Origin of the sequence: Pelomonas sp. Root1444 (assembly GCF_001426885.1) — a bacterium.
Taxonomy (GTDB): Bacteria; Pseudomonadota; Gammaproteobacteria; order Burkholderiales; family Burkholderiaceae_C; genus Pelomonas.
The window spans coordinates 477,619-587,184 of the sequence record NZ_LMFP01000028.1 but is presented as its reverse complement, the minus strand read 5'-3'; the positions used below and the strand labels follow the sequence as shown (position 1 = coordinate 587,184).

General features: G+C 68.6%; 109 protein-coding genes and 1 tRNA gene (2 of these 110 cut by a window edge). 61 read left to right on the top strand and 49 right to left on the bottom strand.

What is annotated here, in order from left to right:
- Together ASD35_RS20490 and ASD35_RS20485 are read left to right on the top strand one after the other, a co-directional pair.
- Positions 1–344, top strand: partial view of a response regulator gene (locus ASD35_RS20490; protein WP_082580308.1) — the 3' portion only. 376 nt of this gene lie to the left of the window's left edge; only the last 344 of its 720 coding nucleotides appear in the window; its start codon lies beyond the left edge, outside the window; it ends in the stop codon at positions 342–344.
- A 10-nt stretch (positions 345–354) separates the two neighbouring features.
- A complete protein-coding gene (locus ASD35_RS20485) occupies positions 355–1,734 on the top strand; it encodes a HAMP domain-containing sensor histidine kinase (RefSeq protein ID WP_056876794.1) in 1,380 nt (459 codons plus the stop codon).
- A 122-nt stretch (positions 1,735–1,856) separates the two neighbouring features.
- On the opposite strand, the gene ASD35_RS20480 is transcribed toward ASD35_RS20485, so the two are convergent.
- The 5 genes from ASD35_RS20480 to trpS all read right to left on the bottom strand — a co-directional run bounded on the left by ASD35_RS20480 (position 1,857) and on the right by trpS (position 6,683).
- Positions 1,857–2,300, bottom strand: coding sequence for a response regulator (locus ASD35_RS20480; protein ID WP_056876793.1), 444 nt, complete (start codon positions 2,298–2,300; stop codon positions 1,857–1,859).
- Between the two features lie 42 nt (positions 2,301–2,342).
- Positions 2,343–3,683: an ATPase domain-containing protein gene (locus tag ASD35_RS20475; protein WP_056876792.1), complete on the bottom strand. Its 1,341-nt coding sequence runs from the start codon at positions 3,681–3,683 to the stop codon at positions 2,343–2,345.
- A gap of 189 nt (positions 3,684–3,872) precedes the next feature.
- A complete protein-coding gene (locus ASD35_RS20470) occupies positions 3,873–5,216 on the bottom strand; it encodes an MATE family efflux transporter (RefSeq protein ID WP_056876791.1) in 1,344 nt (447 codons plus the stop codon).
- Positions 5,217–5,283: 67 nt separating this feature from the next.
- Positions 5,284–5,694 carry a DUF3717 domain-containing protein gene (locus tag ASD35_RS20465; RefSeq protein ID WP_235538405.1) on the bottom strand — a complete coding sequence of 137 codons (411 nt, stop codon included), beginning with the start codon at positions 5,692–5,694 and terminating at the stop codon, positions 5,284–5,286.
- Entirely contained in the window at positions 5,691–6,683 is a 993-nt protein-coding gene (gene trpS / locus ASD35_RS20460; RefSeq protein ID WP_056876790.1) for a tryptophan--tRNA ligase, read from the bottom strand. The genes ASD35_RS20465 and trpS overlap by 4 nt, the downstream gene beginning before the upstream one ends.
- Before the next feature lie 155 nt (positions 6,684–6,838).
- On the opposite strand from trpS, the gene purN reads away from it, so the two are divergent.
- On the top strand, positions 6,839–7,471 hold the full coding sequence (gene purN, locus ASD35_RS20455; protein ID WP_056876789.1) for a phosphoribosylglycinamide formyltransferase: 633 nt from the start codon (positions 6,839–6,841) through the stop codon (positions 7,469–7,471).
- On the opposite strand, the gene ASD35_RS20450 is transcribed toward purN, so the two are convergent.
- The gene (locus ASD35_RS20450; protein WP_056876788.1) at positions 7,464–8,114 is read right to left on the bottom strand and encodes a DUF1345 domain-containing protein; all 651 of its coding nucleotides are present in this window, start codon (positions 8,112–8,114) and stop codon (positions 7,464–7,466) included. The two genes, purN and ASD35_RS20450, sit on opposite strands and share 8 nt — an antisense overlap.
- A 17-nt stretch (positions 8,115–8,131) precedes the next feature.
- On the opposite strand from ASD35_RS20450, the gene ASD35_RS20445 reads away from it, so the two are divergent.
- The 3 genes from ASD35_RS20445 (at position 8,132) to ASD35_RS20435 (ending at position 11,321) form a co-directional block, all read left to right on the top strand.
- Positions 8,132–9,394 carry an RsmB/NOP family class I SAM-dependent RNA methyltransferase gene (locus tag ASD35_RS20445; RefSeq protein WP_056876787.1) on the top strand — a complete coding sequence of 421 codons (1,263 nt, stop codon included), beginning with the start codon at positions 8,132–8,134 and terminating at the stop codon, positions 9,392–9,394.
- Between the two features lie 130 nt (positions 9,395–9,524).
- Positions 9,525–10,736: an acyl-CoA desaturase gene (locus tag ASD35_RS20440; protein ID WP_056876786.1), complete on the top strand. Its 1,212-nt coding sequence runs from the start codon at positions 9,525–9,527 to the stop codon at positions 10,734–10,736.
- A gap of 99 nt (positions 10,737–10,835) precedes the next feature.
- Positions 10,836–11,321, top strand: a complete 486-nt coding sequence (locus ASD35_RS20435; RefSeq protein WP_056876785.1) for a DUF3016 domain-containing protein — start codon at positions 10,836–10,838, stop codon at positions 11,319–11,321.
- A gap of 88 nt (positions 11,322–11,409) precedes the next feature.
- On the opposite strand, the gene rpmG is transcribed toward ASD35_RS20435, so the two are convergent.
- The 3 genes from rpmG to trxB all read right to left on the bottom strand — a co-directional run bounded on the left by rpmG (position 11,410) and on the right by trxB (position 13,004).
- Positions 11,410–11,580 (bottom strand): 50S ribosomal protein L33, encoded by a 171-nt coding sequence (gene rpmG / locus ASD35_RS20430; RefSeq protein WP_025564431.1) that lies wholly within the window; start codon positions 11,578–11,580, stop codon positions 11,410–11,412.
- Positions 11,581–11,625: 45 nt separating this feature from the next.
- Positions 11,626–11,859, bottom strand: coding sequence for a 50S ribosomal protein L28 (gene rpmB / locus ASD35_RS20425; RefSeq protein WP_056876784.1), 234 nt, complete (start codon positions 11,857–11,859; stop codon positions 11,626–11,628).
- 185 nt (positions 11,860–12,044) lie between these two features.
- Positions 12,045–13,004, bottom strand: coding sequence for a thioredoxin-disulfide reductase (gene trxB / locus ASD35_RS20420; RefSeq protein ID WP_056876783.1), 960 nt, complete (start codon positions 13,002–13,004; stop codon positions 12,045–12,047).
- 175 nt (positions 13,005–13,179) lie between these two features.
- Here trxB and ASD35_RS20415 point away from each other — a divergent pair, with 175 nt between their 5' ends.
- The 5 genes from ASD35_RS20415 to ASD35_RS20395 are packed head-to-tail and all read left to right on the top strand — an operon-like array spanning position 13,180 to position 19,053.
- Entirely contained in the window at positions 13,180–13,848 is a 669-nt protein-coding gene (locus ASD35_RS20415) for a Crp/Fnr family transcriptional regulator (RefSeq protein WP_056196243.1), read from the top strand.
- A 16-nt stretch (positions 13,849–13,864) separates the two neighbouring features.
- Positions 13,865–16,249 (top strand): DNA translocase FtsK, encoded by a 2,385-nt coding sequence (locus tag ASD35_RS20410; protein ID WP_056876782.1) that lies wholly within the window; start codon positions 13,865–13,867, stop codon positions 16,247–16,249.
- A complete protein-coding gene (gene lolA / locus ASD35_RS20405; RefSeq protein WP_056876781.1) occupies positions 16,246–16,866 on the top strand; it encodes an outer membrane lipoprotein chaperone LolA in 621 nt (206 codons plus the stop codon). The genes ASD35_RS20410 and lolA overlap by 4 nt, the downstream gene beginning before the upstream one ends.
- The gene (locus tag ASD35_RS20400) at positions 16,863–18,161 is read left to right on the top strand and encodes a replication-associated recombination protein A (RefSeq protein ID WP_056876780.1); all 1,299 of its coding nucleotides are present in this window, start codon (positions 16,863–16,865) and stop codon (positions 18,159–18,161) included. The genes lolA and ASD35_RS20400 overlap by 4 nt, the downstream gene beginning before the upstream one ends.
- Positions 18,103–19,053, top strand: coding sequence for an amino acid ABC transporter substrate-binding protein (locus tag ASD35_RS20395; protein WP_157275677.1), 951 nt, complete (start codon positions 18,103–18,105; stop codon positions 19,051–19,053). Before ASD35_RS20400 ends, ASD35_RS20395 begins: the two co-directional genes overlap by 59 nt.
- Before the next feature lies 1 nt (position 19,054).
- On the opposite strand, the gene ASD35_RS20390 is transcribed toward ASD35_RS20395, so the two are convergent.
- The 3 genes from ASD35_RS20390 to ASD35_RS20380 are packed head-to-tail and all read right to left on the bottom strand — an operon-like array spanning position 19,055 to position 22,459.
- Complete coding sequence (locus tag ASD35_RS20390; RefSeq protein WP_056876778.1) at positions 19,055–19,252, bottom strand: hypothetical protein; 198 nt, start codon at positions 19,250–19,252, stop codon at positions 19,055–19,057.
- A gap of 23 nt (positions 19,253–19,275) precedes the next feature.
- Positions 19,276–20,616 (bottom strand): sigma-54 dependent transcriptional regulator, encoded by a 1,341-nt coding sequence (locus ASD35_RS20385; RefSeq protein WP_056876777.1) that lies wholly within the window; start codon positions 20,614–20,616, stop codon positions 19,276–19,278.
- The gene (locus ASD35_RS20380) at positions 20,609–22,459 is read right to left on the bottom strand and encodes an ATP-binding protein (protein ID WP_056876776.1); all 1,851 of its coding nucleotides are present in this window, start codon (positions 22,457–22,459) and stop codon (positions 20,609–20,611) included. Before ASD35_RS20380 ends, ASD35_RS20385 begins: the two co-directional genes overlap by 8 nt.
- Positions 22,460–22,775: 316 nt before the next feature.
- Between ASD35_RS20380 and ASD35_RS20375 the strand changes: the two genes are divergently transcribed.
- From ASD35_RS20375 to ASD35_RS20360, 4 genes are read left to right on the top strand one after another with little or no spacing between them, the layout of a single operon-like run.
- A complete protein-coding gene (locus ASD35_RS20375) occupies positions 22,776–23,699 on the top strand; it encodes a branched-chain amino acid ABC transporter permease (RefSeq protein WP_056876775.1) in 924 nt (307 codons plus the stop codon).
- Positions 23,700–23,711: 12 nt separating this feature from the next.
- Positions 23,712–24,794 (top strand): branched-chain amino acid ABC transporter permease, encoded by a 1,083-nt coding sequence (locus ASD35_RS20370; protein WP_056876774.1) that lies wholly within the window; start codon positions 23,712–23,714, stop codon positions 24,792–24,794.
- Positions 24,795–24,804: 10 nt separating this feature from the next.
- Positions 24,805–25,590, top strand: coding sequence for an ABC transporter ATP-binding protein (locus ASD35_RS20365; protein ID WP_056876773.1), 786 nt, complete (start codon positions 24,805–24,807; stop codon positions 25,588–25,590).
- 14 nt (positions 25,591–25,604) lie between these two features.
- On the top strand, positions 25,605–26,318 hold the full coding sequence (locus tag ASD35_RS20360; RefSeq protein ID WP_056876772.1) for an ABC transporter ATP-binding protein: 714 nt from the start codon (positions 25,605–25,607) through the stop codon (positions 26,316–26,318).
- Between the two features lie 182 nt (positions 26,319–26,500).
- Here the strand turns inward: ASD35_RS20360 and ASD35_RS20355 are convergent, their stop codons facing one another.
- From ASD35_RS20355 to ASD35_RS20345, 3 genes are all read right to left on the bottom strand, one after another.
- The gene (locus ASD35_RS20355) at positions 26,501–27,556 is read right to left on the bottom strand and encodes a Glu/Leu/Phe/Val dehydrogenase dimerization domain-containing protein (RefSeq protein ID WP_056876771.1); all 1,056 of its coding nucleotides are present in this window, start codon (positions 27,554–27,556) and stop codon (positions 26,501–26,503) included.
- An 87-nt stretch (positions 27,557–27,643) separates the two neighbouring features.
- On the bottom strand, positions 27,644–28,381 hold the full coding sequence (locus ASD35_RS20350; protein ID WP_200956076.1) for a 2OG-Fe dioxygenase family protein: 738 nt from the start codon (positions 28,379–28,381) through the stop codon (positions 27,644–27,646).
- A 7-nt stretch (positions 28,382–28,388) separates the two neighbouring features.
- Positions 28,389–29,417, bottom strand: a complete 1,029-nt coding sequence (locus ASD35_RS20345; RefSeq protein WP_056876769.1) for a CDP-6-deoxy-delta-3,4-glucoseen reductase — start codon at positions 29,415–29,417, stop codon at positions 28,389–28,391.
- Positions 29,418–29,491: 74 nt separating this feature from the next.
- On the opposite strand from ASD35_RS20345, the gene ASD35_RS20340 reads away from it, so the two are divergent.
- Positions 29,492–30,352 carry an SDR family oxidoreductase gene (locus ASD35_RS20340; protein ID WP_056876768.1) on the top strand — a complete coding sequence of 287 codons (861 nt, stop codon included), beginning with the start codon at positions 29,492–29,494 and terminating at the stop codon, positions 30,350–30,352.
- Here ASD35_RS20340 and ASD35_RS20335 read toward each other — a convergent pair.
- Both ASD35_RS20335 and ASD35_RS20330 read right to left on the bottom strand, forming a co-directional pair.
- Entirely contained in the window at positions 30,349–30,930 is a 582-nt protein-coding gene (locus ASD35_RS20335; protein ID WP_056876767.1) for a rhomboid family intramembrane serine protease, read from the bottom strand. The two genes, ASD35_RS20340 and ASD35_RS20335, sit on opposite strands and share 4 nt — an antisense overlap.
- A gap of 94 nt (positions 30,931–31,024) precedes the next feature.
- Positions 31,025–31,109: transfer RNA gene (locus tag ASD35_RS20330), tRNA-Leu, on the bottom strand.
- A 94-nt stretch (positions 31,110–31,203) separates the two neighbouring features.
- Between ASD35_RS20330 and cysM the strand changes: the two genes are divergently transcribed.
- From cysM to ASD35_RS20315, 3 genes are all read left to right on the top strand, one after another.
- A complete protein-coding gene (cysM, locus tag ASD35_RS20325; protein WP_056876766.1) occupies positions 31,204–32,100 on the top strand; it encodes a cysteine synthase CysM in 897 nt (298 codons plus the stop codon).
- 70 nt (positions 32,101–32,170) lie between these two features.
- Complete coding sequence (locus ASD35_RS20320; RefSeq protein ID WP_056876765.1) at positions 32,171–32,704, top strand: NUDIX domain-containing protein; 534 nt, start codon at positions 32,171–32,173, stop codon at positions 32,702–32,704.
- A 4-nt stretch (positions 32,705–32,708) separates the two neighbouring features.
- Positions 32,709–32,936 (top strand): sulfurtransferase TusA family protein, encoded by a 228-nt coding sequence (locus tag ASD35_RS20315; protein ID WP_056876764.1) that lies wholly within the window; start codon positions 32,709–32,711, stop codon positions 32,934–32,936.
- Positions 32,937–32,996: 60 nt separating this feature from the next.
- Here ASD35_RS20315 and galU read toward each other — a convergent pair whose 3' ends face one another.
- Positions 32,997–33,890, bottom strand: a complete 894-nt coding sequence (galU, locus tag ASD35_RS20310; RefSeq protein ID WP_056876763.1) for a UTP--glucose-1-phosphate uridylyltransferase GalU — start codon at positions 33,888–33,890, stop codon at positions 32,997–32,999.
- Between the two features lie 84 nt (positions 33,891–33,974).
- Here galU and ASD35_RS20305 point away from each other — a divergent pair, with 84 nt between their 5' ends.
- Entirely contained in the window at positions 33,975–34,919 is a 945-nt protein-coding gene (locus ASD35_RS20305; RefSeq protein ID WP_082580305.1) for a D-isomer specific 2-hydroxyacid dehydrogenase family protein, read from the top strand.
- On the opposite strand, the gene ASD35_RS20300 is transcribed toward ASD35_RS20305, so the two are convergent.
- Complete coding sequence (locus tag ASD35_RS20300; protein ID WP_056876761.1) at positions 34,913–37,729, bottom strand: valine--tRNA ligase; 2,817 nt, start codon at positions 37,727–37,729, stop codon at positions 34,913–34,915. The two genes, ASD35_RS20305 and ASD35_RS20300, sit on opposite strands and share 7 nt — an antisense overlap.
- A 188-nt stretch (positions 37,730–37,917) precedes the next feature.
- On the opposite strand from ASD35_RS20300, the gene ASD35_RS20295 reads away from it, so the two are divergent.
- Genes ASD35_RS20295 through ASD35_RS20285 form a run of 3 tightly spaced genes read left to right on the top strand, consistent with a single transcriptional unit; the run spans position 37,918 to position 40,176 of the window.
- Positions 37,918–38,355, top strand: coding sequence for a Spy/CpxP family protein refolding chaperone (locus ASD35_RS20295; protein WP_056876760.1), 438 nt, complete (start codon positions 37,918–37,920; stop codon positions 38,353–38,355).
- 28 nt (positions 38,356–38,383) lie between these two features.
- Positions 38,384–39,094: a response regulator transcription factor gene (locus ASD35_RS20290; protein ID WP_056876759.1), complete on the top strand. Its 711-nt coding sequence runs from the start codon at positions 38,384–38,386 to the stop codon at positions 39,092–39,094.
- Complete coding sequence (locus tag ASD35_RS20285; protein ID WP_056876758.1) at positions 39,091–40,176, top strand: HAMP domain-containing sensor histidine kinase; 1,086 nt, start codon at positions 39,091–39,093, stop codon at positions 40,174–40,176. The genes ASD35_RS20290 and ASD35_RS20285 overlap by 4 nt, the downstream gene beginning before the upstream one ends.
- Positions 40,177–40,234: 58 nt before the next feature.
- Here the strand turns inward: ASD35_RS20285 and ASD35_RS20280 are convergent, their stop codons facing one another.
- A complete protein-coding gene (locus ASD35_RS20280) occupies positions 40,235–41,212 on the bottom strand; it encodes a GMP reductase (protein ID WP_056876757.1) in 978 nt (325 codons plus the stop codon).
- Between the two features lie 209 nt (positions 41,213–41,421).
- Positions 41,422–42,732 carry a DUF3422 family protein gene (locus ASD35_RS20275; protein ID WP_056876756.1) on the bottom strand — a complete coding sequence of 437 codons (1,311 nt, stop codon included), beginning with the start codon at positions 42,730–42,732 and terminating at the stop codon, positions 41,422–41,424.
- Between the two features lie 91 nt (positions 42,733–42,823).
- On the opposite strand from ASD35_RS20275, the gene ASD35_RS20270 reads away from it, so the two are divergent.
- Complete coding sequence (locus tag ASD35_RS20270; RefSeq protein WP_056876755.1) at positions 42,824–43,957, top strand: beta-ketoacyl-ACP synthase III; 1,134 nt, start codon at positions 42,824–42,826, stop codon at positions 43,955–43,957.
- A gap of 4 nt (positions 43,958–43,961) precedes the next feature.
- Here the strand turns inward: ASD35_RS20270 and ASD35_RS20265 are convergent, their stop codons facing one another.
- Positions 43,962–44,708: a transporter gene (locus tag ASD35_RS20265; RefSeq protein WP_056876754.1), complete on the bottom strand. Its 747-nt coding sequence runs from the start codon at positions 44,706–44,708 to the stop codon at positions 43,962–43,964.
- Positions 44,709–44,743: 35 nt separating this feature from the next.
- Between ASD35_RS20265 and sbcB the strand changes: the two genes are divergently transcribed.
- The 3 genes from sbcB (at position 44,744) to ASD35_RS20250 (ending at position 47,584) form a co-directional block, all read left to right on the top strand.
- Positions 44,744–46,189 carry an exodeoxyribonuclease I gene (gene sbcB / locus ASD35_RS20260; RefSeq protein ID WP_056876753.1) on the top strand — a complete coding sequence of 482 codons (1,446 nt, stop codon included), beginning with the start codon at positions 44,744–44,746 and terminating at the stop codon, positions 46,187–46,189.
- A 74-nt stretch (positions 46,190–46,263) separates the two neighbouring features.
- Positions 46,264–47,196, top strand: coding sequence for a GGDEF domain-containing protein (locus ASD35_RS20255; protein ID WP_056876752.1), 933 nt, complete (start codon positions 46,264–46,266; stop codon positions 47,194–47,196).
- Positions 47,197–47,311: 115 nt separating this feature from the next.
- The gene (locus tag ASD35_RS20250; RefSeq protein ID WP_056876751.1) at positions 47,312–47,584 is read left to right on the top strand and encodes a hypothetical protein; all 273 of its coding nucleotides are present in this window, start codon (positions 47,312–47,314) and stop codon (positions 47,582–47,584) included.
- A gap of 208 nt (positions 47,585–47,792) precedes the next feature.
- Here the strand turns inward: ASD35_RS20250 and ASD35_RS28325 are convergent, their stop codons facing one another.
- Complete coding sequence (locus tag ASD35_RS28325) at positions 47,793–47,915, bottom strand: hypothetical protein (RefSeq protein WP_255354543.1); 123 nt, start codon at positions 47,913–47,915, stop codon at positions 47,793–47,795.
- 7 nt (positions 47,916–47,922) lie between these two features.
- Between ASD35_RS28325 and ASD35_RS20245 the strand changes: the two genes are divergently transcribed.
- On the top strand, positions 47,923–48,174 hold the full coding sequence (locus ASD35_RS20245; protein WP_056876750.1) for an ankyrin repeat domain-containing protein: 252 nt from the start codon (positions 47,923–47,925) through the stop codon (positions 48,172–48,174).
- A gap of 65 nt (positions 48,175–48,239) precedes the next feature.
- On the opposite strand, the gene acnB is transcribed toward ASD35_RS20245, so the two are convergent.
- The 5 genes from acnB to ASD35_RS20220 all read right to left on the bottom strand — a co-directional run bounded on the left by acnB (position 48,240) and on the right by ASD35_RS20220 (position 53,351).
- Positions 48,240–50,837, bottom strand: coding sequence for a bifunctional aconitate hydratase 2/2-methylisocitrate dehydratase (gene acnB, locus ASD35_RS20240; RefSeq protein ID WP_056876749.1), 2,598 nt, complete (start codon positions 50,835–50,837; stop codon positions 48,240–48,242).
- 18 nt (positions 50,838–50,855) lie between these two features.
- A complete protein-coding gene (locus tag ASD35_RS20235; RefSeq protein WP_056876748.1) occupies positions 50,856–51,275 on the bottom strand; it encodes a type II toxin-antitoxin system VapC family toxin in 420 nt (139 codons plus the stop codon).
- Positions 51,272–51,517 carry an AbrB/MazE/SpoVT family DNA-binding domain-containing protein gene (locus ASD35_RS20230; protein ID WP_056196361.1) on the bottom strand — a complete coding sequence of 82 codons (246 nt, stop codon included), beginning with the start codon at positions 51,515–51,517 and terminating at the stop codon, positions 51,272–51,274. The genes ASD35_RS20235 and ASD35_RS20230 overlap by 4 nt, the downstream gene beginning before the upstream one ends.
- Before the next feature lie 107 nt (positions 51,518–51,624).
- Positions 51,625–52,230 (bottom strand): hypothetical protein, encoded by a 606-nt coding sequence (locus ASD35_RS20225; RefSeq protein WP_056876747.1) that lies wholly within the window; start codon positions 52,228–52,230, stop codon positions 51,625–51,627.
- 119 nt (positions 52,231–52,349) lie between these two features.
- Positions 52,350–53,351: a CoA ester lyase gene (locus ASD35_RS20220; RefSeq protein ID WP_056876746.1), complete on the bottom strand. Its 1,002-nt coding sequence runs from the start codon at positions 53,349–53,351 to the stop codon at positions 52,350–52,352.
- A gap of 98 nt (positions 53,352–53,449) precedes the next feature.
- On the opposite strand from ASD35_RS20220, the gene ASD35_RS20215 reads away from it, so the two are divergent.
- On the top strand, positions 53,450–55,015 hold the full coding sequence (locus tag ASD35_RS20215) for a methyl-accepting chemotaxis protein (protein ID WP_082580303.1): 1,566 nt from the start codon (positions 53,450–53,452) through the stop codon (positions 55,013–55,015).
- 57 nt (positions 55,016–55,072) lie between these two features.
- Here ASD35_RS20215 and ASD35_RS20210 read toward each other — a convergent pair whose 3' ends face one another.
- Entirely contained in the window at positions 55,073–56,059 is a 987-nt protein-coding gene (locus ASD35_RS20210) for a malate dehydrogenase (protein WP_056876745.1), read from the bottom strand.
- A 103-nt stretch (positions 56,060–56,162) separates the two neighbouring features.
- On the opposite strand from ASD35_RS20210, the gene ASD35_RS20205 reads away from it, so the two are divergent.
- The 10 genes from ASD35_RS20205 to ASD35_RS20160 all read left to right on the top strand — a co-directional run bounded on the left by ASD35_RS20205 (position 56,163) and on the right by ASD35_RS20160 (position 64,702).
- Positions 56,163–56,891 carry a GntR family transcriptional regulator gene (locus ASD35_RS20205; RefSeq protein ID WP_056876744.1) on the top strand — a complete coding sequence of 243 codons (729 nt, stop codon included), beginning with the start codon at positions 56,163–56,165 and terminating at the stop codon, positions 56,889–56,891.
- Between the two features lie 91 nt (positions 56,892–56,982).
- Positions 56,983–57,411 (top strand): succinate dehydrogenase, cytochrome b556 subunit, encoded by a 429-nt coding sequence (gene sdhC / locus ASD35_RS20200; protein WP_056876743.1) that lies wholly within the window; start codon positions 56,983–56,985, stop codon positions 57,409–57,411.
- Positions 57,412–57,430: 19 nt separating this feature from the next.
- Positions 57,431–57,790 (top strand): succinate dehydrogenase, hydrophobic membrane anchor protein, encoded by a 360-nt coding sequence (gene sdhD / locus ASD35_RS20195; RefSeq protein WP_056876742.1) that lies wholly within the window; start codon positions 57,431–57,433, stop codon positions 57,788–57,790.
- Positions 57,790–59,556 carry a succinate dehydrogenase flavoprotein subunit gene (sdhA, locus tag ASD35_RS20190; RefSeq protein ID WP_056876741.1) on the top strand — a complete coding sequence of 589 codons (1,767 nt, stop codon included), beginning with the start codon at positions 57,790–57,792 and terminating at the stop codon, positions 59,554–59,556. Before sdhD ends, sdhA begins: the two co-directional genes overlap by 1 nt.
- Before the next feature lie 67 nt (positions 59,557–59,623).
- Complete coding sequence (locus tag ASD35_RS20185; RefSeq protein WP_056876740.1) at positions 59,624–60,325, top strand: succinate dehydrogenase iron-sulfur subunit; 702 nt, start codon at positions 59,624–59,626, stop codon at positions 60,323–60,325.
- 23 nt (positions 60,326–60,348) lie between these two features.
- Positions 60,349–60,600, top strand: a complete 252-nt coding sequence (locus tag ASD35_RS20180) for a succinate dehydrogenase assembly factor 2 (RefSeq protein WP_369819233.1) — start codon at positions 60,349–60,351, stop codon at positions 60,598–60,600.
- Between the two features lie 36 nt (positions 60,601–60,636).
- Complete coding sequence (gltA, locus tag ASD35_RS20175) at positions 60,637–61,947, top strand: citrate synthase (RefSeq protein WP_056876738.1); 1,311 nt, start codon at positions 60,637–60,639, stop codon at positions 61,945–61,947.
- A gap of 82 nt (positions 61,948–62,029) precedes the next feature.
- A complete protein-coding gene (locus ASD35_RS20170; RefSeq protein ID WP_056876737.1) occupies positions 62,030–62,956 on the top strand; it encodes a ribokinase in 927 nt (308 codons plus the stop codon).
- Between the two features lie 17 nt (positions 62,957–62,973).
- Positions 62,974–64,287, top strand: coding sequence for a TRZ/ATZ family hydrolase (locus ASD35_RS20165; RefSeq protein ID WP_056876736.1), 1,314 nt, complete (start codon positions 62,974–62,976; stop codon positions 64,285–64,287).
- A 4-nt stretch (positions 64,288–64,291) separates the two neighbouring features.
- Complete coding sequence (locus ASD35_RS20160; RefSeq protein WP_056876735.1) at positions 64,292–64,702, top strand: hypothetical protein; 411 nt, start codon at positions 64,292–64,294, stop codon at positions 64,700–64,702.
- 5 nt (positions 64,703–64,707) lie between these two features.
- Here ASD35_RS20160 and ASD35_RS20155 read toward each other — a convergent pair whose 3' ends face one another.
- Positions 64,708–67,650 (bottom strand): TonB-dependent receptor domain-containing protein, encoded by a 2,943-nt coding sequence (locus tag ASD35_RS20155; protein WP_056876734.1) that lies wholly within the window; start codon positions 67,648–67,650, stop codon positions 64,708–64,710.
- A 200-nt stretch (positions 67,651–67,850) separates the two neighbouring features.
- Between ASD35_RS20155 and ASD35_RS20150 the strand changes: the two genes are divergently transcribed.
- Complete coding sequence (locus ASD35_RS20150; RefSeq protein WP_056876733.1) at positions 67,851–68,897, top strand: LacI family DNA-binding transcriptional regulator; 1,047 nt, start codon at positions 67,851–67,853, stop codon at positions 68,895–68,897.
- On the opposite strand, the gene ASD35_RS20145 is transcribed toward ASD35_RS20150, so the two are convergent.
- From ASD35_RS20145 to ASD35_RS20135, 3 genes are read right to left on the bottom strand one after another with little or no spacing between them, the layout of a single operon-like run.
- Positions 68,889–71,219, bottom strand: a complete 2,331-nt coding sequence (locus ASD35_RS20145; RefSeq protein ID WP_056876732.1) for a GH36-type glycosyl hydrolase domain-containing protein — start codon at positions 71,217–71,219, stop codon at positions 68,889–68,891. The two genes, ASD35_RS20150 and ASD35_RS20145, sit on opposite strands and share 9 nt — an antisense overlap.
- A gap of 2 nt (positions 71,220–71,221) precedes the next feature.
- Positions 71,222–72,577 carry an MFS transporter gene (locus tag ASD35_RS20140; RefSeq protein WP_056876731.1) on the bottom strand — a complete coding sequence of 452 codons (1,356 nt, stop codon included), beginning with the start codon at positions 72,575–72,577 and terminating at the stop codon, positions 71,222–71,224.
- Between the two features lie 20 nt (positions 72,578–72,597).
- The gene (locus ASD35_RS20135; protein WP_235538404.1) at positions 72,598–73,119 is read right to left on the bottom strand and encodes a gluconokinase; all 522 of its coding nucleotides are present in this window, start codon (positions 73,117–73,119) and stop codon (positions 72,598–72,600) included.
- A 233-nt stretch (positions 73,120–73,352) separates the two neighbouring features.
- Here ASD35_RS20135 and purL point away from each other — a divergent pair, with 233 nt between their 5' ends.
- A complete protein-coding gene (purL, locus tag ASD35_RS20130; protein WP_056876729.1) occupies positions 73,353–77,306 on the top strand; it encodes a phosphoribosylformylglycinamidine synthase in 3,954 nt (1,317 codons plus the stop codon).
- Here the strand turns inward: purL and ASD35_RS20125 are convergent.
- The 4 genes from ASD35_RS20125 to ASD35_RS20110 all read right to left on the bottom strand — a co-directional run bounded on the left by ASD35_RS20125 (position 77,303) and on the right by ASD35_RS20110 (position 80,201).
- Positions 77,303–77,764, bottom strand: a complete 462-nt coding sequence (locus ASD35_RS20125; RefSeq protein ID WP_056876728.1) for an SRPBCC family protein — start codon at positions 77,762–77,764, stop codon at positions 77,303–77,305. The genes purL and ASD35_RS20125 overlap by 4 nt on opposite strands.
- A complete protein-coding gene (locus ASD35_RS20120) occupies positions 77,761–78,111 on the bottom strand; it encodes a helix-turn-helix transcriptional regulator (RefSeq protein ID WP_056876727.1) in 351 nt (116 codons plus the stop codon). Before ASD35_RS20120 ends, ASD35_RS20125 begins: the two co-directional genes overlap by 4 nt.
- On the bottom strand, positions 78,080–78,754 hold the full coding sequence (locus ASD35_RS20115; RefSeq protein WP_056876726.1) for a glutathione S-transferase family protein: 675 nt from the start codon (positions 78,752–78,754) through the stop codon (positions 78,080–78,082). The genes ASD35_RS20120 and ASD35_RS20115 overlap by 32 nt, the downstream gene beginning before the upstream one ends.
- 115 nt (positions 78,755–78,869) lie before the next feature.
- Positions 78,870–80,201 (bottom strand): MFS transporter, encoded by a 1,332-nt coding sequence (locus ASD35_RS20110; protein WP_056876725.1) that lies wholly within the window; start codon positions 80,199–80,201, stop codon positions 78,870–78,872.
- 114 nt (positions 80,202–80,315) lie between these two features.
- Between ASD35_RS20110 and cyoA the strand changes: the two genes are divergently transcribed.
- The 7 genes from cyoA to ASD35_RS20075 are packed head-to-tail and all read left to right on the top strand — an operon-like array spanning position 80,316 to position 87,082.
- Complete coding sequence (gene cyoA / locus ASD35_RS20105) at positions 80,316–81,395, top strand: ubiquinol oxidase subunit II (RefSeq protein WP_056876724.1); 1,080 nt, start codon at positions 80,316–80,318, stop codon at positions 81,393–81,395.
- An 8-nt stretch (positions 81,396–81,403) separates the two neighbouring features.
- Positions 81,404–83,428, top strand: coding sequence for a cytochrome o ubiquinol oxidase subunit I (gene cyoB / locus ASD35_RS20100; RefSeq protein ID WP_056876723.1), 2,025 nt, complete (start codon positions 81,404–81,406; stop codon positions 83,426–83,428).
- Between the two features lie 25 nt (positions 83,429–83,453).
- Positions 83,454–84,074 carry a cytochrome o ubiquinol oxidase subunit III gene (gene cyoC, locus ASD35_RS20095; protein ID WP_056876722.1) on the top strand — a complete coding sequence of 207 codons (621 nt, stop codon included), beginning with the start codon at positions 83,454–83,456 and terminating at the stop codon, positions 84,072–84,074.
- Positions 84,074–84,466: a cytochrome o ubiquinol oxidase subunit IV gene (cyoD, locus tag ASD35_RS20090; RefSeq protein WP_056876721.1), complete on the top strand. Its 393-nt coding sequence runs from the start codon at positions 84,074–84,076 to the stop codon at positions 84,464–84,466. Before cyoC ends, cyoD begins: the two co-directional genes overlap by 1 nt.
- Positions 84,467–84,472: 6 nt before the next feature.
- On the top strand, positions 84,473–85,183 hold the full coding sequence (locus ASD35_RS20085) for an SURF1 family protein (protein ID WP_056876720.1): 711 nt from the start codon (positions 84,473–84,475) through the stop codon (positions 85,181–85,183).
- On the top strand, positions 85,183–86,535 hold the full coding sequence (locus ASD35_RS20080) for an ATP-binding protein (protein WP_056876719.1): 1,353 nt from the start codon (positions 85,183–85,185) through the stop codon (positions 86,533–86,535). Before ASD35_RS20085 ends, ASD35_RS20080 begins: the two co-directional genes overlap by 1 nt.
- A complete protein-coding gene (locus ASD35_RS20075) occupies positions 86,522–87,082 on the top strand; it encodes a response regulator transcription factor (protein WP_056876718.1) in 561 nt (186 codons plus the stop codon). Before ASD35_RS20080 ends, ASD35_RS20075 begins: the two co-directional genes overlap by 14 nt.
- An 18-nt stretch (positions 87,083–87,100) precedes the next feature.
- Here the strand turns inward: ASD35_RS20075 and ASD35_RS20070 are convergent, their stop codons facing one another.
- From ASD35_RS20070 to ASD35_RS20050, 5 genes are all read right to left on the bottom strand, one after another.
- Positions 87,101–87,931 (bottom strand): cyanophycinase, encoded by an 831-nt coding sequence (locus ASD35_RS20070; RefSeq protein WP_082580301.1) that lies wholly within the window; start codon positions 87,929–87,931, stop codon positions 87,101–87,103.
- Positions 87,932–88,027: 96 nt separating this feature from the next.
- Positions 88,028–89,008 (bottom strand): LLM class flavin-dependent oxidoreductase, encoded by a 981-nt coding sequence (locus ASD35_RS20065; protein ID WP_056877448.1) that lies wholly within the window; start codon positions 89,006–89,008, stop codon positions 88,028–88,030.
- A 41-nt stretch (positions 89,009–89,049) separates the two neighbouring features.
- Positions 89,050–89,916 carry an alpha/beta hydrolase gene (locus ASD35_RS20060; protein ID WP_056876716.1) on the bottom strand — a complete coding sequence of 289 codons (867 nt, stop codon included), beginning with the start codon at positions 89,914–89,916 and terminating at the stop codon, positions 89,050–89,052.
- 40 nt (positions 89,917–89,956) lie between these two features.
- A complete protein-coding gene (locus ASD35_RS20055; RefSeq protein WP_056876715.1) occupies positions 89,957–90,511 on the bottom strand; it encodes a GNAT family N-acetyltransferase in 555 nt (184 codons plus the stop codon).
- Complete coding sequence (locus ASD35_RS20050) at positions 90,508–90,756, bottom strand: DUF2917 domain-containing protein (RefSeq protein WP_056876714.1); 249 nt, start codon at positions 90,754–90,756, stop codon at positions 90,508–90,510. The genes ASD35_RS20055 and ASD35_RS20050 overlap by 4 nt, the downstream gene beginning before the upstream one ends.
- A gap of 132 nt (positions 90,757–90,888) precedes the next feature.
- Between ASD35_RS20050 and gcvA the strand changes: the two genes are divergently transcribed.
- Complete coding sequence (gcvA, locus tag ASD35_RS20045) at positions 90,889–91,809, top strand: transcriptional regulator GcvA (protein ID WP_056876713.1); 921 nt, start codon at positions 90,889–90,891, stop codon at positions 91,807–91,809.
- A 5-nt stretch (positions 91,810–91,814) separates the two neighbouring features.
- Here gcvA and ASD35_RS20040 read toward each other — a convergent pair whose 3' ends face one another.
- The 3 genes from ASD35_RS20040 to ASD35_RS20035 form a co-directional block, all read right to left on the bottom strand.
- A complete protein-coding gene (locus ASD35_RS20040; RefSeq protein WP_056876712.1) occupies positions 91,815–92,528 on the bottom strand; it encodes a YebC/PmpR family DNA-binding transcriptional regulator in 714 nt (237 codons plus the stop codon).
- 61 nt (positions 92,529–92,589) lie between these two features.
- Positions 92,590–92,922, bottom strand: coding sequence for a hypothetical protein (locus ASD35_RS27405; protein WP_157275674.1), 333 nt, complete (start codon positions 92,920–92,922; stop codon positions 92,590–92,592).
- A gap of 58 nt (positions 92,923–92,980) precedes the next feature.
- On the bottom strand, positions 92,981–94,072 hold the full coding sequence (locus tag ASD35_RS20035) for a S1C family serine protease (protein ID WP_056876711.1): 1,092 nt from the start codon (positions 94,070–94,072) through the stop codon (positions 92,981–92,983).
- 59 nt (positions 94,073–94,131) lie between these two features.
- Here ASD35_RS20035 and ASD35_RS20030 point away from each other — a divergent pair, with 59 nt between their 5' ends.
- Genes ASD35_RS20030 through upp form a run of 5 tightly spaced genes read left to right on the top strand, consistent with a single transcriptional unit; the run spans position 94,132 to position 97,730 of the window.
- A complete protein-coding gene (locus ASD35_RS20030) occupies positions 94,132–94,779 on the top strand; it encodes a DUF4124 domain-containing protein (protein ID WP_056876710.1) in 648 nt (215 codons plus the stop codon).
- Positions 94,780–94,785: 6 nt separating this feature from the next.
- Entirely contained in the window at positions 94,786–95,499 is a 714-nt protein-coding gene (locus ASD35_RS20025; protein ID WP_056876709.1) for a DUF1624 domain-containing protein, read from the top strand.
- 9 nt (positions 95,500–95,508) lie between these two features.
- The gene (locus ASD35_RS20020) at positions 95,509–96,300 is read left to right on the top strand and encodes a polysaccharide deacetylase family protein (RefSeq protein WP_056876708.1); all 792 of its coding nucleotides are present in this window, start codon (positions 95,509–95,511) and stop codon (positions 96,298–96,300) included.
- Positions 96,301–96,324: 24 nt separating this feature from the next.
- Positions 96,325–97,065, top strand: coding sequence for a 23S rRNA (guanosine(2251)-2'-O)-methyltransferase RlmB (rlmB, locus tag ASD35_RS20015; RefSeq protein WP_056876707.1), 741 nt, complete (start codon positions 96,325–96,327; stop codon positions 97,063–97,065).
- Positions 97,066–97,097: 32 nt separating this feature from the next.
- Complete coding sequence (upp, locus tag ASD35_RS20010; RefSeq protein WP_056876706.1) at positions 97,098–97,730, top strand: uracil phosphoribosyltransferase; 633 nt, start codon at positions 97,098–97,100, stop codon at positions 97,728–97,730.
- 4 nt (positions 97,731–97,734) lie between these two features.
- On the opposite strand, the gene ASD35_RS20005 is transcribed toward upp, so the two are convergent.
- Positions 97,735–98,916 (bottom strand): acetylornithine transaminase, encoded by a 1,182-nt coding sequence (locus tag ASD35_RS20005; RefSeq protein ID WP_056876705.1) that lies wholly within the window; start codon positions 98,914–98,916, stop codon positions 97,735–97,737.
- A gap of 82 nt (positions 98,917–98,998) precedes the next feature.
- On the opposite strand from ASD35_RS20005, the gene ASD35_RS20000 reads away from it, so the two are divergent.
- Both ASD35_RS20000 and ASD35_RS19995 read left to right on the top strand, forming a co-directional pair.
- Complete coding sequence (locus ASD35_RS20000) at positions 98,999–99,976, top strand: GlxA family transcriptional regulator (RefSeq protein WP_056876704.1); 978 nt, start codon at positions 98,999–99,001, stop codon at positions 99,974–99,976.
- Positions 99,977–100,080: 104 nt separating this feature from the next.
- On the top strand, positions 100,081–100,545 hold the full coding sequence (locus ASD35_RS19995) for a hypothetical protein (protein ID WP_056876703.1): 465 nt from the start codon (positions 100,081–100,083) through the stop codon (positions 100,543–100,545).
- Here ASD35_RS19995 and ASD35_RS19990 read toward each other — a convergent pair whose 3' ends face one another.
- Genes ASD35_RS19990 through ASD35_RS19980 form a run of 3 tightly spaced genes read right to left on the bottom strand, consistent with a single transcriptional unit; the run spans position 100,546 to position 102,640 of the window.
- On the bottom strand, positions 100,546–101,088 hold the full coding sequence (locus ASD35_RS19990) for a chromate transporter (protein ID WP_056876702.1): 543 nt from the start codon (positions 101,086–101,088) through the stop codon (positions 100,546–100,548).
- Positions 101,085–101,636: a chromate transporter gene (locus ASD35_RS19985; RefSeq protein ID WP_056876701.1), complete on the bottom strand. Its 552-nt coding sequence runs from the start codon at positions 101,634–101,636 to the stop codon at positions 101,085–101,087. Before ASD35_RS19985 ends, ASD35_RS19990 begins: the two co-directional genes overlap by 4 nt.
- The gene (locus ASD35_RS19980) at positions 101,633–102,640 is read right to left on the bottom strand and encodes a D-2-hydroxyacid dehydrogenase family protein (RefSeq protein WP_056876700.1); all 1,008 of its coding nucleotides are present in this window, start codon (positions 102,638–102,640) and stop codon (positions 101,633–101,635) included. Before ASD35_RS19980 ends, ASD35_RS19985 begins: the two co-directional genes overlap by 4 nt.
- A 78-nt stretch (positions 102,641–102,718) precedes the next feature.
- Here ASD35_RS19980 and ASD35_RS19975 point away from each other — a divergent pair, with 78 nt between their 5' ends.
- From ASD35_RS19975 to ASD35_RS19955, 5 genes are all read left to right on the top strand, one after another.
- Complete coding sequence (locus tag ASD35_RS19975) at positions 102,719–103,228, top strand: DUF1993 family protein (RefSeq protein ID WP_056876699.1); 510 nt, start codon at positions 102,719–102,721, stop codon at positions 103,226–103,228.
- A 149-nt stretch (positions 103,229–103,377) separates the two neighbouring features.
- Positions 103,378–105,228 (top strand): tetratricopeptide repeat protein, encoded by a 1,851-nt coding sequence (locus ASD35_RS19970; RefSeq protein WP_056877447.1) that lies wholly within the window; start codon positions 103,378–103,380, stop codon positions 105,226–105,228.
- A complete protein-coding gene (locus ASD35_RS19965; RefSeq protein ID WP_056876698.1) occupies positions 105,228–107,558 on the top strand; it encodes a type I secretion system permease/ATPase in 2,331 nt (776 codons plus the stop codon). The genes ASD35_RS19970 and ASD35_RS19965 overlap by 1 nt, the downstream gene beginning before the upstream one ends.
- An 83-nt stretch (positions 107,559–107,641) precedes the next feature.
- Positions 107,642–108,856, top strand: a complete 1,215-nt coding sequence (locus ASD35_RS19960; RefSeq protein WP_056876697.1) for an HlyD family type I secretion periplasmic adaptor subunit — start codon at positions 107,642–107,644, stop codon at positions 108,854–108,856.
- A gap of 77 nt (positions 108,857–108,933) precedes the next feature.
- Positions 108,934–109,566, top strand: the beginning of a protein-coding gene (locus tag ASD35_RS19955; protein WP_056876696.1) for a TolC family protein. It continues 795 nt past the right edge of the window; the window shows 633 of its 1,428 coding nt (coding positions 1–633); the start codon lies at positions 108,934–108,936; its stop codon lies off the right edge, out of view.

Genomic DNA, 109,566 nt, shown 5'->3' with positions numbered 1-109,566 from the left:
CCAAGCTGGACGGCGACGAGGTGCTGCGCTTCGGCCGGCTTGAGATCGACCTCGCGGCCCGCGTGGCGCGGCTGGACGGCAAGATCTGCGACCTGACCAGCCACCAGTTCGACCTCCTCGTCGTGCTGGCGCAAAGCCCGGGCCGGGTGCTGAGCCGCGACCAGATCATGGACGCGCTCAAGGGCCACCCGCTGGAGGCTTTCGACCGCTCCATCGACGTGCACATCTCGCGCATCCGCGCCGTCATCGAGGACGACCCCAAGAACCCGCGCCGCGTGCTGACCGTGCGCGGGGCCGGCTATGTCTTTGCCCGCAAGCAGGACGCCGACGCCGACGTCGCATGACATCCCTGGCTTGAAGTCACTCTACGTCCGCATCTACCTGACGCTGGTTGCGCTGCTGCTGGCCTTTGCCTTCGGCTCGGCGTGGCTGTTCCAGCGCCACATCGAGCAGGAGCGCGGCAATGTGGAGCTGGCGGCCGGGGAGCGGCTGAACGCGATGGCCGGCCTGCTCAAGCTCGCGCTGCCGCCCGCCACGGCGCCGCGTGCCGAGCAGGCGGCCGTCTTCGCCGACTGGGGCCAGCGGCTGCGCATGCCGCTCGCGCTGGAGGACGTCGACGGCAAGCGCATCGCCACCACGCAGATGTTCCAGCGCCGCTCTGACGACCCCGGCGCCATCATCGTCAGCGCCAACCTGGGCGACGGCCGCAGCCTGGAGATGGTGCGCACCGTGCGTCCGCCCACGGCGCAGGCCGGCGCTTCGGGCCCCATCGGCGCTGGCGGCCCCAACGCCCGCCCGCCACGGTCGGACGAAGGGCCGTGGACCGGCCCGTGGCTGCATCGCCCGGTGTCGCCGGGCGCGCCGGCCGTGTCCACCCTGGCCATCGTGCTGGTGTTGCTGTTCATCGGCGTCGCCGTGGGGGCCTATCCAGTGGTGCGCCGCCTGACGCGCCGGCTGGAATCGCTCAAGCGCGGCGTCGAGCAGTTCGGCGCCGGCCAGCTGGGACACCGCGTCGACGACAGTGGCCGCGACGAGGTGGCCGCGCTGGCCACCAGCTTCAACCAGGCTGCCGACCGCATCGAGACGCTGCTGCGCTCGCACCAGACGCTGCTGGCCAACGCCAGCCACGAGCTGCGCTCGCCGCTGGCGCGGCTGAAGATGGCTTTCGCGATGCTGGACGAAGCCGCGCCTGCGCAGCGGGACAAACTGGCGCGCGAGATCGACGTCAACATCGCCGAGCTCGATGCCCTGGTCGAGGAGGTGCTGCTGGCCAGCCGCCTGGAGGCCGGCAGCGCGGTCGGCGAGACGCATGCCGTGGACCTGCTGGCCCTCGGCGCCGAGGAGGCGGCCCGTGCCGAGGTGGCCTTCGAGCCCGAGAGCGATTCGGCCCGCGTGGACGGCCAGGAGCGGCTGCTGCGCCGCGCGCTGCGCAACCTGCTGGACAACGCGCGCCGCTACGGCGGGCCGGAGGTGGAGCTGGTGCTGCGCCCGGTCGCCGGCGGCCATGAACTCGTCGTCGCCGACCGCGGCCCGGGGGTGCCGGCCGAACTGCGCGAGCGCATCTTCGAGCCGTTCTACCGCCTGCCCGGACACGCCGAGATGGCCGGCGGTGTCGGCCTGGGCCTGAGCCTCGTCAAGCAGATCGCCGAGCGCCACGGTGGCAGCGTGCGCTGCCTGCCGCGCGAGGGCGGCGGGAGCCGCTTCGTGCTCTTTCTACCGGCTGCGAAGCCCTGACCGCAAAGCGTCAACAGGTCCTTAGGCGATCTCTTGATCCAGCACACCGGTGGCAGGCAGCCGATGCGGTGGTGAGGCAGGTGCCGGCCGTGGGGCGACTTCAGGCTGGCAGGGCATCGCTCCTAGTCGTCACTTGGCAATTCGATGCCCTTCAGCAAATGCCGCATCGATTCGTCGACATCACGGCTGCGCACCCGCTGCCTGCGCCCTCCGGAGGCGAGCTCCCCTACGATCGACAGCAACGCCTCGACGTCATAGGGCTTGGACAGGAACGCGTCGTAGTCGCCGAACGACTTCTGTACGACCTCCTCACTGGTGCCGCTCATGAACAAGAACGGGATGTCGGCCCAATTCGAGTTCTGGCGGATCATCGTCCCGAGTTCGCCGCCGGTCATGTGGGGCATCATGAAATCGGAGACGATCACCGCAGGGCGCTCACCACTGAGTGTTTGGAGTGCATCGCGACCGTTGGAGGCCGATGTAACGCGGTAGCCGTGCGCTTCGAGGATCAGCTGCAGCACTTCCGCTGCGCCGTACTCGTCCTCCACGATCAGAATGAGCTGCATCTGCGGTGGCTCCTCTAGCCGTTGTGCTTCGCATCGAGGCGATCAACCCCGCAACGGGATGACGGTCGCTTCGCCATGTCGGCCTCTCATCTTGCGTACGGCCAGTTGCCTGGACGCCCCCACATCGCGCGGCGCCTCGAGTACCAGTACGTTGTCGAACAGGGCTGCGAGGCCTGGGGCAAGCGGCGTGCCGCTCGCCAGGCTGATCTCCGCGGGGTCGAGCGTAAACAACGCCGTGACGGCGCGCCGACGCAGTTCCATCAGCAACCGCCCCAAGAAACGATAGCCTCGATCCTGGAACGCACGCGTGTCGGCCAGAGCCGCCACGCTGTCCAATACCAGCCGCCTCGCTCTCGCCTCGTCCACCAGGCGCAGGATCTTGTGCCCCATCTCGTCCAGCGACTCATCGGACTGGCCAAGGGTCTCGATGCGAAGCCCGCCGCACTGCGATGCCCTCTCGAGGCCGATGTCGAACCGCCCAGCCAGGTGACAGGCACCTGCCTTCGTCTCCGGTGCCGCGATCAACAGCAGCCCCGGCGCTTCAGGCGTCGATGCGGCGGCGAAGCGGTATCCCATGAGCGTCTTGCCCGATCCACTTTCGCCGGTGACGAGCGAATTGCTTCCCTCCCAGACCCCTCGCCCCCCCAATGCAGCGTCGATCTCGTGAATGCCCAGCGGGACGCTGCCCGCGTCAGCGAGTTCGCCGTGCAGCAAGGGCATGCTCTCCAGCCGAGGAAAGAATTGCAGGCCTTCGTTGGTGATGCAGAAGGAATGCTGCCCGCGCACGACCTCGCTGCCGCGAAACTTCCTGACTTGGACGAGGCGCTCCGCCCGGCCCTTGAACAGTTGGTCCTCGAACGAGAAGATGCCATCGACCATCGTCTGTTCGGCGCTGAGCGCGTTGCCGCGACCCGTGGTCAATACCAGGCAGGTGCAGCTCATCGCCGTGACCAGGCTTTGCAGTTCGTGGACGAACTGGCGAACGCCTTCGTCGATACCCTGCGCACTGACGACCAGCCCGTCGACGACGAGCAAGGTGGCGCCGCTTCGGGCCAGCTCGCTGCGCAGGAGACTCAGCACCCCCTTGAGGCCCTCGTTCTCCAGTTCCCGATACCCGCTCACATAGAACACGAAGGCGTTGACCGCTGCCTTGCGAAAAAAGGTCTGATGGCTCATGTGCTGCACCATGCGTGCATGCGACTCGGCGAGCATGGTCACGTAGAGCGTCTTGTGGCCGGCACTGGCGTGGTTGTACGCCATCTGGTTGGCCAGCGTCGTCTTGCCAACGCCGGGGGGTCCTTCAAGGATATAGACCCCGCCTTCGAACAGACCGCCGCGCAGGATGTCGTCCAGACCCGCAACGGTCGATGGAAACCTATTCATGAGATACGCCTGACATCAGAAAAGTAGATGCTCGACCTGACCGATTTGCCGCGTGCCGCGGAACCCGGTTCGCTGCCGTTCATGTGCTGCAAATTCTAGAAATGATCGAGAACTGGGCGATGAGCTTGCGTTCAGAAACGTTTGGGCGCGGCCGTTTGCGCGCCTTCAAGGCGCAGACAAGTTTCACGCCTAGCGGTTCTCGTTGAAAACGCGCTTGAGCAACAGGCTCAACAACAGCGCCGCGGCGATCAGACCCGCCGTGGCCGCCTGCCAGAAGCCCACTGCGCCGACGCCGCTGCCGCCGAAGGCGAGGAAGTAGCCGCCGCCTATGCCCAGCCCCCACAGCGCGATGACGTAGATGACCATCGGCAGCGTGGCCACCTGGTAGGCGCGCAGCACATAGGCCGCCACCGTCTGCAGCGCATCGCCGAGGTGGAAGAACCACACCCACACCAGCAGCGGCAGCGCGGCTGCGGCGGCCTCGGGGTTGGACGTGTACAGCGCCACGATGGACTCGCGCGCCAGCGCGACGACGGCGCCCACGGCCGCCGCCACCAGCGCCGCGAGCACCATCGCATGCCGGCCGACGGTGCGCGCCTCGCGCTTCTGGTCGGCGCCCAGGTGCTGGGCCACCAGCGTGCCGGCGGCGGTGGCCAGCGCCAGCGCGATCATGAACATCATCGCGACGAGGTTGACGGCGATCTGGTGGCCGGCCACCGGCGTCGCGCCCAGGCGGGCGATGAAGAAGGCCATGAAGGTGAAGCCCGTCACCTCCACCAGGATGGAGCCGCCCATCGGCAGGCCCAGGCGCACCAGGCCCAGCAGCTCGCGCCACTGCGGGCGGGTGTGCCACAGGTGCGGGATGCGGAAGGGCGTGTAGAAGGCATCGCGCCTCAGCACGGCCTGGGCGACGAGCGCCTGGGCCGTCATCGCGATCGCCGTGGCCCAGCCGCAGCCAGCGACGCCCATGGCCGGGATGGGGCCCCAGCCGAATACGAGCAATGCATTCAGCGGCACCTTGGCGGCCAGGCCGGTCAGTTGCATCGCCATCACGGCCTTGGGCCGGCTGACGGAGGTCGAGAAGCCGCGGAAGGCCGTGAACAGCAGGGCGGCCGGCAAGGCGAAGGCTTCCGGCCGGGTGTAGGCCTGCACCTTCGCGGCCTGCGCCGCGTCGAGCTGGGCCAGCCAGATGAACGGATCGGGGAACCACAGCGCCAGGCAGCCGGGCACGCACAGCAGCAAGGCCAGCCATTGCGCCTGCACGAAGCTGCGGCCCGCACCGGGTCGGTCATCCGCGCCGAACTGACGGCCGGCGATGGGCCCGACGGCGAGCACGACGCCCATCAGCCCGACAAAGATGGTCACGTAGGCCGCGGAGCCGACGGCCAGCGCTGCAAGGTCCTGCGCGCCCACGCGGCCCATCATCAGCGTGTCGACCGTGCTGAACATCATCACAGCCAGCTGGCCGACGAGCACCGGCCAGGCCTGCGGCACCAGACGGCGCACGCTGTCGGTGAAACGGATGCGTGTCATGTCTGACCCTCGGCCGACGGGTACGTCGGCAGGTCCCCCGAGGGGGCGGCCCGGCGCTCGGCCCGCGTCATCGCGCTGCCCTCTCCGCATAGCGGTTGAAGCGCCAGGCCGTGCCCTCGAAGCTGATGCGGTGCCAGACGGCGCGCTTCTCGAACGGGCCGAGCGCCGGCCATTGCTGCACCTCGTCGAAGCTGCGCCCGCAGCCCTTGCAGATGGGGTCGCCCTGGGCGGTGGAGCAGATGGCGATGCAGGGCGAATCGGGCGTGGTTTCGTACCAGGCCAGCCAGGCGCTCAGCGCCGCGTCGCTCAGCAGATCGACGTCCAGCTCGCTGGCCCGCTGCCAGGCCAGCAGCGCGTAGGCCTCGGCCAGCGCGCGCACCTCGGGCGCGGCGCTGATGCCGTCGGGCGACGGCGAACGCTCGCGCCACCAGTTGATGGCGGCTTCGAGGTCCGTGACATGGATCTTTTCCGGACTCAAGCGACCAGCCCCATTGCGCCACGCACCTCGCGCAGCGTCTTGCGTGCAACGGCGCGGGCGCGCTCGGTGCCGACCTCCAGCGTCCACCGCACCTGCTGCGGGTCCAGTGCCGCGGCACGTTCGCGCCAGGGCGCCTGCTCGCGCTGGATGGCCTCGACCAGCGGCTGCTTGCAGTCCAGGCAGCCGATGCTGGCTGTGCGGCAGCCGGTGTCGCAGGTGGCGCGCGTGGCGGCGTCGGTGTAGATCTGGTGCAGCGGCCAGACGGGGCAGCGCGCCGGGTCGCCGGGGTCCGTGCGGCGCACGCGCTGTGGGTCGGTCGGCATCGTGCGGATCTTGGCGGCCGTGTCCTCCGGCGAGTCGCGCATCGCGATCGCGTTGCCCAGGCTCTTGCTCATCTTCTGGCCGTCGAGGCCCGGCACGCGGGCGGTCTCGGTCAGCAGGGCCTGCGGCTCCACGAACACCGGCTGGTACAAGCGGTTGAAGCGCCGGCCCACCTCGCGGGTGACTTCGACGTGCGCGGCCTGGTCCTCGCCCACCGGCACGCCGGCGGGCTTGTAGAGCAGGATGTCGGCGGCCTGCAGCAGCGGGTAGCCGAGGAAGCCGTAGGTGGCCAGCTCGGGGTCGGCGGCCACCTGGTCCTTGTAGCTGGGCATGCGTGCCAGCCAGCTCGACGGCGTGCACATGGCCAGCAGCGTGAACAGCTCGGCGTGCTCGGGCATGCGGCTTTGCAGGAAGAGGGTGCAGCGCTCGGGATCGATGCCGGCGGCCAGCCAGTCGGTGACCATGTCGTAGACATGGCGGGTCAGCGTGTCGCGGTCGGGATGGGACGTCGTCAGCGCATGCCAGTCGGCGACGAAGAAGAAGCAGTCGTGCGAGTCCTGCAGGCCCACCCAGTTCTTGAGGGCGCCATGGAAGTGGCCGAGGTGCAGGGCGCCGGTGGGGCGCATGCCCGAGAGGGCGCGCGGGCGGGTGAGGGCGGGTGTCGGCATGGGGCGCGGATTGTCGTTCAAGGCACTTGGACCTGCCGGTCGCCATGGGCGCGGGTTCTACACTGCCGGCCCATGGAACATGACCCCCACGCGCCCACACTTCCTGTGGCCACTGCCCCCCGAGGGGGCGTTCTTCATCGTGGGGCGGCCCGGCGATGAAGAGACTGGTGATTCTGATTTCGGGGCGGGGCTCCAACATGGAGGCCATCGTGAAGGCCTGCAAGGCCGAGGGCTGGCCGGCCGAGGTGGCTGCCGTCATCAGCAACCGGCCCGACGCCGCCGGCCTGCAGTTCGCTGCCGAGCATGGCATCGCCACCGCCGTGGTCGACCACAAGGCCTATGCCAGCCGCGAGGAATTCGACGCCGAACTGGCCCGCGTCATCGACGGTTTCTCGCCCGACCTGGTCGTGCTGGCCGGCTTCATGCGCATCCTGACGCCCGGCTTCACGGCCCGCTATGCGCGCCGCATGCTCAACATCCACCCGTCGCTGCTGCCGGCCTTCACCGGCCTGCACACGCACGAACGGGCCATAGCGATGGGCTGCAAGATCGCCGGCGTGACGGTGCATTTCGTGACCGCCGAGCTGGACCACGGCGCCATCGTCATCCAGGCCGCCGTGCCGGTGCTGCCGAGCGACGATGCCAAGGCCCTGTCGGCCCGCGTGCTGACGGCCGAGCACCGCATCTACCCGCAGGCGGTGCGCTGGTTCGCGGAAGGCGCGCTGGTGTGGGAGGGCGAGGTCGTCCGCCACCGCGACGGTGCGCCGCAGCAGCTGTTCGTCAGCTGACCAAGCTGGCCAGGATGTTGACCGTCAATGCCAGCACGCCGGTGTTGAAGATGAAGGCCAGCAGTGCCTGAGCCAGCACCAGGCGGCGCATCGCCCGCGAACTGACGCTGACGTCCGATGTCTGCGAGGTCGCGGCCACGGTGATCGAGAAGTACAGGAAGTCGCCATAGTCCGGCGGCCCGTCGTCGCCCGGGAACTCCAGTCCGTGCGCCGCCTTGCCCTCGCCGTGATACAGGCTCGCGTAGGCGATGCCGAACTCCACCGGCAGCAGCAGCCAGGAGCTGCAGACCGTGGCGATTGCGAACGCCAGGGGCAAGCCGCCGGCGGCATGGGCCTGGCGCGCGCTGCCCAGCTCCAGCGCGATGGCGCCGAAGCTCGCGAGCGCGCCGCTGACGGCCAGCAGCAGCATGACGGGCAGCCCTTCAGCAAGGCGGCTGGCGCGCTCCTGCACGTTCACCGAGCCGGCGCGGCCCAGCATCATCCACAGCGCCAGTGGCAGGTAGATCCACAGCGTGAGGTCCCAGCCCAGCAGCAGCCGTGTCGTCGTCGGCAGGTCGCCGGGCCACAGGGCGGCGAGCGCGCTGCCGGCGAGGATGGCCGACAGCAGACGGGGGCGCAGGCGCAGCTGGGTCCAGAGGTTCATCTTGGGATAATGCGGCGATGCATCCTAATGCCCTCCTGGAGCTGTGCGCCGAGCTGATCGCCGCCGTCAACAAGCTCGACGCGCCGGCCGACGCGACCGTCTCGGCCTTCTTCCGCCAACACAAGAACCTCGGCCAGCGCGAACGCGCCAGCCTTGCCGAAACCGTCTATGCGTTGCTGCGTGAGCGGCTCAAGTTCCAGAACCTGGCCCAGAGCGGCAGCGGCCCGATGCCGCGCCGCCTGGCGATCCTGGCCTGGCGCGGCAGCGACAGCTTCCTGCGCGGCGCGCTGAGCCCGGCCGAGCAGCAATGGCTGGCCCAGGTGCAGGCCATCGCGCCGGACAGCTTGGCGCCCAAGTTGCGCCACAACCTGCCCGACTGGCTGGCCGAGCCGCTGCTGGCGCGCCTGGGCGAGGAAGAATTCTGGAAGCTGGCCGGCGCGCTGAACGAGGCGGCACCGCTGGACCTGCGCGTCAACACGCTCAAGCTCAAGCGCGAGGAAGCCCAGGCACAGCTGGCCGCCGTGGGCATCGAGGCGCAGCCGACGCCGTATTCGCCGCTGGGCCTGCGCGTGCATGGCAAGCCTGCGCTGAACAAGCTGGATCTGTTCACCAGCGGCGCGGTCGAGGTGCAGGACGAGGGCAGCCAGCTGCTGGCGCTGCTGCTGGCGCCCAGGCGCGGCGAGATGGTCGTCGACTTCTGCGCTGGCGCAGGCGGCAAGACGCTGGCCTTGGGGGCCGCGATGCGCAACACCGGCCGGCTTTATGCCTTCGACGTGTCGGGCCACCGGCTCGACGCGCTGAAACCCCGCCTGGCGCGCAGCGGCCTGTCCAACGTCTACCCGGCCCAGATCGCCCATGAGCGCGACGACCGCATCAAGCGCCTGGCCGGCAAGATCGACCGCGTGCTGGTCGACGCGCCGTGCTCGGGCCTGGGCACGCTGCGCCGCAACCCCGACCTGAAATGGCGCCAGTCGCCCCAGGCCGTGAGCGAGCTGCAGGCCAAGCAGCGTGCCATCCTGGCCAGCGCCGCGCGTCTCGTGAAGCCGGGCGGTCGCCTGGTCTACGCCACCTGCAGCCTGCTGGACGCCGAGAACGAAGTGATCACCGCCGAGTTTGCCGCCGCCCACGGCGACTTCAGGCCGCTGGCCGCGGATGAGGCGCTCGCCAAGTCGCAGGTGGAGCGCAGCAGCGAGCTTGTGGAAAACGGTGCATTGCGGTTGTGGCCGCACCGGCATGCCACCGACGGCTTTTTCGCCGTTGCGTGGGAGCGCGCGGCTTGACCGGCGTCAAGGAACGCGTCGCATCACACGCCTACGCGCGAATGCGGTGCGCGGAACCCCTTGATTTTGGGGGCGTTCCTCTACAATCGAACTTCCTTTGCATGGCCGTTCCGGCCGGGGTCTTGGACGCATGAACGACATCTTGAACGCGCTGATCGACTGGGTAGGCTCCGGCCTGCTGGGTTTCAGCTTCTGGCAACTTGTGATCTACACGCTGGTTGTGACCCACATCACGATCGCTGCGGTCACGATCTTCCTGCATCGCTGCCAGGCTCACCGCGCGCTCGACCTCGGTCCTATCCCGTCGCATTTCTTCCGCTTCTGGCTGTGGCTGACGACCGGCATGGTCACCCGTGAATGGGTGGCCATCCACCGCAAGCACCACGCCAAGTGCGAAACCGAGGAAGACCCGCACAGCCCGCAGACCCGCGGCCTGAAGAAGGTGCTGGCCGAGGGCGCCGAGCTGTATCGCGCCGAGGCCAAGAATGCCGAGACCATTGCGAAGTACAGCCGCGGCACCCCCGACGACTGGATCGAGCGCAACCTGTACACCCGCTACAGCTGGCAGGGCGTGGCGCTGATGCTCATCATCAACGTCACCCTGTTCGGCGCCGCTGGTGCAACGATCTGGGCCATCCAGATGGCCTGGATTCCCATCTGGGCGGCCGGCGTCATCAACGGCATTGGCCACTACTGGGGTTATCGCAACTTCGAAGCGCCTGATGCGTCGACCAACCTGACGCCCTGGACGCTGATCGTTGGCGGCGAAGAGCTGCACAACAACCACCACACCTACCCCACGTCGGCGAAGTTTTCGGTCAAGCCGTACGAGTTCGACATCGGCTGGATGTACATCCGCGGCCTGGAGATGCTGGGCATGGCCAAGGTCCGCAAGACGGCGCCCAAGCTGAGCCTGGGCGAGATCAAGCCGGCTGACGCCCGCACGCTGGAAGCGCTGATTGCCAACCGCTACGAGGTCATGGCCACCTACGCGCGAGGCCTGAAGGCGGCATGCGCGGCCGAACTGGCCAAGATCCAGGCCGAAAGCGGCAAGCACTCCGAGCGTTTTGCGCAGTTCAAGCAGGCCCAACGCTGGCTGCACCGCGACGAAGACCGGATTCCGCCGGCCGTGCATGGCGACCTGGCGCATGCCCGGGCCGCGAGCCCGGTCATCGACAAACTGGTGACCATGCGCGAGGAACTGCGCCAGATGTGGACGCGTACCAATGTCTCGGCCGAGCAACTGGTTGCCGACCTGCAGGCCTGGTGCCGCCGCGCCGAGGAAAGTGGCATCGCCGAGCTGCAAGCCTTCTCGATGCGCCTGCGCGCCGCTCACGCCTGAGCGAGGTTTCGCCGGTGTAAAGGGCGCCCCTGCGTGGCGCCCTTTTTTTTTGTCTGGCCTAGACTTGGTGCACGCAGTCGCTGAATCAGGAGGCATGCCATGAAACACCACTGGATTGCTCTGGGCCTGCTGGCCCTCGCTGCCACCGCGCGTGCCGACGTGCAGGTGAATTTCGTCCAACCCGAGAAGTTCTCGGACATCAAGGACAACCACGGCTTCAAGCAGATGGATCTGTTGAAGGACATCGAAGCCCACCTCGTCCAGCAGGCTGGCAAGCGCCTGCCGGGCAAGGAGGTGCGCATCGACGTGACCGACTTGGACCTGGCCGGTGAGGTTGAACCCTTCGGCCGCCGCATGGAGTGGCTGCGCGTGATGCGCACGGTCACGCTGCCTTACATCGCCTTCAACTACGAAGTGCGCGAGGGCGGCAAGGTGGTGCAGCAGGGCGAGGTCAAACTGCGCGACATGAACTACCAAGACGGTTTCAACAACTATTCCAGCAGCGACTCGCTGCGCTACGAGAAGCAGATGATCGACCGCTGGTTCAAGGACGAGTTCAGCCCGAAGGTCGCCACGGCGCGCTGATTGGGCGCCACAACGACAAAACCCGCCAGCGTTGCCGCTTGGCGGGTTTTGTTTTGGCTGAAGCGCAAGCGGTGTGAGCCGCTGGCGATCACTTCAGCTTGATTTCCTTGTACAGGACATGCTTGCGCGCCTTGGGATCGAACTTCATGAATTCGAGCTTTTCGGGCGTGGTCTTCTTGTTCTTGTTCGTCGTGTAGAAGTGGCCGGTGCCCGCAGTGGACTCCAGCTTGATCTTTTCGCGGCCGCCTTTGGATGCCATGGTCGTATTCCTTCAGTAGTCAGTGAATGACGATCAGAGCTCGCCTTACAGCTCACCCTTAGCGCGCAGATCGGCGATGACTTGGTCGATGCCGACCTTGTCGATCAAACGCAGAGCGGCGTTCGTGATGCGCAGGCGCACCCAACGGTTTTCCGATTCCACCCAGAAACGGCGGTATTGCAGGTTCGGCAGGAACCGACGCTTGGTTTTGTTGTTGGCGTGGGAAACATTGTTCCCGACCATGGGCTTCTTGCCCGTGACTTGACAGACGCGTGCCATTGACGCTTCTCCGGTTTGACTTCGCTGACCAGCCGTCCTCGCGGACGGCCCTTTGACCGCAAATGCCTGCTAAACCCAAGCCGGTTGACGTATCAACCAGTCAGGCGCGGTCCATCCAGCAGGCAAGCCCGCGAGTATAGCGGCAAACCCACAGGTCGTCCATGGACGAGCGCCCGCGGCGCGGCTCAGCCGTTCTCCTGCTCGAGGAAGCGCTGCGCGTCCAGGGCTGCCATGCAGCCGGTGCCGGCACTGGTGATGGCCTGGCGATAGACGTGATCCTGCACGTCGCCGGCCGCGAACACACCGGGCACGCTGGTCATCGTCGCGAAACCGTTCAGGCCGCTCCTGGTCAAGATGTAGCCGTCCTTCATCTCCAGCTGGCCCTGGAAGATGTCGGTGTTGGGGTGATGACCGATGGCGATGAAGCAGCCATGCACGGGAATCTCGACCTTGCTGCCGTCCTGCACGTTCAACGTGCGCACGCCGGTCACGCCGGAGGCGTCGCCCAGTACCTCGTCGAGTTGCTGGAACAGGTGCAGCTTGATCTTGCCCGCGGCCGCCTTCTCCATCAGCTTGTCCACCAGGATGGGCTCGGCGCGGAACTTGTCCCGGCGGTGGATCAGGTGAACAGTGCTGGCGATGTTGGACAGGTAGAGCGCCTCCTCGACTGCGGTGTTGCCGCCGCCGACGACGCAGACTTCCTGGCCGCGATAGAAGAACCCGTCGCAGGTCGCGCAACCGCTGACCCCGCGGCCCATGAACGACTGCTCCGACTCCAGCCCGAGGTATTTGGCCGAGGCGCCGGTGGCGATGATGAGTGCGTCACAGGTGTACGTGCCGCTGTCGCCCACCAGCGTGAAGGGGCGCTTGGAAAAGTCGACCTTGTTGATGTGGTCGAAGACGATCTGCGTCTGGAAGCGCTCGGCATGCTGCAGGAAGCGCTGCATCAACTCGGGGCCTTGCACGCCCATCACATCGGCGGGCCAGTTGTCGACCTCGGTGGTGGTCATGAGCTGACCCCCTTGGGCCATGCCGGTAATCAGCGTAGGCTTGAGATTGGCGCGTGCGGCATAGATGGCAGCGGTGTAGCCGGCGGGGCCCGAGCCGAGGATGAGCAGGCCGTGGTGTTGGATGGATGCGGTCATGGCGGAGGAGGTGAGGGCGGCGGGACGTCTCGCAAGGGCGTCGGGCTGAGCACTTAGGGGTGAAAACCCCGGCCTAACCCGATGCGGCGAACCCTGCCGCGTGTGCACAATGCACGCCATTTTAGGCAGGCGCCTTTTCGGCCGCCGGCCTGGGGCTCAAACCTGGAGAGTGCATATGGCGATGATTTCCAACCTGGACCTGATCCGGCGCGTTCCGTTGTTCTCGATGCTGACCACCGACCAGGCCCAGTCCATCGCCGACAGCGTCGTCAAGCGCCGCTTCAAGCGTGGTGAACTGATCGTCGAGCAGGGCACCAAGTCCAACGCGCTATTCATCCTGTTGAACGGCCGAGCCCGTGTGTTGACGGCCGACCACCGTGGCCGCGAGGTCATCCTCGCCGTGCTGCAGTCGGGCGACTACGTCGGCGAGATGAGCCTCATCGACAACGAGCCGCACTCGGCCACCGTACGCGCCGAGGTGCAGACCGACATGCTGGTGCTGGGCCGGCTGGAGTTCGCGCGCTGCCTGCCCGAAAGCAGCAGCCTGTCGTACGGCATCCTGCGCGGGCTTGTTGCGCGGCTGCGCAACGCCGACCGCCAGATCGAGTCGCTCGCCCTGCTGGACGTCTACGGCCGCGTCGCGCGCACGCTGCTGGACATGTCCGAGGACGAGAAGGGCATCAAGCTCATCCGCGGCAAGGTCTCGCGCCAGGACATGGCCAAGGTCGTCGGCGCGTCGCGCGAGATGGTCAGCCGGGTCATGAAGGACCTGGAGGAGCGCGGCGTCATCGAAACGCTTGAGAACGGTTCGGTGGTCATCAAGGAACGGCTGACCCACGATTGACGGTGACAATGCGGGGATGAGTTTTCCCCTCGGTTCCCTGCTGGGCGGCGATGAGACCGCCGGCGAACCCGCTGCCGCCAAACCTGCCCGCCGACAGGCGCCCAAACCCGCGGCCCCGCCGCCGTCCGCTGCCTCGCGGCTGTTGCGCACGCCGCTATGGTTGGCCTTGACGGCCCTGCTGTTAGCCCTGCTCGTGCTTGCCATGACCACGCATGACCTGCGCGATGCCGCCTTCAGCACCAGCGGCCAGCGCGACCTCGTCGGCAACCGCGTCGGCAGCTTCGGTGCGTGGCTGTCGGACGGGCTACTGTTCCTGTTCGGCTTCTCCGCCTGGTGGCTGCCGCTGCTGGCGCTGCGTGGCTGGTTGCGCGGCCTGGCCGGCGTGTTGCGACATGACGTGCTGCCGGCGCCACGCTGGAGCCAGCGGGCACGCTGGTGGGCCGGCCTCGTGCTGCTGATCGGCGCGAGCTGCGCGCTGGAGTGGAGCCGCCTCTACGCCCTAGAGCCGCGCCTGCCGGGGCATGCGGGCGGCCTCGTTGGCTACACGCTCGGGCCGCTGGGCATGAAGGGCCTGGGCTTTGCCGGTTCCGGCGTCGTTTGGATCGTGCTGCTGCTGACCGGCTTGTCGTGGGCGTTCCGCTTCTCGTGGGGCCATCTGGCCGAGCGCATCGGCGAGCGCATCGAAGAGTTGCGCGAGAAACGCATCGAAAAGCGCGAGATCAAGGCGGACCAGAAGGCCGGCGAGCAGGCCGTCAAGGAGCGTGAGCACGAGGTCGAGGTGGAGCGCCAGATCGAGCGCCAGTGGGAGCAGGGCGGGGCGGAGCACGCGCCCCTGGTCATCGAGGCGCCCGTCGTCGAGGTGCCGCAGTCCACGCGCGTGGCCAAAGAGCGCCAGCAGACGCTGTTCATCGATGCGGGTGACGCCAAGCTCCCGCAGGTCGACCTGCTGGATGCCGCGCCTGGCCGACAGGAGACGGTCACGCCCGAGTCGCTGGAGATGACCAGCCGTCTCATCGAGAAGAAGCTGCGCGATTTCGGCGTGGAAGTGCATGTCGTCGCTGCGTCGCCCGGGCCGGTCATCACGCGCTACGAGATCGAGCCGGCCACCGGCGTGAAGGGCTCGCAGATCGTCGGGCTGGCCAAAGACCTGGCGCGCTCACTCAGCCTCGTGTCCATCCGCGTCGTCGAGACCATTCCCGGCAAGAACTACATGGCGCTGGAGCTGCCCAATGCGCGCCGCCAGACCATCCGCTTGTCGGAGATCCTCGGCTCGCAGGTCTATGCTGACGCCGCATCCCAGCTGACCATGGGCCTGGGCAAGGACATCATCGGCCTGCCCGTCGTGGCTGACCTCGCCAAGATGCCGCACTGCCTGGTGGCCGGCACGACCGGTTCGGGCAAGTCGGTGGGCATCAACGCGATGATCCTCAGCCTGCTCTACAAAGCCGAGGCCCGCGACGTCCGTCTCATCCTCATCGACCCCAAGATGCTGGAGATGAGCGTCTACGAGGGCATCCCGCACCTGCTGGCGCCGGTCGTGACGGACATGAAGCAGGCCGGCAATGCGTTGAACTGGTGTGTCGGCGAGATGGAGCGGCGCTACAAGCTCATGTCCAAGATGGGCGTGCGCAACCTCGCCGGCTACAACAAAAAGATAGCCGAGTCCGAGGCCAACGGCATCAGCATCCCCAACCCGTTTAGCCTGACGCCCGAGGAACCCGAGCCCCTGCAAAAGCTGCCCTTCATCGTCGTCGTCATCGACGAACTGGCCGACCTGATGATGGTGGTCGGCAAGAAGATCGAGGAACTGATCGCGCGGCTGGCGCAGAAGGCGCGGGCGGCGGGCATCCATCTGATCCTGGCCACGCAGCGACCGTCGGTGGACGTCATCACCGGCCTCATCAAGGCCAACATCCCGACACGGCTGTCCTTCCAGGTCAGCTCCAAGATCGACAGTCGCACCATCCTCGACCAGATGGGCGCCGAGGCGCTACTGGGCATGGGCGACATGCTCTACATGCCCTCCGGCACCGGCCTGCCCATCCGCGTGCACGGCGCCTTTGTCAGCGACGACGAGGTCCACCGCGTTGTGGAGTACATCAAGTCCCAGGGTGAACCGAATTACATCGAAGGCATTCTCGAAGGCGGCGTACTCGACGACATGGGCGGCGAGGCACCTGCGCCCGGCGAAGCGGCCGGCGAGGCCGACCCGATGTACGACCAGGCCGTGGCCATCGTGCTGCAGCACCGCAAGGCGTCCATCTCGCTGGTGCAGCGACACCTGCGCATCGGCTACAACCGCGCCGCGCGGCTGCTGGAGCAGATGGAAAAGTCCGGTCTCGTCGGCGCCCTGGCCTCCAACGGCAGCCGCGAGTTGATTATTCCGAAACGAGACGAATGAAGCGCATCCTCCTCAGCCTGACGCTGCTGATCGCCAGCGTCGCCCATGCCGACGCGGTCGACGCGCTGCGCGATTTCGGCCGCGACGTGAAGAGCGGCAAGGCCAACTTCACGCAGACGGTCACGTCGCCGGATGGCAAGCGCAAGAAGGTGTCGTCCGGCTCGTTCGAGTTCCAGCGGCCCAACCAGTTCCGCTTTGCGTACGCCAAGCCGTTCGAGCAGGTCATCGTCGCGGATGGGCAGAAGGTCTGGATCTACGACGCCGACCTCAACCAGGCCAGCTCCCGCAAGCTGGCCGATGCTTTGGGTGCCACGCCTGCCGCGCTGCTCGCGGGCGCCAACCTGGAGCGTGACTTCACGTTGAAGGCGCAGCCCAGCGACGGCGGCCTGGATTGGGTGCTGGCCGTGCCCAAGCAGGCCGATGCCAAGCAGGCTGAGTCCACCATCCAGTCCCTCAAGCTCGGCTTCAAGGGCAAGGAGCTCGCCGCGATGGAGATCGTCGACGCCTTCGGTCAGCGCTCGCGGCTGGACTTCAGCGCCGTGCAGACCAACGTGCCCGTCGCGGCCGAGCGCTTCCAGTTCAAGCTGCCGGCCGGGGCCGATCTCATCGAGCAATGACGGATCTGTTCGCCGCCGAGCCGCCTGCCCAGCCGCTGGCCGAGCGGCTGCGGCCCAAGACGCTGGACGAGGTCATCGGCCAGCGCCACCTGCTGGGCCCCGGCATGCCGCTGCGCACGGCCTTCGAGGCCGGGCGGCTGCAAAGCATGATCCTGTGGGGCCCGCCGGGCGTCGGCAAGACGACCCTGGCGCGGCTGGTGGCGGGCGCCTTCGATGCGCAGTTCATCGCCATCTCGGCGGTGCTGGGCGGGGTGAAGGACATCCGCGAGGCCGTGGACCGCGCGCAGATCGCCGCGCAGCAGGGCCGGCGCACGGTGGTCTTCGTCGACGAGGTGCACCGCTTCAACAAGGCCCAGCAGGACGCCTTCCTGCCGCATGTCGAATCGGGCCTGTTCACCTTCATCGGCGCGACGACCGAGAACCCCAGCTTCGAGGTCAACTCGGCCTTGCTGTCGCGCGCCCAGGTGCAGGTGCTCAAGAGCCTGGACGCGCAGGAGCTGCAGCAGCTCATCGCCCGCGGCGCCGCCGAGCTGGGCATCGAGCCGCCGACCCAGCAGGCCGCCGACCGCCTCATCGGCTATGCGGACGGCGATGCCCGCCGGCTCCTGAACGCCCTTGAATCAGCCGCCGCACTGGCCGGCGGCGCCCGCATCGACGAGGGGTTGCTGGAACGCACCTTGGGCGAGCAGTTGCGCCGTTATGACAAGGGCGGCGACCAGTTCTACGACGTCATCAGCGCCCTGCACAAGTCGGTGCGCGGCAGTAACCCGGACGCGTCGCTGTACTGGTTCGTGCGCATGGTGGACGGCGGCGTCGACGCCCGCTACATCGCGCGCCGCCTCATCCGCATGGCCAGCGAGGACATCGGCCTGGCCGACCCGCGCGCGCTGCGCATCACGCTGGATGCGGCCGAGACCTACGAGCGGCTGGGTTCGCCCGAGGGCGAGCTGGCGCTGGCCGAGGCCGTCGTCTACCTGGCCATCGCGCCCAAATCCAACGCCGTCTACAAGGCCTTCAACGCGGTCAAGGCCTTCGTCAAGCAGGACCAGTCCCGCCCGGTGCCGGTGCACCTGCGCAATGCACCGACCAAGCTGATGAAGGAGCTGGGCTACGGCAAGGCCTATCGTTATGCGCATGACGAGCCGGGCGGCTACGCTGCCGGCGAGCAATACCTGCCCGACGGCCTGGAGCACCAGCGCTGGTACGAGCCGGTGCCGCGCGGGATGGAGCTGCGCATTGCAGACAAGCTGGCCGAACTTCGCCGGCTGGACGATGAAGCGGCTGCTGAGAGCTAGCGCGACAGCCTGCGCTGGCTTGGCGCTTTGCTTCGGCACGGCTCAGGCGGCCGATGGCCCCACGCTCACGCGCGTGCGGGACACCGGCGTCATCGTCATCGGCTACCGCCCGGCCTCGTTGCCGTTCTCCTATCTGGACGCCCAGTTGCGCCCCACCGGCTACACGGTCGAGCTGTGCGACCGCGTCGTCGCCGCCGTGCGCGAGAAGCTGCAACTGCCCGACCTGGAGGTGCGCCGCGTCGAGGTGGCTTCGGCCACGCGCATGCCGCTGGTCATCAACGGCACGCTGGACATGGAGTGCGGCATCACCACGCACACGGCCGAGCGGGCGCGCAGCCAGGCCTTCTCGCTGACCATCTTCGTCGCCGAGAGCCGGCTGTTGACGCGCACGGCCAGGCGCGTGCAGAGGCTGTCGGACCTGCGCGGCCAACTGGTCGCGTCCACCATCGGCACGACCAGCATCCAGCACCTGGCCAAGGTCAATGACGAGCAGGCGCTGGGCATACGCATCCTGGGCGGGCTGGACGACCCCGAAGGCTTCCAGCTGCTGCGCAGCGGCCGCGCCGCGGCCTTTCTGATGGACGACGTGCTGCTGCGCGCCTTGCTGGCCCAGCAGGGGCCGGGCGCGGACGACTACCGCATCTCCGACACCGCGATGACGGTGGAGCCTTACGCTATCGGCCTGCGCAAGGGCGACCCGCAGTTCAAGGCGCTGGTGGATGAGGTGCTGGCGGGCCTGTACCACAGCGGCGAGATCCACGCCATCTACCGCCGCTGGTTCGAGTCGCCGCTGCCGTCCCAGGGCCTGAACCTGAAGCTGCCGATGAGCGCGGCCTTCCGCCGCGTGATCGCGAACCCGACGGATTCGCCGGACCCGGAGCGTTATCGCTGATTCAGCGCCGGCTGGCGTAGACGAACAGGCCTTCCAGGCCTGTGAGGACTGCGAACGCAATCCCCAGGGGCAGGAACGAATGGTCCTGCAGGGACCAGTAAAGGGCCAAACCCGCGCCGCCAAACGCCAAGCCATGGGCGATGACGCCCACCACGGCGGTGTTCAAAGGGTTGCCGGACTTCTCAGGCGCGAACTTCATGAGCGGCCTCCTGACTCGCAAATCTAGCGGAAGTCGTCCAGCACGATGCCGTGTCGGTGCAGCTTGTCGTACAGCGTCTTGCGGGGCGTGCCCAGCAGCTCCATCGCCGCGGGCACCTTGCCCTGCGCGCGGCGCAGGGCCTGCTCGATCAGCGTTTTCTCAACGAGGTCCATCTGCCGGGCCAGGTTGAGCGCCGGCACGGCCTGCAGTGCGGCTTGCGGGTCGAGGTCGTCCAGCGCCAGCACGAAGCGGTCGGCCGCATTGCGGATCTCGCGTACGTTGCCGGGCCAGTCGTGGGCCATCAGCTCGCGCAGCTTCTCGGGTGTCAGCTCGGGCGCGGCGCGCTCGTAGCGGGCGCAGGCCTGGGCGACGAAGTGCTCGAACAGCAGCGGGATGTCCTCGCGGCGCTCGCGCAGCGGCGGCAGGTTCAGCGTGGCGATGTTCAGGCGGTAGTAGAGGTCGCTGCGGAACTCGCCCTTGGCTGCCTGCTCCTTCAGGTCCGACTTGCTGGCCGCGATGAAGCGCACGTTGATGGGCAGCTCCTCGTTCGAGCCAAGGCGTTCCACGCGCCGCTCCTGCAGCACACGCAGCAGCTTGATCTGCAGCGCGATGGGCATGGTCTCGATCTCGTCGAGCAGCAGCGTGCCGCCGTTGGCGTGCTCGATCTTGCCGATGCGGCGCTTGGCGGCCGACGTGAACGAGCCCGGCTCGTGGCCGAACAGCTCGCTCTCGAACAGCGCCTCCGGGAGTCCACCGCAGTTGATGGCGACGAAATGCCGGTCACGCCGCCCGCTCTGGTCGTGCAGGCAGCGGGCCACCAGCTCCTTGCCGGTGCCGGTCTCGCCGACGATGAGCACGTCGGCCGACGTGCCGGCGAGGTTCAGCACCTGGCGGCGCAGCTGCTGCATGGCGGGCGATTGGCCGAGCAGTGCCGCTTCGATGCCACTGGCGCGCTGCAATTGCGCGCGCAGCTCGTCGGCCGAGTGGCGCAGCGTGCGCAGGTCCAGCGCGCGGCGGGCCACGTCCAGCAGGCGCTCCGGTGCAAAGGGCTTCTCGATGAAGTCGTAGGCGCCGGCGCGCATGGACTGCACGGCCATCGCGACGTCGCCATGGGCGGTGATGAGGATGGTGGGGATGCCCGGGTCCGTCGCCTGCACACGCGCCAGCAGCGCGCGGCCGTCCATGCCGGGCAGGCGCACGTCGGTGATGACGACGATGGGTGCGCCGGGCTGGATGTGGGGCAGGGCTTCTTCTGCGCTGCGGCAGGGGACGACGGCGAGGCCCTCCAGTTCCAGCGTCTGGGTCAGGCTGACCCGCACCGGCAGGTCGTCCTCGACGAACACGACCTTGTAGCCTTCAAACATCATGGGTCTCCGGTACGGCGGTCCAGCTCTCGACGGCGAGGTCGAACTCGAAACTCATGCCCTGCGCGAGCTTCTCGGCACGCAGCGTGCCGCCGAACTCATGCACGATCTTGGCCGAAATGACCAGGCCGAGCCCCAGGCCCTCGCCGGCCGGCTTGGTCGTGAAGAAGGGCTCGAAGAGGCGGGCCAGGTCCGCCTCGCCGACGCCAGGGCCGCAGTCCTGCACTTGCACCAGCACGCGCTGGCCCGCGTCCTGTGCGACGGCGCGCACGCGCAGCCGCCGCTCGGCCTCGTGCTGCATCGCGTCGATGGCGTTGCCGAACAGGTTGACCAGCACCTGCTCCAGCCGGTTGGCCTCGGCGCGCACGCGCAGGCCGGGCGGCAGGTCGATCTCGGTGGCCAGGCCCAGCGCCCGGCTGCGGTGCTCCAGCAGCAGCAGCGCGTTGCGCACGCAGTCCAGCAGCGATACCGCGCTGGTGACCTGCTCGTCGGCCTTGCGGGCGAAGCTCTTGAGCTGCCGCGTGATCTGGCTCATGCGCTCGACCATGTCGTCCATGATCTGCAGGTTGGCCGCCACCGCATCTTGACGGCCGGCCTCCAGCAGGCGCATGGAATTGCGCGCCAGCGCACGCAGCGCGGTCAGCGGCTGATTGACCTCGTGTGAGAGCCCGGCCGACATCTGGCCCAGCACCGCCAGCTTGCTGGCCTGCAACAGCTCGCCCTCGGTCTGCAGGCGCTGGGCGATCTGGGTCTTGAGCGCGTCGTTGGTTTGACGCAGCTCGGCGGTGCGGCTGTCGACCAGTTGCTCCAGTTGCGCATGGGCCTGGCGCAGGTCGGCCTGCGCCTGGGTGAGCTGGCGCAGGGCGCGCCGCCGGGATGACAGGTGCAGCACCAGCAGGCCCACGCTCGCACCGAAGGCCGCACCGCCCCAGGCCGCCAGCTGCGCGCGCTGGCGCACCTCGGTCAGGTCCGACAGCGCCACCAGGCGCAGCCCGAGCGGCACGATCTGGCGCTGCTGGGCCAGCATGGTCTTCGCCCCTGGCAGCGGCAGCTTGACCTGCAGGCCCTGGTGCACCTCCAGCGACGCGGGCAGGTCGAGGTCCGGGCCGATGGCCTGCGGGTAGCGGGCGCTGGCCTGCAGGGCCTGGCGGCGCGACGGGTCGGCATGGTCGAGCACCGCGTACTTCAGGGCCTGCACCGAGCTCATGATGACCACGTCCTGGTCGTCGGCGACGAGGATGCGTTCACCCTGCGAGCGCAGCCCGAGGTCCAGCCAGGTCGCCTCCAGCGGCGCAAGGTTGAAGCGCACGACGATGACGCCCGCCGCCTGGCTGGCCTGGCGCATCGGGTGCAGCAGGTAGAAGTCGGTGCTGCCGGTGTTGGGGTCGGCGGCGAAGAAGTGGCTGCGGCCCTGGGCAAGCGCCTCGGGCAGGCGGGCCGGCGGGGCCAGCGGCTCGCTGGCGGACAAGACCTGGCCCTGCGGCGTGGCGAAGAAGATCTGGTGCGTGCCCGCGCGCACGTTGACGCGGGCCAGCATGTGGCTGGCGGCACGGCGGCGCTCGGGATCGTCGGGGGCCTGCATCAGCGCCTGCAGCGTCGGCGCGATAGCCAGCAGGCTGGGCAGCGAGGCATGCCGCCCCAGTTCGGCGGCGAGGTTGGAGGCGTACAGCTCCAGCCGCTCGGTGCTCAGCGCCGACAGCTGCTCACGGCCACTGCGTTCACTGAGGCGGTGCGCGAGCACGAAGCCCAGCACCATCAGCAGGCCGGTCAGGAAGAGATGAAAGCCCGGCCGGCCCAGCAGACGGAGCAGGCGCAGCGCGCGTGGGCGGAGGGATTCGGGCACAACCATGGCAGCGGGGCCGTGTAGTGTGCCCACGCCGGGCACGCGTGGGCAGGGCTTGCGGCGGTTTTTTCAGCGCTGGCGGAGAACCGCTCGCGGCGCGTGCGGTTTGTGCGGATTTCCGCCCAGCCGGCGGCGGCTGACACTCGTGAAATCCGACCTTGACCCGCTGCCCGGGACGGATCGAACACCAGGCGGCTACATGCGGTCGGTGAATACCCTTGAAACGCCGCTGGTTTTTGTGTTTTGGCACGAGGGTTGCGATTCACCCCGGGTCGCGTGGCGCATGCTGCGCCCTACAAACTTGTCTGGAGCCCTCATGGAGACTCTGATTCAACAGATCATCAACGGCCTGGTGCTCGGGAGCATGTATGCCCTGGTCGCCCTGGGCTACACGATGGTCTACGGCATCATCAACCTCATCAATTTCGCCCACGGCGAGATCCTGATGGTCGGCGCCATGGTCAGCTGGACGGTCGTCACGCTGCTGGCCGATTCCGGCATCCCCGGCTGGCTGCTGATGCTGATCGGCCTGGCAGCCGCCATCGTCATCTGCGCGACGCTGAACTACGCGGTCGAGAAGATCGCCTACCGGCCGCTGCGCAACGCGCCGCGTCTGGCGCCGCTGATCACCGCGATGGGCATGTCGCTGCTGCTGCAGGTGCTGGCGATGATCATCTGGAAGCCCAACCCCAAGCCCTTCCCGCTGCTGCTGCCGACGACGCCGTTCGACCTCGGTGGCCCGGTCATCACGGTCACGCAGTGCCTGATCCTGGGCCTGACGGTCTGCATCCTGGCCGGCCTGATGTACCTCGTGAACTTCACCAAGCTGGGCCGCGCGATGCGCGCCACGGCCGAGAACCCGCGCGTGGCCGGCCTGATGGGTGTGAAGCCCGACTTCATCATCTCCACCACCTTCGTCATCGGCGCCGCGCTGGCGGCCGTGGCCGGCCTGATGTGGGCTGCCAACTACGGCACCGTGCAGCACACGATGGGCTTCATGCCCGGGCTGAAGGCCTTCACGGCCGCGGTGCTGGGCGGCATCGGCAACCTGGCCGGCGCCGTCGTGGGTGGCGTGCTGCTGGGCCTCATCGAGGCCATCGGCGCGGGCTATCTCGGCGACCTGACCGGCGGTGTGCTGGGCAGCCACTACGCCGACATCTTCGCCTTCGTCGCCCTCATCCTTGTGCTGACGCTGCGCCCCTCGGGCCTGCTCGGCGAGCGTGTTGCTGATCGCGCCTGACGGAGGAACGCCATGCAAACCAAGAAACTCGTCACCTTCCTGATCGCGGCCGTGGGCCTGCTTGTCGTGCCGCTGTTCGCGCAGCAGTTCGGCAACGGCCCGGTGCGCATCATCGACCTGGCCCTGCTGTACGTGCTGCTGGCCCTGGGCCTGAACATCGTGGTCGGCTATGCCGGCCTGCTGGACCTGGGCTACGTCGCCTTCTACGCCGTCGGCTCCTACCTGTTCGCGCTGATGGCCAGCCCCCACCTCAGCGAGAACTTCGAGGCCTTCCGGGCGGCTTTCCCGACCGGGCTGCACTCGCCGCTGTGGATCGTCATCCCGCTGGCGGCCGGCGTCGCGGCGCTGTTCGGCGTCGCGCTCGGTGCGCCGACGCTGAAGCTGCGCGGCGACTACCTTGCCATCGTGACGCTGGGCTTCGGCGAAATCATCCGCGTGTTCCTGAACAACCTGGAGTACCCGGTCAACGTCACCAACGGTCCGCGCGGCATCGGCCAGATCGATTCCTTCCGCTTCTTCGGCATCGACCTCGGCAAGCCGCTGCAGATCGGCGACTACACGCTGCCGTCGGTGACGCTGTACTACTACCTCTTCCTCGCCCTGGTGGTGGCCAGCGTCATCATCTGCTACCGGCTCGAGCAGTCACGCATCGGCCGCGCCTGGATGGCCATCCGCGAGGACGAGATTGCCGCCAAGGCGATGGGCATCAACACCCGCAACCTGAAGCTGCTGGCCTTCGGCATGGGTGCCACCTTCGGCGGTGTCGCCGGTGCGATGTTCGCGAGCTTCCAGGGCTTCGTGTCGCCGGAGTCCTTCAGCCTGCAGGAGTCGGTCATGATCGTCGCGATGGTGGTGCTGGGCGGCATCGGCCACATCCCCGGCGTCATCCTGGGCGCGCTGATGCTGGCGGCCCTGCCCGAGGTGCTGCGCTACGTCGCGGGCGACATCCAGCAGCTGACCGACGGCCGCATCGACGCGTCCATCCTGCGCCAGCTGCTGGTGGCGCTGGCCATGATCACCATCATGCTGATCCGTCCGCGCGGCCTGTGGCCGGCGCCGGAACACGGCAAGGCCGCTCCGGCCCCCGCGAAGTGAGGAAGGCACCATGACCACCCACGACAACATCGTTCTCAACGTCAGCGGCGCGTCCAAGCGCTTCGGCGGCGTCCAGGCCCTGTCCGACGTCGGCATCCAGATCCAGCGCGGCCAGGTCTACGGACTGATCGGCCCCAACGGTGCCGGCAAGACGACCTTCTTCAACGTCCTCACCGGCCTGTACACGCCCGACGGCGGCAGCTTCTCGCTGGGCGGCACGCCCTACACGCCGCAGGCCGTGCACCAGGTCGCCAAGGCCGGCATCGCGCGCACCTTCCAGAACATCCGCCTCTTCGCCGACATGACGGCGCTTGAGAACGTGATGGTGGGTCGCCACATCCGCACCAAGTCCGGCCTGATCGGCGCGGTGCTGCGCACGCCCAAGTTCAAGGCCGAGGAAGCCGCCATCGCTGCGCGCTCCCAGGAGCTGCTGGACTACGTCGGCATCGGCAAGTACGCGGAGTACAAGGCGCGCACGCTGAGCTATGGGGACCAGCGCCGCCTGGAGATCGCGCGGGCCCTGGCCACCGACCCGCAGCTCATCGCGCTCGACGAGCCCGCGGCCGGCATGAACGCGACCGAGAAGGTCGTGCTGCGCGAGCTGATCGACCGCATCCGCAACGATGGCCGCACCATCCTGCTCATCGAGCACGACGTGAAGCTGGTCATGGGCCTGTGCGACCGCGTGACGGTGCTGGACTACGGCAAGCAGATCGCCGAAGGCACGCCGTACGAAGTGCAGCGCAACGAGAAGGTGATCGAGGCCTACCTCGGCGCCGGCCACAAGAACCACTGAGAGGGACGACGAACATGGCACAAACCCTTCTCAAAGTCAGCGGCCTGAAGGTCGCCTACGGCGGCATCCAGGCCGTCAAGGGCGTCAGCTTCGAGGTGCGCGAGGGCGAACTGGTGTCGCTGATCGGCGCCAACGGCGCCGGCAAGACGACCACGCTGAAGGCCATCACCGGCCTGCAGCCCGTGGCCGCCGGCAGCGTCGAATACCTGGGGCGGGCCATCAAGGGCCAGGGCGCCTGGGACCTGGCCAAGCAAGGCCTGGTCATGGTGCCCGAGGGCCGCGGCACCTTCACCCGCATGACCATCACCGAGAACCTGCTGATGGGCGCCTACAACCGCAAGGATGGCGAGATCCAGGCCGACATCGACAAGGTCTTCGGCCTCTTCCCGCGCCTCAAGGAGCGCGCCAAGCAGCTGGCCGGCACGATGTCCGGCGGCGAGCAGCAGATGCTGGCCATGGGCCGTGCGCTGATGGCACGCCCCAAGGTGCTGCTGCTGGACGAGCCCTCCATGGGCCTGTCGCCCATCATGGTCGACAAGATCTTCGAAGTCGTGAACGACATCCACAAGCAGGGCGTGACGGTGCTGCTCGTCGAGCAGAACGCCAGCCGCGCGCTGCAGCTGGCCAACCGCGGCTACGTGATGGAGTCCGGCGAGGTGACGATGGACGGCGAGGGCCAGGCGCTGCTCAACGACCCCAAGGTGCGCGCGGCCTACCTCGGCGAGTAGCCGGCACGCCGGCTTGGATGAACGAACGCCTGGCGATGCCAGGCGTTCGTGTTTGCGGTGTGGGTCAGACGGCTGTCACGTCCGTCCCGCCGGCCGCTACGCGCACGCGCTGGATGCTGGCCACCGGCGGCGTCGGCGCGAGAGGCGGGCGGCAAATCGCGCGCCCGCCGGGCTCGCGCCGCTCAGCCTTGCCGGACGAGCTTGGAGCGTGCCCAGTCGTCGGCCACGCGGGCCGGCGTCGAGTCGGCCTTCTGCACGCGTTGCAGCAACTCCTCGACGCGCTCGGCGATCTTGCCGACCTCGGCCATGACGGCCGCTTCCTCGCCTTCGCCGCGGTACTCGCGGGCGACGCTGATGATGCCGCCGGCGTTCACCAGGTAGTCGGGCAGGTAGCAGATGCCACGGCGCTGCAGCGCGTCGCCGTCGGCCGCCGTGGCCAACTGGTTGTTGGCGGCGCCAGCGATGAGCTTGGCGCGAATGGCCGGCACGGTCTGCTCGTTCAGCGAGGCCCCGAGGGCGCAGGGCGCCAGCACGTCGACGTCGGCGGCGAGGATGTCGGCCACGCTCGCCGGCGCTGCACCGAACTGCGCGACCGCGCGTTCGACCTTGCCCGCGTCCACGTCAGCCACCACCAGCCGGGCGCCGGCGTTGTGCAGGAACTCCGCCAGGTGCCAGCCCACGGCACCCAGGCCTTGCAGCGCAACGCGCACGCCGTCCAGCGACGGGCGGCCGAGCACCAGGCGGGCGCCGGCCTGGATGGCCACGAACACGCCCCAGGCCGTCTTGGGGCTGGGGTCGCCACCGAACGCGCCTTCGCGCGGGATGCCGCTCACATAGGACGTCACGGCCTGCATGCCGCGCATGTCCGCGGTGGTCGTGCCGACGTCCTCGGCGGTGATGTAGGCGCCTTGCAGCGACTGCACGGCGCGGCCGAAGGCGGCGAACAGGGCGGGGCGGTCGAAGCTGCCCTCAGGCTTCAGGATGACCGCCTTGCCGCCGCCGAACGGCAGGTCGGCCAGCGCGTTCTTCAGGCTCATGCCCTGCGACAGCCGCAGCGCGTCGTTCAGCGCGGCGAGTTCGGAGTCGTAGTGCCAGAGGCGGCAGCCGCCGAAGGCCGGGCCGCGCGCGGTGCTGTGCACGGCGAGGATGGCCTTGAGGCCGGTGGCCGGGTCGGTGGCGAGCAGCACGCGCTCGTGGGCGGCCTGCTCGGGCAGGCCGAAGAGGGAGGTGGGGTTCATGCGTCGGGCGCTTGGTGAGCGCGGCAGTTGGAAAAACGGCCGCGCTTGTGGCGCGGCCGTCCGTGAGTTTATCGGCCGGCGGCCCTTTCAGCCTTCCCGCGGGCCCTGGAATGCGCCGCTGCGCAACGTGATGACCAGCGTGTCGCGCCAGCCGCGCTGGGCGACGTCCAGGGGCTGGATGGGCGTCGTCTCGTGAATGAGGCGCTGGTCGTCGAGCAGCAGCGTCGTCCAGGGCTGGGTCATCGTGAAGCGCTGCCCGGCCGGCCCGGCGGCTTCGAAGACGCGCGACTCACCACCCTTTATGTTGTGGCGCCCCACCATCAGCACGGCCACCAGGTCGACGCCGTCGCGGTGCGCGCCCTCGGGCGTCGGCCGGCCGATGCCGTCGCTGGTGTCGATGCGGAACGGGTGCGCTTCGATGAACCAGGCCTGCTCGCCGCGCAATGCCGAAGTGACCCGCGCCAGGTTCAGCAGCAGGGCCGACCACACCGGCGAGGCCACCATGGCCTGCTCCAGCGGCACATACCAGCGCTGCAGGCCACCGTGCAGTGCGTTGTAGTCCAGCGGCTGCCAGTGGGCGCGGTGGGGTGCCAGCGTCAGCGTGCCGCCGTCGGCGATGAAGCAGCCGTGGCGGCGGAAGCGGTAGCGCCCGCCGTCGCGCAGGTAGCCATCGGGCGGCAGGTCGTCCCAGCAGGGCTTGAGCGCGTCCAGCGCCGCGGCGGACACGCCCAGCACGCCGAGAGCGGCCGGTGCGAGCACGGCCTTGCCGTCACGCTTGAGCGAGCCGACGAGGTCGGCCGGGTCGGTCCAGGGCGGCTCGAACATGTTCACGTCAGGCTTTGCCGTGCTTGTCTGCCTCGGACGTGAAAGCGTCGGCGTAGAACTCTTCCGCGGGCAGCTTGCAATGCTCGACGAAGTCCTTCTGCGCCGAGTCCACCATGATGGGCGCGCCACAGGCATAGACCTGGTGACCGCTCATGTCCGGCAGGTCCGCCATGACGGCGCGGTGGACGAAGCCGGTGCGCCCCGTCCAGCCCGCGTCGGGCTCGGACAGCACGGGCACGTAGGTCAGCTCCGCGCATTCGGCGGCGAGCTGTGCCGCCCAGTCGTTCAGGTAGAGATCGGCCTGCTTGCGCGCACCCCAGTACAGCACCATCGGCCGCTTGGACTCGATATGGCGGGCGCGCTCGACGATGGCCTTGATGGGCGCGAAGCCCGTGCCGCTGGCCAGCAGAACGATGGGCTTGTCGCTGTCCTCGCGCAGGAAGAAGCTGCCGAACGGCCCCTCCATGCGCAGGATGTCCTTCTCCTTCAGCGCACCGAACACATGGTCCGTGAACTTGCCACCGGGCATGTGGCGGATGTGCAGCTCGATCTGGCCCGGCAGGCTGTGCGGCGCATTGGCCATCGAGTAGCTGCGGCGCGAGCCGTCGCGCAGGATGAACTCGACATACTGGCCGGCGCGGAACTGGAAGTTCTGGTTGGCGGCGAGCTGCATCGTCAACACGGCCACGTCAGGCGCGGGCTTGAGGATGGCCGACACGCGGGTGGGCAGCTTCAGCACCGGGAACTCGCCGGCGCCGGGCACCGTGCGGGCCTCGACGACGCAATCGGTCTGGGGCCGCGCGCAGCAGGTCAGTACGAACCCCGCGGCTTCTTCCTCGGCCGACAGGGCCTTGGGCTGGTGGTTGCCGTGGATGACGGCGCCTTCCAGCAGCTTGCTCTTGCACGAGCCGCAGGCGCCGTCCTTGCAGCCGTAGGGCAGGCCCACGCCATTGCGGATGGCGGCGGCGAGCAAGGTGTCGTCGCCCTCGGTCTGGTAGACGCGGCCGGCGGGCTGGATGGTGATCTGATGGGACATGGGGCTTCAAAAAGCAGCGGCCCCGCTGAGGAGTCCGGGGCCGTAGACTGCCCGCCATTTTGCCCGACCCCTGCATGTCCTCCAGATTGCTGATCATTGGCTGCGGCGACGTCGGCCTGCGTGTGCTGCGTGCGCTGGCCGGCCGCTGGCGCGTGTTCGCGCTGACGTCGACACCGGCGCGTGCGGCCGAGCTTCGCTCCGCGGGTGCCGTGCCGCTGCTGGGCAACCTCGACGAGCCGGCCACGCTGGGCCGGTTGGCGAGCGTGGCGGACCGCGTGCTGCACCTGGCGCCACCGGCTCGCGACGGCGAGTCCGACGTCCGCACGCGGCAGCTGCTGGCCGCATTGGCGCGCCGGCCGCCGCACGCCCTGGTGTACGTCAGCACGACCGGCGTCTACGGCGACTGCGGCGGGGTGCTGGTCGACGAGACGCGGGCGCTGAACCCCGCCACCGACCGTGCCCGCCGCCGTGTCGACGCCGAGATGCAACTGCGCGCCTTCGGCCGCCGCCACGGCACGCAGGTGAGCCTGCTGCGCGTGCCGGGCATCTACGCCCGCGACCGCGAGGGCGGCCATCCGCGCGAGCGCCTGGCGCGCGGCACGCCGGTGCTGCGGCGCGAGGACGATGTCTTCACCAACCACATCCACGCCGACGACCTGGCCCGTGCCTGCGTGCTCGCGCTGTTGCGCGGTCTGCCGCAGCGCGCGGTGAACGTCTGCGACGACAGCGAGCTGCTGATGGGCGACTACTTCGACCTGGCTGCGGACCTCGCCGGCCTGCCGCGCCCGGAGCGCATCACGCGCACGGAAGCGGCCGAACGCATGAGCGCGATGCAGCTGAGCTTCTGGAGCGAGTCGCGCCGGCTGGTCAACGCGCGGCTCAAGCGCGAGTTGCGCCTGAAGCTGCTTTATCCGACGCCGCGCGAAGGCCTCTAACCGCGCCGGCGCGGCGAGCGCCAGCTGCGGATCAGCAGCCAGGCGCCCAGCATGCCGCCCAGGTGGGCGAAATGGGCGACGCCGCTGGCGCCGTTGAAGCCGAGGATCAGTTCCAGCCCGCCGAAGATGGCGACGAAGTACTTGGCCTTCATCGGGATGGGCGGAATCAACGGCACGATGATGCGGTTGGGGAACAGCATGCCGAAGGACAGCAGCAGGCCGAAGATCGCGCCCGACGCACCCACTGTCGGCGAGCGTGAGCCGATCACGAACGTGAAGATCAACTGCACGACGGCGGCCGTCAGCGTGCTGGCCACCAGGATCTGCGTGTAGCGCTTCGGGCCCCAGACGCGTTCCAGCTCACCGCCGAACATCCACAGGCCCAGCATGTTGAACAGCAGGTGCGTGAAGCTGCCGTGCAGGAAGGCATAGGTGAGCACTTGCCAGGGCATGAAGACCCCGGAGTTCAGCGGCCACAGCTCGAACCAGGGCGCCAGGCCGGGCAGGAGTTCGAAGAGGCAGAAGAAGCCGACGCAAGCCAGCAGGAAGGCTTTGGTAACCGGAGGCAGCGGGGGCATGGGGGTGGGGCGGTGCGCGGTGAGGGCGCATACACCGGAAGGGCCGGTGCTTACCGTTTTGAGTATGCCAGCACAAGCCGGCTGCTGTTTCGCCTGGTGCCCGGGGCCGGACTCGAACCGGCACACCTTGCGGCGGGGGATTTTGAGTCCCCTGCGTCTACCGATTTCGCCACCCGGGCCCGTCGGAAACAGCTGCTCGCTTGTTGCAGCGAGGGGCTGGATTATGCACTCGCCAAGGCTGAGGTTTGGCGGTCGCTGCCACAATCGGCCGCCATGAGCTACCCGACCCTCGAAGACGTCATTGGCGCAACGCCCCTCGTGCGCCTGCAACGCCTGCCTGGCGCCGATGCGCGCGGCAACGTCATCCTCGCCAAACTGGAGGGCAACAACCCGGCCGGCTCAGTGAAGGACCGCCCCGCCATCAGCATGATCAAGCGTGCCGAGGAGCGCGGCGAGATCAAGCCGGGCGACACGTTGATCGAGGCGACTTCGGGCAACACCGGCATCGCGCTCGCCATGGCTGCGGCCATCCGCGGCTACCGCATGGTGCTGATCATGCCCGAGGACCTGTCCATCGAACGCGCGCAGACGATGAAGGCCTTTGGCGCCGAACTCATCCTGACGCCCAAGACCGGTGGCATGGAGTACGCCCGCGACCTGGCGGAACAGATGGCCGGCGAAGGCAAGGGCCGCGTGCTCGACCAGTTCGCCAACGCCGACAACCCGCGGGTGCACTACGAGACCACCGGCCCGGAGCTGTGGCGGGACACGAACGGGCGCATCACCCATTTCGTCAGCGCCATGGGCACGACCGGCACCATCACCGGCGTGTCGCGCTACCTCAAGGAGAAGAACCCGGCGGTGCGCATCGTCGGTGCCCAACCGGCCGAGGGCTCGCGCATCCCCGGCATCCGCAAATGGCCCGAGGCCTACCTGCCCAAGATCTATGACCCGAGCGGCGTGGACGAGCTGGTGCTGGTGAGCCAGAGCGACGCCGAGGACATGGCGCGGCGCCTCGCCCGCGAGGAAGGCCTGTTTGCCGGCATCTCCGCGGCGGGCGCCTGCTGGGTGGCGCTGCAGATCGCGCGCAACGTCGAGAACGCGACCATCGCCTTCATCGTCTGCGACCGCGGCGACCGCTATCTGTCGACAGGCGTGTTCCCTGCATGAGCCCCACCCGGCCGCTCGAAGACGCTTGCTCCTTCCTTGGGGGCCAGCACGACGCGCGACGGGGGCGCCAATGAAGCCTTATCGCTTCTGCCCGGATTGCGCCACGGAACTTGCGCTAATCACGGTGGCCGAGGACGGTGGTGAGAAGGAGCGCCTGCGCTGCCCCTCCTGCGGCTTCACGCACTGGAACAACCCGACGCCGGTGGTGGCGGCGGTCATCGAATGCACCGACCGCGACGGCCAGGTGCTGCTGGCCCGCAATGCCGCGTGGCCCGGGCGCTTCTTTGGGCTGATCACCGGTTTCCTGGAGGCGGGTGAGTCGCCAGAGGACGGCATCCGCCGTGAGATCGGCGAGGAGACGTCGCTGGCGGTCGATAGCCTGGATCTGCTTGGCGTCTGGGACTTCCAGCGCATGAACCAGGTCATCATTGCCTATCACGCGCAGGCGCGCGGCGAGATCCGGCTGTCTCCGGAGCTGGTCGAGTACAAGCTGATAGCGCCCGAAGACGTGCGCTGCTGGCCTCAGGGCACGGGTCAGGCGCTGGCGACCTGGCTGCGCGCCAAGGGCATAGAGCCGCAGTGGTTGGACCTCAAGAAAGAATGAAGCGATGGACGTGCAAAGAGAACTCGACACGCGGGGCCTGAACTGCCCGCTGCCCATCCTGAAGGCCAAGAAGGCCCTGGCTGAAATGCTCAGCGGCGAGCTGCTGCGGGTGGTGTCGACCGACCCGGGCTCGATGCGCGACTTCCAGGCCTTCGCGCGCCAGACCGGCAACGAACTCGTCGACCAGCAGAGCGCTGCCGACGAGTTCATCCACGTGCTGCGCCGGCGCTGAAGCTCGGTCCGTTGGCGGCAGAGCCGCTCGCGACGCCCGGGCGGTCTTTGCCGCCAAGCCTCAGATATCCAGGCCCTGCAGGAATTCCTTGAAGCCGGGGCCCAGCTGCGGGTGGCTCAAGGCCAGCTCGACGTTGGCCTGCAGGAAGCCCTCCTTGCTGCCGCAGTCGTAGCGCTTGCCTTCGTAGCGGTAGGCAAACACCTTCTCTCGGCGCAGCAGGCCGGCGATGCCGTCGGTCAGCTGGATCTCGCCGCCCACGCCGCGCGGCTGGTTGGCGATTTCGTGGAACACGCCGGCCGTCAGGATGTAGCGGCCGGCCACACCCAGGCGCGAGGGCGCGTCTTCGGGGGCGGGTTTCTCGACGATGCGGGTCACGTCCATCAGGTTCTCGTTGACCTGCGTGCCCGCCACGATGCCGTAGCGCCGCGTGTGCTCGGCAGGCACTTCCTGCACGGCCAGGATGGATGCGCGCCAGTCGGCGAACTGCTCGACCATCTGCTTCAGGATGCCGCGGCCGGGCGTCGGGCCGACCATCAGGTCATCGGCCAGCAGCACGGCGAACGGCTCGTTGCCGACCAGGCGCTGGCCGCACAACACCGCGTGGCCGAGGCCCAGGGCCTGGGCCTGACGCACGTAGATGCATTGCATGTCATCCGGCTTGACGCTGCGCACCACGTCCAGCAGCTCCTGCTTGCCGGAGTTCTCCAGCGCCACCTCGAGCTCGAACGTCATGTCGAAATGGTCTTCGATCGGGCGCTTGTGGCGGCCGGTGACGAAGATCATCTCGCGCACGCCGGCCTCGTAGGCTTCCTCGACCGCGTACTGGATCAGCGGCTTGTCGACGACAGGCAGCATCTCCTTGGGCTGTGCCTTGGTCGCCGGCAGGAAGCGCGTGCCTAGACCTGCGACCGGGAAGATCGCTTTGGTGATCGGGGATCTGGGCGAGGAGGCCATGGGTACACTGGTTGGACAAGGGCGCGGCGATTGTGTCACGCGGGTTGTGACGGTTATGACCCTTGAGTTGGGCACAAAGAGAGCATGAGCGTCCTGATATTGGAACCGCTGGAAGCCGATGTCGTGCAGTGGCTGGCCGAGCGGCACGACGCACGTTTCGCGCCCGAACTCGTCAGCGACTTCCGCGGCCTGGTGGACGCGCTGCAGGATGCCCGTGCGCTGGTGGCGCCGCCCGAGGTGCGCATCGATGCCGAGCTGGTGCATTGCGCGCCGATGCTGCGTGCCATCGGCCGGGCCAGCGGCGGGGCCGAGAACATCGATGTCGAAGCCTGCCGCAAGGCCGGCGTGGACGTGGTGCGCTCGCAAACATCCACCGCCAGCGCCGAGGCCGAGTTCGCCATCGGTGCGTTGCTGAGCCTGCTGCGGCGCGTGCCCATCGAGGGCAGCGACGGCCTCAAGGTGGGCCGGGAGCTGGGCTGCTCGACCATCGGCCTGCTGGGCTTGGTGCCGGCGGCGCGCGTGATGGCGCAGCTGCTGCAGGCCTTCGGCACGCGGGTCATCGGCTATGACCCGTCGCGGCACCCCAGCGACGCGACCTGGGCGCGCTGGGGCATCGAGGCCGTCAGCCTGGCTGACCTGATGGAGCACAGCGACGGCCTGGTGCTGATGCTGCCTTACTTCGGCCGCTACCGCGGCCTCGTCGGCGAGCGCCAGCTCGAAGTCGGTCGGGCCGGGCAGGTGCTGGTCGGGTTGACGCAGTCGGGGCTGGTGGATGAAGCGGCACTGGCGCTGGCGCTGCGCAATGGCCGGCTGCGCGCCGCCTGGTTCGACTGCATGGAGCCGGGTTGGCTGGAAGCGGGCCGGCCGCTGCACGGCATCGGCTCGCTGCAGGTGACACCGCGCCTGGCCGGCACGACGCGTGAATCGCGGGTGCGCGCCGCCTGGGCGGTGGCGCGGGCCATCGACGGCCTGCTGTTGCCGCCGGCCACGCGCAGCCCGATCGCCGCGCCGACCGTCGACTTTTACTGAGCCGGCAGTCGGGCCAACTGCTCGCGCAGGCGGGCCACGGTCTCCTTGAAACCGGCCACGCGGGCGCGCTCCTGCTCGACGACGGCCGCCGGCGCCCGGGCCACGAAGCTTTCGTTGCCCAGCTTGGCCTCCGCCTTGACGATTTCGCCTTCCAGGCGCGTGGCCTCCTTCGTCAGGCGGGCGCGTTCGGCCTCGACATCGATCTCGACCTTGAGCGCCAGCTTGGCGGCTCCGTGCACCAGCACCGGCGAGGTCGCGCTCTGCCTGGCGAACTCGGCCTCGTTGGCAATCAGCTCGACGCTGCTCAGCTTGGCGAGCACCTTCAGCACCGCGGCCGCCTCGGCGAGGAAGCTCAGGTCGCCGCCCACCAGCAGCGGCACGCGCTCGGCGGGGCTGAGTGCCATCTCGCTGCGCAGGCTGCGCGTCGTGCCGACGACGTCCTTGAGCTGGGCCATCCAGGCGTCGGCGCCAGCATCGATGCGCTCCAGCTGCGCCATCGGATAGGACGCCTGGCCGATCAGGTCGGTCGCCTTGCGGCCCGCCACCGGGGCGACGGTCTGCCACAGCTCCTCGGTGATGAAGGGTGCGATCGGGTGCAGCAGCCGCAGCGTGGTTTCCAGCACGCGGATCAGCGTGCGGCGCGTGGCGCGCTGCTGTGCTTCGTCACCGGTCTGGATCTGCACCTTGGCGATCTCCAGGTACCAGTCGCAGTACTCATCCCAGACGAAGCTGTAGATGGCGTTGGCGACGTTGTCGAGCCGGTACTCGGCAAAGCCCTGCGCGACAGCGGCTTCCACGCGCTGCAGCTCGCTGACGATCCAACGGTCGGCCTGGCTGAACTTGTTGTGGCCCGGTGGGCAGTGGCCTTCGGCGTGCATCAGGCCGCAGTCCTGGCCTTCGGTGTTCATCAGCACGAAGCGCGTCGCGTTCCAGAGCTTGTTGCAGAAGTTGCGGTAGCCCTCACAGCGCTTGGTATCGAAGTTGATGTTGCGGCCCAGGCTCGCGTAGCTCGCCATCGTGAAGCGCAGCGCATCGGCGCCGTAGGCCGGCATGCCTTCGGGGAATTCCTTCTTCACGCGGGCGGCGACCTTGGGCGCCGTCTCGGGCTTGCGCAGGCCGGTGGTGGACTTCTGGATCAGCGTGTCGAGGTCGACGCCCTGGATCAGGTCCACCGGGTCCAGCACATTGCCCTCGCTCTTGCTCATCTTCTGGCCCTGCGAGTCGCGCACCAGGCCGTGGATGTAGACGTCCTTGAAGGGCACCTTGCCGGTGAAGTGCGTCGTCATCATGATCATCCGGGCGACCCAGAAGAAGATGATGTCGTAGCCGGTCACGAGCACGGAAGAGGGCAGGAACAGCTCCTGCTCCAGCGTCTTCTCAGGCCAGCCGAGCGTGGAGAACGGCACCAGCGCCGACGAGTACCAGGTGTCCAGCACATCCGGGTCGCGGGTCAGCTCGCCGAGGTAACCAGCGGCCTTGGCGCGGGCCTGCGCTTCGTCCTCGCTGCGCGCGACGAACAGCTCGCCGCCCGTGCCGTACCAGGCCGGGATCTGGTGGCCCCACCACAGCTGGCGCGAGATGCACCAGTCCTGCAGGTTGCCCATCCAGTGGTTGTAGGTGTTGACCCACTGCTCGGGGTGGAACTTCACGGCGCCGGTCTCGACGGCGGCGATGGCCTTGTCGGCAATGCTCTTGCCATCGGCGCTGGGCTTGGTGACGGCGACGAACCACTGGTCCGTCAGCATGGGCTCGATGACCTGGCCGGTGCGCTCGCAGCGGGGCACCTGCAGCTTGTGCTTCTTGACCTCGACCAGCAGGCCCTGCGCCTCCAGGTCGGCCACGACGCGTTTGCGGGCGACGAAGCGGTCCAGGCCGCGGTAGGCCTCGGGCGCGTTGTCGTTGATCCTGGCCTGCAGGTCCAGCACCGCGATCATGGGCAGGTTGTGGCGCTGGCCGACGGCGTAGTCGTTGGTGTCGTGGGCCGGCGTGACCTTGACGACGCCGGTGCCGAACTCGCGGTCCACGTAGTCGTCGGCGATGACCGGGATCTCGCGGTCGGTCAGCGGCAGCTTGACGAGCTTGCCGATCAGCGCCGCGTAACGCTCGTCTTCGGGGTGCACCATGACGGCGACGTCGCCCAGCATGGTTTCCGGGCGCGTGGTGGCCACGACCACCGAGCCCGAGCCATCCGCGAGCGGATAGCGGATGTGCCACAGAGAGCCGTCTTCTTCTTCGGACGACACCTCCAGGTCCGACACGGCGGACTGCAGCACCGGGTCCCAGCTCACCAGTCGCTTGCCGCGGTAGATCAGGCCCTCCTCGTACAGCCGCACGAAGGTCTCGACGACGACGCCCGAGAGCTTCTCGTCCATCGTGAAGTACTCATGGCCCCAGCTCACCGAGTCGCCCAGGCGGCGCATCTGGCCGGTGATGGTGTTGCCGCTCTCCTGCTTCCAGTCCCACACCCGCGCGACGAAGTTCTTGCGGCCCAGGTCGTGGCGGTTCTGGCCCGCCGCCTGCAGCTGGCGCTCCACGACGATCTGCGTGGCGATGCCGGCGTGGTCGGTGCCGGGCACCCACAGCGTGTTGTGACCCTTCATGCGGTGGTAGCGCGTCAGCGAGTCCATCACCGTCTGGTTGAAGGCGTGGCCCATGTGCAGCGTGCCCGTCACATTGGGCGGCGGCAGCTGGATGCTGAAAGACGGCTTGGCCGGGTCCAGCGTCGGCGCGTACAGGCCGGCGGCTTCCCACTTGGGGCCCCAGTGGGCTTCCAGGGCGGCGGGTTCGAAGGACTTGGCAAGTTCGGTCACGGGGGCGATCTCGGCTGGCGCTCCGTGAGCACGGAGCTTGTCGTCAGGGGCAGGGAATCGGCGATTTTAGAGGCGCCCCTTCAGGGTCGATACAAAACGAAACCCGGCGATACCGCGTGGAGATGCTCTCGGAGGGCCCCGCCGGAATCATGAGCGCCATCCCAACCGCCGACCCACGGAGCACCGCCATGAACTTCTTTCGTCGCTGGCACGCCCACCACGAATTCCGCCACCACTTCAGCCACGGCCATCATGGCCATCATCTCGGCCGCCATGCCGACGGCTTTGCCCATCTCCTCCTGGCCCGGGTCGGCGCCAAGCTGGACCTGGACGACGAGCAGCGCCGCCGTTTTGCCGCCTGGATCGAGCAGATCCAGCAGCAGCGCGACGCGCTGAAGAGCGCTGCGCGCGGCCCCGAGCTGGCCGGTTTGATGGCCGGCGAGCAGTTCCCCCGCGAGCCGGCCTCGCAGCTGCTGCAGGCGCGGCTGGACGCGTTGCGCGCCGCCGGCCCGGGCCTGGTCAACGCCTTCGCCGACTTCTTCGATGCGCTGGACACCGAACAGCGCCAGGCGCTGCGCTTCATGATGCGGCGCTTCGACGGCGCGCGGCACCGCCACGCGGACTGAGGGGCAGCGGGCACAATGATTCGCCTCCATGCGACGACTGCTGCTGATTGACGACGACGAAGCGCTGGCCGGGCCGCTGGCGCAGTACCTGGCCCGCTTCGACCTGCAACTCGAAGCCGTCACCCGCCCCAGCCAGGCGCTGGCGCGCCTGGGCACCGAACGCTTCGACGCGCTGATCCTGGACGGCATGCTGCCCGAGATGGACGGCTTCGAGTTCTGCAAGCGGCTGCGCGCCGGCGGCGAGCCTTGGCGCGACATGCCCGTGCTGATGCTGACCGCGCGCGGCGACCTGACCGACCGGGTCGTTGGCCTGGAGCTGGGCGCGGACGACTACCTGCCCAAACCCTTCGAGCCGCGCGAGCTGGCCGCAAGGTTGCAAACCATCCTGCGCCGCACACGGCTGGCGCCGGTGGCCGCTCCCGCCGCGCCGCAGCCCTCGACGCGGCTTTGCTTCGACGGCCTGGAGATCGATACCGCGCGCCGCGAAGTGCGCTGCGCGAACGGCCTGGTCGAGCTGACCGGCACCGAGTACGAACTGCTGCTGATGCTGGCCCGCGAGCCGGGCAAGGTGTTCTCGCGCGACGACATCCTGAACCGGTTGCGCGGCCAGGAGGCCGAGCTGTTCACGCGCGCGGTCGACATCCTCGTGAGCCGCCTGCGTCGCAAGCTGGAGCCGGTGCAGGCGCTGAAGACGCTGCGCAATGCGGGCTACTGCTTTGCGTTGCCCGAGAAGCGATGAGGCACCACCCCTACGACCACCGCTGGCGCGAGCACTGGGAGCGCAAGCAGAAGAAGCGCATGCAACGCATGAAGCGCATGCGGCGCGACCAGCTGTACCGCTGGCGCGTGCACCACCGCTGGCACCAGCGCTGGCACCGCCACCACGCGCGGTTCAAGTATTCGCTGGGCGCGCGGCTGATCGGCGTCTTCCTGGTGCTGGCCCTCGTGAGCAGCGTCATCCTGTGGAACTCCCGCGAGAGTTCCTATGGCGTGCTGTGGGCCGTGCCTGCGCTGCTGCTGGTCACGGGCTGCGCCTTCGGCGTGATCCGCCACATGGTCCAGCCCCTGCATGCGCTGGCCCTGGGCGCCGAAGCCTTCCGGCGCGGCGAGTTCTCGCACCGCGTGCCCGTCGTGCATGGCGACGAGATCGGTGACCTGGCGATGCGCTTCAACCAGATGGCCGCCGACATCCAGGCCATGCTCGACGGCAAGCGCGCGCTGCTGCTGGCCATCAGCCATGAGCTGCGCAGCCCCTTGACGCGGGCGCGCCTGCATGCCGAGATGGTTGGCGAAGGCCCCTCGCGCGATGCGCTGCTGGACGAGCTGGCGCAGATGCGCGACCTCATCACGGCGCTGCTGGAGAGCGAGCGGCTGGGCAGCGGGCACAGCGCGTTGCAGCTGAGCGATTGCGACCTGGCCGAGCTGGCTCGTGAGCAGGCCGGGCCGGGGGTCGAGCTGCAGATCGAGCCCGGCCTGCCGACCCTGAAGCTGGACCGGCTGCGCGTGCAGCTGCTGCTGCGCAACCTGGTGCACAACGCGCTGCGCCACAACGATGCGTCGCGTGGGGCGGTGCAGCTCCGCCTGGCGCGCGCCGGTGAAGGCGTGCGGCTGACGGTGCGCGACTTCGGCCCCGGCGTGCCGGCCGAGTCGCTGCGTCAGCTGGGCCAGCCCTTTTACCGGCCCGACGCGGCGCGCACGCGTGGGGAGGGTGGTGGGGGCCTGGGGTTGTGCCTGTGTCGCCTGGTGGCCGAAGCGCACGGCGGCCGGCTGGAAATGCGCAACGCAGGACCTGGCTTCGAAGCGTCGGTGCGCTTCAGCTGAAGGCCCGGCAGTCGGTCGAACCAGGGACCTCGCTAGGCGTGAGGCGCTCTGCAGGTGATCACATGAACAGATGTTCGCCCGCGTTCTCGCCACCCAGGATCACGTAGTTGACCTTCTTCAGATCGGTCAACTGCGTACCACCGGCATAGGAGATCGAACTCTGCAGGTCCTCCTGCATCTCGCGCAGCGTGTCGCTCAGCTTGCCCTTGACAGGCTCCAGGATGCGTTTGCCCTCCACATGGCGGTACTCGCCCTTGTTGAAGTCCGATGCCGAGCCGTAGTACTCCTTGTAGCGCCTGCCGTCGACCTCGACCGTCGTGCCAGGCGATTCCTCATGGCCGGCGAACAGGGAGCCGATCATGACCATGGCCGCCCCGAAGCGCACGCTCTTGGCGATGTCGCCGTGATGGCGGATGCCGCCGTCGGCCACGATGGGCTTGGTGGCCACGCGTGAGCACCACTTCAGCGCCGACAGCTGCCAACCGCCGGTGCCGAAGCCCGTCTTGAGGCGCGTGATGCAGACCTTGCCCGGGCCGACGCCAACCTTCGTGGCGTCGGCGCCCCAGTTCTCCAGGTCGATGACGCCCTCGGGCGTGCCGACATTGCCAGCGATGACGAAGGCCTCGGGCAGCTTGTGCTTGATGTGGCCGATCATGCGCTGCACGCTTTCGGCATGGCCGTGGGCGATGTCGATGGTCAGGTAGTCGGCGCCCACGCCTTCGGCAGCCAGGCGGTCGACGAGGTCGAAGTCCGCAGCCTTCACGCCGACGCTCAGGGAGACCAGCAGCCCCTTGTCGCGCATGGACCGGGCATAGGCCAGGCTGTCCAGGTCGAAGCGGTGCATCACGTAGAAATAGCCCTCGCGGGCCAGCATCTCGGTGATGGGCTCGTCCACCACGGTCTTCATGTTGGCGGGCACCACCGGCAGGCGGAAGCGGTGCGGGCCGAACTGCACCGAAGTGTCGCAGTCCGAGCGGCTCTCCACGCGGCATTTGCGCGGCAGCAGCAGGATGTTGTCGTAGTCGAAGATTTCCATGTCAGTGGTGTTCACAGTTGCGGCGCGCGTTAGGCAGTGCGCGACCTGGGCTGCGAGCGCTTGACTTGCTTCGGCATGAGGGCAGGGCGCCCTCGACGGCCGGGGAGGCCGTCGCGTTGCAGGCTAACTTCGCTTGCGAAGTTAAGGCGCAACGCGCCGGGCCGAAGACAAAATTTGGGCCCGGTGATTGATTCTACGCGGCCGCGTGGTCAGTGGTGGTTGAAGATCCGGCGGTGGATGCGCCGCGTCGTCTGCCACACGACCAGCAGCACGATGGGAATCGCCACGCCAGCGGCCAGTTCCGGGCTGAACGGCAGCCAGCCCTCGGCCTTCAGCGCCTTGGCGCCGTACAGCAGCAGGCTGACGACGTAGTAGGTGATGGCCGCCAGCGACAGGCCCTCGACGGTCGCCTGCATGCGCAGCTGGGTGCGCTGGCCTTCGCCCAGTTGGGCCAGCAGTTGCTGGTTCTGTGCTTCGGTGGCGATATCCACTCTTGTGCGCAGCAGCGCGCTGGCGCGCGAGATGCGCTGTGACAGGCCGGCCAGGCGCTGCGCCGTCGCGTTGACCGTCGCGATCGCGGGCGAGAGCCGGCGCTGCATGAACTCGCCCAGCGTCTGCGTGCCGGCCACCTTGCCTTCGTGCAGCTCTTCGAGGCGCTGCTCGACGATGGCCTGGTAGGCCTGGGTCGCGGCAAAGCGGTACTGATGTTCGGCCGTGGCGTGCTCGATGCGCGCGGCCGTCGAAATGAGGTCATCGAGCAGCTCCGCCTCCGATGCGCCGCGCTGCTCCAGCCGTGCGGTGATGTCGGCCAGCGTCGCTTCCACGTCCGCCAGCGTCGTGCCGAGCGACTTGGCTGCCGGCAGGCCGCGCAGGGCCATCAGCCGGTAGGTTTCCAGTTCAAGCAGGCGCTGGCAGATGCGGCCGGCGCGGGTCTCGGGAGTGCCCGGCTCGGCCAGCACGACGATGTGCTCAAAGCCGGTGGCGCGCAAGCAGAAGTCGGTGACCACCAGCGAATGCCCGCCCATGGTGGAGGCGACGGTGGCATGCGCACCGAACCAGGCCTGTGCTTCGGCCAGCGCGCCGGCGGCGAAGGTCAGCGGCCGTTCCAGCATGACGAGCTTGATGGCCGCAAACGTGCGGCCGGGGATGCCGCCCAGCCAGTCCGCGGCGATGCGCAGCGCCAGGTTGTCCAGGGTCTGCGCGCTGGGCTCGGCGTCGGCCGGCAACGGCTGCACGACCGAATAGCGGGTGAACTCGGCGTGGCGCTCCCACTTCAGCGAGAACTCGCCGCAGCGCAGGCGCAGGAAATTGGCATTCAGCGCCGCCTCAGCCAGCTCCTGCTGGCCCGGCAGCCGCCGCAGGTGGGCGTGCTCGTCGGCGCGGGTGATGCCGGTGTTGAGCACGGCGACGTAGACGATGACGGCAGGCAGCCGCACGCGCGCCGGCGGCCGCGCATGCACCTCGTTGTGCAAGGCCAGGCGCAAGGCGTCGTCGGGAGGAAGGAGGCTGTCTTCGTGCATGGGCCCAGGCTAGTGCGTAGAAGTGCCCACAGGCGGCCTCGATAAGATTCCAGGCTTCGTACTTCAGCAGGCGGCGGCTTCCGTCTTCAATATGCAAGCTTCATTCCCGGCCGTGGTCATCAGCGGCACCGGCCTGTACCGCCCGCCCCATGTCATCACCAACACCGAACTGGTCGAGGCCTTCAACCGCTACGCCGACCTGCAGAACGCGCAGCATGCAGAGGCCATCGCCGCTGGCGAACGCAAGGCGCTGACGCATTCCAGCGTCGAGTTCATCGAGAAGGCGTCGGGCATCAAGCAGCGCTACGTCATCGAGAAGGAGGGCGTGCTGGACCCGACCCGCATGTACCCGTGCTTCACACCGCGGGGCGATGACGAAATCTCGCTGATGGCCGAGATCGCGGTGGACGCCGCACGCCAAGCGCTGAGTGCCGCCGGCAAGACCGGCGCGGACATCGACGCGGTGCTGTGCTCCAGCGCCAACATGCAGCGCGCCTACCCCGCCATGGCCGTCGAGATCCAGCAGGCATTGGGCGCGGGCGGCTACGGCTTCGACATGAACGTGGCCTGCTCGTCGGCGACCTTTGCGCTGGAGCAGGCCTTCAACGCGGTGCGCAGCGGGGCATCCAAGTGCGTGCTGGTCGTGAACCCGGAGATCACCTCCGCCCATCTCGAATGGCGCGACCGCGACTGCCATTTCATCTTCGGCGACGTCTGCACGGCCGTCATCGTCGAGCGCGCGGACACGGCCACCGGCGACGACCAGTGGGAGATCCTCGGCACCCAGCTGGCCACGCAGTTCAGCAGCAACATCCGCAACAACTTCGGATTCATGAACCGCGCCGAAGACCGCGATCCCGATGCGCGTGACCTGACGTTCTATCAGGAGGGCCGCAAGGTCTTCAAGGAAGTGGTGCCCATGGCCGCGGCCCACATCGAAGCCCACCTCGGCAAGCTGGGCCTCGCCCCCACGCAGGTCCGCCGCTACTGGCTGCACCAAGCCAACCAGGGCATGAACCAGTTCGTCATCAAGAAGCTGGTGGGCGCGGACGCCGGCAGCGAGGTCGCGCCGCTGATCCTGGACGAGTACGCCAACACGGCCTCGGCCGGTTCCATCATCGCCTTCCACCACCATCATGCGGATCTGAAGGCGGGCGATACGGGCGTCATTTGCTCCTTCGGCGCCGGCTATTCCATCGGCAGCGTGGTCGTCAAGAAGCGCTGAACGCTCAGAAGCGCAGCGACAGCCCCACGGTCCACGCCCAGTCCGGGGTGGTGCGGTTCAGGCCGCGGAAGACGGCGGTGTCGAGCTGGGCGTCATTGCCGAGCTGCCACGCCAGCCCCGTGCCGGCGGTGACGACGTTGCCGCCATTGCGCGCTGCGGCGAGCTGCTGGCCGGCGATCTCGACAAAGCCGTGCAGCTTCTCGCCCAGCGGCAGCCCCAGGCTGGCAGACAGCAGCGCGGCGGTGTAGCGACGATCGGCGTCGTTGCGGGCTGTGACGACGCCCGCCATGGTCCCCAGCGAGACGCCCGAGGGCAGCTCCCATTGCGCCAGGAAGCTCAGCGCGGGCCGCAGGCCGTGTCCCTTGAACGGCCCGCTGCCGGTGGGTGTCTGCGCCTCCAGCAGCCAGCCCAGGCCCGGGCTGGCCTCGTCGCCGCCCTGCACCTGCCACTTGAAGCCGACCGACAGGTCGCCGCGACCGCTGGCCGGTGGGGCGCTCTGGCGCAATGCGCCGTCTGTCTCCAGCCGCAGCTCGATGCTATGGCCGACGCCCAGCCGCAGCAGCGTGGGCGTCGAGCGCAGCCGTGACGACGCGTCGCGCTGCCAAGCGCCGCTGGTCTCGATCTGCAGGCGGCCCACGGCCATCACGTCCGGGCCGTTGGTGAAATCGGGCCGGTCGGGCGAGATCGCGTCGTCGTCGGCCCGGGTCGATGTGCAGGCGATGAGCAGAAGGAGCGACGCGACCCATCTCATGCGAGCCACTCTAGCGCTGCGCTATCGTGGCAGCCATGTCTTCCCTTTCATTTTTCTGGCACGACTACGAAACCTTCGGCCGCGTGCCGCGGCGTGACCGCCCGGCGCAGTTCGCCGGCCTGCGCACCGACGCCGAGCTCAACGAGATCGGCGAGCCGCTGATGCTGTATTGCCAGCCCGCGCCGGACTACCTGCCCGACCCCGAGTCCTGCCTGCTGACCGGCATCCTGCCGCAGCACTGCCTGGAGAGGGGCGTGCCGGAGCATGAGTTCGCCGCCAGCATCGAGACCGTGCTGGCGTTGCCCGGCACCATCGGCGTGGGCTACAACAGCATCCGCTTCGACGACGAGGTCACGCGCCATCTGTTCTGGCGCAACCTCATCGATCCCTATGCCCGCGAATGGCAGAACGGCTGCGGCCGCTGGGACCTGCTGGACGTCGTGCGCTGCGCCTATGCATTGCGGCCCGACGGCATGGTGTGGCCCAAGCACGAGGACGGCCGCCCCAGCTTCAAGCTGGAGCACCTGACCGCTGCCAACGGCATCGGCCACGAGGCCGCACACGATGCGCTGTCCGATGTGCGCGCCACCGTTGCGCTGGCCCGCAAGCTGCGTCAGGCGCAGCCCAAGCTGTGGGACTTCTGCTTGAAGCTGCGCGGCAAGCAGGCCGTCTGGGACGAGATTGCGAGCGCCCAGAGCCAGGGCAAGCCCTTCCTGCACATCTCCGGCATGTACGGCCCGGAGCGCGGCTGCATCGCGCTGGTCTGGCCGTTGGCGCCGCACCCGACGAACAAGAACGAGCTGATCGTCTGGGACTGCGCCGTCTCGCCCGAGGAGCTGTTGACGCTGGATGCGGCGTCCATCCGCGAGCGCATGTTCACCAGGCAGGAGGCGCTTCCTGAAGGCGTGACGAGGCTGCCGATCAAGACCATCCACGTCAACAAGAGCCCCATCGTCATCGGCAACCTGAAGACGTTGCAACCCGCCATGGCCGAGCGCTGGGGCCATGACCTGCAAGCCCAACTCGCCAGCGCGGGGTTGCTGGCAGAGAAGGGCCGGCTGCTGGACGGCCTGTGGGGCGACGTGTTCCAGCGCGAGCCGTTCGCGCCGGCCGACGTGGATGAGGACCTGTACGGCGGCTTCATCGGCAACGAGGACCGCCGCGCGCTGAACCGGGTTCGTGCCACGCCACCGGAGCAGCTCGCCGAACGCGCGGCGCAGGGCAAGCTGGCCTTCCAGGACGCGCGACTGGACGAACTGGTCTTCCGCTGGCGCGCGCGCAACTTTCCTTCGACGCTGTCGCCCGACGAAGCCGAGCGCTGGCAGTCCCACCGGGACGCGCGGTTGCACCGGGGGGAGGGTGGCGCGCAGACGCTGGCGGCGTTCATGGAGCGCATCGACGCGCTCGGCGAATCGGCGGACGAACGCGGCGAAGAGGTCCTGTCGGCGCTCTATGACTACGCCGAGCTGATTGCGCCGTAGGCCGTGATCTGCCGCATGGTTTAAAGGACCGAGTCCTGCGATAGTCGGGCTCGGAAAGAGCCCAGGAGACCCTCATGAGCACCGCCGCAACCGCCCCCACCGAAGACGCTACCGCCGCCCGCCTGCGTGCGCTGCTGGTGCGTGCGCCGACGGCCGCCGCCTTCGTGTCCGGCCAGCGCTTCCAGGTCGTCAGCGAAGAGTTCAACCACCTGTTCGGCTTCGGGGACGACAGCGACCTGGTCGGCCAGGCCACCCGCATCGTCCACACCACCGACCTCGCCCATACCGCGCTGAGCGAGCGCGCCGCCGCGGCATTCGCGGCCGGCCAGCCGCTGGACGAGGAGATCGAGTACGTCAAGCGTGACGGCCATCGCTTCTGGGGCCGCCTGCAGGCGACGCCGGTGCACTGGGACGCCCCGGCCGCCGAAGCGCTGTGGATCGTCGAGGACGTCACCGCGGCCCGCGCCCAGCGCCTGCAGCCGACCTGGACGGCCAAGCACGACAGCATCACCGAGTTGGCCAACCGCCGCGAGTTCGAGCGTCGCCTCGGCGAACACGTCGGCAGCCGCCGCAACGAGCCGGTGTCGGTGCTGTGGCTGGACGTGGACAAGTTCGGCGACGTCATCCAGGGCATGGGCGCGGAGGTGGGCGATCATTTCCTGTACGGCCTGGGCCAGTTGCTGATCAGCAAGGTGCGCGCCTCCGACCTGGTCGCGCGGCTGGAGGAAGACCATTTCGCCATCCTGCTGCCCGATTGCGACCACCACTATGCGCAGATCATTGCCGAGAAGATCCGCGCCGCCGTGGCCGCCTACCGGCTGCACTGGGGCCTGCACCGCACGCGCGTGAAGGCGTCGCTGGGCGTCGTGCAGATCCACGCCACGTTGACCACGGTGGACACCGTGCTGGGTGCCGCTGCGCTGGCCTGCACGGAGGCCAAGGCAGCGGGTGGTGACAGCGTCCGGGTGTTCGTCTCCGAGGGCGGTTTCGAGGAACTGGCGGGCTGATTTCACGATCGCGCGGCCTCCGATGCCCGGAAATGCGGGGTTTTCCACCGAATGTTCTAAAGTTCAGTTCAGCCCTGCCGATGTAGCGGCCATAGCGCTTGAAAACTGAGTCCCCATGAACGTCGCCATGTCCACCGCCCTGTCCGGCATCTCGTCCGCGAACGAGCGCCTGCGCGCGTCGGCGGCCAACATTGCCAACCTGGCCAGCAGCAACCAGGCCCGCCCCAGCGTCGAGCTGGCCAATGTCGACAAGGTGCCGGAGCGCGAGATCAACCCGGCCAACGAGGTGGTCGAGCAGCAGTCGGCGGCCTACGCCTTCGTCGCGAACCTGAAGGTGCTGCAGACGCAGCTCAACACGACCGGCGCGCTGCTGGACATCAAGGCCTGAGCGGGCCGCCCCTCACGCTGAAAGCGGCCTTGGGCCGCTTTTTTATTTTTTCACCCCGTTTGCCAAGCGGCTCCGTACAAGCAGAGGTCCCACCTTTGCGAAGGATCTGCCATGAGTTCACCGCGTCGCCGCGCCGCCTTGCTCCGTCAGGCGGATGGCATAGCGCGCCGGGCAGGCCGGGCCTGAAGCGGCGCCCTTCATTGGGGTACTAGGCGATGGCAACACCGCTGTCGCGCTCGATCAGCTGCATGTCGAGCAGCGCCTTCTGCGGCGTGGCAGCGCAGCCGGTGTGCAGGGCGGCCAGGCCCGTGAGCGCGGCCAGTTGGCCCAACGCTGCGTTGCTGAAAGCCGTCAAGCAGGCTGACCCGACGGCGGCGCGCACGGCGTTGCAAGCGGGCGCCTCCCCGCAACTGCGCGATGGGCAAGGCCGCACCGTCCTGATGCTGGCCGCGCGCAATGGGGCGCGCGAAGTGGTCGAACTGCTGCTCGCTGCCGGCGCCCCCCGGTCGGACCGTGACCCCGCTGGCTGGACCGCTGCTGCCCACGCCGAGGCCCGGGGCCATGGCGAGCTCGTCGACATCTTGCGTTAGGCGGCAAGCAACAAAAAGCCCGCCGGGCTTGCGCACGGCGGGCTGGCGGCGAAGCCGGTTCAGGCTCAGCAGGCCGGAGCCGTGACCTTGGCCGTCTCCGCGTACTCCTCGATCTGGTCGAAGTTCAGGTACTTGTAGACGCTGGCGGTGTCCTTGTTGATGATGCCCATCGCCTCGTGGTACTCCTGCACCGTCGGGATGTGGCCCAGTTTGGACGCGATGGCGGCCAGCTCGGCGGACGCCAGGAACACGTTGGTGTTCTTGCCCAGGCGGTTGGGGAAGTTGCGGGTCGACGTGGATACCACGGTCGCGCCTTCGCGCACCTGGGCCTGGTTGCCCATGCACAGGCTGCAGCCCGGCATTTCGGTGCGCGCACCGGCCGTGCCGAAGGCGGCGTAGTGGCCTTCCTTGATCAGCTCGCTCTGGTCCATCTTGGTGGGCGGGGCCACCCACAGCTTGACCGGGATGTCGCGCTGGCCGCCCAGCAGCTTGGCCGCGGCGCGGAAGTGGCCGATGTTGGTCATGCACGAGCCGATGAAGGCCTCGTCGATCTTGGTGCCGGCCACGTCGGACAGGAACTTGGCGTCGTCCGGATCGTTCGGGCAGCAGAGGATGGGCTCCTTGATGTCGGCCAGGTCGATCTCGATGACGGCGGCGTACTCGGCGTCCTTGTCGGCTTCGAGCAGCTCGGGCTTGGCCAGCCAGGCCTCGACCTTCTCGATGCGGCGCTGCAGCGTCTTCGCATCGGCATAGCCGTCGGCGATCATGTTCTTCATCAGCACGACGTTGCTGGTCAAGTACTCCTTGATCGGCTCCGGATTGAGCTTGATCGTGCACCCGGCGGCCGAGCGCTCGGCGGAGGCGTCGGAGAGCTCGAAGGCTTGCTCGACCTTCAGGTCCGGCAGGCCTTCGATCTCGAGGATGCGGCCCGAGAACACGTTCTTCTTGCCGGCCTTCGCGACGGTCAGCAGGCCGGCCTTGATGGCGTACAACGGGATGGCGTGCACGAGGTCGCGCAGCGTCACGCCGGGCTGCATCTCGCCCTTGAAGCGCACGAGCACCGATTCAGGCATGTCCAGCGGCATCACGCCGGTAGCCGCGCCGAAGGCCACCAGGCCCGAGCCGGCGGGGAAGGAGATGCCGATGGGGAAGCGCGTGTGCGAGTCGCCGCCGGTGCCGACCGTGTCGGGCAGCAGCAGGCGGTTCAGCCAGCTGTGGATGACGCCGTCGCCCGGGCGCAGCGACACGCCGCCGCGGTTGCTGATGAAGGCGGGCAGTTCCCGGTGGGTCTTCACGTCCACCGGCTTGGGGTAGGCCGCGGTGTGGCAGAAGGACTGCATGACCAGATCGGCCGAGAAGCCCAGGCAGGCCAGGTCCTTCAGCTCGTCGCGGGTCATCGGGCCGGTCGTGTCCTGCGAGCCGACGGTCGTCATCTTGGGCTCGCAGTAGGTGCCGGGGCGCACCCCCAGGCCCTCGGGCAGGCCGACGGCACGGCCCACCATTTTCTGAGCCAGCGTGAAGCCAGCCTTGGTTTCGGCGGGCGGCGAGGGCAGGCGGAACAGCGTGGAGGCGGGCAGGCCCAGGAACTCGCGCGCCTTGGCCGTCAGCGAGCGGCCGATGATGAGGTTGATGCGGCCGCCGGCGCGCACTTCGTCGAACAGCACGTCGCTCTTGAGCTTGAACTCGGCGACCGTCTCGCCGTTCTTCACCAGCTTGCCGTCGTAGGGCAGCACGTCGATGACGTCGCCCATCTCGAGCTTGCTGACGTCCACTTCGATCGGCAGCGAGCCGGAGTCTTCCTGCGTGTTGAAGAAGATCGGTGCGATCTTGCCGCCCAGCGTGACGCCGCCGAAGCGCTTGTTCGGCACGAACGGGATGTCCTGGCCCGTGGCCCAGATGACGGAGTTCGTCGCCGACTTGCGCGAGGAGCCGGTGCCCACCACGTCGCCCACGTAGGCCACGAGGTTGCCCTTCTTCTTCAGATCCTCGATGAATTGCATCGGGCCGCGCTTGCCGTCTTCCTCAGGGCTAAAGGCCGCGTCGGGACGCGTGTTCTTCAGCATCGCCAGGTAGTGCAGCGGGATGTCCGGGCGGCTCCAGGCGTCGGGGGCGGGCGACAGGTCATCGGTGTTGGTCTCGCCGGGCACCTTGAAGACGGTGACGGTGATCTTCTTCTCGACCTCGGGGCGCGAGGTGAACCACTCGGCGTTGGCCCACGACTGCATCACTTCCTGCGCCTTGACGTTGCCGGCCTTGGCCTTGGCGGCGACGTCGTTGAAGAAGTCGAACATCAGCAGCGTCTTCTTCAGGCCTTCCGCGGCCACGCCGGCCACTTCGGCGTCGTCCAGCAGTTCGATCAGCGGATGCACGTTGTAGCCGCCCACCATGGTGCCCAGCAGCTCCGTGGCCTTGGCCTTGGAGATGAGGCCCACGCTGAGGTCGCCATGCGCCACGGCGGCGAGGAACGAGGCCTTCACCTTGGCGGCGTCGTCCACACCCGGGGGCACGCGGTGGGTCAGCAGGTCCAGCAGGAAGGCGTCCTCACCCGCCGGCGGGGTCTTGATCAGCTCGATCAGCTCGGCGACCTGCTTGGCATCCAGCGGAAGGGGCGGGATGCCGAGGGCGGCGCGCTCGGCGGCGTGTTGGCGGTAGGCGGTGAGCATGTGGTTCTCCAGTTGAAATCAAGCCCCAGGCACGATGACCTTGAGGCCCTTGAAATAGTCGCGAAAGAAGCCCTGGTCGCGCGTGATCAGCGCCTGGCACTGCAGCAGAGCGTGGGCGCCGATCAGGAAGTCAGGGACGGTGCGTGGGCCGGCCGGAACCTGGCCCGCGGCCTTGCGGCGCTCCTTGTAGCGGCGCTGCATTTCGCCCGCGCGCACGGAAGCGCGGGACTCGATCGGGGAATAGACGATACCGACGCCTTCGAGCGCGTCCAGCAGCTCGGCGCCGAAGCCGAGGCCCGAGACGACTTCGCTGAGCACCACGTCGCAGGCGACGACCGGGCCACGCGACAGCGCCTGGCGCAGGCAGTCTTCGGCGGCTTCGGCCCCGGTGTCGCCACCCAGCAGGTCGATGAGGACGGAGGAGTCGATGGCGATCACGGCTCCACCGGATCGCCGGGCGCGCGGCCGCGCAATTCGCGCATGACGTCGTCGGTGGTGACGCCCTCGGGCAGCTTGAAGCGCCCGCGCAGCTTGGCCAGCGCGTCGTCGACGTTCTTGCGCAGGATGATGCGCCCGCCGTCCAGCTCGACCTTGAGCGTCGTGCCCTTGGTCAGGCCGAGGGCGTCCCTCACGGCTTTGGGCAGCGTGATCTGCCCGCGCTCGGCAACAGTGGCTTCCATGGGCGCCTCCAGCGGCTGAGCGCCACTGGCAGGCGGCGGCTCAGGTATGCATCAGAAAGTATGCATGCATTCTACATACCGAAGCCGGTTGCTTTCAAGCCGCAGGGCTACTTGCCGGCCATCGGTGTGATGCCCAGGCTGTTGCGCGCCGATTCGGCGGCTTCGGCCTCGGGGTCGTGGAGCTTGGCGGCCTTCGCAGCTTCCATCAGCTTGACCTGCTCGGGGTGGACGCAGTCGTCCAGCAGGCGCTGGCCGATCTTGGTGTCCAGCAGCATGGACTTGTTGGCGATCTGGATCATCAGCGTGCGGCCGGTCACGTCTTCCAGACGCAGCGCGCCGGTGGACGACAGCACCGGCTTCATCGTGAAGCGGTGCTTCTGCCAGAGCACGTCGATGTAGCCGGCTGCCTTGGAATGCTTCTCGATGAGCACGCTCTCGTTGAACTCGCAGGCGTAGTTGCCCAGATAGGCGCGCTCGGAGGCGGCGACCTGCGCCTCGTCGGCGTCGACCAGCACGGGCTCGGGCGGCGGCGCCGGTGTCTTCTTCGCCGCCGTCTTGGGCGCGCTCTTGGCGGCTGAAGGCTTGGCGCCAACCGGCTTGGCCGCCGCGGGCTTGGCGGGGGCCGGCTTGGCCGCAGGCGCCTGGGCCAGGGCGGGCAGGGCGGCGCAGAGGATCAGGGCGGCGGCGCTGCCGCGAAGGGAGTGAAACAGCATCTGGTGAGAGCGGGTGGGAAGGTGGATGGGGCCGCGCATGATGGCCGCGCCTCGGCGAGGCATGCGTGAGCAGATGTAGGGATTGTCGGACGCATCGGGCGCCCCCCTGGCTCCGTGCTTTACCCGATGGATACGGGGAAAAACGCCGATCGCGCCTCCGCGGGCAGCGCGCGGCCCGTGCGTTCTGCGCGTTCGAGCAAGGTCCAGAAAAAGCGAAAACTGGCGCGGTCGTGCAATCGGTCACGGAAGGAAATCGGCGCCCACTGAGCCGCCTGCGCGGCCAGCAGCAGCTCGGCCGCCTCGGCGACCTCGTCGGCCGCCGGCGCGAAGGCCTCGACGATGGGCCGGATCTGGTCGGGGTGGATGCTCCACATGCGCGTGTAGCCGAACTCGCGGGCGGCGCGGCGGGCGGCGGCGGCCAAGCGTTCGCTGTCGCGGAGCTCCGTGACGACGCAGTGCGAGGGCGTCTTGCCGAAGGCATGGGCCGCCGCGGCGATCTCCAGCTTGGCGCGCACGACGAGCGGATGCTCAAACTGGCCCGGTAGCTCCATCGCCGCCTTGGGGATGGCGCCGCCGTGCGCCGAGACGAAATCCATCAGGCCGAAGGACAGCGACTCGATGCGCGGATGTGCGGCGATGCGGAACACCTCGCGCAGCGCGCCGTGGGTTTCGACGAGCACCTGCAGCGGCAGCTTGGGCGCGCCGTGGCGGGCGCACGCCGCGTCGATCGTGGCCGCGGCACGGTCCACGTCGTCGAAGCTCTCTGGCTTGGGAATCATCAGGTAGGCCAGGCTCGGGCCGGCCTTCCCAATCAGCGTGTCGACGTCGGCCTCGAAGGCGTCGTGGCCAAAGGGATGCACGCGCGCGCCGACGCGGCCGAAGCGGTTGGCCGCGCTGGTCGCCAGCTCGGCGATCAGCAGCGCGTGCTCGGCCTCGCCGCCGACCGGCGCGCCGTCCTCGGCGTCCAGCGTGATGTCGAAGACGGGGCCCAGCTCGGCCTGCAGCGCCAGGCTCTTGCGCATGCGCGCTTCGACGCCGCAGTAGTGGTCGACGACAGGCAGTGCGGCGCGCGGCGTTTCATGGCCGAACAAGGCCGCGCGGGGATGGAGGAGGGCGGTCATTGCGGCACTGTAACGAAGGCGGGTGCCGTGCAATTCGTACTGGGCGTTCTGGTCTCGGCGTGACACGATGGAAGGCACAACGACAACTGGAGACGTGCTTGTTCCAGCTTCAATCCCTCAGCTGCTCCCGCCGCCTGGCCTTGCAGACCTTCGGCGCCGTCCTCGGCGTGCTGCTGGTTGCCGGCTTCCTGTTGTTCTCGGAACGCGCGCTCATCATGAATGAGCGCCAGCAGGCGGTGCGCCAGGCGGTGGAGGCCGCGCATGGTGTCGTCGCGCATTTCCATTCGCAGGTCGCCGCCGGCAAGCTGGCCGACGAGGACGCCAAGAAAGCGGCCCTCGCGGCCGTGAAGACGCTGCGCTACAGCGGCAACGAGTACTTCTGGATCAACGACAACACGCCGGTCATGGTGATGCATCCCATGAAGCCGGAGCTGGACGGCAAGCCGCTGTCGGCCAGCAAGGACCCGACAGGCAAGGCACTGTTCGTCGAGATGGTCAACATCGTCAAGGCGCAGGGCGCGGGCTTCATCCCCTACATGTGGCCCAAGCCCGGCAGCGAGCAGCCGGTGCCGAAGGAGTCGTACGTAAAGGGTTTCGCGCCCTGGGGCTGGATCATCGGCTCGGGCGTCTATGTCGACACCGTCAACCAGGCGATCTGGCAGCGCGTCTGGCAGGTGGGCCTGGGCGTGCTCGTCCTCGTCGGCGCGCTGCTGGCCCTGGGGCTGGCCATCACGCGCAGCATCACGCGCCAGCTCGGCGGCGAACCGGCCGCGGTCAACGCGATCACGCACCGGTTGGCCGAGGGCGACCTGGGCGTCGAGATCGACCTGCAGCCGGGCGACACGGCCAGCGTCATGCAAGGCGTCAAGGCCATGCGCGACAGCATGGCGAGCATCGTGCAGCAGGTGCGCGACGGCTCGGAGTCGGTGGCCAACGCCAGCTCCGAGATCGCCAGCGGCAACCAGGACCTGAGCGCTCGCACCGAAAGCCAGGCCAGCGCGCTGCAGCAGACGGCCGCATCGATGGACGAGCTGGGTGCGACGGTGCGCAACAACGTCGACAACGCGCAGCAGGCCAACCAGCTGGCGCAGAACGCATCGCACGTCGCGGTCGAGGGCGGCCAGGTCGTCAAGCAGGTCGTCGAGACGATGAAGGGCATCAACGACAGCTCGCGCCGCATCGGCGACATCATCTCGGTCATCGACGGCATCGCCTTCCAGACCAACATCCTGGCGCTGAACGCGGCCGTGGAGGCGGCGCGCGCCGGCGAGCAGGGGCGGGGCTTCGCGGTGGTGGCCGGTGAGGTGCGATTGCTGGCCGGTCGCAGCGCCGAGGCGGCGCGCGAGATCAAGCAGCTGATCACGCAGAGCATGGAACGCGTCGACCGCGGCAACACGCTGGTCAACCAGGCCGGGGAGACGATGGACAAGGTCGTCAGCAGCATCCAGCGCGTGACCGACATCATGGGTGAGATCAGCTCGTCCAGCGCCGAGCAGAGCTCCGGCGTGTCGCAGGTCGGCGCGGCGGTCACGCAGATGGACCAGGCCACGCAGCAGAACGCCGCGATGGTCGAGCAGATGGCCGCCGCGGCAGACGGCCTGAAGGTGCAGGCCCAGCAGCTGGTGGCGACGGTGTCGACCTTCCGCCTGCCGGCCACGCGCTGAGTCGCGCCGCAACGAAAAAGGCCTCCCGAGGGAGGCCTGCTTTCTTGCCGAGGCGGTTTACAGCAGGTGCTTGACGCCGTCCTGCTCGTCCGTCAGTTCCTTCAGCGTCTTGTTGATGCATTCCTGCGAGAACTCGTCGATGGTGATGCCTTCGACGATCTTGTACTCGCCGCCTTCGCAGGTGACCGGGTAGCCGAACATGACGTCCTTGGGGATGCCGTATTCGCCGTTGGACGGGATGCCCATCGTGACCCACTTGCCGTTGGTGCCCAGAGCCCAGTCGCGCATGTGGTCGATGGCGGCGTTGGCGGCCGAGGCGGCCGACGACAGGCCACGGGCGGCAATGATGGCCGCGCCGCGCTTGCCGACGGTCGGCAGGAAGGTCTCGCGGTTCCACTGCTCGTCGTTGATCAGCGCCTTGACCGACTGGCCATCGATGGTGGCGTTACGGTAGTCGGCATACATCGTCGGCGAGTGGTTGCCCCAGACGGCCAGCTTCTCGATGGAGGCCACCGGCTTGCCGGTCTTCGCGGCCAACTGCGAGGCGGCGCGGTTGTGGTCCAGGCGCAGCATGGCGGTGAAGTTCTTGCGCGGCAGGTCCGGCGCCGACTTCATCGCGATGTAGGCGTTGGTGTTGGCGGGGTTGCCGACGACCAGCACCTTGACGTTGCGCGAGGCGACGGCGTTCAGCGCCTTGCCCTGGGTCGTGAAGATGGCACCGTTGACGGCCAGCAGTTCGGCGCGTTCCATGCCCGGGCCGCGGGGGCGCGAGCCCACCAGCAGTGCGTAGTCGGTGTCCTTGAAGGCGCTCATCGGGTCGCTGTGGGCTTCGACGCCGGCCAGCAGCGGGAAGGCGCAGTCTTCGAGCTCCATGATCACGCCCTTCAGCGCGTTCTGGGCCTTCTCGTCCGGGATCTCCAGCAGCTGCAGGATGACGGGCTGGTCCTTGCCCAGCATCTCGCCGGAGGCGATGCGGAACAGCAGGGCGTAGCCGATCTGGCCAGCAGCGCCGGTGACGGCGACGCGAACGGGTTTCTTGCTCATGGAGGTCTCCGGGGACAGTTGATAAAGCTGACGTCGAGGGGCGCCAAGCGCGCCGCCTGAAGGCGGGCAAGTGTACGGGCATACCCTGTGCTGCAATGCGCGCATGCCCCCAACCAAGCCAAGGCCGCCCGCCCCGCTGTACGAGCAGATCCGCCAGTTGATCGTCGCCGCGCTTGCCGCGGGCGAGTGGCGGCCCGGGGAGGCGCTGCCCAGCGAGGCCGCGCTGGCCGAGCGCTTCCACGCCAGCCCCGGCACCGTGCGGCGCGCGCTCGACGAGCTGACGGCGGCGCATGTCGTCGAGCGGCGCCAGGGCCGCGGGACGTTCGTGGCGACGCACACGGCGCCGCGCGACGCCTATCGCTTCCTGCGCCTCGTGGCCGACGACGGTGCCAGCGGCTTCACCCGTGAGCTGGTGCACTGCCGCCGTGCCCGTGCGACGGCCGAGACGGCCCGGGCCTTGCAGTTGCGCACTTCGGAGCCGGTGATCGAGGTCAGGCGCCTGCTGCTGCGCCGCAACCGGCCCGTCGTGCTGGACGACCTGTGGCTGCCGGAGCGGCATTTCGAGGGTCTGAACGGCGCGCTGATCGACACCTATGCCGGCACGCTGTACGCGCTTTTCGAGGAGCGTTTTGCCGTGCACATGGTGCGCGCCGAGGAGAAGCTGCGGGCGGTTGCCGCCAGTGCGGAAGCGGCCGCGTTGCTGGCGGTGGCGACGAGCGAACCCCTGCTCAGCGTCGAGCGCGTGGCCTACACCTACGGCGATCGACCGGTCGAATTGCGCCGCGGCCTCTACCACACGCACGCGGATCACTACCGCAATGACTTGAACTGAATCTGACAATGCCGCAGTGCAGCAACCGCGAAGGTTGTCCTGTGTCTCTGCCCTAGAATCTTTCGGTTTCACATTGATTACGGGCACGACCATGACGGACAGCGTCAAGAAAAGACCGGTCTACACCAATATTCACGTCACGCAGATCGTCAGCTACCGCCTTCCGCCGGCCGGCATCGTCTCCATCCTGCATCGGATCAGCGGCTTCGTGTTGTTCGCGTTGCTGCCGTTCGTGATCTGGATGCTGGACAACAGCCTGCGCACGGAAATCTCCTTCGAAGGCTTCACCAACGTCTTCGTTGCGGGTGTCGGCGTCATCCCCGGCTGGTTCGTCAAGCTCGTCACGCTGGGTTTGATCTGGGCGTACCTGGCGCACTTCATCGCGGGTGTGCGCCACCTGTGGATGGATGCGACGCACAGCGTCAGCAAGGCCCAAGGCCACAGCTCGGCCCTGATCACGCTGGTGCTCAGCACGCTGCTGACGCTGCTGCTCGGTGCCAAGCTCTTCGGCCTGTACTGAGCTCCTGAGGACAACAACAATGAGTACTTTCGGTTCCAAGCGCATCGTCGTCGGTGCGCATTACGGCCTGCGTGACTGGCTCGCGCAGCGCATCACGGCCGTACTGATGGCCCTCTTCACGGTCGTGCTGCTCGCCCAGGTGCTGATGCCCGGCGAGCTCGGCTACGACCGCTGGGCAGCGATCTTCTCCACGCAGTGGATGAAGTTGCTGACCTTCGTCACCATCCTGGCACTCGCGTATCACGCCTGGGTCGGCGTGCGCGACATCTGGATGGACTATGTGAAACCCGTGGGCGTGCGTCTGACGCTGCAGGTGTTCACCATCGTTTGGCTTGTGGGTTGCGCTGGCTGGGCGATCCAGGTTTTGTGGAGACTCTGATGGCGCAGCTCGCGACCCGTAAGTTTGATGTGGTGATCGTCGGGGCCGGTGGCTCCGGCATGCGCGCCTCGCTGCAACTGGCGCTGGCCGGCCTGAACGTGGCCGTGCTGTCCAAGGTCTTCCCCACCCGCTCGCACACCGTGGCCGCGCAGGGCGGCATCGGCGCGTCCCTGGGCAATATGTCCGAGGACAACTGGCACTACCACTTCTTCGACACCGTCAAGGGTTCGGACTGGCTGGGCGACCAGGACGCCATCGAGTTCATGTGCCGCGAGGCGCCCAAGGTCGTCTACGAGCTCGAGCACTTCGGCATGCCGTTCGATCGCAATGCCGACGGCACCATCTATCAGCGCCCCTTTGGCGGCCACACCGCCAACTACGGCGAGAAGCCCGTGCAGCGCGCCTGCGCGGCGGCCGACCGCACCGGTCACGCGCTGCTGCACACGCTGTACCAGCAGAACGTCAAGGCGCGCACGCAGTTCTTCGTCGAGTGGATGGCGCTGGACATCATCCGCGACGCCGAGGGCGATGCCGTCGGCGTGACCGCGCTGGAGATGGAGACCGGCGAGGTCCACATCCTGCACGCCAAGACCGTGCTGCTGGCCACCGGCGGCGCGGGCCGCATCTTCGCGGCCTCCACCAACGCCTTCATCAACACCGGTGACGGCCTGGGCATGGCGGCGCGTGCCGGCATTCCGCTGGAAGACATGGAGTTCTGGCAATTCCACCCCACCGGCGTGGCCGGCGCGGGCGTGCTGCTGACCGAAGGCTGCCGCGGCGAAGGCGCGATCCTGCGCAACAGCAACGGCGAGCGCTTCATGGAGCGCTATGCCCCGACGCTGAAGGACCTGGCCCCGCGCGACTTCGTGTCCCGCTCCATGGACCAGGAAATCAAGGAAGGTCGCGGCTGCGGTCCCAACAAGGACTACGTGCTGCTGGACATGACCCACCTGGGCGCCGAGACCATCGCCAAGCGACTGCCGTCGGTGCTGGAGATCGGCCACAACTTCGCCAACGTCGACATCACGAAGGAACCGATCCCGGTGGTGCCGACCATCCACTACCAGATGGGCGGCATTCCGACCAACGTGCACGGCCAGGTCGTCATCCCGAAGAACGGCAAGCACAACGACGTCATCAACGGCCTGTACGCCGTCGGCGAGTGCTCCTGCGTGTCGGTGCACGGCGCCAACCGCCTGGGTACCAACTCGCTGCTGGACCTGATCGTGTTCGGCCGCGCCGCGGGCAACCACATCGTCGACTTCAACCTGAAGACGAAGTCCCACAAGGACCTGCCCAAGGACGCCGCCGACAAGACGCTGGCCCGCCTGGCGCGCCTGGACTCGGCCACCAACGGCGAGTACTCGCAGGACGTCGCCAACGACATCCGTGCCGCCATGCAGCAGCACGCCGGCGTGTTCCGCACGCAGGCGTCGATGGACGAAGGCGTGGCCAAGATCAAGGAGATCGCCAAGCGTGTCGGCTCCATCGGCCTGAAGGACAAGTCCAAGGTCTTCAACACGGCCCGCGTCGAGGCGCTGGAAGTCGAGAACCTCATCGAAGCCGCGCAGGCCACGATGATCTCGGCCGCCGCCCGCCCCGAAAGCCGTGGCGCCCATGCGCACAACGACTACCCGAACCGCGACGACGCGAACTGGATGAAGCACACGCTGTGGTACTCCGAAGGCAACCGCCTGGACTACAAGCCCGTCAATCTCCAGCCGCTGACCGTCGAGTCCGTGCCTCCCAAGGTCCGTACGTTCTGAAGACCTTGCGGGACAGACCGCCCGAGCGAAGCGAGTAGCTCTGTCCCCAACTGACTAGGACTGATTCATGAAGCGCACTTTCCAGATCTACCGCTACGACCCCGACAAGGACGCCAAGCCCTACATGCAGACCCTCAAGGTCGAGCTGGACGGCCATGAGCGCATGCTGCTCGACGCCCTGGTCAAGCTGAAGGCCGTCGACCCGACGCTGTCCTTCCGCCGCTCCTGCCGCGAAGGCGTCTGCGGCTCGGACGCGATGAACATCAACGGCAAGAACGGTCTGGCCTGCCTGACCAACATGCTGACGCTGCCGGGTGTCATCACCCTGAAGCCGCTGCCGGGCCTGCCCGTCGTGCGCGACCTCATCGTCGACATGACGCAGTTCTTCAAGCAGTACCACTCCATCAAGCCCTACCTCGTCAACGACAACCCGCCGCCCGACAAGGAGCGCCTGCAGTCGCCCGTCGAGCGGGAGGAGCTGGACGGCCTGTACGAGTGCATCCTGTGCGCGAGCTGCTCGACGAGCTGCCCGAGCTTCTGGTGGAACCCCGACAAGTTCGTTGGCCCGGCCGGCCTGCTGCAGGCCTATCGCTTCATCGCCGACAGCCGCGACGAAGCGACCGCCGAGCGCCTGGACAACCTCGAGGACCCGTACCGCCTGTTCCGCTGCCACACCATCATGAACTGCGTGGATGTCTGCCCCAAGGGCCTGAACCCCACGAAGGCCATCGGCAAGATCAAAGAGTTGATGGTTCGTCGCGCGGTCTGAAGACGATGAGTGAAGTGGCTTCGATGATCGACGAACGTGCGCTGTCCAAGCTGCGCTGGCGCTGCCGCCGGGGCCTGCTGGAGAACGACATCCTCATCGAGCGCTTCTTCAATCGCCACCCCGACGGCATCAGCGTCAGCCTCGCTGACGGCATGACCATGCTGATGGACTTGTCCGACAACGACCTTTTGGATCTGTTACTGCGCCGCAAGGAACCCAGTGGTGAAATCGACACCGCTGCGGTGCGCGAGGTTCTCGCCGAGCTGCGTACCTGACTCCCGTTTTTCAAAGCCTCTCAAAGGACCGCCCCCATGACCCCGTCCGACGTGAAAGCCACCCTGTCGTTCTCCGACGGCAGCCCCTCGATGGACCTGCCGCTCTACAAGGGCACGATCGGCCCGGATGTCATCGACATCCGCAAGCTCTACGCCCAGACCGGCAAGTTCACCTACGACCCCGGCTTCCTGTCGACGGCGTCGTGCAACTCGACCATCACCTACATCGACGGCGACAAGGGCGAGCTGCTGTACCGCGGCTACCCCATCGAGCAGCTCGCGGTGAACTGCGACTACCTCGAGACCTGCTACCTGCTGCTCTACGGAGAACTGCCGAACGTCGCCGAGAAGGCCAACTTCGAAGACCGTGTGATGCACCACACCATGGTCAACGAGCAGATGCAGTTCTTCCTGCGCGGCTTCCGCCGTGACGCCCACCCGATGGCCGTCATGACGGGCCTGGTGGGCGCGATGTCGGCCTTCTATCACGACAGCACCGACATCAATAACCCCGAGCACCGCGAGATCGCGGCGATCCGCCTGATCGCCAAGATGCCCACGCTCGTGGCCATGGCCTACAAGTACACCATCGGCCAGCCCTACATCTACCCGAAGAACGACCTCAGCTACGCCGGCAACTTCATGCGCATGATGTTTGCCACGCCCTGCGAGGACTACAAGCCCAACGACGTGCTCGTGCGCGCGATGGACCGCATCTTCACGCTGCACGCCGACCACGAGCAGAACGCGTCGACCTCGACCGTGCGCCTGTGCGGCTCGTCGGGCACCAACCCGTTCGCGGCCATCGCGGCCGGCGTGGCCTGCCTGTGGGGCCCCGCGCACGGCGGCGCCAACGAGGCCTGCCTGAACATGCTGGGCGACATCCAGAAGCAGGGCGGCGTGGCCCGCATCGGCGACTTCATCGGCAAGGTCAAGGACAAGAACTCCGGCGTCAAGCTGATGGGCTTCGGCCACCGCGTCTACAAGAACTACGACCCGCGCGCCAAGCTGATGCGCGAGACCTGCCACGAGGTGCTCAACGAGCTGGGCCTGCAGAACGACCCGCTGTTCGAGCTGGCCATGAAGCTGGAGAAGATCGCTCTGGAAGACGAGTACTTCGTCGCCCGCAAGCTCTACCCGAACGTCGACTTCTACTCGGGCATCGTGCAGCGCGCCATCGGCATCCCGGTGCCGCTGTTCACGGCCATCTTCGCGCTGGCCCGTACGGTCGGCTGGATCGCCCAGCTCAATGAGATGATCGGCGACCCCGAGTACAAGATCGGCCGCCCGCGCCAGCTGTTCGTCGGCGCCAGCCCGCGGGACGTCAAGCCCATCGCCCAGCGTTGATGGCTGTTTGATCGGCCCTCGCCTCACGCGAACCCCTCGGCGCCCCCGAGGGGTTCTTTCATTTCGGAGACCCTGACCGCCCATGGCCACCGCCCCTCAGATCCTCGTCCTCGGCAGCGTCAACCGCGACCTCATCGTGCACGCGCCGCGGCTGCCGCAGCCCGGCGAGACGTTGAGGGGCCAGCGCTTCGGCTCCTGCCTGGGTGGCAAGGGTGCGAACCAGGCCGTGGCGGCTGCGCGCCTCGGCGCACGCGTGGCGCTCGCCGCGCGCGTCGGCCTGATGGAGAACGGCGCGGCGATGGTCGAGCAGCTGAAGGGCGAGGGCGTCGACATCCGTGCCATCACCCAGCCCGCCGACGAGGTGCCCGGCGTGGCGCTGATCGTCGTCGGCGCCGAGGACGCCGAGAACCAGATCGTCACCGTCGCCGGTTCCAACGGCACGCTGCCGCTGGCGCAGGTCGAGGCGCTGGAGCTGGACGGCCTGCGCTGGCTGGTGGCCCAGCAGGAGCTGCCGCTGGAGAGCATCGCGCGCGCGTTCGAGCGCGCCCGCGCGGCGGGGGTCAAGACGGTGTTGAACGCCGCCCCTTTCCGCCCCGGCAGCGAGAGCCTGCTGCCGCTGGTCGATCTGCTGGTCGTCAACGCCCTGGAAGCGCAGGCGCTGGTGGCCACCTTGGGCGGCGCGGCGGACCAGCCGCGCGCCCTGGCCGAGGCCTTGCGCGCCCAGGGCCCGGCCGCCGTGCTGGTGTCCCTCGGGGCCGAGGGCCTGTGCTGGGTGGACGCCGACGGCGTGCAGCATGTCCCGGCGCGATCGGTCAAGGCGGTCGATACGGTCGGTGCCGGCGATACGCTCGTCGGCGCGCTGCTGACCGCACTGGCCGAAGGTCAGCCGGTGGCCCAGGCGCTCGCCTTCGCCCAGGCGGCGGCAGCCCTCGCCGTGTCGCGCCCCGGCGTGCAGGACGCGATGCCGCGCCGTCATGAAGTCGAGCAACTGCTCGCGCAGAGAATCTGAATCCCCAGGAGAACTAGATGCCCCAAACCCTGCTGCTGCCGCGCTGGCTGCTGGCCATGAAGGCCGGCGAAGAGACGCTGGAGAACCATGCACTGCTGATCGACGGCGAGCGCATCGCTGCGGTCGGCCCGCGCGAGGCGCTGCTGGCGCAGTACCCGCAGGCGACACGCGTCGAGCTGCCCGAGCAGATCCTCATCCCCGGCCTCATCAACGGCCATGCGCACTCCGCCATGACGCTGCTGCGCGGCGTCGCCGACGACGTGCCGCTGATGGATTGGCTGCAGAACCACATCTGGCCGCTGGAGAAGAAGTGGGTCAGCGAGGAATGGACCTACCTCGGCTCCAAGCTGGCGGCGGCCGAAGGCCTGCGCAGCGGCACGACCTACATCAACGACATGTACTTCTTCCCGACCGCGATGGCCCGCGCCGCGGTGGACTCGGGCGTGCGTGCGGCCGTGTCGATGAACGTCATCGACTTCCCGACCGGCTATGCGTCGGGACCCGACGACTACATCGCCAAGGGCATCGCCGCCTACGAGCAGTACAAGGGCGAGAAGCTGCTCGACTGGACCAGCGCGCCGCATGCGCCGTACACGGTGTCCGACGAGACCTTCATCAAGCTGCGTGACCTGGCCGAAAAGCTGGACATCCAGATGCACTGCCACATCCACGAGACGGCCGGTGAGGTCGAGGACGGCATCAAGGCGCATGGCGTGCGCCCCATCGCGCGGCTGGACAAGCTGGGCCTGTTCAGCGGGCGCATGATCGCCGTGCACATGGTCCACCTCGACGAGGCCGAGATCGAGCTGATGGCCAGGAAGGGCGTGCATCTGGTGCACAACCCCAATTCCAATCTCAAGCTCGCCTCGGGCGTGATGCCGTTGAAAGCGCTGGAGACGGCGGGCGTCAACACCATCCTCGGCACCGACGGCGCGGCGTCCAACAACCGCCTGGACATGTTCGGCGAGATCCGCTCCGCCGCGCTGCTGGCCAAGGGCATCACCGGCGATCCGACGGTGGCCACCGCGCGCACGGCGTTGGAGATGGCGACGATCCGCGCCGCCAAGGCCATGGGCCGAGGCGACGACCTGGGCTCGCTGGAAGTCGGCAAGCTGGCCGACGTCGTCGCCGTGTCGCTGGACAGTCTCGAGTGCCAGCCGGTCTACAACGCCGCGGCGCAGCTCGTCTATGTGGCGGGCCGCGAGCAGGTCAGCAACGTGTGGGTCGGCGGCCGCCAGGTGCTGCGCGACCGCCAGCCGACCACCATCGACGTGCCGGCGCTGCTGGCCGAGGTGCGCGACGTCGTCGGTCGCATGCAGGCGACCGCTTGATGCCATGACTTCCGCGTGGAACCAGCACGGCCATTTCCGCCTGACATGGCGGGGTGAGGTGCTGGTCCTGTGCCTGGAGGGCACCTGGAACGAGGTTGCGGCCCAGCGGCTGCGCGAGGAGGGCGGCCGCCTGGCCCGCGCGCATGCCGGCCGGCCCTGGGGCCTGCTCAGCGACACCGCCGCCTGGGAGGGCGCGACGCCGGAAGCGCTCGACGGCATCTGGGCCTTCTTCGAGGACGCGCTGGCCCATGGCCTCGTCGCCGCGGCCACGGTCATCCCCGACAGCTTCCAGGCCCTCATCATCCGGCCCATGGCGGCTCGCGCCGCTGCGATGACCAACTTCCATGGCTGCGCCAGCGTTGCCGAGGCCGAGGCCTGGCTGCGGTCGCGCGGCCTCAGCTTCGGCTCGGCCTGACTGCGTCAGAACTGCATCCGCGCGCCCACGCGGTACTGCCGGCCCAGCACGTCGTACAGGAATGGATTGATGCCGTAGCCCGTGCCCGTCTGCGGCGCGGCAACGGGGTCCACGTTGGTCAGGTTGTCGACCTTGAAGTAGACCGTCAGGTTCTTGTTGAGCTTGTACGAGCCGCCGATGTCCCAGTAGAACGCGCCCTTCATCTGGTTGTTCAGGATGGTGGGGCGCGTGAGTGTGGAGACGGGACAGTTGGTCTGGCACTCGATGTACTCGTTGCTGTAGACGCCGTCGCTGATCCAGCGCTGGGAGACGGTGAAGCTGGCCGTGTCGGTGTCCCAGGATTGCGAAAACTGGCCCTTCCACTTCGGTGTGTTGCCGAGGTTGACGCCGGCAGCCTCGGTCGGGATGGTGCCGACCACGCCGGAGTTGGTCACGAAGCTCCTGGTGTAGGTGGCCAGCCCGCGCAGCGTGATCTTGCCGGGCAGACCCATGCCGAGATCGAACCTATAGACGCCTTCCAGATCGAAGCCCTTGTTGCGCATGGACGCGAGGTTGAAAGCCTGCACGGTCACGTACTTGGTCGCGCTGACGAGGTCCATCGCGGCGCAGATCTCCTGGTTGCCCGCCACGCACAGGTCCACCTCCTGCTGCGTGGTGAGCGAGGAGATGACGTCGTTGACCTTGATGTCGAAATAGTCGACGGAGGCGCTGAAGCCCGGCGCCCACTTCGGCTGCGCCAGCACGACGCCCAGCGTGGTGTTGCGGGCGATCTCGGGGCGCAGTTTGGTGTTGCCGATGGTGCGTTGCTGCACCGTCAGCGTGGTGCCCTGGTAGTTGACGGTGTTGTTGACGACCACCGGCGCGGCGAAGAGTTCGCTCAGGTTGGGCGCGCGCACGTCCTGGGACGTGACGGCGCGCAGGCGCAGGCCGTCCACGCCGGTCTTCCAGGTCGAGCCAGCCTTCCAGCTGTCGACGCTGCCGGAGGTGCTGTAGCGGGTGTGGCGGCCGGCGACGTTGAAGTTGGCCTCGCCCAGGCTTGCGGACTTGAACAGCGGCAGGTTGAGCTCGATGAAGCCTTCCTTCACGTGGTACGCGCCCACGGCATTGTGGTAGTTGCCGGCATACCAGTTGTTGCCGACGCTGGTGTTCAGCAGCGGGTCGGCCGGGTACTCCGGCGTGTTGGGGCTGGCCGCCGAAACGCCATTGCCGTAAGGATCGCCGGTGACGTGGTATTGCTCCCGGCGCGCTTCCGCGCCGAAGGCCAGCGCCACCGGGCCCGCCCACAGCGAGAACGGCTCGCCGTTGACGGCGAAGCTGGCGACGGACTGGCGCTGGCGGGAATGCTGGCGCGGCCCGTTGGCCGGTTCGATGTAGGCCATCGCCGCCGGGTCGGCCGGCACGTCGCCGAGGATGTTGAGCGGCACGCAGCCCGACGCGACGGCCACCGGGTTGCGGCAGATGATGGTGTTGCCGGGGCCGCGGATGGCGTCGATGGCGGCGTTGTAGCGCGCGTTGAGCGACATGTTGGCGACGCGGATGTCGATGGTGTTCTGGCCATGCGCCGCGTACGCGTCGTACGTCCAGGCCTTGCCGAGCGCATTGAACTTGCCGTTGGCACCCAGCACCGCGCGCAGCTGCGTGCGCACCGGGTTGACCTCGATGTCCTTCGGGAAGTTGGCGTTGGAGGTGCCGAACTTGAAGCTGGTGATGCCGTTCGCCGCACAGGCCGTCTGGATGGACGCGGGCACGAACGGGTTGTCGCACTGGATGGTCAGGTTGTCGTTCTTGGCCGCGCCCGGGTTGGGTGTGAAGCGCGAGTCGACCTTGGCGTAGTTGAGGCTGAAGAACAGCTCATGGTCGTCGTTGAGCTCGTAGCTGCCGCGCGTGTAGGCCACCTGGCGTGCCATGTTCATGCCCAGGGTCGTACCGCCGCCGACCGTGCCGCTCAGGTCGCCGCCGACGCAGAAGGGCGTGATGCACCCGGTGACGGTGCCGGTGCCGGTGGGCACGCCTCCCGAGCCGTACTGGAACTGGAAGGGCGCGCCATCCTTGCCGAAGGCCGTGCCCTGCAGCGGGCCGTTGGTGATGAGGCCGTACTTGGCGTACTGGAATTGCTGGGCGTTCTCGATGGCGATGTATTGCGGCTTGCCGTCCGTCGTTTGCGCGATCGGGCGCACCTGGAAGGCGGGGTTCCTGAACCACGTCCGGCCGTTGGCGCCCGCGCCGCCGAAGCGGGGGGAGGGCACGCCCTTTTCACGGCTGTACTCGGCGCTGGCGACCAGGTGCGCGCGGCCGTCGAGGAAGCCGCGGCCCCAAGCCGCTTGCAGCGTGGCGTTGCGGTCGTCGTGGTAGTTGGTTTCGCCAGCCTCGACGTTGGCCTTGAAGCCGCTGAAGCGCTTGTCGGTGATGAAGTTCACCACGCCGCCGACGGCGTCCGAGCCATAGGACGCCGACGCGCCGCCGGTCACCACGTCCACCTGCTTGATGAGCAGCTGCGGAAACTGGCTGACGTCGGTCACGCCGGTCACATTGGCACCGACGACGCGCTGGCCATCCAGCAGCGTCAGTGTGCGGATGGGCCCGAGGCCGCGCAGGCTCAGCGAGCTCAGGCCCTGGATGCCGCTGCTGGTGCTGTTGGTGCTGGTGGTGCGGCCGGTGCTCCCTTGCAGCGCGGGCAGTTCGGCGAGCGCGTTGAAGAGGTTGGGCTTGGCGACCTTCTCCAGGTCCGCGGCCACCATGCGGGTGGTCGGCGTGGGCTGCGTGAAGCCGCGTGCGGAGATGCGCGAGCCCGAGACGACGACGGGGCTGAGCACGTTCGAGCCGCTGGCACCGGCAGGTTCCGCATCGGCGGCGGGCGCGGCCTCCTGGGCATGGGCGGCCAGCGCGAAGCTGGCGCAGGCGCCGAGGGCGGCGATATGGATCAGGGTGCGGTGGCCGGGGGTGGGCATGGTGTCTCCTTGTCTTGTCGCTGGCAGTTGGATAGCGCTATCCGTGGCGGTTAAAAAAATGGGGTCAGCCACCTTTTTGCCGCCGGCAAGCGCCGCCGATCGACCCGCTCGAACTGCCTCTGGACGAGGCCGGTTCATATTGGGATTGCGCTATCCTAGGGGCCGATCCACCCCCTCGGTATGGGGGATAACATGTAGCCATGCCCCCTAGCAAGCCGGTTTCCGACCCGCCAGTTCGACGTGCCCGCGCGACCGGCAGGGTCACGTTGGCGGACGTGGCGCAGGCGGCGGGCGTCAGCCCGATCACCGTGTCCCGGGCGCTGCGCGGTGAGCGCTCGGTGGCCCAGGAACTGTGTGAGCGCGTCCAGGCGGCCGCCACCGCGCTCGGCTACGTGCCCGACCCCGCCGCCCGCGCGCTGGCCTCCAGCCGCAGCTCCCATGTGGCGGTGCTGATCCCGAAGCTGAGCAACACGCTGTTCGTCGAGTTGCTGGACGCGGTGCAGAACAGCCTGGTGCCGGCCGGCTATCAGACGCTGATCGGCGTGACCCACTACGACGCCGGCGAAGAAGAGGCCGTGCTGCGCAGCTTCCTAGCCCACCGCCCGGCCGGCCTCATCGTCACCGGCCGCGACCGCAGCCCGGCGGCGGCGGCGCTGATCGAGGGCAGCGGCGTGCCCTGCGTGCATGTGATGGAGGTGGAGGTCGAGCCGGGCAGCCATAGCGTGGGCTTTTCGCAGCGGGAGGCCGGCCGGGCCATCACGCAGCACCTGCTGGACTGCGGGCGGCGTCAGATCGCCTATGTCGCCGCCCAGCTCGACCCGCGCACGCTGGAGCGTGGCGAGGGCTATGCCCAGGCGCTGGCGCAGGCGGGTCTGGCAGACCGCGTGAACAAGGTGCTGAGTGCCGAGCCGTCGTCGATGGCGCTGGGCGCCGCGATGCTGGAGCGCGTGCTCCGCGAGGCGCCGGACACGGACGCCATCTTCTTCTGCAACGACGACCTGGCGCAGGGCGCCCTGCTGGCCGCGCTGCGCCTGGGTGTGGCAGTACCGGGGCGCGTGGCGGTGGCCGGCTTCAACGACCTGCCGGGCAGCGACCAGATGGTGCCGCCGCTGACCACGGTAGCCACGCCGCGCCGCGAGATCGGCGAGCAGGCGGCACACATGCTGATGAAGCTGATGCGCGGCCAGCCGGTGGAGCAGCCCAACCTGGACCTCGGCTTCCAGGTCGTTAGACGCGCGTCAGCTTAGTTCCACATCCAGGCGGTACTCGCGGCCGGCTTCGATGTGGCGCACGAGGCCATCGGGCAAGGGCTGCCCGTCCAGCAGCACGCGGGCCGTGCCGGTGCGGCGCACCTGCAGCTTGAAGCGTGCACCGCGGAACTCCCGCTCGGCTTGGAGGTGGTTCCAGTGGGATGGCAACTGGGGCCTCACGAGCAGGCCGCCGGCATGCCCGCGCAGCCCGCACAGGCCTTCGATGATGCTGCGGTAGGCCCAGGCCGCCGTGCCGGTGTTGAAGAGCTGGCTGGAGCGGCCGGCCGTGCGCGGGTACTCGCGGTGAGCGCCGCGGTAGTAGTTGGGAATGAACACGGGCAGCTGGCCGCGCTGCAGGATGTCGGCCTCGTCCGGCCCAGGGATCATGCGGCGCAGCGCGTGCCAGGCGCGGTCGCTTTCACCCGTGTCGTAGAGGGCATGGACGTAGAAGCTGGCCGCGTGGTTGTAGACGGCGCCGTTCTCGGCGGAGCCCGGGTGCTTCTGCGTGACGCGCCCGACGTCGTCGCGCATGCCGGCGTAGGGCGGAGCGAACATGGCCACGCCGTGCGGGGTGTCGAGCTGTGCCTCGATGGCGGCGAGCATCTTCTCGCGTTGCGCCGCGCTGGCAGCGCCGCTGAGCATGGCCCACGATTGCGGGTTGAGGTAGATGCGGCCTTCGGCATCGCTGCTGACGCCGAAGACGACGTTGTCGTCGGTGATGCCGCGCGCAAACCACTGGCCGTCCCACAGGTGGCGGTTAGCCGCGTCGTTGAGCTCCTGCGCCGCGGCGCGCCAACGCAGCGCCGCAGCGGCCCGACCGGCGTCCTCGCACATGCCGGCCCACAGCTTCATCGCATAGGCGGCCGCCACCGTCAGCCAGCCCGACACGCCGCGACCCTTGTAGCCCACCATGTTCATCGGGTCGCACCAGTCGCCCTGGGCGATGAAGTTCAGGCCGCGTGCGTCCCGGTCCTGATGCAGCCACGCCATGGCGGCGTCCAGCCGCTCGGCAACGGTGAGCCCGTTCACGGCGACATCCAGCAGCGCGAAGTCCCCGGTCTCGTCCAGGTAGGCCTGCAGGCACACCGGCAGCCACACGCAATGGTCGGTGTGCGGCACCTGGTTGATGTACTTCAGCTCGGCGCCCTCGACCAGCAGGATGCCGTCCGGCATGGCGCCGTTGGCGGCTTGCTGGCCCAGTGCATGCAGCAGCGCGCCGCGCGTGACGGCCGGCGCGATGTAGGCCATGCCCAGGTTGTCCTGCAGGTAGTTGCGCGTCTGCGGGTCGGTGCTGAGGCGGTTGACATCGCCATGATAGAAGACCTGACGCGGCAGCCAGTGGTTGACGAAGCGGTCGAAATCGGCATCGGGCGTCTCGATGCGCAGGCAGCCGCGGCCGCCGTCGATGTAGTCGGCATAGGCCCGGCGCGTGCGGGCGAAGCCGGCTTCGCCGAGGTAGCTGTCGCGCACCTGGGCGATCTCGGCGTCATCCAGCGCGGGGCCGAACAGGAAGCGCCAGGTCTCGCGCTGGTTGGGCTGCAGCTCGACCCGGTACTGCACGCACGCGGCGGGTGTCTCGTAGCGGGCGTCGCCACCGGCCAGGCGCTCGCCCTGCAGCGCGCTCGGGCGGTGCAGGCCGCCTTCGCCTTCGAACGCGGCCTGGCTGGCCTCCCAGGCGTCGGGCGTGCGTTCGCAGAGGAAATAGGTCTTGTCCTTGAGCTGCCGGTTCTTGAAGTAGTCCGCCACCTTCTGGTAGGGCGTCACGCTGCTGGCCACGATGCCGCCGAGGTCGGCGCGCCATTCGGCGGACTGGTTCATCCACGACATGTAGCCGATGGGGAAGTAGGGCACGACGCTGAGGCGCCGCGCGCGGCCCGAGAGGTTGGTGACGCGCAGCTCCCACAGCTCGACGACGTCGTCGGTCGGCAGGCCTAACGACATCTCCACGCGCAGGCCGAGGTGCTCCACCGTCCAGCTCAGGTCATGGCGGCCGGCGACGAAACTGAAGGCCTCGACCGGCGCGCGCACCGGCTCGTAAGGCGCCGAGAACAGCTCGCCAGTGTCCTCGTCCTTCACATAGACGAAGCGGCCGGGGTGGTGGGCGTAGTAGGCGTGCTCCGGCTGCATGAAGGTCTTGGCCTCCAGGTTGGGCGCATGCGCGTACTTGGCCGGCTCGGGCTGCATGAACTGCGCGGTGGCATAGCCGCGGCAGGTCACCTGGATCATCATGCGGCGGTTCCACAGGAAGCCGCCGGCCTGGGGCATCGCGGTCGGGCTGGTGAGTTCGCAGCGCGCACCGCCGTCGAGAGGGTGGAGCATGGTCAGGGCGAAGGGAGGGAGGACTTGCGCGCTGCCAGATCGGCCTGGATGCGCGCCATGGTCGGGTTGTCCAGCGTGTAGAACACCATGATGACGGCGGCCAGCAGCGTGAAGCCGGCCGGGATCAAGGACATCAGCCAGACGATGCCGGCCTGCGACTCGGCCGACTGGGCGGCGTTGGGCACATAACCCAGCGCCGTGAACAGCGTGCCGATGACGGCGACCGCGACGGCGGTGCCGAGCTTTTGCGCGAAGGAACTGGCGGCGAAGGTCATGCCCGTGGCGCGGCGGCCGTTGCGCCATTCGTTGTAGTCCGCCGAGTCGGCCAGCATGGAAAAAGACAGCGGCGACTTCGGGCCCAGCGTCAGGCCCAGCGCGACCTGCAGCACGTACATCAGCACGATCTGGTCGGCGTCGACGAACAGGAAGGCCGTCGACAGCACGGTGGAGGCCAGCATCAACGCGATCAGCAGCTTGCGCTTGTCGATGAAGCGCGTGAGCAGCGGCGTGCAGGCCGTGCCCGCAGCGGCGGCCAGCAGGTACGCCGGCATGAAGGTGGCCAGCAGCTCGGGCCGGTTGACGACGTACTTGAAGTAGTACGCCGCACTGGTCATGCGCAGCGTGATGCTCAGCATGATGATGAGTGCGAGGAAGAACAGCAGGATCCAGGGCAGGTTGCTGCGCAGATCGGCAATGTCCTGGCGCACGCTGGACGGCGCCGCCTGCACCGGCTGCACGCGCTCGGTCGTCGCGCTGAAGGTGATGGCGAAGATCACGGCGGCGGCGACGCCCCAGAACACCATGGTCAGCGTCCAGCCCAGCGCCGCGTCGCCACCGCCCAACCAGGCGACCAGCCGCGGCGACGCGGCGGTGACGATGGTGCCGCCCGCGAAGCCGGCGACGAAGCGCGACGCATTGATCGCATTGCGCTCCCGCGCGTCGCCCGAGATCACACCCGACAAGGCGCTGTAGGGCAGGTTGACGCCGGTGTAGATCGTCATCAGCAGCAGGTAGGTCACATAGGCCCAGACCAGCTTGCCGGTGGGCCCGAAGTCGGGCGTGGAATACGTCAGCACGCCGATGACGGCCAGCGGCAGCGGCATGAAGAGTAGGTAGGGCCGGAACTTGCCCCAGCGCGTCTGCGTGCGGTCGGCGAAGGCGCCGATCATGGGGTCGGTGAAGGCATTGAAGATCTTGACGACGAACAGCATGGTCGCGGCCGCGCCTGCGGTAATGCCGAACACGTCGGTGTAGAAGATCAGCAGGAAGGTCGAGATGTTGGTCCAGTAGAAGTTGAACCCCATGTCGCCCAGGCCGTAGCCGACGATCTCGCGCTGGGTCAGCTTGCTCGTTGGCATCGTTACGGCCCGTCGCGCGGTCAGCGCGGCGCCTCGGTTTGCGGCTGCGCCAGCCAGGTGCAGACCGAGGCGGCGAGTTCGTCCAGCGGTTGCATCGCGTCGAGCCGCAGCACGTCCGGCTCGCCCATCGGCGGCTCCAGCGTCTCGAACTGGCTGTCGATCAGGCTGGCGGCAAAGAAGTGCGCGGCGCGCGCCGACACGCGCCGGCTGGCGTCGGCCTTGTCGATGTGCAGGAAGGCGAAGCGCAAGCCCGCCGAGGCCCCGCGCAGCTGGTCGCGGTATGCGCGCTTGAGTGCCGAGCAGGCGGCCACCGCGCCGGGCTGCTGGCGCAACTGCTCGCACAAGCTGGCCAGCCAGCTGGCGCGGTCGCCATCGGTCAGCGGTTCGCCCTGGGCCATCTTGCGGCGGTTGGACTCGCTGTGGAACAGGTCGCCCTCCAGCCAGGCGCGCCCCAGCCTCTGGGCCACGGCGGCCGCCAGCGTCGATTTGCCGCTGCCCGCGACGCCCATGACGATGAGGGAAGCAGGGGCGGGCTGGGTCATGGGCGGAGTCAAGCGGGGCGGTCGCGGATGGGTTGGACAGCGCTATCCTATTCTCAAAACCGCGCCTGTCGGTCCGTACTTTCCCGCCGACGCTGGGATGCGCCATGTGAACCGAAGCCGGCGTGGTGGAGCGCCTCAGTAGAATCCCGGGCGCCGCACGCCGTCCCTTGCTCCGGGACGGTGCCTCCCGAGAACCGCGTGCCCCGTGCCGCGCCCAGCCTCCTTCGGACTCCATGGCCCTGACCCCGCATCTGACCCATTTCGAGGGCGGCAACGCTCTTTCCGATTTCCGCGCCCGGGCCTTGCTGGCCAGGCTGCAAGAGGTCAGTGCCCGCATCACCGGCATCAGCGCGCGCGCGGTGCACTGGGTCTGGACGGAGGCGCCGCTGGACGCCGAGGCCCGCGAGCGCTTTGCCGCGCTGCTGACCTATGGCGAGCCGGCGGCCGCCGGTGCCGAAGGCGCGCTGGTCGTCGTCACGCCGCGTTTCGGCACGGTCAGCCCCTGGGCGTCCAAGGCCACTGACATCGCCCGCAACTGCGGCCTGTCGCTCAAGCGCGTCGAGCGCGTCGTCGAGTACCGCATCGCGACAAAGACGGGCCTGCTCGGCGGGGCCAAGCCGCTCAGCGCCGACGAGCTGAACGCCTGCGCCGCGCTGCTGCATGACCGCATGACCGAGTCGGCCTGCTTCAGCCGCGAGGACACCGCCCATCTGTTCGACGAGCGCACCGCCCAGCCGCTGGCGCATGTGGACGTGCTGGGCGCCGGCCGCGCGGCGCTGGAGAAGGCCAACGCCGAGTTCGGCCTGGCGCTGTCGGCCGACGAGATCGACTACCTGGAAACCAACTTCAAGAAGCTCGGCCGCAACCCCAGCGATGTCGAGCTGATGATGTTCGCGCAGGCCAACAGCGAGCACTGCCGGCACAAGATCTTCAATGCGAGCTTCACGGTGGACGGCGAGGCGCAGCCACTGAGCCTGTTCGGCATGATCCGCAACACCGAGAAGCTGCATCCGCAGCACACGGTCATCGCCTACTCGGACAACGCGGCCGTCATGGAGGGCCACGCCATCGAGCGCTGGATGCCGGCGCCGCAGCCGGGCGCGGCCTATGTGGCCCGCCCTGAGCAGGCGCAGGTGCTGATGAAGGTGGAGACGCACAACCACCCGACCGCCATCTCGCCCTTCCCGGGCGCGTCCACCGGCGCGGGCGGCGAGATCCGCGACGAAGGCGCCACCGGCCGCGGCTCCAAGCCCAAGGCGGGTCTGACGGGCTTCTCGGTGTCCAACCTGCACCTGCCCGGCCTTGCCGAACCCTGGGAACAACACCCGGTCGGCAAGCCGGCCCACATCGCCTCGGCGCTGCAGATCATGATCGAAGGCCCGCTGGGCGGCGCGGCCTTCAACAACGAGTTCGGCCGGCCCAACCTGGCCGGCTATTTCCGCGTCTTCGAGCAGACCGTCGCCGGCCTGCGCCGCGGCTATCACAAGCCCATCATGATCGCCGGCGGCCTGGGCACGATCCGCTCCGACCTGACGAAGAAGATCGAGTTCCCGGCCGGCACGCTGCTGATCCAGCTCGGCGGCCCCGGCATGCGTATCGGCATGGGCGGCGGCGCCGCGTCGTCGATGGCGGCGGGCACGAACACGGCCGACCTGGACTTCGACTCCGTGCAGCGTGGTAATCCGGAGATCGAGCGTCGCGCGCAGGAGGTCATCAACCACTGCTGGGGCCTCGGGCAAGAGAACCCGGTGCTGGCCATCCACGACGTCGGCGCGGGCGGCATCTCCAACGCCTTCCCCGAGCTGGTGAACGACGCCGGCCGCGGCGCGCGGTTTGATTTGCGCAAGGTGCCGCTGGAGGAGTCGGGCCTGGCGCCCAAGGAGATCTGGTGCAACGAGAGCCAGGAGCGCTACGTGCTGGCCATCGCACCGGAAAGCCTGGACCAGTTCGCCGCGCTGTGCGAACGCGAGCGCTGCCCGTTCGCCGTCGTCGGCGTGACGACCGAGGAGCGTGAGCTCAAGCTCGCCGATGGCGACGATTTCCCCATAGCCATGCCGATGGACGTGCTGCTCGGCAAGCCGCCCAAGACGCAGCGCAACGTGACCCGCGTGGCGCGCGACGGCGGCACGCTGGACCTGACGGGCGTGAAGCTGGAAGAGGCGGCGTTGAACGTGCTGCGCCACCCGACCGTGGCCAACAAGCGCTTCCTCGTCACCATCGGCGACCGCACCGTGGGCGGCCTGAACCACCGCGACCAGATGGTGGGCCCCTGGCAGGTGCCGGTGGCGGACTGCGCCGTCACGCTGGCCGACTTCAAGGGCTTTGCCGGCGAAGCGATGAGCATGGGCGAGCGCACGCCGCTGGCCGCCGTCAACGCACCCGCCTCGGGCCGCATGGCCGTGGCCGAGGCCATCACGAATCTTCTCGCCGCGCCGTTCGAGCTGCCGCGCGTGAAGCTCAGCGCCAACTGGATGGCGGCCTGCGGTGAGGCGGGTGAAGACGCAGCGCTGTTCGACACGGTGAAGGCGGTGGGCATGGAGCTGTGCCCGGCGCTGGGCATCTCCATCCCGGTCGGCAAGGACTCGTTGTCCATGCGCACCAAGTGGGATGCGAACCAGGTCACCGCGCCGGTATCGCTGATCGTCACCGCCTTCGCCAGCATCGCCGACGTGCGCGGCACGCTGACGCCCGAGTGGCAGCGCGAGGACTCGTGCGCCATCCTCGTCGACCTGGGCCAGGGCCAGCACCGCCTGGGCGGCTCCATCCTGACGCAGACGCTGAACCAGTTCGGCAGCGACGTGCCCGACCTGGACGACCCGCAGCTGCTGGTGTCGCTGGTCAACGCGATCAACGAACTGCGCGCCGCGGGCAAGCTGCTGGCCTACCACGACCGCTCCGACGGCGGCCTGTGGGCGGCGGCCTGCGAGATGGCCTTCGCCGGCCAGACCGGCCTGAGCCTCAACGTGGACATGCTGGTCACCGAAGGCGACGGCATCAGCGACAGCCGCGCCGACATGGGCGACTCCAAGAACTGGGCAGCCCAGGTCGGCGCCCGCCGCGAGGAGCTGACGCTGCGCGCGCTGTTCGCCGAGGAACTGGGCGCGCTGATCCAGGTGCGCGCGGCCGACCGCGATGCCGTCATGCAGGTGCTGCGTGCCCATGGCTTGTCCAAGCATTCGCATGTCGTCGCCAAGCCGAACGCGACGCGGCAGATGGAAGTCTGGCGCGATGCGAAGAAGGTCTTCGGCGCCGACCTGACGACGCTGCAGCAGGCCTGGGACGAGGTGAGCTGGCGCATCGCGCAACTGCGCGACAACCCCGCTTGTGCCGACGCCGAACACGCGGCGGCCGGCAAGGCCGACGACCCCGGCCTGCACGTGCACCTGACGTTCGCACCCGAGGCGCCCTTCGTGGCCACCGGCGCGAAGCCGAAGGTGGCCATCCTGCGCGAGCAGGGCGTCAACTCGCATGTCGAGATGGCCTATGCAATGTCGCTGGGCGGCTTCGACAGCTTCGACGTGCACATGAGCGACCTGCAGCGCGGCGCGGTCAAGCTGGACGGCTTCGCGGCCTTCGTCGCCTGCGGCGGCTTCAGCTACGGCGACACGCTGGGCGCTGGCGAAGGCTGGGCGCGCAGCATCATGTTCAACCCGGTGCTGACCGAGCAGTTCCGCGCCTTCTTCTCGCGCTCCGACACGCTGGCGCTGGGCGTCTGCAACGGCTGCCAGATGCTGGCGGCGCTGGCGCCCATCATCCCGGGCGCCGAGGCCTGGCCGCGCTTCACGCGCAACCAGAGCGAGCAGTACGAGGCACGGCTGTCGCTGGTGGAAGTGCTGGCCTCGCCCAGCGTGTTCTTCCAGGGCATGGCCGGCAGCCGGTTGCCGATCGCCGTTGCGCACGGCGAGGGTTTCGCCAACTTCGCGCGCCAGGGCGATGCGGCCAAGGTCATCCCCGCCATGCGCTTCGTCGACCACCACGGCCAGGCGACGGAGGCCTATCCGTTCAACCCGAACGGCAGCCCTGGTGGGTTGACTTCGGTGACGACGCCGGATGGCCGCTTCACCGCGCTGATGCCCCACCCGGAGCGTGTGTTCCGCAACGTGCAGATGAGCTGGACCTCGGGCGACCGCGCCCAGCACAGCCCGTGGCTGCGCATGTTCCAGAACGCCCGCAAGGCGCTCGGTTAAGCAGCGTCGACTTCGAGCAGCAGCCGGTCGAGGCCCTCTTCGGTGCCCCGGCGGCGCTGCTCGATGTCCATGTGACCGTCGAGGTAGGCCAGCTGCTCGGTCAGCTTGATGGTGGATCCGGCCGCCGTGTCCGCGAACTCCACCGTGACCAGCGAGGTCGACAGGGCCTTGCCGTTCGCAGCCATCGAGTAGGCGAACACGATGCGCGCGTTGGCCACGATGTCCAGGAACACCTTGTCGACGGCGAGCCTCGTGCCGTCGGGCAACTGGCTGCGGTAGATCTCGAAGCCGCCAGGGCGGAAGTCCATGCTGAACTCGGTGGCGTTCGTCGCTGCGTGGCAGTCGTTCCAGCGCAGCTTGGTCGCCGGGTCGGCCCAGGCGGCGAACACGCGAGCGGCGGAGGCCTTGAAAGAGCGCTCCAGCACGAAGCTGGTGTGGGTGGCGGAGGTCGCGGTCATGCCTTGTTGTCCTGTTCTGCGAGCAGCGCGTCGAGCGCGTCGAACTGCCGGTGCCACATCGCCTTGCGTTCGGCCACCCAGGCCTCCAGCCCGTTGAAGGCCTCCGGCGCGATGCGGTAGGTGCGCACGCGGCCCGCCTTGTCGGATTCGACCAAGCCGCCAGCCTCCAGCACGGCCAGGTGCTTCAGCGCCGAGGGCAGGCGAAGAGACAGCGGCCTGGCAAGGTCGGACACCGACGCCGGCCCGCGCGCCAGCTGGTCCACCATCGCGCGGCGGTTGCCGTCGGCCAGCGCGGCGAAGAGGCCGTCGAGCCGCTCAGTCGGCGAGGAAGCGTGCGGGGAGGGCATGGCGCAGCGGGTAGTACTGGAAGACCGGGCGGGCCTCGACGATGCAGCGCCACACCGACGGGCGGGCGAGCAGGCGCTCGAAGTAGGCGGCGAGCCGCGTGTGTTCGGGCGAGAACGGCCGCACGATGGCGGCGTAGAACAGCGCCGGGGCGGCAGCGCAATCGGCCATGCTGAAGGCCTCGCCGGCTGCCCAGGCGCGGCTGCCCAGGCGGCTTTCGATGAGGTCGTAGGCCAGCCCCAGGTCGTTGACGGTGCCGCTCAGCGTGGCCGCATCGCGCTCGGCCTCGGGGCGCAGCTGTTGGGCGATGAAGCGCTGCATGGGCGTCATCACATGCAGGTCGAACACGCGGTCCCAGAGGCGCACCTCCAGCCGCGCGTCGGCATCCTCGGGTAGCAGCCGCAGCGGGCCGGGATGGTGGTGGTCCAGGTACTCGATCTGTATCGAGGTCTCGGGCACCACGCGCTCACCGTCGACCAGCAGCGGGATCTTGGCCGTGGGCCACAGCGCCGCGTAGGCGGCGCGTTCCCCGGGGTCGCCGAGATTGACCGTGCGGGCCTGGAAGGGCGTGCCGTTCTCGTACAGCGCGATCAAGACCTTCCAGCAGTAGGAGGACAGCGGGTGGTAGTAAAGCGTCAAGGTCATGTGCAGCTCTTCAGTTTCCGATTCGGCGAAGTGTACGGAAACTTTCCACAAAAGGAAACTGTTCGGGCAAAACAAAGGCGGGCCAGGCCCGCCTTGCGAAGCGTCGCGCGGTGCTTCAGTCCTGCACCACCGCCGCCGCCTGCAGCCGCTTGTTCACCCGCAGGGCCAGCAGCGTGCAGACGACGCCCGACAGCAGGTAGACGCTGACCGAGCCCAGCCCGAAGCGCGAGGACAGGAACAGCACGACCACCGGTGCGAAGGCCGCGCCGAGCAGCCAGGCCATGTCGGCCGTCAACGCCGCGCCGGTGTATCGGAAGTGCGGCAGGAAGTTGGACGTCACCGAGCCGGCGGACTGGCCGTAGGACAGGCCCAGCAGCACGAAGCCGATCAGGATGAAGGCCGCCTGGCCGGGCTTGCCACCGCCCAACATCAGCGGGGCGAACAGCGCGAACACGCCGATGGCGATGGCCAGCGTGCCCAGGAAGCTGCGGCGGCCCATCCGGTCGGCGATCAGGCCGGACATCGGCATGGCAACCGCGGCGAAGGCGGCACCCAGCAGTTCCATCTTCATGAAGTCCTCGACGCCCTGGTCGGAGAACAGGGCCACCCAGGACAGCGGGAACACCGTCACGAGATGGAAAAGCGCATAGCTGGCCAGCGCGGCAAAGGCACCGATGACGATGTGCTGGCCCTGGGCCGGCAGCAGCTCGCTCAGGTGCGCCGGGTCCAGTTCATGCTCCTCCATGCGCTTCTCGTACTCATGCGTGACGACCAGGCGCAGGCGGGCGAACAGCGCGACGACGTTGATCGCGAAGGCCGTGAAGAAGGGGAAGCGCCAGCCCCAGGACAGGAAATCCTTGGCATCCAGGCTGCTGTAGACGTACAGGAACACGCCCGAGGCCACGAAGAAGCCCAGCGGCGCGCCGAGCTGGCCCAGCATGGCGTACCAGCCGCGGCGGTCCGGCGGGGCGTTCAAGGCGAGCAGCGAGGGCAGGCCGTCCCATGAGCCGCCCAGCGCCAGCCCCTGGCCGATCCGGCACAGCGTCAGCAACAGAATGGCCGTGCTGCCCGCCTCGGTGAAGCTGGGCAGCAGCCCCATGGCGACCGTGGAGCTGCCGAGCAGGAACAGGGCGGCGGTCAGCTTGGTCGAGCGGCTGAAGCGACGCTGGATCTCCATGCCGATCAGCGTGCCCAGCGGCCGCACGACGAAGGCCAGCGCGAACACCAGGAAGGCGTACAGGGTGCCGGTCAGCGGTTCCACGAACGGGAAAAACACCTTCGGGAAGACCAGCACAGAGGCGATGCCGAAGACGAAGAAGTCGAAATACTCCGAGGCCCGGCCGATGATGACGCCGACGGCGATGTCGCCGGGCGCGAGATCTTCGTCGGTGCGCGTCGTGAACGGGCCGGATTGCGGGGTCTGGAAGGTACTGCTTGCGCTTGCCATTTCGGGCTTGTCTCCGTCGGTGACTAGGACAAAATGTCCAATCGTTGATTTGGCTCAATCAACTTACATTCCCGTTCCACGTGCAAGATCGTTAACCCTTGCGCGCCACTCAGGATGTACCCCAACAAGTCTCTCCCTTCTCGCGTCCTGGCTTTGTCAGCCAGCTTCGCTTTGTGCGGCTGTGATTGGGTGGTGATGAAGCCCCACGGCGACATCGCGCAGCAGCAGGCGCAGCTCATCGTCACCTCCACGCTGCTGATGCTGCTGATCATCGTGCCGGTGATCGCGCTGACGCTGTTCTTTGCCTACCGTTACCGGCAGTCCAACGCCGAGGCGACGTATGCGCCGGACTGGGACCATTCCACCCGGCTCGAGCTCGTCATCTGGGGCGCGCCGCTGCTGATCATCATCGCGCTGGGCGCGATCACCTGGATCAGCACGCACAAGCTGGACCCCTTCCGCCCGCTGGACCGCATCGCCGCTGACAGGCCGCTGCCGGCCGACGTCAAGCCGCTGGAGGTCTACGCCGTCTCCATGGACTGGAAGTGGCTGTTCATTTACCCGGAGCAGGGCATCGCGACCGTCAACGAGATGGCCGCGCCGGTGGATCGCCCGATCCACTTCCGCTTCACGTCGACGTCGGTGATGAACACCTTCTACGTGCCTGCGCTGGCCGGCATGATCTACACCATGCCCGGCATGGAGACCCAACTGCACGCGGTCATCAACAAGCCCGGCGTCTATGACGGCCTGTCGGCCAACTACAGCGGCGCCGGCTTCTCGGACATGCGCTTCAAGTTCCATGGCCTCTCCAGCGAGGAGTTCGAGCGCTGGGTCGCCGCGGGCAAGGGCGCCGGCAACACGCTGACTCGTGCCGATTACCTGAAGCTCGAACAGCCCAGCGCCAAGGAGCCGGTGCGCCGTTTCGCCAGCGTCGAGCCGGGCCTGTGGGGTGCCATCGTCGACCGCTGCGTCGACGGCAAGAAGATGTGCGCCAGCCAGATGATGGCCATCGACGCCGCCGGTGGTGCCGGCAAGGGCGGGCTGGCCAGCACGATGCGCAGTGCCTGGCGCGATGCCGGAGGCGCCCAGCGCGAGCGCATCGTCGTTGCCGCGCTCTGCACGCCGACCAATCCGCTGGGTCTGCCCGTTGAGGTCGAAGCCGGCCAAGCGGCCGCCACGCTGAAGAACTGAGTCCGCCGATGTCCAATGCCGTAGTTGCGCAGCACCAGGCTGCCAGTCAGCTTCACCCCGTCCTGGGCCGTCTCGGCTGGGACGCGATTCCGCTGCACGAACCCATCCTGCTCGCGACCTTCGTGGCCGTCGTGCTGGGCGGCGTGTTCGTGTTCGCCCTGATCACCAAGTTCCGCCTGTGGGGCCATCTGTGGCGCGACTGGATCACCAGCATCGACCACAAGAAGATCGGCATCATGTACGTCATCCTCGGCGTGGTGATGCTGCTGCGCGGCTTCGCCGACGCGATCATGATGCGCGCCCACCAGGCCATGGCCTTCGGCGACAACGCCGGCTTCCTGCCGCCGCACCACTACGACCAGATCTTCACGGCGCACGGCGTCATCATGATTTTCTTCGTCGCCATGCCGCTGGTGACGGGCTTCATGAACTACGTCGTGCCGCTGCAGATCGGCGCCCGCGACGTGGCCTTCCCGTTCCTGAACAACTTCAGCTTCTGGATGACCGCCGGCGGCGCCGGGCTGATCATGGCCTCGCTGTTCATCGGCGAGTTCGCCAAGACCGGCTGGCTGGCCTATCCGCCGCTGTCCGGCATCCTGGCCAGCCCGGACGTGGGGGTGGACTACTACCTCTGGGCGCTGCAGATCGCAGGGGTGGGCACGACGCTGTCCGGCATCAACCTGATCGCCACCATCATCAAGATGCGTGCGCCCGGCATGACCATGATGAAGATGCCCGTCTTCACCTGGACGTCGCTGTGCACCAACGTGCTGATCGTCGCCACCTTCCCGGTGCTGGCCGCGACGCTGGCGCTGCTGACCGCCGACCGCTACCTCGGCACCAACTTCTTCACCAACGACCTCGGCGGCAACGCCATGCTTTACGTGAACCTGATCTGGATCTGGGGCCACCCCGAGGTCTACATCCTGGTGCTGCCGGTGTTCGGCATCTTCTCCGAGGTGGTGTCCACCTTCAGCCGCAAGAAGCTGTTCGGCTACGCCTCCATGGTGTATGCGACGGTCGTCATCACCATCCTGTCGTACCTGGTGTGGCTGCACCACTTCTTCACGATGGGCTCCGGCGCCAGCGTCAACAGCTTCTTCGGCATCACGACGATGATCATCTCGATCCCGACGGGCGCCAAGATCTTCAACTGGCTGTTCACGATGTACCGCGGCCGCATCCAGTTCGAGGTGCCGATGCTGTGGACCGTGGGCTTCATGGTCACCTTCACGATCGGCGGCATGACCGGCGTGCTGCTGGCCGTGCCGGCGGCGGACTTCGTGCTGCACAACAGCCTGTTCCTGATCGCCCACTTCCACAACGTCATCATCGGCGGCGTCGTGTTCGGCCTGTTCGCCGGCATCAACTACTGGTTCCCCAAGGCCTTCGGCTTCCGCCTGGACGCCTTCTGGGGCAAGGTCTCGTTCTGGTGCTGGTTCATCGGCTTCTGGGTCGCGTTCGCGCCGCTGTACGTGCTGGGCCTGATGGGCGTGACCCGCCGCGTCAGCCACTTCGACGACCCGTCGCTGCAGATCTGGTTCGTCATCGCCGCAGTCGGCGCCGGCATCATCGCTTTGGGCATCGCGGCCTTCCTGGTCCAGATCGCCGTCAGCGTGCTGCGCCGCAAGCAGCTGCGCGACGTGACCGGCGACATCTGGGGCGGCCGCACGCTGGAGTGGTCCACGGCCTCGCCGCCGCCGGACTACAACTTCGCCTTCACGCCCATCGCCCACGAGATGGACGCCTGGTACGACATGAAGAAACGCGGCGCCGAGCGTCCGCTGAAGGGCTTCGTGTCCATCCACATGCCGAAGAACACCGGCGCCGGTTTCATCATCGCGATGCTGGCCACGGTGATGGGCTTCGCGCTGGTCTGGCAGATGTACTGGGTCGCCGGCCTGACGTTCGCCGCTACCGTCATCGCGGCCATCGTGCACACCTTCAACTACGACCGCGACTACCACATCCCAGCCGAGGCTGTGACGCGCGCCGAAGACGAGCGCACCCGCGTGCTCGCCGCCGCAGCCTGACCGGAGCACCGACATGACTGCAAGCATGACCGCTCCCTCGAACGGCGCCCCGGTCGCTGCCACCGTTTTCTACGACACCGGCGACCACCATCCGCCCGGCAGCACCATGCTGGGCTTCTGGCTCTACCTGATGAGCGACTGCCTCATCTTCGCCGTGCTGTTCGCCGTCTACGCCGTGCTGGGCCGCAGCTACGCGGCCGGCCCCTCGGGCGCCGACCTGTTCGACCTGCCGCTGGTGGCCGCCAACACCGCGCTGCTGCTGTTCTCGTCCATCACCTACGGCTTCGCGATGATCGGCATGCAGGCGCGCCGCAAGGGCCAGGTGCTGGCGTGGCTGGCCATCACGGGCCTGTTCGGCCTGGGCTTCCTGGGCATCGAGCTCTACGAGTTCCACCACCTCATCCACGAGGGCGCCGGCCCGCAGCGCAGCGCCTTCCTGTCCAGCTTCTTCACGCTGGTCGGCACGCACGGCCTGCACGTCACCTTCGGCTGCGTCTGGCTCGTCACGCTGATGGTGCAGGTGCAAAAGCTCGGCCTCACGCCCGCCAACCGCCGCCGCCTGATGTGCCTGTCGATGTTCTGGCACTTCCTGGACGTCGTCTGGATCGGCGTCTTCACCTTCGTCTACCTGATGGGAGTGCTGTGATGGCTGCCCACAACCACGACAACCACGCCCACGACGATCACCTGGACGGCGAGGAAGACTTCCACGTCAGCTACAAGGGCTACGCGACCGGCTTCATCCTGTCCGTCATCCTGACCGCCATCCCGTTCTGGCTGGTCATGGCCAAGGTGCTGCCCAGCCCCAAGATGACCGGCTTCGTCATCCTCGGCTTCGCGGCGGTGCAGATGGTCGTGCACATGATTTACTTCCTGCACATGAACGCCAAGGTCGAGGGCGGCTGGTCCATGCTGGCGCTGCTGTTCACGGTGGCCCTGGTCGTCATCATGCTGGCCGGCTCGGTCTGGGTCATGTACCACATGAACACCAACATGATGCCCACGCCCGATCCTGCGGCCATGCGCAACATGCCCTGATCGGGTATGGGCCGCGCCGCACGAATTGCGCTGATCGTTGGCGCGGCGCTGGCCAGCCTGGGTTTCCTGGCGCTGACCTGCTGGCAGGTCCAACGCCTCAGCTGGAAGCTCGATCTCATCGAACGCGTCGAGGCGCGGCTGAAGGCGGAGCCCGTCGCTCCTCCGGCGGTTTCCACCGAGGTCACGAAGGCCGACGAATACCGCCGGCTGCGCCTGCGTGGCCAATTCGAGCCGCGCGAGGTGCTGGTGCAGGCCACCACCGAACTCGGCGGCGGCTACTGGGTCATCGCACCGCTGCGTCTGGACGACGGCCGCACCGTCCTCGTCAACCGCGGCTTCGTGCCGCCGGAGCAGCGCGCGCCTGAACTGCACGCGGCGCCTGCCGGCACCGTCGAGCTGACCGGCCTGCTGCGGCTGTCCGAGCCTGGCGGCGGCCCGCTGCGGCAGAACATGCCCGCCGAGGGGCGTTGGTATTCGCGCGACGTGGCCGGCATTGCGGCCCAGCTCGCGCTCACCGGCCCGGTCGCCCCGTTCTTCGTCGACGAGTCCGCCGACGCCGCCCAGCCGCGCCGCTGGCCGCGCCCCGGGCTGACGGTGCTGCGCTTCACCAACAATCACGCCGTCTACGCCGCCACCTGGCTGGCGCTTGCGGCCATGGCCGCAGTCGCGGCCGGCTACCTGGTGCGCGAGGAACGCCGCCGGAGCCCCTCCCATTGATGCCTGACCTCACGCTCACGCCGGCGCCGCCGGAGCCCGTGGCCGCCGCGCCGGAGCGTCGCGCGGGCCGCGCCAATGTGCGCCAGCTGATCGAGCTGCGCTGGCTGGCCGTCGTCGGCCAGCTCGCCACGGTGCTGGTGGTGCACCAGGTGTTCGACATCGCGCTGCCCTGGGCCGAGATGCTCGGCCTGCTCGGCATCCTCATCGCGTTCAACCTGTTCAGCCTGTGGCGCAACCGGCTGGCGAAGCCGGTGTCGCAGGTCGAGCTGTGCATCGCGCTGCTCGTCGACGTCGGCGTGTTGACCGGCCAGCTCTATCTCGCGGGCGGCAGCGACAACCCCTTCATCTACCTCTACCTGCTGCAGGTGGCCGTCGCGTCGGTGCTGCTGCGGCCAGGCTACCTGTGGGCCATCGTGCTGAGCACGCTGACCGGCTTCGTCGTGCTCACGCAATGGCACCGGCCGCTGCTGCTGGACCCGTCGGCGCCCACGACGCTGTCGCCCAACTACCTCGGCGGCCTGCTGCTGTGCTTCGTGCTGAACGTGGCTCTGCTGACCGTGTTCATCGTGCGCATCAACCGCAACCTGCGCCAGCGTGATGCCGAGCTGGCCGAGCTGCGCCAACGCGCCGCCGAGGAGGTGCACATCGTGCGCATGGGCCTGCTCGCCAGCGGCGCCGCGCACGAGCTGGGCACGCCGCTGGCCACGCTCAGCGTCATCCTCGGCGACTGGGCCCACATGGCGCCGTTTGCCGGCGAGCCCGAGCTGCGCGAGGAGATCGAGGAGATGCAGCGCCAGATCCTGCGCTGCAAGGCCATCGTCACCGGCATCCTGATGTCGGCCGGCGAGATGCGTGGCGAGGCGCCGCGGCTGACGGCGCTGCAGGCCTTCATCGACGGCCTGGCGCGGCACTGGCGCGCCGCACACCCAGGCGTCGAACTGGTGCTGCGCAGCGAAGGCCTGCCCGACGTGGAGATCATCTCGGACAGCGCGCTGCAACAGGTCGTCGGCAACCTGCTAGACAACGCCGCCGAGGCCGCGCCGGGCACGTTGCTCACCTTGGTTGCGACCTGCCCGGACGAGGAGACGCTCTCCCTGAGCGTGCTCGACGAAGGTCCCGGCTTCGATGCCGAGCGGCTCAAGCACTTCGGCGAGCCGTACCAGAGCAGCAAGGGTCAACCCGGCCGCGGCATGGGCCTGTTCCTGTCCGTCAACGTCGCGCGCACATTGGGCGGGCGGCTGGAGGCGCGCAACCGCAACGAGAACGGTGAGCGCAGCGGCGCCGAGGTCGTGCTGACGCTGCCGCTGGCCTCACTGCTGCCGCGACAATCCCTCCCCGATGCCGACCGTTGACGAAGACCGCCTCCTGCTGATCGTCGAGGACGATGACAGCTTTGCCCGCACGCTGAGCCGCTCCTTCGAGCGCCGCGGCTGGCGCGTGCTGCGCGCCACCGGCCTGGACGACATGAAGGCCCTGCTCGATGAGCTGCCCGAGGACGAGGAACTGGGCCACGCCGTCGTCGACCTCAAGCTCGCCGGCGGCGCCTCCGGCCTGGCCTGCGTGCAGGCGTTGCACGGCTGGGACCCCGAAGTGCTGATCGTCGTGCTGACCGGCTACGCCAGCATCGCCACCGCCGTGGAGGCGATCAAGCTCGGCGCCTGCCACTACCTCGCCAAACCGGCCAACACCGACGACATCGAGGCCGCGTTCGCGCGCAAGCAGGGCGACGCCGAGGTCGAGGTGACCCAGCGCCAGACCGCATCCATCAAGACGCTGGAGTGGGAGCGCATCCATGAGGTGCTGGCCGAGACCGACTTCAACATCAGCGAGACCGCCCGGCGCCTGGGCATGCACCGGCGCACGCTGGCGCGCAAGCTCGAGAAGCAGCGTATCAAGTAGCGCTGACAGGCCGCCTGCCTATGGCACCAAAGCGGCGAATGCGCTGGACGCCGACTTCGACCTGAACGTCACCCCCGCTTCGGCACGATGGAAGCTCACATGGCGCAGCGACACCAATGGCTCGCCTTTGCCCACCACGTGCGCGTTGCGGCAATCCACCAGCGTGACGGAGCCGCTGCCCACCACCTTCAGTGAGTCGCCCAGCCGGATGATCGCCGCCGTGTCTTCGTCGATGCCCATGCCGATGAGGCCGCCGTGCCGGCTGGACAGATCCATCAGTCGGGCCAGTCGCCGACGCTGCGAGAAGTGCTGGTCGATGACGACACCAGGCAGGAAAGCCAGCCCCCTCGGGAGCGGGTCGTCGGACAGGTCGAGCAGGGTGGCGCTCTCCTCGCTGGCATCGCCGCCTGGCATCCACACGCCGAGAATGGAGGCGCCGGCGCTGGTCCCCGCGACCACGAGCCCGTCGTCGCGCTGCCGACGCAGGAGGACACGGTGGGTGGAGGTGCCATGCAGCAGCCCGGCCAGGCGTTCCTGATCGCCGCCGGTCACGAACAGCAGGTGCAGCTTGGCAAGTTGCTCCAGCCGCTTCGGGCACTCCGCGTCCGCACGGGAACGGATATCCACCCAGCACACGTCGGCGCCGAGCCCTTCGAACGCCTCGCGATACGTCTGCCACAAGCGCGACGGCTCGCGACTGGCGGCCGTCAGGACACCGACGGACGGTCTTGGGCCACCCTCCGCGGCTGCAAGCGCTGCCTTCAGGACCTCCTTCCCGTGAGTCCTGTCTTCATTGCCGCCTATGGCGACGAGGGCGCCGCTGCGGCGTGCGTCATTCGTTGTTTGCATGTCGTGCTGATGTCGGTCGATGAGCCAGTGACATGGCAATCGAAATGCCAGCAAGCAAGGCACGGCGCCGGCAGAGGGCGTCGCGCCGTCGCTGGCTCAGAGCCGCGCCAGCAATTCGTAGGAGCGCCGCCGCAGCGCATGGTCGTGCACGGCGCAGGCGACGATGAACTCATCCGCCTGCGTGCGCTCGCGCGTGGCGGCCAAACCGGCACGCACCGTCTGCGGCGAGCCCACGACGGACTCGCTCAGCATGCGCTCCACCTGCATGCGCTCGGCCGGTGACCACAGCGCTTCCATGCTGGGCACCGGCTCGGGCAGCTTGCCGCGCCGGCCACGCACCATGCCGAGGAAGCGCTGCTGTGCCGACGTGAACAGGAATTGCGCCTCTTCGTCGGTCGGCGCGACGACGACGTTCAGCCCCACCATCGCATGCGGCTTCGGGTGGCGGGCGCTGGGCTTGTAGGTGGCGCGGTAGACCTGCAGCGCCTGCATCAGCATCTCCGGCGCGAAGTGCGACGCGAACGCGAACGGCAGGCCGAGGTAGGCGGCGAGCTGGGCGCTGTAGAGGCTGGAGCCCAGCAGCCAGATGGGCACCCCGGTGCCCTGGCCCGGCACGGCGCGCACGGCGGCGTCGTTGCTCACCGGCCCGAGATAGCCCTGCAGCTCCAGCACGTCATTCGGAAAGGCGTCTTCGCCCGTGGACTCCAGGCTGCGGCGCAGCGCGCGCATCGTCGGGCGGTCGGTGCCGGGCGCGCGGCCCAGGCCCAGGTCGATGCGGCCGGGGAACAGCTCGGCCAGCGTGCCGAACTGCTCGGCAATCGTCAGCGGCGCATGGTTGGGCAGCATGATGCCGCCCGCGCCGACGCGGATGCGCGTGGCCGCCGCCGCCAGCTGGCCGATCAGCACGGCGGTGGCCGAGCTGGCCACGCCCTCCATGTTGTGGTGTTCGGCGACCCAGTAGCGCGTGTAGCCCAGCGTATCGGCCAGCCGCACGAGGTCCAGGCTGTTCAGCAGCGCTTCGCGGGTGGTGGCGCCTTCGACGACGGGCGCCAGGTCGAGGATGGAAAGCGGGGGCAGGGCGGTCATGTGGCTATCTTGCCGGCCGGCGCTTGGCCCCGTCAGCCCGGGGGCTTGCGCAGATGTGATTGCAGCCAGGGCAGGAGGCGTGCCCGGTACGCGGCGGTGTCGTAGTCGTGCAGGTCCACGTGCGCGGCGCCCTGCACCGCCCACAAGGCCTTGGGTTCGGGCGCGGCGGCGAAAAGCTGCTCGGTCTCCGGCCAGCGGGTGTGCAGGTCCTCGGTGCCGGAGGCCACCAGCAGCGGGGCACGCACGCCCGGCATGGCGGCGATGGGACGCAGGTCCTGCACGCCGAACTCCAGCCGCAGCGGGATCTGCATCAGCAGCAGCGGCGCCACCCACACGCCCGCGCCGCCCAGCCGCATGGCGAGGCGGTCCTGCACGGCGTCGGTGATGGTCGGGTAGACGGACTCCAGCACCAGCGCATCCAGCTCCGGCTGGCGGTCGGCAACCAGCAGTGCTGCGCCGCCGAGCGACACGCCGATGGCGCCGATCTTCTCGCCCGGCAGCCGTGCGCGCAGCCAGGCCAACGCCGCCTGCGCACCCGGCGCCTCGCGACGGCCGAAGGTGATGCGGTCACCGCTGCTTTCGCCATGCGAGGGCAGGTCCACCAGCAGGCTGGCGATGCCCTCCTGCTGCAGCCAGCGGGCGCGCGCCAGCATCTGCAGCCGGTTGCCACGCACGCCGTGCAACAGCAGCACGGCGCCTTCGCCGGCGCGGCCGGGCAGGAACCAGCCGCTGACCTGCCGGCCGTCGCCGTAGGCCATGTGCACGACCTCGGCTTGAAGACCGGCAGGCGGCGGGCCGATGCGTGCGTGCGCCGGCCGCGTCAGCAGTTCGCCGGCTGCCAGGCTCAGCAGCAGCGTGCCGGCGGCGAGCGCAAGGCCGGTGAAGAGGAGTCGTCGCATGCCCGCATGATCGCCCGGGCCGGCGCAGCGCCCCGGGGGCTCAGAGGGTCAGCACCGCACGCACCAGCTGCGGGCCGTCGGGATGCGCCTGCAGCCTCGCGCCCAACTCGCGCATCAGCGCCAGCATGCGGCGGTTCTCCGCCAGCACCTCGCCGTACAGCCGCTGCACGCCCTGGCGTCGCGCCTCCCTGGCGAGATGGGCGACGAGCCGGCGCCCCAGCCCGCGGCCCTGCCAGTCGTCGGCGACGGCGAGCGCGAATTCGGCCGTTGCCGGCTCGGCCGGGTCGCGCACATAGCGCGCGTCGGCAACGACCGGCCGGCCCGGCGCTTCGGCCTCGACCACCCAGGCGCGGTGCAGCCGCTGGTCGACATCGGTCAGCAGCTTCAGCAGCGCCGGGCTCAGCTCGCGCAGGCCGAAGTGGAAGCGCTGATGGCGCGAATCCAGCGACAGCCCGTTGAAGAAGGCCTTCTCGGCGCCGACGTCGCCGGGGCGCAGCTGGCGCAGGTGGGCGATGCGGCCGCCGGCCAGGGCCCAGCGCTCGCTGTCGAGCGCAGCGTCGGGAGCGGCGGTCTGCGGGGCGAGCAGCCGGTTCATGCGCGGGCCTCAACGGGTCTCAGGTCCAGCACGGCGGGGCCGCTCAGCGCACTGACCGTGACCGCCTCGCTGCTGCGTACGGTGAAACCCTGGCCCGGCTCCAGGATGATGTCCCGCGCGTCGTGGTCGATGGTGACCCATAGCGTGCCGCTGGCGCTGGACAGGTGGGTTGCACGCGCGCCGGCCAGGCGCGAGGTCTGGCCCCGTTGCAGCAGCATGCGGGTGTGGGCAGTGGCGGTCAGCATGGTGTGCTCCTGTCGGGCCAGGGTGGCATGCCGGGTTGGCATGCTTGCGTTGGGGCCGTCTGGCGCGGATAGTGGCGCTTCGGTCGCGAGCCGACAAACGATCATTCGGAAGGCTTCGCATTCCGCCAGCGCATGTCAACCAAACCCTTCGACCGACTTCCGCCGCTGCAGTTGCTGGCTGCCTTCGAGGCCGCAGCGCGGCACCTGAGCTTCACGCAGGCGGCCGCGGAGCGCTTCGTCACCCAGTCGGCCATGAGCCGGCAGATGCGTGCGCTGGAGGAGGAGCTGGGCGTCACGCTGTTCGAGCGCCGTCACCGCGCGCTGGCGCTCACGGAGGATGGCCAGCGGCTGTATTCGGCCTGCGCGGCTGCGCTGAACACGCTGCGCGTGGCCGTGCGCACGGTGCGCGAGCCGCATCAGCGCCAGGTGCTGGCGTTGACGACGACGCCCGGCTTCGCCTCGCTGTGGCTGATCCCGCGGCTGACGGCCTTCACACGCGCCAATCCGGGCATCGACGTGCGCCTGGACGCGGGCCTGGGCAACCGCAACCTTGCCAGCGAGGGCTTCGACCTCGCCATCCGCTACAGCCCCGTCGGCGCGGCGCAGGGCCGGCAGCTGTTTGCTGAATCCATGCTGCCCGTCTGCAGCCCGCGCCTGGTTGGCGAGCTGGACCTGCCGCTGCGCGAGCCGCCCGACCTGGCGCGCCACACACTGCTGCACTTGGCCATGGACGGCGACAGCGCCGGCATGCCCGCCGAGTGGGAGCCGTGGCTCAGCGCCTGGGGGCTGAGCGACCTGCGGCCGGCGGCGCGGCTGAGCTTTTCGAGCTATTCGGAGGCCATTGCCGCCGCCGTGGCGGGCCAGGGCGTGGCCTTGGGGCGGCGCCCGCTGGTGGACGCGCTGCTGGCCAGCGGCCAGCTCGTCACGCCCTTCGACGCCGGCATCGAGTCCGCGCGCGCCTACCGGCTCATCGTCGACCCGGCGGCCAGGTCGCGGCAGGCGGTGAAGGCCTTCGAGCGCTGGCTGATCGAAGCAGCCGCCAACCCCGGCTGACCGGCCTACCCGGCCAAGCCGGCGTACACCTGCTGCACGTCTTCGTTGTCGTCCAGCGCGGTGAGAAAGCTCTCCACCTCTTCCAGCTGCTCGGCGCTGAGGCTCGCCGGGTCGATGGGATTCTTGGGCCGGTAGCCCAGCTTGGCGCTCAGCACGGTGAAGCCTTGCGCGGGCAGGGCACGGCTGACGAGGTCGAGGTCGGTCGGGTCGGTCAGGAAGACGGTGACGCCGTCCTCATCCGCTGGCAGCAGGTCCTGCGCGCCGGCCTCGATGGCGGCGGTGTCGGCATCGGCGCCGGGCGTCGCGGCCTCGGCTTCGATCAGGCCGAGGTGGTCGAAGTCCCAGCTCACCGAGCCCGGCGTGCCTTGCTGCCCCTTGCGGAACAGCACGCGCATGTCCGACGCGGCGCGGTTCACGTTGTCCGTCAGCACCTCCACCATCACCGGCACGCGGTGCGGCGCAAAGCCTTCGTAGATGACCTGCTCGAAGTGCACGGTCTCGCCGGTCAGCCCGGCACCCTTCTTGATGGCGCGGTCCAGCGTCTCCTTGGGCATGGACACCTTGCGCGCCTGCTCCACCACCAGCCGCAGCTTCGCGTTGTCCTTGGGGTCAGCGCCGCCGCGCGCGGCAATCATGATGTCCTTGGCCAGCTTGCCAAACAGCCGGCCCTTGGCATTGGCGGCGATGTCTTTGTGCTTGGCTTTCCATTGCGCGCCCATGGGGTGTCGTCCTGTTTTGTCGAGTGAGCCCAGCGCGGATGTGGCGTCCTGGGCAGGGGCACTACTTTACGGGCTGGGTGCTTGCCCGATCGGCCTTGCAGCCCCAAGAGGGCACGAGCTTTTCTTCGCCCTGGCGAAGCCCCCCGATGTGCTGGATGTGTTGCCCATATCTCGGGTCAGAGCGTGGAATGACGATCAACGCATGACCCACCGCGCCGTCCTCGGTTTCCGCTCTGAGCATGAGCAACAGCTCACCGCCCTCTCCCAATCGGGCTGCGCCAATGAAAGCGGGGCAGCGGTCGATGTCGACAGGCTGCGGGGGCGCAATTGCAGTGCAACCCTGAAGGGTTGCTGTTGCGGCAAACACAGCGAGCCGCAGCGAAACGATCTTCATGGGTGTGGTTGGCAGGTGGGCGGAGGCAGGCCGAGGGATTCGGTCCTGGGCCGGATTCTTAGTCGGAACTCCCCAAAGTCGCCGCCACCTTCCTCGTCTGCCCCGCCCGCCAGACCGTTAACGTCACCTTCTCCCCGATCTGCCGCGTCTCCAGCAGCGACAGCATGTCGTCCAGGTCCGCCACAGCGACGCCGTCGACGGCGGTGATGACGTCCCCCTGCACGATGCGCCCGCTGCGATCGCGGCCGAAGGGTTTCAAGCCGGCCGCGGCGGCGGGGCTGCCGTCCGCTACGTTGACCAGCAGCACGCCCTTGGGCGCGCCCAGCGCCTTGGCGAGGTTCTCAGGCCCCGACGTCACGCCCAGCGCCGGCCGGATGAAGCGGCCGTCGCGGATCAGCCGCGGCACGATGCGGTTGACCTCGTCGACGGGAATCGCAAAGCCGATGCCCGCGCTGCCGCCGCTCGGGCTGTAGATCGCCGTGTTGACACCGATCAGCCGCCCCGCCGAATCCAGCAGCGGCCCGCCCGAGTTGCCGGGGTTGATCGCCGCGTCGGTCTGGATCGCGCCCTTGATCGTGCGCCGCGTGACCGACTCGATCTCGCGGTTCAGTGCCGAGACGATGCCGGTCGTCAACGTCTGGTCCAGGCCGAAGGGGTTGCCGATGGCGTAGACCTTCTGGCCCACCTGCAGCTCGCGGCTGGTGCCCACCGAGATCGCCGGCATCTTGTCGCGCGGCGCCTCGATGCGCAGCACGGCGATGTCGCGGTCGGGGAAGGCGCCGACCAGCTTGGCCGGGTAGCTGCTCTGGTCGTTCAGCGTGACGGTGGCGCGGTCGGCGCCCTGGATGACGTGGAAGTTGGTGACGATGTGGCCGGCGTCGTCCCAGACGAAGCCGGTGCCGGTGCCGCTGGGCTGCTCGCTGGTGCGCAGCGAGAAGAAATCTCTTTGCACGGCCAGCGTCGTGATGTGCACCACCGACGGGCTGACGCGTTTGAAGACACCGATGTTGTTCATCTCCTCGGCGTCCAGCGCGCCGCGGGCGCTGACGGCGCGGGGCTGCGCAGCCTTGTCTTGGGCCTTGGTCTGGGCACAGACGCAGCCGGTGCTGAACAATGCGAGGAGTGTCAGGGTGAGCAGTCGCTTGGACATGGTGGAGCAAGCAGCGGTTTCGGATGGGCCGCATTTTCAGTGGAGAGCGGAGGCCGGCAATGAAGCATGTGGGTTTGAGCCTGGGACTGTGCCTGGCGCTGTCCAGCGCCTGGGCGCAGCAGGTCTGGAAATGCGAGACGGAGGGCCGGGTGCGCTTCAGCGACAAGCCCTGCCCGGGCAGCGGGCAACCGGTGTCCGAGCGCAGCTTGCAGCCCAACGTGGTGGACGGCATCAAGCCCGAAACGGTGCGCGCTGCGCTCGGCGCGTCGGCGGCGTCCGCAGTGGATGCGCCAGCGCAGGCGCCGGTGGGCAACGTCTGCCCGGGCGACGATGAGATCCGCGGCATGGAGACACGCGGCAACTCGACGACGCTGGGCGACGAGGAGCGGCAGTTCCTGCAGGACGAGGTGCGCCGCGCCTGGCAGTGCCGCAAGGGACAGGGCCGCTACACCGACGCCGACTGGGCCATCAGCCGCCAGGCGCAGGCGCGGCAGACCAACACCGGCGATCGTGACCGCCGCGACGCCCGGCTGCGCGCCGAGGCCATGCACAGCGCCGCCGATCCCGACGAGGGCGACCGCATCGCCCGGCGGCGCATCGCGGAGGAGCGGCTGCGCCAGCGTCAGCAGCAGCAGCTACTGCCGCAGGGCTTCGTGCAGCGCGGCAACCCCAGGGGCCAGAATGCGGCCTCTTCGCCGACTCCCTGACGCGCCATGCCCGCGGCCGCCGCCGACACGCTGCAACGTTCCGACCGCCTCGACGCACTGCGTGGCCTGGCCATCGTCTGGATGGCGGCCTTCCATTTCGGGTTCGACCTGAACCACTTCGGCTGGATCCGCCAGGACTTCTACCGCGACCCGGTCTGGACCTGGCAGCGCACCTGCATCGTCAGCCTCTTTCTGTTCTGCGCCGGTGCCGGCCAGGCGCTGGCGGTCATGGGCGGGCAGGGCGCGGGCCGATTCTGGCGGCGCTGGGCCCAGGTGGCCGGCTGTGCGCTGCTGGTGTCGGCCGGTTCCTGGTTCATGTTCCCCGACAGCTGGATCAGCTTCGGTGTGCTGCACGGCATCGCGGTGATGTTGTTGCTGCTGCGCCTGGGCCTGGCGCGGCTGCCGAATGGCGTGCTGCTGTTGCTGGCAGTGCTGGCGATTGCCGCGCCGCAGCTGGTGCAGCACCCGCTGTTCGACACGCACTGGACCAACTGGGTCGGCCTGGTCACGCACAAGCCCGTCACCGAAGACTACGTGCCCGTGCTGCCCTGGCTGGGCGCCATGCTGCTGGGCTTCGTCACGACGCGTGCGTGGCCGCGGCTCTGGCAGGGCGGCGCACCGCGCCCGCTGGCCGTGCTGGGGCGCTGGTCGCTGAGTTTCTACATGGTCCACCAGCCGGTGCTGATCGGCACGCTGGTGGCGGTTCAATCCTTGCGTTGAAGGCATGTGATGAAAAAAATGCTCGTGGCCGTGCTCGGCCTGGTTGTCTCGCTGGCGGCGCACGCAGCGCCCTTCGTCTGGCCCAACGGCGCGCAGGCGGCTGTCACGCTGGGCTACGACGACGCACTGGACAGCCAGCTCGACCACGCCATCCCGGCACTCAACCAGCGCGGCCTGCGCGCGAGCTTCTACATCCCCATCAACGGCCCGACGCTGCCGGCCCGCCAGCACGAATGGAAGGCCGCCGCCGCCGCGGGGCATGAGCTGGGCAACCACAGCCTCTTCCATGGCTGCTCGGCCAAGGGCCCGGGGCGCGAATGGGTGCTGCCGCACCGCGACCTGGAGCGCCAGACGCCGGCCCAGGTGCAGGAGCAGGTCATTGCGGCCAACACCTGGCTGCAGAGCCTGGACGGCAAGACCCGGCGCACCTTCACGCCCCCCTGCCTGGACCTGAAGGCCGGCGGCCAGGACTTCGTGACGGCGCTGCGGCCGCACTTCGTCGCCTACCGGGCGGCCAATCCGGCGATGGTCACCGACGTGGCCGCGCTCGACCCCTATGCCGTGCCGGTGTACTTCGTCGAAGGCTGGACGGGCGAGCAGCTGATTGCCCTGGTCGAGAAGGCGGCCACCCAGCGCGCGATGGTGCATCTGCTGTTCCACGGCGTGGGCGCCGAGCACCTGAGCGTGAGCCGTGAGGCGCACGACGCGCTGCTGGACCACCTGGCGAAGAACAAGGCGCGGCTTTGGACCGACACGATGGTCAACGTCATGGAGAACGCGCGCGCGCAAGCCGGCCGTTGAAGCGATGCGCCGACAATGGCGGCCATGAGTTCCCCCAAGTCCGTCCTGTTCGGCTTCCACGCCGTCACCGTCCGCCTCAAGACCCATCCCGCCTCGGTCGCCGAGGTGCATTTCGACCCATCCCGGCGCGACCAGCGCATGCGCAGCTTCGTCGAGCGTGCCAAGGAGGCCGGCGCCAAGCTGGTGGAGAGCAGCGACGAGCGGTTGACCCAGCTGGCCGGCAGCCCGCGGCATCAAGGTGTCGTCGCGCGCGTGGCGGCCATCGCCCAGCCGCACTCGCTGGACGACGTGCTGGATGCCGTGGAGGGCCCGCCCCTGGTGCTGGTGCTCGACGGCGTGACCGACCCGCACAATCTCGGCGCCTGCCTGCGCGTGGCCGATGGCGCCGGTGCGCATGCCGTCGTCGCGCCCAAGGACCGCGCGGTGGGCCTGAACGCCACGGTCGCCAAGGTCGCCAGCGGCGCGGCCGAGACCGTGCCCTACCTGATGGTCACCAACCTGGCACGGACCTTGAATGAGCTGAAGGAGCGCGACATCTGGGTCGTCGGCACGTCCGACCAGGCGGAGCGCTCGATCTACGACCTCGACCTGAAGCGCCCGATTGCCTTCGTGCTGGGCGCCGAAGGCGAGGGCATGCGCCAGCTGACGGCGAAGACCTGCGACGAACTGGTGCGCATCCCGATGGCCGGCGCCGTCGAGAGCCTGAACGTGTCGGTGGCCTCGGGGGTGTGCCTGTACGAGGTGCTCAGGCAGCGCAGTCGATAATTCTGACTGTCTAGAAAAAAAGGAAGTCCACCATGGCCGTCATCGAAGTCACGCACCCCCTCGTCAAGCACAAGATCGGCCTGATGCGCGAGGCCGACATCTCGACGAAGAAGTTCCGTGAGTTGACGGGTGAGGTGGCGCGGCTGCTCTGCTACGAGGCGACGGCCGACTTCCCGCTCGAGAAGGTCCACATCGAATGCTGGAGCGGCCCGGCCGAGGTCGACCAGATCGCCGGCCGCAAGGTCACCGTCGTGCCCATCCTGCGCGCCGGCCTGGGCATGCTGGACGGCGTGCTGGACATCCTGCCCAATGCCAAGGTCTCGGTCGTGGGCCTCGCGCGCGACCACGAGACGCTCAAGCCGGTGAACTACTTCGACAAGTTCGTCGGCAACCTCGAAGAACGCACGGCGCTGATCATCGACCCGATGCTGGCCACGGCCGGCAGCATGATCGCCACGGTCGACCTGCTGAAGGCGCGCGGCTGCCGTGACGTGCGCGCGCTGGTGCTGGTGGCCGCGCCCGAGGGCGTGAAGGCGCTGGAAAGCGCCCACCCCGACGTGCGCTGCTGGACAGCGGCCATCGACAGCCACTTGAACGACGTTGGCTACATCATTCCTGGCCTGGGCGACGCGGGCGACAAGATCTTCGGAACCACGCAAGGCTAGTCCTTCAGCCCAGCACCTCGCGTAGCGCACGGCGCAGCAGCGCGAGGCCTTCTTCCATCTCGGCCGCAGTGATGTTCAGCGCCGGCATCAGCCGCAGCAGGTGAGGGCGGGGCGCGTTCAGCAGCAGGCCCACCGGCGCCAGCGCCTGGGCTGCGGCGACCACCTCGGCCGCCTGGTCCGAGGCCAGCACCAGCGCCCGCAGCAGGCCGACGCCGCGCTCGCCCACCAGGCCGTGGTCCTGCACGATGGCCTGCAGGCCGTCGGACAGCTGTGCGGCGCGGGCCCGCACACCGGCGAGGAAGTCGCTGCGGCAGACCTCGTTCACCACGGCCAGGCCGACGGTGGCCATCAGCGGGTTGCCGCAGAAGGTGCCGCCCTGGTCGCCCGGCTCAAAGCAGTTGAAGTCCTCCTTGCACAGCAGGGCCGCCAACGGCACGCCGCCGCCCAGCCCCTTGGCCAGCGTCATCACGTCGGGCTCGATGCCGAAGTGTTCATATGCAAAGGCACGGCCGCAGCGTCCGATGCCGGTCTGCACCTCGTCGGCGATCAGCAGCACGCCGCGTTCCGCCGTCAGCGCGCGCAACTCGCGCACGAAGCCCGGGTCGGCAACGACGACGCCCGCCTCCCCCTGCACGAACTCGATCATCACGGCCGCGGTGCGCGGCGACATCGCGCGCTCCACTGACGCGATGTCGTTGAGACGCGCCTTCGTGAAGCCCGTGGGCATGGGCGGGTAGATCTCGCCCCAGCCCGGCTTGCCCGAGGCACTCATCATGGCCAGCGTGCGGCCATGGAAGGCCTGCTCGAAGCCGATGACTTCGTGCGCGCCGCCGCGCCTGCGGCTGCCCCAGCGCCGCGCGAGCTTCACCGCGGCCTCGTTGGCCTCGGCGCCGGAGCTGGCCAGGAAGACGCGGTCGAAGCAGCTGAGTTCCACCAGCCGCCCGGCCAGGTCCAGCAGCGGCCGGTTGTAGTAGGCGGGGCTGGGGTTCAGCAGCCGCTGCGACTGCTCGAGCAGCGCCTGCGTGATCAGCGCCGGGCTGTGGCCGAGGCTGTTGACGGCCCAGCCCTGCACGAGGTCCAGGTGGCGCTTGCCGCCTTCGTCGGTGAGCCAGGCGCCCTGGCCCTCGATGAAGACCGTGTTCGGCCGGTGGGTGATGGTGAGGAGGGCGTGTCCGGGGTCGCTCATGGCGCGTCCTGCGTTATCGAAGGGCGCCAGTTTGTGGCGGGCGGACAATGACCGCCATGACGCAGTTCCCTCCTTTTCTGCCATGACCTGCCGCATCGCCTTCGTCGTTTTCCACGACTTCCAGCAGTTCGACCTGGCCGGGCCCATGGCGGTGTTCGAGGTCGCCCGCCTAGCGAAGCCGGGCAGCTACGACTGGCGGCTGGTGGCGAGTGCGCCGCCCGCCGTGCGCAGTTCGGCGGGCGTGGCCTGGCCGGCGCAGGGGCTGCCGCGCCGCCTGGGCGACCTGGACCTCGTCATGGTGATCGGCGGCGACGGCGTGGATGCGGCCTGCGGCGATGCCCGCCTCATCGGCTGGCTGCAGCGGGCCGGCCGCTCGGGGGCACGCATCGCCAGCATCTGCAGTGGCAGCCTGGTGCTGGCGGCGGCAGGCCTGCTGGACGACCGCACGGCGACGACGCACTGGTCGCGCGGCCGCCAGTTCGCCACCGACTTCCCCGCCGTCCGGCTGCAGCCCGACCGCATCTACGTGCGCGAGCCCGCCGTGCGCGCGCAGCAGCGGCCCGAGATCTGGACGAGCGCCGGCATGACGGCGGGCATCGACCTGTGCCTGGCGCTGCTGGCCCACGACCATGGCGAGGAGATCGCGCGCGAGGCCGCACGCCAGCTGGTGGTGGAGCGGCGCCGGCCGGGTGGCCAGTCGCAGTTCTCGCCGTTGCTGGACCTGCAGCGTCCGGACGGCCGCTTCGGCGCGTTGCTGGACGACGTGCGCCGCGACCTGCAGCGCGACCACCGCGTGGAAGAGTTGGCGGCCCAGGCCTGCATGAGCCCGCGGCACTTTGCGCGCTGCTTTCGCGCCGAGACGGGCGCCACGCCGGCGCAGGCCGTGGAGCGCCTGCGGGTGGAGGCGGCCCGGGCGGCGCTGGAGGGCGGTGCGGCCTCGGTGCTGCGGGTGTCGCTGGACTGCGGCTTCGGCAACACCGAGCGCATGCGCCGGGCCTTCCTGCGGCTGCTGGGGCGGCCCCCCACGGCCTTCCGACCCGGCGGCGGCAAGGCGGCGTGAAATTTCACCCGGCGCGCGATGATCCCTGGCGACCGGCCCTTGCGTCAGTAACGGCAGGCAAGCCAATCCCTGGCGAGCCACCGACTTGATCCAAGGAGCCCGTCATGGCCACACTTTCCACCCCCACCATCACCCTCGGCGCCACCAACAGCGGCAAGCGCGACGTGACCGTCGCCGGCACGATGAACTTCGACGCCAGCGACGTCGGCCGCACCTACCGGCTGGAGATCAAGCTCTACGGCGAAGACCTCTCGGGCGACAACCTGCCCTCGGGCGACAGCGGCGCGGACGACCTCATCAGCACCTACATGTGGCCCGTCGGCGGCCTGCTGATCCGCCCCTACAAGGCCGTCACGGTGCTGGCGGCCGGCACCGTCAACTTCTCCGAGAAGCGCGCCATCGACACCAGCAAGCTGGACGAGGACGCCGGCACGGTGGTCGTCGGCTGGGCCGACATCAACACGCCCATCATCATGCCGCGCTCCGACGAGGTCTATGCGCAGGTGACGCTGAGCGCCGCACCGGTCACCAAGCGCTCGACGACCGTGCAGGCCGGCCTCGGCGTCTGATCAGACGAAGCCCAAGGCACCCGCGACACCGCCGGCCAGCACCATCCAGACGAGGCCCAGCCTCGTCTTCAGCGTCAGCACGATGGTGGCGACGATGAGCGCCAGCGCCCCCCAGCGGTGTTCGTCGGCACGCAGGAAGGGCAGGGCGAGCAGCCAGCCGGTGGCGATGATGAGGCCCAGCGTCAGCGGCATCAGGCCGGCCGAGAAGGCGCGGATGCCGATGTGGCCGCGGTGGTCGCGCATCCAGCGCGTGGCCGTCAGCGTCAGCACGGTGGACGGCAGCATGATGCCCGCCATGGCCGCGGCGGCGCCGGCCAGGCCGGCGACGTTGAAGCCCAGCACCGCGACGAAGAGGATGTTGGGGCCGGGGGCGGCCTGCGCCAGCGCGACGGAGGAGGTGAAGCTGGTGTCCGTCAGCCAGCCGGTCTTGTCGACCAGGAAGCGGTGCATCTCCGGCACCGTCGAGATCGCGCCGCCGATGGACAGCAGCGACAGCGTCAGGAAGTGCAGGAAGAGGCTGCCGAGGTCGACGGGCGTCGTCATGACCGCAGCCTCCACCAGGCCACCGCCATGCCGCCACCGCCGAGCAGCGCCAGCACGCCGACCAGCGGCCAGCGCAGCAGACCGATCAGCACGAAGGCCGCGACCGCCAGTGCAATGGACAGCGTGCGGCCCATCGGGTTGGTCATCAGCGCGGGCAGCAGCTTGATGCCGGTGGCCAGGATGAGCCCGGCCGACACGGCACCCATGCCGCGCAGGGCATTCACCGCCACCGGATGGCTGGCCAGCTCGCCGTAGACGATGGCCAGCACGAGCACGATGACGGCCGGCGCGGCCAGCATGCCGCCCAGCGCCGCCAGCGCGCCGCGCAGGCCGAAGAAGCGGTCGCCGATCATCATCGACAGGTTGACCACGTTGGGCCCCGGCAGCACCTGGGCGATGGCCAGCGTCTCGACGAACTCTTCCTTGCTCATCCAGCCCAGCCGCTCCACCAGCTCGCGCTGGGCCACCGCCAGCACGCCGCCGAAGCCTTGCAGCGCCAGCCGCGTGAACGCGATGAAAAGCGCGGTAAGGGAGGCCGGACCGTTCAACGCAGGACCTTCAACGCGTCCGGGTTGACGATGTTGGTCGGCTGGAGGTTGATGAAGTTCAGCACGTTGTCGAAGGCGGCGTCGAAGTAGAGCTCGTAGCTGTCCTGCTCCACATAGCCGATGTGCGGCGTGCAGACGGCGTTCTCCAGCCGCAGCAGCGGGTGGCCCTGCAGGATGGGCTCGCTCTCGAACACGTCGATGGCCGCCATGCCGGGGCGGCCGCGGTTCAGCGCCGAGACCAGCGCGCCTTCGGTGAGCAGCTCGGCCCGCGAGGAGTTCACGAACAGCGCCGTCGGCTTCATGTGCGCGAGGTCCTCCGACGTGACGATGCCGCGCGTCGCCTCGCACAGGCGCAGGTGCACGGACAGCACGTCCGATTCGGCAAAGAAGGCCTCGCGGCTGGGCGCGGCGCCGTAGCCGTCGGCTTCCGCCTTCAGGCGCGAGGCCTCGCTGCCCCACACCATGATCTGCATGCCGAAGGCGCGGCCGTAGCCCGCGACGAGCTGACCGATCTTGCCGTAGCCCCAGATGCCCAGCGTCTTGCCCTTGAGCACCATGCCGACGCCGAAGTTGGCCGGCATGGATGCCGCCTTCAGCCCCGCCTGCTGCCAGGCGCCGTGCTTGAGGTTGCCGATGTACTGCGGCAGCCGGCGCATGGAGGCCATGATCAGCGCCCATGTCAGCTCGGCGGGCGCCACCGGGCTGCCGACGCCCTCGGCCACCGCGATGCCCAGCCGCGTGCAGGCGTCGACGTCGATGTGGCTGCCGACGCGGCCGGTCTGGGAAATGAGCTTGAGCTTGGGGAGCTTCTCGAGCAGCTGACGCGGGAAGGCGGTGCGCTCGCGGATCAGCACCAGCACCTCGGCATCGCGCAGCCGTACGGACAACTGGCCGATGCCCTTGACCGTGTTCGTGAAGACCTTGGCGTTCAGCGGCTCCAGCTTGGCGGCGCAGCGCAGCTTGCGCACGGCGTCCTGGTAGTCATCGAGGATGATCACATTCATGGCCGGAACATTGTGCCCTCGGCCTGCGCAGGGCTAAGGCCCGCTGGCTACCATCGGTTTCCCTCAAGGAGACCCGAGATGCCCCAGATTTCCCTGCACGCCGCGAGCGCGCCGGCCTTCGCCAAGATGCTGTCCAACATGCTGAACTGGCTGGACGCCGCCAAGGCCTATGCCGAGGCGCGCAAGTTCCCGACCGACAACTACCTCACGTTGCGCCTGGCGCCGGACATGTTGCCGTTTGCCAAGCAGATCCAGATCGCCAGCGACGCCGCCAAGGGCTGCGTGGCCCGCCTGGCCGGCCAGGAGATCCCGAAGTACGAGGACAACGAAGCCACGCTGGACGAGCTGGCCGAGCGCATCCGCAAGACGCGCGACTTCGTCCTCTCGGTGCCGGAAGCGGCCTTCGAAGGCGGCGAAGGCCGCGAGATCACCATCCCGCGCCGCACCGGCGAGCCGCTGAAATTCGACGGCCTGACCTACCTCAACCATTTCGCGCTGCCCAACTTCTACTTCCACGCGACGACGACTTACGCCTTGTTGCGCCACGCGGGCGTGCCGCTGGGCAAGGGCGACTACCTGGGCGGCTGACGGCACCGCCTCCAGGGTTCCCCCCTGGTTTGAACCTGCCAGGGTGGGAATTGCTGCGCAAACGGCGGCCTGTTCGCTGCACCTCCCGGGCAGGTACGGCTTGAGAATGTCCGGACGATCCGCTCAGTGCCGCCGTACGCCGTATGGACATGTCCACGCCCACCTCTACCCAGACCCAAGCCATCGCCCAAGTGGAGCAATGGCTGGCGTCGGCGCGTGGCGGCCAGATGGAACTGCCCCAGCTCATGGATGCGGCCACCAAGCTGCAGGGCGCCGGCCTGGCGGCCGCGGCGGCGCTGCTGTACCAGAACTGGGTGGCCAACACGCCGTCGCCGTTCCGGCATGTGGGCTGCTTCAACTGGGGCGCCATCCTGGGCGACATGGGCCGCCATGCCGAGGCCGAGCACGCCTACCGCATGGCGCTGACCATGGCGCCGGACTTCGCCCAGGCGCGCCTGAACCTGGGCCACCAGGTGGAGCACCAGGGCCGCACGGAAGAAGCGCTGGCGCTCTGGCGCAGCGTCTATGACACCCCGGAGGCCGCCAGCCTGGGCGCCGAGCCGGTGCCCTTGCTGCTGCATGCGCTGAACAACGCCGCCCGGCTGTTGGAGCAACTCAAGCGCTACGACGAATCCGAAGCGCTGATGCGCCGCTCGCTGCTGCTGAGCCCGCGCCAGGGCGACGTGGCGCAGCATTACGTGCACATCCGCCAGAAGCAATGCGCCTGGCCGGTGTACGACACCTTCGGCGACGTGACGCACAACCACCTGCTGATGAGCACCTCGCTGCTGGGCATGCTGGACGAAAGCGACGACCCGGCGCTGCAGCTGTTGACGGCCCAGCGTTTCGTGCACGAGAAGGTGGCCAAGGTCACCACGCCGCCTCTTCACCAGGTCCACAAGCGCGACGGCAAGATCAAGATCGGCTACCTCTCCGGCGACCTGTGCATGCATGCCGTGGGCCTGCTGACCGCCGAGCTGTACGAGCTGCACGACCGCGAGAAGTTCGAGGTCCACGCCTTCTGCTGGAGCCGGGAGGACGGCACGCCGCTGCGCGCCCGCATCAAGGGCGCGCTGGACAGCCTCACGCCCATCGGTGCCATGGGCGACCGACAGGCGGCCGGCCTGATCGCCGCGGCGGGCATCGATGTGCTGGTGGACCTGCAGGGCCTGACCAGCGGCGCCCGCCCCAACATCCTGGCGCACCGGCCCGCGCCCATCCAGGTCAGCTACCTGGGCCTGCCGGCGACGTCCGCGCTGCCTGGCGTGGACTGGATCCTGGCCGACCGCTTCGTGATGCCGCCCGAGGCGCTGCCGTATCACACCGAGAAGCCCATCTACCTGCCCAATTGCTACCAGGTCAGCGACCGCCAGCGCGTGGCCAATGCCGCGCCCACGCGGGCGGAGGCCGGGCTGCCGGAAGACGGCTTCGTCTTCTGCGCGTTCAACAACAACCACAAGATGAGCGAGCCCGTCTGGCGTTGCTGGATGCGCATCCTGCGTCAGGTGCCGGGCAGCGTGCTGTGGCTGCTGGCCGACAACCCGTTCGCCAAGGCCAACCTCACGCGCGTGGCGGGCGAGGAGGGCATCACACCGGAGCGCCTGGTGTTCGCGCCGCGGGCGCTGCCGGCCGACTACCTGGCCCGCTTCCAGCTGGCCGACCTATTCCTGGACACCTTCCCGTACAACGCCGGCACCACCGCCAGCGACTGCCTGTGGATGGGCACGCCCATCCTGACCCGCTCGGGCCGGACCTACATCTCGCGCATGGCCGGCAGCCTGCTGACGGCCGTGGGCCTGCCGGATCTGATCACGACGACTATTCGAGAGTACGAGCAGCGCGCGGTGCAGATCGGCAACCAGCCGGCGCGTGCGGCGTCTTACAAGCGTTACTTGGCCGAGCATGGCCGAAGCTCGCCGCTGTTTGACATCCCGGCCACGGTGCGCGATATAGAGCGTGAGTTCGAGCGCCTGGCGCTCGATGCCCGTCACAAAGCCTGATGCCGCGCCAGCACGACCCCTTCTTCGACGGCCAGCCGCAGGCGCCGGGCCTGCGCCTGGCCGCCAATGGCGAGCCGCCAGCGCCGCCGGACCCGCTGGAGAACCTCGCCAACCAGCCCGCCGGCGACCCGCTGCTGCAGGCGCTGGCCTGGCTGACGCGCCACCACGGCAAGCCGCGTTCGCCCGAGTCGCTGCGCGCCGGAGCGCCGGTGGAAGGGGTGCTGACGCCCGACAGCGCCATCCGCGTCATGCGCGAGGCGGGCTACAACGCCGGCCTGCTGCGCAAGCGCATCGACGAGATCCACGACCTGCTGCTGCCGGCCGTGCTGCTGCTCAACGGCGGCGACGCCTGCGTGCTGGTGCGCCGGCTGGGCGATGGCCGCAACGAGGTCGTCTTCCCCGGTCCGGAGGCCGCGGCCGTGCCTGCGACCACGGCCGAGCTGGAGCCCGAGTACAGCGGTTTCATGCTGGCGGTGTCGCCGCAGCAGCAGTCGCAGGCGCACACGCGCAACCCGGCCGACGAGCAGATCCTGCGCCCCGCCGGCGAGCACTGGCTGTGGGGCACGCTCAAGCGTTTCGTGCCGTACTACCGCTCCGCCATGGTCGCGGCGATGCTCAGCAACGTGCTGATGCTGGTCTCCGGCGTCGTCACGTCGGTCATCTACGACAAGGTGATCCCGCACCAGGCCATCGTCACGCTGTGGGCGCTGGCCGTGGGCGCCGGCATCGCGCTGCTGTTCGACCTGTTCTCGCGCCAGCTGCGCGCGCATCTGATCGACCTGGCCGGCCGCAAGGCCGACATGATCATCGGCGCCAAGCTGTTCCGCCAGACGCTGGGCGTGCGCATGGAGCACAAGCCCGGTTCCGCGGGTTCCTACGCCCACCACCTGGCGCAGATCGAGATCGTGCGCGAGTTCTTCGCGTCCGCCACCATGTCGGTACTGTCGGACCTGCCGTTCGTGGTGCTGTTCGTCGCGATGACCTTCATCATCGGCGGCCCGCTGGGCTGGGTACTGGTGATCGCGATCCCGGTGATCCTGGTGATGACCTACGCCATCCAGGGCTACCTGCGCCGGGCCACGCGCACCAACATGACCGAGATGGCCGACCTGCAGGGCACGCTGGTCGAGGCCATCGAGGGCCTGGAAGACCTGAAGACCTCGGGCGCCGAAGGCCGGTTCCTGCGCCGCTACGAGACCAGCACCGCCATTGCCGCCGAATCGGCCATGCGGGCGCGCAACATGTCGAGCTGGAGCTCCAACATCTCCATGACGATGCAGCAAAGCATCAGCCTGGTGATGCTGGTGTGGGGCGTCTACCTGATCCAGGACGGCCTGATCACGTCGGGCGCGCTGATCGGCTCGGTGATGTTCGCCGGCCGCGCGCTGATGCCGCTGGGCAGCCTCGTCAGCCTCGCCACCCGCTACCAGGGCGCACGTGCGGCCATGCTGTCGCTGGACCGCATGATGCAGGCGCCGACCGAGCGCGACAGCGGCCGCAACTACGTGCCGCTGAACCAGTTCACCGGCCGGCTGGGCCTGCACGACGTGGGCTTCAGCTACCCCGCCGTGGGCGACGCGGCCGCGCCCAAGATCCTGAAGAACGTCACGCTGAAGCTGGAGCCGGGCGAGCGCGTCGCCATCCTGGGGCGCATCGGCAGCGGCAAGTCCACCATCCTGCGCCTGCTCGCCGGCCTGTACCAGCCGACCGAGGGCATGGTGGACGTGGACGGCATCGACCTGCGCCAGCTGGACCCGGCCGAGTTCCGCTCGCACGTGGGCTTCGTGTCGCAGGACCCGCGGCTGTTCCACGGCACGCTGCGCGACAACGTGCTGATGGGCCGCGCGCACATCGATGCCGCACGCCTGGTGGAAGTGGCCCGCCTGACCGGGCTGGACCGCGTCATCGCCGGGCACCCGCAGGGCTGGGACCTGCCGGTGGGCGAGTCCGGGGGGCTGCTCTCCGGCGGGCAGCGCCAGCTCGTCGCGCTGGCGCGCAGCCTCGTCACCCGGCCGCAGATCCTGCTGATGGACGAACCCACCAGCTCGATGGACGCGCAAAGCGAGATGGCCTTCCTGCGCCAGCTGCGCGACGCGGCGGGCAGCTGCACGCTGGTCGTCGTGACGCACCGGCCGGCGGTGCTGGAGCTGGTGTCCCGCGTCATCGTCGTCGACGGCGGCCGCATGGTGCTGGACGGCCCGCGCGACCAGGTGCTTGCCGCACTGTCCGGCGTGCGACCCGCGCAGCCGCAGGCGGCCGCAGCGGCCGAGGCCAGCAACCTGCACATGCACCCGTCGGCCCAGCCGGTGCAGCGCTCCGCGTCCGTTTGACATGAATCTGCGCCCATGCTCGCCGTACTCGCCGCCCCCCGAGGGCGCGCGTCAGTGCCTTGGTACGGCCGGGCGCCACTGACATGGCCAGCAACGACAAGATCGCCCTGAGCCGGCAGGAAAGCGTGTTCGTCACCGGGCTGGAAAGCGCCCAGATCGACGAGCCGCTGCCGCGCGCCACCTGGGTGCTGTACCTGCTGCTGGCGGCCGTCACGACGGCCATCGTCTGGGCGTCGCTGGCGCATGTGGACGAGGTGACGCGCAGCGACGGCCGCATCGTGCCGGACGGCCGCGAGCAGGTCATCGCGAGCCTGGACAGCGGCATCCTGCGCGAGCTGTACGTGCGCGAAGGCCAGGAGGTCCAGACCGGCCAGGAGCTGGCGCAACTGGACCCCACCCGTGTCGAGGCGTCGCAGAACGAGGGGCAGGCCAAGCGCGTCGCCTTGAAGGCCCAGGCGGCCCGGCTGGCTGCCGAGGCCGGCGCGCGTGCGCTGAAGTTCCCGCCCGAGGTGCTCGCGGTGCCCAGCCTTGTGGAAGCCGAAACCGAAGCGTTCGATGCGCGCCGCCGGTTGCTGGACGAGGCCGTCGCTGCCATCGGCCGCAGCGCCGGGTTGCTGGCCCGTGAGCAGCGCCTTGCGCAGGACATGTCGTCCAGGGGGCTGATGTCCGACGTCGAGGTGATGCGCCTGAACCGTCAGGTCAATGAGCTGCAGCAGCAGCGCAACGAGCGCATCAGCCGCTTCCGCCAGGAGGCCAGCAGCGAACTCGTCCGCGTGCAGAACGAGCTGACGCAGCTCGACGAACAAATGGTGGTGCGCCAGGACGCCATGCAGCGCACCGTGCTGAAGTCACCCGTGCACGGCGTGGTGAAGAACATCCGCGTCAACACCGTGGGCGGCGTGGTGACGACGGGGGCACCGGTGATGGAGATCTCGCCGATCGGCCCGCGCGTGCTGGTGGAGGCGCGCATCAAGCCCAAGGACATCGGCTTCCTTCGCGTCGGCCAGACGGCCGAGATCCGGCTGAACGGCTACGACTTCAACGTCTACGGCGGGCTGGAAGGCAAGATCGAGTACATCAGCCCCGACGCCATGGGCGAGACCGAGAAGAGCAACGACGGCACCTACTACCGCGTGCTGGTCTCCGCCGACCGCAACAACACGCAGTTCAAGGGCAAGCCGCTGCCGGTGATTCCGGGCATGCAGGCCACGGTCGACATCCGCACGGGCGACCGTTCGGTGCTCAGCTACCTGCTGCGGCCGATGATGAAGTCACGCGAAGCGCTGCGCGAGCGGTGATCCGGCGGTAAAGGCCGCCCGGCAGCCCGCTTTTCCGGGCTTTGCCACCGGGGGTGCGATGGTCTAGTGACGAGGCCATGCTGTACCCCCTCCGCCCCCTCCTCATCTGCGGCCTCGCCGCCACGTTGGTCGTCCAGAGCCCCGTTGCGCTGGCACAGGCGCGCGCGTCCAAGCCCGCCACGCCGCCCGCGGCGCCGGCCGCCGAGGCACCGGCCGCGCAGGGCCGTTGCAACGAGGACGATGCCGGCCTGTCGCGCATGGGCCGTGACATGACGGCACTCGATACCAACAGCGCCGACCCGCGCGCCGCGCTGCAGTCGCTGGTGGACCTGACGTTGTCGCGCAGCAAGGGGCTGGGTGCCGTGCGCCTGCTGGCCGATGCGGCCCGTTCGGACATCGAGGAAACACGTGCGCTGGGCATGCCCACCGCCTCGCTGAACATCGGCGTCAACGGCATCCACCAGTCGCTCGGTTCGGTGGGCGCCGCTCGCGCGCAGGTCGGCGCCACGCTGAGCGCCGGCATGCCGGTGTGGGATGCCGGGCGCATCGCCAAGCTGACCGACTGGCGCAAGGAGCTGGCCGAAGTGGCCGCCCAGGGCCAGCGCAGCGCCGAGGAACAGCTGTCGCTGACGGTCGTCACCACGGCGCTGGACCGCAGCCGCTACGTGCTGCAGGGCCAGGTCTACGCGCAGTACGTGCGCAAGATGGCC

What these genes read in the sequence shown, in the direction of transcription:
- ASD35_RS20480 (WP_056876793.1), bottom strand. Translation starts at nt 2,300, where the DNA reads ATGCAGCTCATTCTGATCGTGGAGGACGAGTACGGCGCAGCGGAAGTG.
- ASD35_RS20475 (WP_056876792.1), bottom strand. Translation starts at nt 3,683, where the DNA reads ATGAATAGGTTTCCATCGACCGTTGCGGGTCTGGACGACATCCTGCGC.
- ASD35_RS20470 (WP_056876791.1), bottom strand. Translation starts at nt 5,216, where the DNA reads ATGACACGCATCCGTTTCACCGACAGCGTGCGCCGTCTGGTGCCGCAG.
- trpS (WP_056876790.1), bottom strand. Translation starts at nt 6,683, where the DNA reads ATGCCGACACCCGCCCTCACCCGCCCGCGCGCCCTCTCGGGCATGCGC.
- purN (WP_056876789.1), top strand. Translation starts at nt 6,839, where the DNA reads ATGAAGAGACTGGTGATTCTGATTTCGGGGCGGGGCTCCAACATGGAG.
- ASD35_RS20450 (WP_056876788.1), bottom strand. Translation starts at nt 8,114, where the DNA reads ATGAACCTCTGGACCCAGCTGCGCCTGCGCCCCCGTCTGCTGTCGGCC.
- ASD35_RS20445 (WP_056876787.1), top strand. Translation starts at nt 8,132, where the DNA reads ATGCATCCTAATGCCCTCCTGGAGCTGTGCGCCGAGCTGATCGCCGCC.
- ASD35_RS20440 (WP_056876786.1), top strand. Translation starts at nt 9,525, where the DNA reads ATGAACGACATCTTGAACGCGCTGATCGACTGGGTAGGCTCCGGCCTG.
- ASD35_RS20435 (WP_056876785.1), top strand. Translation starts at nt 10,836, where the DNA reads ATGAAACACCACTGGATTGCTCTGGGCCTGCTGGCCCTCGCTGCCACC.
- rpmG (WP_025564431.1), bottom strand. Translation starts at nt 11,580, where the DNA reads ATGGCATCCAAAGGCGGCCGCGAAAAGATCAAGCTGGAGTCCACTGCG.
- rpmB (WP_056876784.1), bottom strand. Translation starts at nt 11,859, where the DNA reads ATGGCACGCGTCTGTCAAGTCACGGGCAAGAAGCCCATGGTCGGGAAC.
- trxB (WP_056876783.1), bottom strand. Translation starts at nt 13,004, where the DNA reads ATGACCGCATCCATCCAACACCACGGCCTGCTCATCCTCGGCTCGGGC.
- ASD35_RS20415 (WP_056196243.1), top strand. Translation starts at nt 13,180, where the DNA reads ATGGCGATGATTTCCAACCTGGACCTGATCCGGCGCGTTCCGTTGTTC.
- ASD35_RS20410 (WP_056876782.1), top strand. Translation starts at nt 13,865, where the DNA reads ATGAGTTTTCCCCTCGGTTCCCTGCTGGGCGGCGATGAGACCGCCGGC.
- lolA (WP_056876781.1), top strand. Translation starts at nt 16,246, where the DNA reads ATGAAGCGCATCCTCCTCAGCCTGACGCTGCTGATCGCCAGCGTCGCC.
- ASD35_RS20400 (WP_056876780.1), top strand. Translation starts at nt 16,863, where the DNA reads ATGACGGATCTGTTCGCCGCCGAGCCGCCTGCCCAGCCGCTGGCCGAG.
- ASD35_RS20390 (WP_056876778.1), bottom strand. Translation starts at nt 19,252, where the DNA reads ATGAAGTTCGCGCCTGAGAAGTCCGGCAACCCTTTGAACACCGCCGTG.
- ASD35_RS20385 (WP_056876777.1), bottom strand. Translation starts at nt 20,616, where the DNA reads ATGTTTGAAGGCTACAAGGTCGTGTTCGTCGAGGACGACCTGCCGGTG.
- ASD35_RS20375 (WP_056876775.1), top strand. Translation starts at nt 22,776, where the DNA reads ATGGAGACTCTGATTCAACAGATCATCAACGGCCTGGTGCTCGGGAGC.
- ASD35_RS20370 (WP_056876774.1), top strand. Translation starts at nt 23,712, where the DNA reads ATGCAAACCAAGAAACTCGTCACCTTCCTGATCGCGGCCGTGGGCCTG.
- ASD35_RS20365 (WP_056876773.1), top strand. Translation starts at nt 24,805, where the DNA reads ATGACCACCCACGACAACATCGTTCTCAACGTCAGCGGCGCGTCCAAG.
- ASD35_RS20360 (WP_056876772.1), top strand. Translation starts at nt 25,605, where the DNA reads ATGGCACAAACCCTTCTCAAAGTCAGCGGCCTGAAGGTCGCCTACGGC.
- ASD35_RS20355 (WP_056876771.1), bottom strand. Translation starts at nt 27,556, where the DNA reads ATGAACCCCACCTCCCTCTTCGGCCTGCCCGAGCAGGCCGCCCACGAG.
- ASD35_RS20350 (WP_200956076.1), bottom strand. Translation starts at nt 28,381, where the DNA reads ATGTTCGAGCCGCCCTGGACCGACCCGGCCGACCTCGTCGGCTCGCTC.
- ASD35_RS20345 (WP_056876769.1), bottom strand. Translation starts at nt 29,417, where the DNA reads ATGTCCCATCAGATCACCATCCAGCCCGCCGGCCGCGTCTACCAGACC.
- ASD35_RS20340 (WP_056876768.1), top strand. Translation starts at nt 29,492, where the DNA reads ATGTCCTCCAGATTGCTGATCATTGGCTGCGGCGACGTCGGCCTGCGT.
- ASD35_RS20335 (WP_056876767.1), bottom strand. Translation starts at nt 30,930, where the DNA reads ATGCCCCCGCTGCCTCCGGTTACCAAAGCCTTCCTGCTGGCTTGCGTC.
- cysM (WP_056876766.1), top strand. Translation starts at nt 31,204, where the DNA reads ATGAGCTACCCGACCCTCGAAGACGTCATTGGCGCAACGCCCCTCGTG.
- ASD35_RS20320 (WP_056876765.1), top strand. Translation starts at nt 32,171, where the DNA reads ATGAAGCCTTATCGCTTCTGCCCGGATTGCGCCACGGAACTTGCGCTA.
- ASD35_RS20315 (WP_056876764.1), top strand. Translation starts at nt 32,709, where the DNA reads ATGGACGTGCAAAGAGAACTCGACACGCGGGGCCTGAACTGCCCGCTG.
- galU (WP_056876763.1), bottom strand. Translation starts at nt 33,890, where the DNA reads ATGGCCTCCTCGCCCAGATCCCCGATCACCAAAGCGATCTTCCCGGTC.
- ASD35_RS20305 (WP_082580305.1), top strand. Translation starts at nt 33,975, where the DNA reads ATGAGCGTCCTGATATTGGAACCGCTGGAAGCCGATGTCGTGCAGTGG.
- ASD35_RS20295 (WP_056876760.1), top strand. Translation starts at nt 37,918, where the DNA reads ATGAACTTCTTTCGTCGCTGGCACGCCCACCACGAATTCCGCCACCAC.
- ASD35_RS20290 (WP_056876759.1), top strand. Translation starts at nt 38,384, where the DNA reads ATGCGACGACTGCTGCTGATTGACGACGACGAAGCGCTGGCCGGGCCG.
- ASD35_RS20285 (WP_056876758.1), top strand. Translation starts at nt 39,091, where the DNA reads ATGAGGCACCACCCCTACGACCACCGCTGGCGCGAGCACTGGGAGCGC.
- ASD35_RS20280 (WP_056876757.1), bottom strand. Translation starts at nt 41,212, where the DNA reads ATGGAAATCTTCGACTACGACAACATCCTGCTGCTGCCGCGCAAATGC.
- ASD35_RS20275 (WP_056876756.1), bottom strand. Translation starts at nt 42,732, where the DNA reads ATGCACGAAGACAGCCTCCTTCCTCCCGACGACGCCTTGCGCCTGGCC.
- ASD35_RS20270 (WP_056876755.1), top strand. Translation starts at nt 42,824, where the DNA reads ATGCAAGCTTCATTCCCGGCCGTGGTCATCAGCGGCACCGGCCTGTAC.
- ASD35_RS20265 (WP_056876754.1), bottom strand. Translation starts at nt 44,708, where the DNA reads ATGAGATGGGTCGCGTCGCTCCTTCTGCTCATCGCCTGCACATCGACC.
- sbcB (WP_056876753.1), top strand. Translation starts at nt 44,744, where the DNA reads ATGTCTTCCCTTTCATTTTTCTGGCACGACTACGAAACCTTCGGCCGC.
- ASD35_RS20255 (WP_056876752.1), top strand. Translation starts at nt 46,264, where the DNA reads ATGAGCACCGCCGCAACCGCCCCCACCGAAGACGCTACCGCCGCCCGC.
- ASD35_RS20250 (WP_056876751.1), top strand. Translation starts at nt 47,312, where the DNA reads ATGAACGTCGCCATGTCCACCGCCCTGTCCGGCATCTCGTCCGCGAAC.
- acnB (WP_056876749.1), bottom strand. Translation starts at nt 50,837, where the DNA reads ATGCTCACCGCCTACCGCCAACACGCCGCCGAGCGCGCCGCCCTCGGC.
- ASD35_RS20230 (WP_056196361.1), bottom strand. Translation starts at nt 51,517, where the DNA reads ATGGAAGCCACTGTTGCCGAGCGCGGGCAGATCACGCTGCCCAAAGCC.
- ASD35_RS20225 (WP_056876747.1), bottom strand. Translation starts at nt 52,230, where the DNA reads ATGCTGTTTCACTCCCTTCGCGGCAGCGCCGCCGCCCTGATCCTCTGC.
- ASD35_RS20220 (WP_056876746.1), bottom strand. Translation starts at nt 53,351, where the DNA reads ATGACCGCCCTCCTCCATCCCCGCGCGGCCTTGTTCGGCCATGAAACG.
- ASD35_RS20210 (WP_056876745.1), bottom strand. Translation starts at nt 56,059, where the DNA reads ATGAGCAAGAAACCCGTTCGCGTCGCCGTCACCGGCGCTGCTGGCCAG.
- ASD35_RS20205 (WP_056876744.1), top strand. Translation starts at nt 56,163, where the DNA reads ATGCCCCCAACCAAGCCAAGGCCGCCCGCCCCGCTGTACGAGCAGATC.
- sdhC (WP_056876743.1), top strand. Translation starts at nt 56,983, where the DNA reads ATGACGGACAGCGTCAAGAAAAGACCGGTCTACACCAATATTCACGTC.
- sdhD (WP_056876742.1), top strand. Translation starts at nt 57,431, where the DNA reads ATGAGTACTTTCGGTTCCAAGCGCATCGTCGTCGGTGCGCATTACGGC.
- sdhA (WP_056876741.1), top strand. Translation starts at nt 57,790, where the DNA reads ATGGCGCAGCTCGCGACCCGTAAGTTTGATGTGGTGATCGTCGGGGCC.
- ASD35_RS20185 (WP_056876740.1), top strand. Translation starts at nt 59,624, where the DNA reads ATGAAGCGCACTTTCCAGATCTACCGCTACGACCCCGACAAGGACGCC.
- ASD35_RS20180 (WP_369819233.1), top strand. Translation starts at nt 60,349, where the DNA reads ATGATCGACGAACGTGCGCTGTCCAAGCTGCGCTGGCGCTGCCGCCGG.
- gltA (WP_056876738.1), top strand. Translation starts at nt 60,637, where the DNA reads ATGACCCCGTCCGACGTGAAAGCCACCCTGTCGTTCTCCGACGGCAGC.
- ASD35_RS20170 (WP_056876737.1), top strand. Translation starts at nt 62,030, where the DNA reads ATGGCCACCGCCCCTCAGATCCTCGTCCTCGGCAGCGTCAACCGCGAC.
- ASD35_RS20165 (WP_056876736.1), top strand. Translation starts at nt 62,974, where the DNA reads ATGCCCCAAACCCTGCTGCTGCCGCGCTGGCTGCTGGCCATGAAGGCC.
- ASD35_RS20160 (WP_056876735.1), top strand. Translation starts at nt 64,292, where the DNA reads ATGACTTCCGCGTGGAACCAGCACGGCCATTTCCGCCTGACATGGCGG.
- ASD35_RS20155 (WP_056876734.1), bottom strand. Translation starts at nt 67,650, where the DNA reads ATGCCCACCCCCGGCCACCGCACCCTGATCCATATCGCCGCCCTCGGC.
- ASD35_RS20150 (WP_056876733.1), top strand. Translation starts at nt 67,851, where the DNA reads ATGCCCCCTAGCAAGCCGGTTTCCGACCCGCCAGTTCGACGTGCCCGC.
- ASD35_RS20145 (WP_056876732.1), bottom strand. Translation starts at nt 71,219, where the DNA reads ATGCTCCACCCTCTCGACGGCGGTGCGCGCTGCGAACTCACCAGCCCG.
- ASD35_RS20140 (WP_056876731.1), bottom strand. Translation starts at nt 72,577, where the DNA reads ATGCCAACGAGCAAGCTGACCCAGCGCGAGATCGTCGGCTACGGCCTG.
- ASD35_RS20135 (WP_235538404.1), bottom strand. Translation starts at nt 73,119, where the DNA reads ATGACCCAGCCCGCCCCTGCTTCCCTCATCGTCATGGGCGTCGCGGGC.
- purL (WP_056876729.1), top strand. Translation starts at nt 73,353, where the DNA reads ATGGCCCTGACCCCGCATCTGACCCATTTCGAGGGCGGCAACGCTCTT.
- ASD35_RS20125 (WP_056876728.1), bottom strand. Translation starts at nt 77,764, where the DNA reads ATGACCGCGACCTCCGCCACCCACACCAGCTTCGTGCTGGAGCGCTCT.
- ASD35_RS20120 (WP_056876727.1), bottom strand. Translation starts at nt 78,111, where the DNA reads ATGCCCTCCCCGCACGCTTCCTCGCCGACTGAGCGGCTCGACGGCCTC.
- ASD35_RS20115 (WP_056876726.1), bottom strand. Translation starts at nt 78,754, where the DNA reads ATGACCTTGACGCTTTACTACCACCCGCTGTCCTCCTACTGCTGGAAG.
- ASD35_RS20110 (WP_056876725.1), bottom strand. Translation starts at nt 80,201, where the DNA reads ATGGCAAGCGCAAGCAGTACCTTCCAGACCCCGCAATCCGGCCCGTTC.
- cyoA (WP_056876724.1), top strand. Translation starts at nt 80,316, where the DNA reads ATGTACCCCAACAAGTCTCTCCCTTCTCGCGTCCTGGCTTTGTCAGCC.
- cyoB (WP_056876723.1), top strand. Translation starts at nt 81,404, where the DNA reads ATGTCCAATGCCGTAGTTGCGCAGCACCAGGCTGCCAGTCAGCTTCAC.
- cyoC (WP_056876722.1), top strand. Translation starts at nt 83,454, where the DNA reads ATGACCGCTCCCTCGAACGGCGCCCCGGTCGCTGCCACCGTTTTCTAC.
- cyoD (WP_056876721.1), top strand. Translation starts at nt 84,074, where the DNA reads ATGGCTGCCCACAACCACGACAACCACGCCCACGACGATCACCTGGAC.
- ASD35_RS20085 (WP_056876720.1), top strand. Translation starts at nt 84,473, where the DNA reads ATGGGCCGCGCCGCACGAATTGCGCTGATCGTTGGCGCGGCGCTGGCC.
- ASD35_RS20080 (WP_056876719.1), top strand. Translation starts at nt 85,183, where the DNA reads ATGCCTGACCTCACGCTCACGCCGGCGCCGCCGGAGCCCGTGGCCGCC.
- ASD35_RS20075 (WP_056876718.1), top strand. Translation starts at nt 86,522, where the DNA reads ATGCCGACCGTTGACGAAGACCGCCTCCTGCTGATCGTCGAGGACGAT.
- ASD35_RS20070 (WP_082580301.1), bottom strand. Translation starts at nt 87,931, where the DNA reads ATGCAAACAACGAATGACGCACGCCGCAGCGGCGCCCTCGTCGCCATA.
- ASD35_RS20060 (WP_056876716.1), bottom strand. Translation starts at nt 89,916, where the DNA reads ATGCGACGACTCCTCTTCACCGGCCTTGCGCTCGCCGCCGGCACGCTG.
- ASD35_RS20055 (WP_056876715.1), bottom strand. Translation starts at nt 90,511, where the DNA reads ATGAACCGGCTGCTCGCCCCGCAGACCGCCGCTCCCGACGCTGCGCTC.
- ASD35_RS20050 (WP_056876714.1), bottom strand. Translation starts at nt 90,756, where the DNA reads ATGCTGACCGCCACTGCCCACACCCGCATGCTGCTGCAACGGGGCCAG.
- gcvA (WP_056876713.1), top strand. Translation starts at nt 90,889, where the DNA reads ATGTCAACCAAACCCTTCGACCGACTTCCGCCGCTGCAGTTGCTGGCT.
- ASD35_RS20040 (WP_056876712.1), bottom strand. Translation starts at nt 92,528, where the DNA reads ATGGGCGCGCAATGGAAAGCCAAGCACAAAGACATCGCCGCCAATGCC.
- ASD35_RS27405 (WP_157275674.1), bottom strand. Translation starts at nt 92,922, where the DNA reads ATGAAGATCGTTTCGCTGCGGCTCGCTGTGTTTGCCGCAACAGCAACC.
- ASD35_RS20035 (WP_056876711.1), bottom strand. Translation starts at nt 94,072, where the DNA reads ATGTCCAAGCGACTGCTCACCCTGACACTCCTCGCATTGTTCAGCACC.
- ASD35_RS20030 (WP_056876710.1), top strand. Translation starts at nt 94,132, where the DNA reads ATGAAGCATGTGGGTTTGAGCCTGGGACTGTGCCTGGCGCTGTCCAGC.
- ASD35_RS20025 (WP_056876709.1), top strand. Translation starts at nt 94,786, where the DNA reads ATGCCCGCGGCCGCCGCCGACACGCTGCAACGTTCCGACCGCCTCGAC.
- ASD35_RS20020 (WP_056876708.1), top strand. Translation starts at nt 95,509, where the DNA reads ATGAAAAAAATGCTCGTGGCCGTGCTCGGCCTGGTTGTCTCGCTGGCG.
- rlmB (WP_056876707.1), top strand. Translation starts at nt 96,325, where the DNA reads ATGAGTTCCCCCAAGTCCGTCCTGTTCGGCTTCCACGCCGTCACCGTC.
- upp (WP_056876706.1), top strand. Translation starts at nt 97,098, where the DNA reads ATGGCCGTCATCGAAGTCACGCACCCCCTCGTCAAGCACAAGATCGGC.
- ASD35_RS20005 (WP_056876705.1), bottom strand. Translation starts at nt 98,916, where the DNA reads ATGAGCGACCCCGGACACGCCCTCCTCACCATCACCCACCGGCCGAAC.
- ASD35_RS20000 (WP_056876704.1), top strand. Translation starts at nt 98,999, where the DNA reads ATGACCTGCCGCATCGCCTTCGTCGTTTTCCACGACTTCCAGCAGTTC.
- ASD35_RS19995 (WP_056876703.1), top strand. Translation starts at nt 100,081, where the DNA reads ATGGCCACACTTTCCACCCCCACCATCACCCTCGGCGCCACCAACAGC.
- ASD35_RS19990 (WP_056876702.1), bottom strand. Translation starts at nt 101,088, where the DNA reads ATGACGACGCCCGTCGACCTCGGCAGCCTCTTCCTGCACTTCCTGACG.
- ASD35_RS19980 (WP_056876700.1), bottom strand. Translation starts at nt 102,640, where the DNA reads ATGAATGTGATCATCCTCGATGACTACCAGGACGCCGTGCGCAAGCTG.
- ASD35_RS19975 (WP_056876699.1), top strand. Translation starts at nt 102,719, where the DNA reads ATGCCCCAGATTTCCCTGCACGCCGCGAGCGCGCCGGCCTTCGCCAAG.
- ASD35_RS19970 (WP_056877447.1), top strand. Translation starts at nt 103,378, where the DNA reads ATGTCCACGCCCACCTCTACCCAGACCCAAGCCATCGCCCAAGTGGAG.
- ASD35_RS19965 (WP_056876698.1), top strand. Translation starts at nt 105,228, where the DNA reads ATGCCGCGCCAGCACGACCCCTTCTTCGACGGCCAGCCGCAGGCGCCG.
- ASD35_RS19960 (WP_056876697.1), top strand. Translation starts at nt 107,642, where the DNA reads ATGGCCAGCAACGACAAGATCGCCCTGAGCCGGCAGGAAAGCGTGTTC.